The sequence below is a fragment of the Nocardioides sp. YR527 genome, from assembly GCF_900101045.1.
Lineage (GTDB): Bacteria > Actinomycetota > Actinomycetes > Propionibacteriales > Nocardioidaceae > Nocardioides.
The window spans coordinates 276,800-391,553 of the sequence record NZ_FNFN01000006.1 but is presented as its reverse complement, the minus strand read 5'-3'; the positions used below and the strand labels follow the sequence as shown (position 1 = coordinate 391,553).

Genomic DNA, 114,754 nt, shown 5'->3' with positions numbered 1-114,754 from the left:
ACCGACCCCGCACACCGAGCTGCCGATGAGCCGGACCTGGACGCCCGGGCGGCCGGCGCCGCGGCGGTCGGCGTCCTCGCAGGAGACCAGCCCGAGCTCGGCGAGCTCGTCGACCAGGCCGTTGGCGACCGTGCGGGTCAGTCCGGTCTCCTCGGCCAGGCGGCCCCGCGAGCGCGGCCCGCGGTCGCGCAGCGAGCGCAGGAGCAGGCCCATCCGCGCGGTCCGGACGGCGGCCGGGTCGGCGGTGGCGGAGACCCGCACGGTGATGTCTGCGTCGCGCACGGTTTCTCCTGTCCGGGGTATAGGCGTCCACCACAGACGCGGGCCTGTGATGGCAGTCACAGAATTCGGTGACCGAGAGACAAACTAGTGACCCCGCTCACGTTGTACAACCCTTTCGTGGCGGTTTCTGCAAAGTTTCTGTCGAACTTTGAAAAGTTATTGGACAAAGTAGCCGGAAGGGGCACCCGGCCACGATCGGCCGGATGCCCCTTCCTGAGGGATACCGAGGGTCACTCGCTGGGTGCGAGCACCACCTCAGCGGTACCGGTCAACGCCGGCAGACCGTCCTCGCCCGGGTCGGTGTACTCGGCCACGAAGACGGCGTGCAGCTCGTCGTTGCCGGGGTCGTGCCCGCCGGGCACGGTGGTCACGATCGAGCCGCTGCAGCCGTTCGCCGTGCTCTGCGGGTGGCCGTGCTCGTCGTGCCCGAGGACGTACGTCACCGAGACCCGGCTGCAGTCGACAGCCTGGTCGTCGCTCACCTCGACCTGGAACTGCACGGTGTCACCGAACTCGAAGGCCTCCCCCGGCGCCGGCGACGTCGTCAGGGTGACGACCGGCACGTCGTTGCCGACGACCACGTCGACGTCGGCCGAGGCGTGCTTGCCGCGTCCCTTGCCGCCATGGTCCGTGACGGTCAGGGTCGCCCGGTAGGCGCCCACCTCGTCATAGGAGTGGGTCGCGGTGGCCCCGGTGGCATCGAACCTGCCGTCGCCGTCGAAGTCCCACTGGTACGTCAGGTCGTCACCGTCGGCATCGGTGGTGCCGGCGCTGTCGAACGCGACCGTCAGCGGAGGCTGACCCGCGGTCTTGTCGGCAGTGATCACCGGCTTCGGGGTGTGGTTGCCGGAGCGGGCGATGTAGTCGATCCGGGAGACCTGGGCCTCCTCGTTCTCACTGAAGAACCCGTCGCCGTACTCGAGCATGTAGAGCGACCCGTTCCTGCCGAACTCCAGGTCCATGACGTTGTCGGTCGCGAAGGTGCTCAGCACGTCCTCGATGCCGGTCAGCTCACCGTCACGGTCCAGGCGCATGCCCTTGATGTAGTCGCGGCCCCACTCGGCGAAGAGCGGGATGCCGTCGTAGTACGCGGGCCAGGCGCCCGAGCGGGCCGACTTCGTGTTGCGCTTGTCGTAGTCGTACGCCGGGCCGGCCATCGGCGCGATGCCGCCCGCCGAGCCGAGCTCGGGGAACTCCGCCGAGGCACCGTAGGAGTACCAGACCGTCGGCTGGGTGACCGCGGGAAGCCTGGTCAGCCCGGTGTTGTGCCGCGAGTCGTTGACCGGAGCCTCACAGTCGAAGGCCGGTCCGGAGACGCCGGTCGCGAAGTCGTAGTCGCGGTACGGCAGCTCGGCGGTCGCGCACAGCGGCCAGCCGTAGTTGGCGGGCTTGGTGACCACGGTCCACTTGCCCTGGCCGGAGGGGCCGCGGTCCGGGTTGGCCGCGGCCGCGTCGGGCGAGTAGTCGGCCACGAAGAGCCGGTCGTTATTCGGGTCGATCTCGATCCGGAACGGGTTTCGCAGGCCCATCGCGTAGATCTCCGGACGGGTCTTCGGCGTGCCGGGCTTGAAGAGGTTGCCCTTCGGGATCGTGTAGCCGCCATTGCGGCCCGGCTTGACCCGCAGGACCTTGCCGCGCAGGTCGTTGGTGTTGGCGGCCGTACGCCGGGCGTCGAACGCCGGGCTGCGGTCCGCCCGGTCGTCCAGCGGGGAGTAGCCGTCGGACTGGAACGGGTCGGTGTCGTCGCCGGTGGCGAGGATCAGGTTGCCGTCGGAGTCGAAGACGATGTCACCGCCGACGTGGCAGCAGCGCCCGCGGTCGACCGGTACGTCGAGGATCTGCTGCTCGGTGGAGAGGTCGATCTTGCCGCCCTTGTACTGGTAGCGGGAGACCCGGATCGCACCCTTGAACGGCTCGAAGTCGGCCGGGGTGCCGTTCTCCGGCGCGTCGCCCTCGTTGACGTTCGGCGTGGCCGGGTCGTCGACCGGAGTGTTCAGCGGCGGGGAGTAGTAGGCGTAGATCCAGCGGTTTCGCTTGCCGTCGTAGCCGGGGTCGAGGGCGATGCTCTGCAGGCCCTCCTCGTCGTGCTGGTAGACGTCGAACTCGGCGGCCACGGAGTTGACGCCGGTCTCGGCGTCGTTGAGCCAGACCTTGCCGGCCCGGGTGCTGTGCAGGACGTCCCCGTCGGGCAGGACCGCGAGGTCCATCGGCTCACCGGGGCGGTCGTTGAGCGTCACCTTCTCGAAGTCGGTGTCCGGCGGTGGGGCGGCCGTGGGGGCCGCGTCCGCGGACGTGGTGATGGGGAGAACCAGGAGGCCGGAGACCACGGTGGTGGCGACGCTCCAGAGGGTGAATCTGCGCACGGTCCATCTCCTTCTCTCGCTGTCGTGGAGGGGAGCGAGATCGTTCGCGAACGTAGCGATGTGACGCCGGTCACGTCAAGTGACTTGCGTACTTTCGCAAGAAGATTTCGAAAGGTGGAACGATAGTGCGCCTCTGGGGCGGTCGGGAGCCGGGTCTACGCCTCTCCGCTGCTGGGTGCGTAGACCGAGGCGCTGATCAGGTGCGCGGCCCCGATGACGCCACCCTCGTCACCCAGCTCGCTGAGCACGATCGGGAGGTTGCCGGTCGCCAGCGGGAGCGAGCGGCGGTAGGTCACGCTGCGGATCTCGGCGAGCAGCCCGTGACCCAGCTTGCTGACCCGGCCGCCGATGACGATCAGGCCGGGGTTGAAGAACGAGACCAGGCTGGCGAGCACCTGGCCGATGCGGTGTCCGCTCTCCCGGATGAGCTGGACCGCCTGTGCGTCGCCGCGGGCCACCGCGACGGCGATGTCCTCCGCGCTCAGCTCGCCCTTCTCCGCGAGCAGCTCGGCCAGCACCGGAGAGCGTCCGGAGCGGGCCGCGGCGAGCGCCTCGCGGGCGAGCGCCGCCCCTCCGGAGAACGCCTCCAGGCAGCCTGTGTTGCCGCACGCGCAGGTGGGTCCGAAGTCCTCGACGCGGATGTGGCCGATGTCGCCGGCGCAGCCGTCGACGCCGCGGTAGAGCTCCCCGTCGACGACGATCCCGCAGCCGATGCCGGTGCCGATCTTGACGTAGAGGAAGTCACGAGCGGTCCTGGCGACGCCCGCGTGCTGCTCCCCCGCCGCGAGCACGTTCACGTCGTTGTCGAGCACGACCGGGCAGCCCAGCTCCCGCGCGACCGCGTCGCGCACCGGGTAGCCGTCCCAGCCCGGCATGATCGGCGGCGAGACCGAGACGCCACGGTGGAAGTCGACCGGTCCGGGTACGCCGATCCCCGCACCCATCGGCTCGGAGACGTCGTGCTCGTCCAGGAGCGCGCGGACCTCGTCGAGCGCGGTCGCGAGCACCTTCTCCGGGCCGCTGCGGATGTCGCACGCCCGGGTGCGGGTGCCGATCACCGACAGTCGGCCGTCGGTCAGGCCCACCGACATGCTGGTGGCGCCGATCGAGATGCCGACGAACCGGATGTCCGGCGCGAGGTCGACCAGGGTCGAGCGGCGACCGCCCCGGGAGGCCGCCGGCCCGACCTCGTGGGCCATGCCCAGCTCGGTGAGCCGGCCGACCTCGGCCGCGATCGTGGTGCGGGAGACGCTCAGCCGGTCGGCGAGCTGAACCCGCGACAGCGGGCCCTCGTCGCGGAGCTGGGCGAGCAGTCGTGCCTGCATGGAGGTCTCGGCCCGGCCGGCGAGTGAGTGGCGCATACCGGCGATCCTGCCATGTGGCACCGCCTGCTAGCCCAGGAGCGCGTCGACGAAGGCCTCCGGGGTGAACGGGGCCAGGTCGTCGGGGCCCTCACCGAGGCCGACGAGCTTGACCGGGACGCCGAGCTCGCGCTGGACGGCGACCACGATGCCGCCCTTGGCGGAGCCGTCGAGCTTGGTCAGGACGATGCCGCTGACCGCGACGGCCTCGCTGAAGACGCGGGCCTGGATGAGGCCGTTCTGGCCGGTGGTGGCGTCGAGCACGAGCAGGACCTCGGTGACCGGGGTCTGCTTCTCGATCACGCGCTTGACCTTGCCGAGCTCGTCCATCAGGCCGGCCTTGTTCTGCAGCCGGCCCGCGGTGTCGACGATGATGGTGTCGACGCCGGTGTCGAGCCCCTCCTTGACCGAGTCGAAGGCGACGCTGGCCGGGTCGGTGCCCTCCGGGCCGCGGACGACCTCGACGCCGACCCGCTCACCCCAGGTGGTCAGCTGCTCGGCGGCGGCGGCACGGAACGTGTCGGCCGCGCCGAGGACGACCTTGCGGTCCTCGGAGACCAGGATGCGGGCGAGCTTGCCGGTGGTGGTGGTCTTGCCGGTGCCGTTCACGCCTACCATCAGCACCACGCCGGGGGCGCCGTCGGTGCCGCTGACCTGGAGCCGGCGGTCCATGCCGGGGTCGACCAGCTTGATCAGCTCCTCGCGCAGCGCCGCCTTGGCGTCGGACTTGCCGCCCTCGACGCGCAGCCGGGTGCGCAGCCCGTCGACCAGCTCCTGGGTCGGGGTGACGCCGATGTCGGCGGTGAGGAGCAGGTCCTCGATGGCCTCCCAGGTGTCCTCGTCGAGCTGGTCGGACGAGAGCAGGTTGAGCAGCCCGCGGCCCAGCGCGTTGGAGCCGGCCAGGCGCTGGCGCAGCCGCACCAGGCGCGAGGCGGTGCTCTCCGGCTTCTCGATGACCGGCGCGGCGGGTTCCGCGATCGCCGGCTCGGCTTCCCCGGGGGTGGCCCCCCCGACCGTCGGCTCTTCCGGGCGGGTGATGGTGTCGGTCCCCGCCTGGGTCGGCAGCGAACGCTCCTTGCGGCGCCGGGTGCTGGTGACCAGACCGACGATGCCGCCGCCGATGATCGCGACAGCGGCGACCGCGATGATGACGATGAGGGTGACCATGTCCATGGGCCTCATCCAATCAAACTAGCGGTTCTTTTCCGTAGTTCCTGGCTTGCGCTCACCGAGCAGCTCGGTGAGACGGTCCTCGCGGCGGGTCTGCAGGCGCGTGGCCGGACTGAGCGTGGGGGCGGTGTCGACGGCCCGCTCCATCGCCGCACCGAGCTTGGAGACGTACGGCATCTTCTGCCCGCGGTGGGGGAAGACCGTGTAGACGATCACGAGTCCGGCCAGCGTGAGGATGAGCAGCATCGCCACGAAGATGACAAGGATGGTCAGCACTGGCTCGGCCAGCCCCCTTCTGGATACGCACGGACGGCGTCCACCCTTTCACATCGCGCCTCCGGAGCACACAACGCCGCGCGCCCGCGCGCATCCCGGCCTACGGCGCGGGATCTCGACAACCCGCACCGGCCCGGTAGGGTTTCACGGCATGAGGATCATCGGGACAATGATGGTCCGGGACGAGGTCGACATCGTCGCCGCGATGATCGAGCACCACCTGGACCAGGGTGTCGACACGTTGATCGTCACGGACAACGCGTCGGTCGACGGCACCACCGAGGTGCTCGAGCGCTACGCCGCAACGGGACGGGTCGAGCTCCACCACGACCCCGTCCACGAGAAGCAGCAGGGCAAGGTCGTCACCGCGATGGCCCGACGTGCCCGCACCCACTTCCGCGCCGACTGGGTGCTCAACCTCGACGCCGACGAGTTCCTGGTGCCCAAGGACAAGGGCCTGACCGTACGCCAGGCGCTCGAGGTCACTCCCCTGTCGCTGAACGCGTTCACCGTCGAGGTGGAGAACCTCGTCGGCCCGCCCGCCTGGACGGGCGGCGGCATCAACCGGCTCCAGTGGCGCGACCGACGCTCCGACGAGCGCCTCGAGGCGGTCGGGCTCCACGCCCACCCGACGCCCAACGCCATCCACCGCGGCGAGTCGGACATCAAGGTCGTCCAGGGCAACCACTTCGTCTCGATGATGAGCAACGGCCAGCCCGCCGACGAGGTCGCTCTCGAGGTGCTCCACCTCCCGTGGCGCTCCTGGGCCCAGCTCGAGCGCAAGGTGATCAACGCCGGCAAGGGCTACGAGGCCAACCCGGACCTGAAGCCGAGCCCCCGCCACCACGGGATGCGCGACTACCAGCGCTACCTCAACGGCACCCTGCAGGACGCCTACCTCGCGCGTACGCCCACCCGAGCCGAGCTCGCCGCCGGCGCCTTCTCCGGGGACTACTCCTTCGACGACTGGCTGACCAACCACCTGCACATCGTGCTCGGCCGCTCGCTCCTCCCCGACCTCATGCGTGACGTGCTCGACCCCGAGAACGACAAGGCCGTCCCCGACGACGAGCACGCCCTCGGTGCCGAGCGCGGCCGGGCCGCACTGGCCGCCGAGCCCTACATCCCACCCCGCAAACGCTGAAACTCTCATCACCAGGAGGACCTGTCTTGCCCACCTTCAGGGGCGCCGTACGCCGCGGCCTCGCCGCCGCGGGTCTGCAGACCGTCCGTGCCGCCGATGCCGAGGCCGCGCGCCTGCACGGCCGGATCGACGAGCTCAAGCAGCGCAACCAGAAGCTGCGTACGAAGGTGGAGGGGCTGCAGGGCGACCGAAACCGCACCACCGCGGTCCCGGCCATCCCCGGCCTGGACCGGCTCGAGCTGCGCCGCGAGCAGGTGCTCGCCGGGGTCAAGCCCGACGCCCTGATCCTGGAGATCGGCCCCGCGCACAACGCGATCCTGCCCAAGCGGGACGGCTATGACGTACGCATCGTCGACTATCTCGACCGCGGCGGTCTGGTGCAGCGCTATGCCGGCTTCTCGCAGTACGACCCCGATGACATCGAGGAGGTCGACTACGTCTTCCGGCCGGGAACTCCCTGGTCGGACGTGATCCCGGAACGCTTCGACCTCGTCGTCGCCTCCCACGTCATCGAGCACACGACCTCGATGATCGACTTCGTCAACGAGTGCGAGAAGCTGCTCAACCCCGACGGCGTGCTCGCCCTGGTCATCCCCGACCACCGCTACTGCTTCGACCGGTTCCGCGAGCGCGCCTCGCTCTCGCGCGTCATCGACGCCTCGCTCTACCCGTCGTCGGTGCACACGATGGGCGCGGTCATCGAGGAGCGTCTCAACGCGGCCAAGCACGGTGGCATCACCGCGTGGGGCCCGCGCCACAAGGGCGACTACACCTTCGCCAACGGCCTGGAGACCGTGAAGGCCAACGGCGAGGAGGCCCGGCGCGGGGAGCGCTACATCGACACCCACAACTGGGTCTGCACCCCCAACCACCTCCGCCTGCTGCTCCAGGACCTCGCCGACCTCGACTTCGTCTCGATGCGGGAGACCTCCTTCCACGACACCGTCAAGCACGAGTTCTTCATCAACCTCTCCCCCACCGGCGAAGGCACCGGCCTCACCCGCGAGGAGCTCGTCGTCCTGGCCGACGACGAGCGCCGCGTCCTGGACCAGGCAGTCTTCGAGAAGTAGGACAGCCGAGTCGGCGCAACTGCACGCCTTGGAGCGAAGCGAAGCGAGCGAGGCGTGCGGTTGCGCCGACTCGGCGCGAGATTCTCTACGTCAGCCCCGAGCAGCCCGAAGCTGACGGAGGGCAAGCGCAGCGGCGAGCCCGACGACGACCCCGAGGACCGTCTCGGCAAGACGTGACCAGAGCAGGGCATCGACAGGCTGCGGGTGGCCGAGCTGGACCATCAACAGCGAGAGCGGGGTGATGGCGACCAGCGCGAGGCCGTAGTGCCGCCCGACGAGCAGCTCGGTGACCGCTTGGAGCGCAGCGACGACCACCGCGACGACGAGCGCGGGGAGCGAGACCGAGAGCAGCACCGCGGCCAGGACGAGGCCGACCACGGTGCCGACCACGCGCTGCAGTCCGCGGGTCGTCTGCGCCAGCAGCCCGGTGACGCCGAACGGCACCGCCGCGGCCACCATCGCCCAGTAGGTGTGGCTGAGCCCGAGCGCGGTCGAGACCGTACCGGCGACCACGACCGCGACGACGACCGCGGTCGCATGGTCGAGCCGTACCTCACCGCGGCTTGCCTCGACCGAGGCCCCACTGCCGACCAGTCGTTCCTCGAGCAGGCCGAGGAGCACGGCGATCAGGGCCGCTGCGGCCGCTACGCCGACCGCGACCGCGACCCCTGCCAGGGTCACCGGGAGCGCGGCACACGTCGCCACCGCGAACACCGGGAACATCGGTCCCGGCGGCCGCAGCACGAACCGGTCCGAGAGCATCGACCCGGCCGCGGCCCATACCGCGGCGACGGGGATGACGAGCCAGGCCCGGTGCGGGGAGGTCGCGACGAGCGCACCGCACAGGACTGCCGCGCACATCAGCGCTCCGGCCGCGGCTTGGGTCCGCCACCGTCCTCGCAGCGGCTGGCGGCCACCGTAGATCGAGGCGAAGGTGCCGAAGCAGGCGTACGCGGCCAGCTCGATGTGTCCGGTCACGGCCAGCGCCACCAACCCGACGAGCAGCGTCACGCTCGCGCGCCAAGCGGGCGAGTGGCTCCACGGGGCCGGCGAGACCTGGACGGACTCCTGCATCAGCCGCTCGAGCCGGCCCCGGTCGCTGCCCAATCCATCTCCCCCGTGCCGCTGTGCCGTCATCGCACCAGACACCTTACGGCTACCCGAACCCGCCAGATGGTTCGGGACGTTTCCGCCCGTTACCGTCGGGTGGAGCGACCGAGTCGGCGCGTCAGCTCGGAGAGGCCGTCCCCGACGAGCCCCTCGAGCGCCTCGCGCCGGCCGGCCATCACCATCACCAGGTCGAGCAGCCGGCCACTGACCTCGGGGCCCTCACCGGAGACGTACGCCGCATCGTCCGCTCGGAGGCGAAGTCCGGCGACCAGCGACTTGCTGTTGACCGCGAAGTCCTTGGCGGCGAAGAACGTCGCGACCGCCAGCAGCCCTTCGGGGTCAGGGTCGTGCCGGATGCCGAGCGGCCGCCGGATGTCCTCGCTGTGCACGATCATCTCGCCCAGACCGCCGACGCTCTCCCGGCGCGGCAGCCGGATCGGTCCGATTCCGACGAACCTCGCGAGCGTCTCCTCCGGCGAGGATCCGCGGAACTCCTCGAGCCGCCGGCGGTTGTGTACGTCCGGATCGAACCGGGCCCCGATCATGCTGCGCAGCCAGCCCGGGAACGAGAGCCGTGAGGCCGCACCGAGGTGCGCCACGACCTCCTCCACGTCCCACTCCCCGCAGAGCGTGGCCGAGCGCCACTGGTCGGGCGACAGCGACCTCAGGTCATCGGCCAGAGCGTCCCGTTCCCGTAACTGGATCACCGACAGCTTCGTCATGCGGACACTCTGACAGTTCGCGGACCCTCACGAGTGACGCCTCGACCGACGTACGTGACTTCTCGGCCGACGCGGGTGACGCCTCGGCCGACGCGGGTGACGCCTCGGCCGACGCGGGTGACGCCTCGGCCGACGCGGGTGACCTCTCGGCTAGTGCTTGGCGCGCTCCTCGAGCGCGATGTCGAGGAGGGAGCGGGCGCGGGCGTCGAAGCCGTGGTCGCGGTGGATGCGGGCGGCCTCGGCGCGAATGTGCTCGTCGGTGCCGAAGACGACCGAGGGGTCGGGCATCGAGGACCACTTCACCAGGTCTTCGGGGGTCTCGTAGACCTGCACCGTGTCGCCGAAGACGTCGCGGAGGCCGACGACGTCGTCGGAGATGACCCGGGCACCGGAGGCGACGGCGTCGAAGAGCCGGTTGGAGATGAAGCCGTAGTCGCGCATGTCGGCCCAGTGGTCGTTGAGCACGACGCCGGCGGCCCGGTATTCGGCACCGAGCCGGGTGTTGGACATGTGCTGGGCCTTGACGTAGTGGCGCGGGATGTAGGGCTCCCAGCCGTGACCGTAGACCGACAGCGGCAGCCCGCCCGCGACGGCGTCGTGGATGATCGGGCGCTCGACGTCACGTGAGGTGCCGACGAAGAGCACCGGGTGACCGGAGTCGGGCAGCGCCCGGTCGGGGTTGAAGAGCTCTGGGTCGGTGGCCTGCAGCAGCGGGTCGATGCGGATCCCCCATCGCGCCGACATCCGCTCGGCCCAGATCGGACCGGCCGCCAGCAGCCGGTCGAACGAGGCCGCCTCGGCGCGGGTCACCGCGTCGGGGTGCGAGATCACCCAGCCGATGTTGATCCGGCCGTCGGGCGCGGGGAAGTAGCGCGAGAGGCCGCGCAGGGTGACCACGACATCGTCGTCGAGCGCGCTCGGCCGCTCCCACTCGTAGTGGTGGTCGACGACCGCCGACTGGCCGAGCTTGCGCAGCGAGCGGGCCAGCGCGCGGGCGAAGTGGGTATCCCCCCACCGCTCGCCCTCCGGTGCTCCGGGCGCGGAGATCTTGATCGACCAGCGCAACTGGGGCACACCCTCGATCACCGAGGTGCGCGGTAGAGGCGCGAGGATCGGGCGGGTGGCGGCGTACGTCTTCGCAGGACCGGTCGGGTCCCCGGCCGCGGCCCGGCCGACGACCTGGTAGCCGCAGGCCGCCCAGGCGGCCACGTCGTCGCGAGGCTCGGTGCGCCCGACCCAGCGGTCGAGGTAGATCAGCCGGTTGCGCGGGGCGCGGGCGAAGCGGCCCTTCGACTTCGACTCGTGGTGGACGACCTCCGAGGTGGTCACGACCCGGAAGGAGCCCGGACGTAGCCCGGCGAGCCGGTGGCACAGGTCGACGTCCTCCATGCCGTTGGTGAAGATCGGGTCGAAGCCCTTCAGCGCGACCACGTCGCGGTAGCGCATCACCAGCGCCGCACCCGTGAGCGCCGAGAACGGATGGCCCTCGAGGCCGGCGGCATCCTCGGGCGGATACTCGGCGAGCATGTTGTAGGGCAGCCCGCCGTAGGGCGGGAAGACGACCCCTGCCGACTGCACCGACCCGCTCGGGTAGAGCAGCAGCGGCTGCACCGCGAGCACCTCGGGGTCGGCGAGCGCGTCGACCAGCGGCGAGAGCCAGCCGGCCAGCGCCGTGGTGTCGTTGTTGAGGAAGACCACGGTCTCCCCGGTGACGTACGGGATGGCGAGGTTGTTGCCGAGCGCGAAGTTGTGGTTGACGGTGCTGTGCACCACCTTCACCTCGGGGAACCGCAGCGGCAGCGAGTCGAGCACCGCCGAGACGCGGTCCGAGGAGCCGTTGTCCCAGACCACGACCTCGAGCCGCTTCTCCCCCGCGCCGTGCTCCATCACGGCCTCGACCGCGCCCACGGTCAGCAGCGAGTCGTCGTAGGTGGGGATGACGACCGAGACCACGTCCGGGTCGGGGGTGTGCGAGCCGAGAGCTGCCCAGTCGACGAAGGTCCGGTTGCGTACGACGTCCTCCCACGACTCCAGGTCGTGGGGGTCGAGCGCGAGCCGGTCCTGGCGCGGCCGGCGCGGGTTGATGCCCTGACGCCGCTCGACACCGACCTCGGGCACGAGCTCGACGGTCGCCTCGGAGGTCAGCCGCAGCGCGAGGTCGTAGGCCCAGCCGAAGCCGATGTCGTCGCGGGGACCGCCGACCTCGGCCAGCAGCGGCGCCGAGATCAGCAGCCGCGAGAGCAGGGTCCGCATCAGCGGACCGGGCACGTCGGGTCCAGGCGAGAGCGGAGGTACGTCGACGGCGAACCGCTGCTCGGCCTGCCACGGGCGCTCCAGCACGTCGGCGACCAGCGGCCTGCCTGCCGCCTCGGCCACCGAGACCAGCCGCGCGAGACGACCGGGCCTCCAGACCTCTCCCCCGGCGACGTAGGCGACGAAGTCGCCGCCGGCCTGCGCGAACGCCGCGACCACGCCGGGCTCGCCACGGTCCGGGTCGCCGAGCACCACCTGCGCGCCGGGGATGAAGTCGGCGACCGACGGGGTCAGCCCGCGGTCGATGACGATGATCTCGGTGCTCACCCCGGTCTGGGCGGCGACGCTTTCCATCGTCGCCCGGGCGAGCTCGTCGGAGGAACCGAGGTCGACGACGACGGTGACCGTCCCGACCGGCTCACGACCGGCCGGGGCGGCCGGGATCGCCGGGCCGCTGTCGATGGCCGGCCGCCAGGTCTTCGGACCGCCCTGCCGGGCCTGCCACTCCGCGTGCCGGTCCCGGATCCAGTCACGCAGGTCGGGGAACCGGCCGTCGACCTGCTCCATCCAGTCGTTGGCGCGGCGTCCGTTGCGGGCGCCGCGGTCGACGTAGTGACCGATCGCGCCGCCGTAGAAGTTCTCGGTCCTGCGCCGTTCGGTGTAGCCGTCGGTGTCGAAGAGCGGGTGGGTCGGCTGCAGCCAGAGCTCGGCGCGCAGCCAGTGGAGGAACGGGTCCTGGTCCCCCATCTGCTTGCGCAGCCGCGGGGTCAGCCGCGCGACGAAGAACTCCGGGTCGAAGAGCGGGCTGGGCTGTGCCAGCGGCTTGGCCGGGTCCTGCTCCAGATAGTGCCGGGCGGCCCGCTTGCGGTCGAGACGCTGGCCGACCTGCTCGGCGTACCACTCATGGTCGAACAGCGGGCAGTCGACGAGCAGACGTACGTCGTCGGCCCGGCTGTAGAGGGGCGAGTCGTTATAGACCTTGCGAGCAAGGTCTCGCCCCCGGCGCAGGCCACCACGTGCGATGCGCTTCAACTCTTCGTCCACTAAAGGTCCCCCAAGACGCTCTAGATCGTGCTACGACGGTGGATCAGCCTGTCACAGTGCACGGCAACGGTGAATGGTGCCACGCAAGGTTTAGCCAAGCACGGTCAGTTCTGCCGCCACAGCGGCATGACCGCCTCCCGGATCTCGTCCGGCATCGGCGTCACCGGCCGCGACGGGTCGGTGTTGTCGACGTAGACGTGCACGAACCGGCCCTCGGCGGCGGCCTCCTCGCCCGGCCCCTGGAAGAGCCCGATGCGGTAGATGACCGACGAGCTCCCGACCTTGTCGACGACCAGGCCGGCCTCGACGGGCTCGGGGAACCCGATCTCGCGCAGGTAGCGGCACGAGGTCTCCGCGACGATCCCGATCTTCGGCAGCTTCCGCACGTTCACACCGGTCGTCTCGAAGAGGTAGGCGTTGACGGCGGTGTCGAAGTACTCGTAGTAGGTCGCGTTGTTGAGGTGACCGTAGGCGTCGTCGTCGCGCCAGCGGGTGGTGATCGTGCGCCAGTGCACGTAGTCGGCGCGGGTCGGGGCCTTGCGGTCAGGAGTGCTCATCGCCGCTGATCCTAGGAGAGTGACTCCTCGACGGCCTCGACCAGGTGGGGCGCCAGCGTCTTGGAGAAGGTCGCGGTGATGTGGGTCTGGTCGCGGTAGGCCAGCACGTGGCCGATCACCAGCGGGCACCGATCGTCCGTGCAGTAGGCGGCGGACAGGTCGACCAGCGAGGCCCCGGCGCCGGCTCGACGGACGGCTTCGGGGAGCGGGTCGGAGGTGGCGTACGCCTCCTGGCGGGTCATCTCGCACGCCGACGCCTCCGCGAACGACTCGGCGCCGTCGAGGCAGGTCATCGCCTCGGAGGTCACCATGGGGTTGTCGGCGAGCGCGACGACCTTCGTGCCCCGCTTCATCACCGGCCGCCAGGCCCCGACGAGCCGGTCGACGACCGGGTCGGGCTCACCGGCCGCCAGGGACGGGCTGCGCCGCTGGGTGACCAGCACGACGTCGTACGCCTCCTCGCCGGTGAGCCGGGCGAGCAGCGCCTCCCGGTAGGCACGGCGCTCGTCGCCGGCCTCGGGCGCGACCAGGCCGCCGCCGTTGGCGACCATCACGTCGACCGACCATCCCGAGTCCTTCGCGATCCGGGACAGACCGGGAATCAGCGAGGCCGCGTGGGAGTCGCCGACCAGAGCGACGCGGAGCGCGTCGGGCTCGGTCGAGCCGAGGTGGCAGACCTGGGGGCGGGCGTCGGCGGCGTAGGTCCGGCGCTCGGTGAGATAGCAGTCATAGGCGGTGCCGGTGTCGTCCTTGCGGGCGATCGGGGCGGGCAGCAGCACCCCGTCGAGCTCCGGGTTCTCGCAGGACTCCAGGAGCGCCGACGCACCGAAGCACGCGACGTCACCCGAGGCCAGCGCGTTCGCCTGCTCCCGGCTCTGCTCGACCAGGTTGCGGCCGTGGACGATCCCGGGCACGGCGACGGCGGCGACCAGCACCATCCCGACGATGGCGAAGAGGTAGGCCCGCATCGATGTCCCCAGGACCCGCCCGGTGCGGAACGGCGTCTCCACGAACCGATAGGAGAGCGCCGAGAGCCCGAGGGTGACCAGCAGGATCAGCGGCTCGCGCAGCCAGGTGCCGAGCACCGGACCGGTCGTCGGGACCACGACGACGAGCGGCCAGTGCCACAGGTAGAGCGAGTAGGAGACCGTCCCGACCCACTGCACGACCGGGTTGCCGACGACTGCTGCACCGGCGCCGCGCACCGCGCCCGCCCAGATGACCAGGGCGGTGCCGAGGACCGGCAGCAACGCCACCCAGCCCGGGAACGGCAGCGACTCGCGGAAGAGGATCAGCGCACCGAGCAGCCCGATCCAGCCGACTGCCGCGGCCGGCCCCGCCCACCGCGCGGGTGCCCGGCTCAGCGAGACCGGCAGCACGGCCAGGAGGCCGCCGACGGCGAACTCCCAGGCGCGGGTGTGGGTCACGAAGTACGCGGAGGCCCCGTCGGTCGCGGTGATGAGGACCGACGCCGCGAAGCTGGCCACGAGGACCGCGGCGATGATCGCCCGGATCGCCGGGAGCCGCAGCTCGGCCCGGCGCCGGGTGAGGAACGCGGCCGCGACGATGAGCAGCGGCCACAGGACGTAGAACTGCTCCTCCACCGAGAGCGACCAGTAGTGCTGCGCGGGCGAGGGCGGGTCCTCGGCGGCGAGGTAGTCGACCGCGGCCCAGGACAGCTGCCAGTTCTCCACGTAGAAGGCGGCCGCGACCGTCTCCCGCAGGAACTGCTGCCACAGGGCCTCCGGCACCAGGACGTACGTCGCCACCGCACCGCACACGAGCACCAGCAGCGCCGCCGGCAGCAGCCGACGGATCCGGCGGGCCCAGAAGGCGCCCAGCCGCACCCCGCCGGGCTTGGCGGCCTCCCGCACCAGGTGGGAGGTGATCAGGAATCCCGAGATGACGAAGAAGACGTCCACCCCGGCGTACCCGCCGCGGATCGCCCCCGGCCACAGGTGGAAGAGCACGACCCCCAGCACCGCAGCGGTACGCAGCGCCTGGATCTCCGGCCGCTTGTCCCGCACCGGCGTGGCGTGCTCGGCCGTGGCGGGTGCGACGGCGGTTGCGGTCACCGGCGCACCCTGCGGACGATCCGGCCCGCCACCCGGCGGGCCTTGCGGACGCCCCGTTCACCGAACGTCAGCGGGATCTCGATCCCGTGGCGCGGGCGGCCGTCGAGCTGGACGATCTGGGCGCGCTCGCCGATCCGCTCGCCGATGACGTCCTCGTGGATGATGACCGGCCCGTCGAAGTCACCCAGCGCGTCGCGGCCCTCGAACCGGACCCGCCAGCGACCGCCCGAGAGGGCGGCGGTCGGCAGGGCCACCTCGAGCTGCCCGGAGGCGAGCTCGGCGGCGGTGTAGTCCAGGGCTCGGCGTCGGCGGTCGTGGAGGAACACCACGCGGAGCCGCTCGGCGCCCACCATCGTGTGTGCCAGCTTCAGGTGCGCACGCCCGTCCACGAGCGAGAGCGAGGTGGCTGTCACCGGATCGGTCGCGCCCGAGACCACCTGGCGCAGCAGCTCGGGGCCGTCGTCGAGGGCGGCCATGATCCGAGCCAGCCGCCAGACCGGCGCCTCCTCCTCCGCTGCGACCGCCTCGGCGACCGCGGTGAACAGGTCGCGGTGCTTGAGCACCATGTCGGCGAGGTCGTCCGCGACCAGCGTCTCGTCGCCCAGCGAGATCGACGCGACGGCGTTGACAAGCGGCCGCTGGAGCGTACGCAGCGGCACCACGCCGCTGTCGGCGATCAGCTGCAGCGTCTCCAGGACGTCGGCGACGCTCCGGTCGCCCCAACGGACGTCGTCGCCGATCAGCCGGGCGGCGGTGGCCCACTGACCCGAGACGACCAGCCGCCAACCCCACCGTTTGTCGCGCTCCAGGTCGTCGACCACGCCGTCGTCGAAGAGCCCGACCAGCTCTGCGATCAGCGCCCGCGCCGGCTCGAGCGCCACCGGGTCGATCACGGCCATGCCGCGCAGCGCGCGCACGATCGCCATCCAGCCGTCGGCGTCGAAGATCAGCGAGGCATACTCCGCGCGCACCTCCGGGTCGCCGAGCGCGACGATCCGGCGGGCGCAGCGCAGCTCCTGCTCGAGGTAGCTGATGATCCCCGCCGGGGAGTGCGACTTCGCCGTCATCGACCCCGGCCCGGGCCGGTCACGGTAGACGTAGACCGTCTCGGTCACGATGTCGAAGCGGGCCGTGGTCAGCGCGTGCACCATCGGCTCGATGTCGTTGGACCGCGAGGCGTCGGGGAACTCGATCCGGGCGGAGTCCCAGAAGTCGCGCCGGAAGACCCGGTTCCAGCAGGCCCGGTTGCGCAGCGCCGACGGCGCGTCGGCCAGCCTCACCAGGGTGCGCTCCTCGTCGAAGGCCGGCCACGCCCGCACCGGCCACCAGACCCGGTCGCTGAAGAGCTTGAAGAACCGGCCGACGACCATGTCCGAGCCGGTCTCCCGGGTCTTGCGCAGCATCGCGGCGTACGCCCCACGGGGCACCAGGTCGTCACCGTCCGCGAACGCGAGGAAGCGTCCCCGCGCCAGCGAGACCCCGTGGTTGCGCGCCTGTCCCCCGCCCTTGCCGGGCGAGCGGACCACCCGCAGGCGCGGGTCGCGGGCGGCGTACGCCTCGACGATCTCGAACGTGTCGTCGGCCGAGGCGTCATCGACGACGATGACCTCCAGGTCCACCGGATCGGCAGGCGTGGACTGGTCCTCGAGGATCGAGGAGAGCAGGTCCCCGACCCACAGGCCGACATCGTGCGTCGGGACGACGACGGAGAGCTCGGGCGTGGTCATCGGGCGTCCTTCCCGTCGTGGCCCAGCCCGTCGAGCAGCCGCAGGTAGTCCCGCGACATGTCGTAGGGCGTGTACGTGCGTGTGAACTCGTGAGCGGCTCGATGCCGCGACTCCTGCCCGTCGAGGGCCTCCAGGATCGCCGCCGCCAGCGCAACCGGCTCATCGGGCTCCGGGGCGTACGTCACCACCCACGGCTGGTCGGCGAACTGCCGCGCGACCGGGGTGTCCTCGGGGATGAGGGCGGTGCGGCCGAAGGTGCCGGCGGCCAGCAGCGAGCCGGAGTTGAGGATGCGGCGGTACGGCAGCGCCACCACGTCGCTGGCCCGCATCCAGTCGGAGAAGTCGGCGGTCTCGACGAACCCGAGCCGCTTGACGATGTTCGGCGCCGAGAGCATCTCCTCGACCGTCTCCACGTCTGCGGCAGGCACCACCTTGCCGGCCACGACGAAGGTCAGGTCGGGCACCTGCTCAGCGGCGATCTCGACCGCCCGGCACAGGACGTCGAGGCCCTTGTACGCCCGGATCTGACCGATGAAGCCGACCGTCGGCACTCCCTGCGGGACCCCGATGCGCTCGCGCGAGGCGGCGTCGTCGCCACCGTCGGGATAGACGCCGAGGTAGGACGAGTGCGGCAGGTCGACGACCTTGTCCGGCGGGAGCGCGTAGTAGGCGGCGGTCTCCTCGACGGTGGCCGGGTTGAGCTGGATGATCCGGGTCGCGTAGCTCGCCAGCGCCTTGGCGACCGCAAGCTCGACATCGACGTAGTCGGCCTCGTGGGCGATCGAGTTGTGCACCGTCCACAGCACGTCGGCGCCACGGTCGCGCAGACCGCTCAGCACGTCCTCGAACCGCGCGGCGTTGGCCCAGGCCTCCTCGAGGCTCTCGCAACCGGCGGTCACCGGCGAGGTCCAGTGGACGTGGAGCACGTCGCCCCGCCCCATGTGCCCCGCACGAGCCTCGAGCCGGTGCAGCCCCTGCACTCCCTCGACCACGTCCCAGCCCGCCGCCCGCGGTGCCACGGTGAGCATCGTGAGGTAGGGGTTGCTCCGGTAGTAGGGGAACGACAGCAGGGTCGAAGGCATGTGGTGGGGTCCTCAAAAGTACTTAACCGTGACGATCCCCCGAACGCCGAGAACACGTCTCGCCGGTGCCCCGGTTGGCCGGTGACCGCAGGATTCTAGGCAGCGAAAAGACCCCAACTTGACCACTCGGAAGGCTTCCCTACATGCCTTCATCACGGGTTCATCGACGGTTCATCGAACCCACCCCCGCTAGTGGTCGAGCCGGTCGAGACCCGCCCTGCAGATCGAGTTCCTCCTGGGGCTCACCCTCACCCGGGCTCGCCGTTCGCCTGCACCCACTCGTCGTACGGCACCGGGTCGGCGTCCTTCTCCGCCTGACCGACGATGCTCTCGGTGAACCAGGTCCGCAGCGACACCATCTCCGGCGTGGAGCGCAGGGTGAGCAGCTGGTGGGTCTCGCTGATCTCGTCGGCCAGGTTGTCGGCAGCCAGCAGCTCTCGCAGCATGGGGCCCATCTCGCGGGGAAGGGTCATCTCGATGTCGACGTACTCCAGCCCCGCCGCGGCTGCGTCCAGAGCGATCCGACGACCCATGTGACGTGCGAAGGCCGGCCGGGTCACCAGCCGCTCGATGAGTTCGCCGAGCTCGCGCGGCGGGGTCGGGCCGTCCTCGGAGTCGATGAGCTGGAGCTCACGGACCAGATCGTCGAGCCGCTGGTCGATCTGGAGCCCCAGCTGCACCGGGCAGGCAGGCAGTCGCACGGTGACCCAGTCCGTGGGAAGGGCGACGGGCTCCGGCATCGCCTTCTCGCCGTACCTCACCGTGGGCGGTCGTACGTCGTGCTCGACGCCGTCGCCGGCGATCTCGGCCCAGATCCGTCGCCCGTCGACATGCTCCTCGATCCCCCACGACTTCGCCAGCACCGAGACGATCGCAAGCCCGCGCCCGGTGGTGCCCTGGCTCTGGACAGGAGGTGGGGCGACGGCTGGGAGCGGGATCAAGGCACCGTCGTCCTCGACGCTGAGCCGCACCGCCGGTTCGAGGTCGCACAGACGGATGTGCATATAGGGGCTGCCGCTGTGCAGGGCTGAGTTCGCCGCCATCTCGGTGATGCACAGGGCGGCATCGTCGACGAGATGCTCACGACCCCACTCCACGAGCCCGTCGGTGACGAATCTGCGCGCACCAGGCACGCTCGCGGCCTCGGCGGCAAGGCGCACCCGCAGCTCAGGACGGCCTCCGTCGGACACGGACTTCATGGGGCCAGTGTGCCCCGGGTCCGCCCCAGCCGTCAGCGACTCGACCTCACAGCGCCGATCAGGGGGCGGTCAGGGAGCGCCGGGCGCGGTGCCGGCGGACCGCAGCGCGGTTGGCACAGCGGACCGAGCAGTAGCGCTGCCGTCCGTTGCGGGTGACGTCCACGACCACCGACGAGCATGGGTCCCCCTCCACCATCCCCGCTTCGCACCTGCCCAGGCGATGGATGCCCCGAGTGGTCAGATGCAGCGCGGTGCCCACGCTGATCACCGCTCGCAGCACGTCAGGAAGCGAGTCGTTGGCGTCGTCGCGGAAGTGGAGGTGCCACCCCTCCCGGTCGTGATCGGTCAGCCTCGGATACGCGGTCGCCTGCGCCATCAGCTCATTGAGCAGTCGGGCCCTCTCCCCCGGCTCCGGCGCGTCGACGACGCGAAGCCATTCCTCGATCACCTGTCGAGTACGCCTGTGGTCGTCCGAAGCCTCGGCGAAGTCCATCGTCATCCCGAACTCCCGGGTCCGGGCCTCGATCCCGGCCCGGTCCTCGGGCCAGTCGTCGGCGAGCGAAGCGGCCATGAGCACGGCGTACTCACCGTAAGGGTTGAGATGCATAAGACCATTACAGCAGAGTGGCGACCATGACCGACAGCGCAACCGAGGAGTCCCGGCGCACGGACGCCACCCATGAGCACGGCTGGCTCACCGAGTCCAGCCATCAGACCTCGGAAGGCCTCATCCTCTATGTGCGCTGCGCGCAGTGCGGCGTACGTCGCGTCGACCTCCTGCCTCATCCGCACCTGCCGCCGCGGCCGCTGAGCCGCGAGCAGGGGTGATGGGCGGAGCCTCGGTCAGGCCGGCTGGGCGTCGCGGAGGCGCTGCGAGATGACGGTGGTGACACCGTCGCCGCGCATGGTGACGCCGTAGAGGGCGTCGCCGACCTCCATGGTGCGCTTCTGGTGGGTGATCACCATCAGCTGGGAGTTCTCGCGCAGCTCCTCGTAGATCTCCAGGAGCCGGCCGAGGTTGGTGTCGTCGAGAGCGGCCTCGACCTCGTCGAGGATGTAGAACGGGCTCGGCCGCGCCTTGAAGAGGGAGACCAGGAACGCGACGGCCACCAGGGACCGCTCGCCGCCGGAGAGCAGCGAGAGCCGCTTGACCTTCTTGCCCGGCGGCCGGGCCTCGACCTCGATGCCGGTGGTGAGCATGTTCTCCGGGTCGGTGAGGACCAGGCGGCCCTCACCGCCCGGGAAGAGCCGCGCGAAGACGTGGTCGAAGGCGACGCGTACGTCCTCCCAGGCCTCGGTGAAGACCTGCTCGACCCGGTTGTCGACCTCCTTGACGATGTCGAGGAGGTCCTTGCGGGTCTGCTTGAGGTCCTCGAGCTGCTCGGTGAGGAACTTGTGACGCTCCTCCATCGCGGCGAACTCCTCCAGGGCCAGCGGGTTGACCTTGCCCAGCGCGCGCAGGTTCTTCTCGGCGATCTTGAGCCGCTTGGCCTGCTCGGCTCGGACGTAGGCGATCGGCTCGCGCTCGTTGCCGTCCTCGTCGGGGTGCTGCGGGACCAGCTGGTCGGGGCCGTAGTCCTTCACGATCGCCTCGGCGTCGAGACCGAGCTCCTCGAGGATCCGCTCCTCGAGCTGCTCGATCCGCATCCGCTGCTGGGCGCGGGCCATCTCGTCGCGGTGGACGGAGTTGACCAGCTCCTCGAGCTCCTTGCCGAGGTTGCGCAGCAGCGAGCGGCACTCCCGCAGCGCCTGCTCCCGACCGGCGCGGGACTCCTCGATCTCGGTGCGGGCCCGAGCGGCCTGCTGCACCGAGACCTCCAGACGATCCAGCGCGTACGCCACCGCGGTCCCGACCGCTCGCGCGGCCTCGCCCTCGCGGCGCATCTGCTCGCGCCGGGCGGCCGCCTTGGCACGCTGCTCGCGCTCCTGACGGGCCGCGCGGAGCAGCCCGTCGGCACGGCCGGCCAGCGCGCGGGCGCGCTCCTCAGAGGTACGCAGCGCCAGCCGGGCGTCCATCTCACGCTGTCGTGCGTCGCGGGCCGCCTGGGCCAGCTCCTCGCGGGCGCTGACGTCGGGCTCGTCCTCGGGGTCCTCCTCGGCCATCGCGAGCCGCTCCTCGAGCTCGGCGAGCCCGGCGACGGCGTTCTCGCGGGCCTCCTGAGCCTGGGTGACGGCCGCCAGCAGCCGCTCGGCCTCGCCGCGCGCCGCCCGCGACTGCGCACCGAACTGGCCGAGCTCCTCGGCCACGGCGGCCAGGGTCGCGTCGGACTCGTGCAGCTTGGCCAGCGCGACGTCGACCCGCTTCTGCGCGGCCAGCCGCTCCGACTCCAGGCGGGAGGTCTCGAAGGTGGCCCGCTCGGAGACCGCGTGGGCCTCGGCGAGCTGGGCGGTGGCCTCGTCGACCGCGGCCTGTACCTCGATCAGGCTCGGCACCGACGAGGAGCCGCCGGAGGCGAAGTGGGCGCCGATCAGGTCGCCCTCGCGGGTCACCGCGGTGATCTCCGGCGAGGCCGCGACCAGCGTCTGTGCGGCGGCGAGGTCCTCGACCACCGCCACCTTGTCGAGCAGGCGAGCCACCGCGGGCCGCAGCACCGCCTGGCACTCCACCACGTCCAGGGCGTACGCAGCGCCGGCGGGCAGCGCCGGCCAACCGCCGGTCTCCTCGGGCGAGCCGCCCAGAAGCAGTCCGGCCCGGCCGAGGTCCTCGGTCTTGAGATGCTCGATCGCGCCGATGGCCTCCTCGGAGGAGGAGACGACGACCGCGTCCGACGCACTCCCGAGCGCGGCCGCGACCGCGGCCTCGTAGCCGGAGCGCACCGCCAGCAGCGAGGCGACCGACCCCAGCACCCCCGGGAGGTCGGAGCCGAGCAGCGCACCGGCGCCGTCCTTGCGGTTCAGACCCATCTCCAGGGCGTCCTTGCGGGCTGCCAGCGTGGAGCGGTCCCGGTCGGCCTGCTGAGCCTCAGCCTGCAGCTTGGCGAGTCGCTCCTCGAGGTCCTCGAGCACGGCCGCGGCGGCCTCGTGCTCGGCGTCGAGGCCCTCCTCGCCCGCGTCCAGCCCGGCGACCTTGGTCTCCAGGGCGGTGAAGTCGCGCTGCGCCCGCTCGGCACGCGCCAGCGCCTCCTCGCGAGCAGCGGTCAGGCGCCCCACCTCGTCGTCGGCGGCAGCGGCCCGCGACTTGAGCGCGTTGACCTGACCCGTCAACCGGGCCAGCCCCTCACGACGGTCGGCAGCGGCGCGCTCGAGGCCCTTGACCCGGCGCTCCTCCTCGGCCGCGGCATCCTCGGAAGCCTTGCGGGACTCGACCGCCTCCTCGAGGGAGTAGCGAAGCTCCTCGACCTCGGCGTCGGCCGTCTCCTCCTGCTCGCGGGCCACCTCGGCCTGGGCCTCGAGCTCCTCGGGGTCGCGCCCCTGGCGCACCTCCAGATCCTCGGAGCCGGCCGCGTTGCGCACCCGCTCGGTGGCCAGCGACTGCGTGCCTCGCAGCCGCTCGCGCAGGGAGTTCAGCGCGAACCAGGTCTCCTGTGCCGCGGCCAGCGCCGGCAGGTCCTCGCGCAGCGCCGCCTCCAGGACAGCCTCCTGCTCGCGCCCCTCCGTGATGGTCTCCTCGACCTCGGCGCGCCGGGCCAGCAGCGCGCCCTCGTCGGCGAGCTCCTTGTCGAGCTCGGTCTTGGCGGTGACCAGGTCGTCGGCGTAGATGCGGGCCTTGGCGTCGCGTACGTCCATCTGCACCGTCTGCGCCTGCCGGGCGACCTCCGCCTGGCGGCCGAGCGGCTTGAGCTGGCGGCGGATCTCGACGAGCAGGTCCTGGAGCCGGTCCAGGTTGACCTGCGTGGAGTCGAGCTTGCGCAGCGCCTTCTCCTTGCGCTTGCGGTGCTTGAGGACGCCGGCGGCCTCCTCGATGAAGCCGCGCCGGTCCTCGGGGGTAGCGCGCAGGATCGTGTCGAGCTGGCCTTGGCCGACGATGACGTGCATCTCGCGGCCGATACCGGAGTCACTGAGCAGGTCCTGGACGTCGAGCAGCCGGCATGGTTGGGAGTTGATCGCGTACTCCGAGCCGCCGTTGCGGAACATCGTGCGCGAGATGGTGACCTCGGCGTACTCGATCGGCAGCGCGCCGTCGGTGTTGTCGATCGTCAGGGAGACCTCGGCCCGGCCCAGCGGGGCGCGCCCGGAGGTGCCGGCGAAGATGACGTCCTCCATCTTGCCGCCGCGCAGGCTCTTGGCGCCCTGCTCGCCCATGACCCAGGCGAGCGCGTCGACGACGTTGGACTTGCCCGAGCCGTTGGGGCCGACGATGCAGGTGATCCCCGGTTCGAGCTCGAGGGTCGTGGCGGAGGCGAACGACTTGAAACCCTTCAGCGTCAGACGCTTGAGGTACATCGGCTTCTCCCCCGGCTCAGGACCACGTGGTCGTACACAGTTCGCAACACATCAGCGTGGCTGAGGTGAGCCAGCAAATCTAATCGCCGCTGCCCAGGGGAACCCCAGCGGGTCGAGGATAACCCGCCGGGGCTGTCGATCTGGGGACCTTGCGCCGTCGGTCGAGCCTCTCAGAGACCGAGCGTCTGCTTCACCTCGGCCCGCAGCTCCCGCAGGTGAGCGTCGGCGGCCGTACGCAGCCCCGCGACCGCCTCGGGATCCGGGACGACCCGGTCGGCGAACCTCTCGGCCAGGTCGGCGGCGTCGAAGGCGGAGACGTTGGCCTCCAGCCCGATGCGCTTCATGAAGTTGCGGTTCTTGTTGGTCGCGATCATCACGATCGACGGCACGCCGTACATCGTGGCCACCACCGAGCCGTGGAACTTCATGCTCGCGAACGCGGTGCACTCCCCGATCGTCCGGGTGAGCTCGTCGAGGTCCTCGGTGTAGACGACCTCCTTGCCCGGGATGTCGAGGTCGTCCGCGTTGGACACGTCGCGGCGGCCGACGTCCATCGTGCCGAGGATGAGGTGGCGTACGCGCCAGCCCTCCGCGATCGCCTTGCCGGCCATCTCCTCGATGCGCGAGTAGTCGTCGGGCTCCTCGAGGTTGGGGCGGTAGCGGGTGACCACGCCGAGGATCGGCGCGCCCTCGGGCCTGGACGCCGCGGGAAGGTCGAGCGAGCAGACCATGTCGGGGGCGACCTTGATGTCCAGGTCGGCGGAGATGTTGGCGAGGACCCAGTCGGCGGTCGGCTGGTCGCGGACGCCGATGAACTTCACGTTGGGGTGCTCGAGGAACTTCTTGTGCCGCTCGATGATGTGCGGCTTGATCTCGGTGTTCTGGTAGATCGGCACGCCGATGCCGACCACGAAGACGGGCTTGGCCAGCATCTTGTGGTTGAAGTAGCGCGGGTCGGCCTGCCACGGCTGCAGGATGTCGCCACCACCGATGAGGATCGCGTCGACCTCGTCCACGATCTCGGGCAGCGGCCGGTCGTAGTAGGGCTTGGTCATGTTGTCGGCGAGCACCCGCAGCTCGAACTCCTCGCCGAAGTACTGCTCGTAGACCGACAGGAACAGCTCGTCGCCGTAGTTGCCGGCTCCGAAGAACCCGGCGAGCCCGATGACCGGCTTGCGGCGGCGCCGCTCACGGCGGGCCAACGCCGCCCTGATCTGCTCCTTGAGCGGGTCGGGCAGGCGGCGGGCCGCGGAACGCAGGACCGGGTTCTGACGCAACGAGGACAACGGAGGGCTCCTGGGGGATCACGGTACGGGCCGCCGACGGCGGCGAACCGCGCGAGCGTAGCGACGCCGGGAAGTCCTGGACGCCCGCCGACCGAACCTCAGGTGAACGCTCGGCGACCATCCGCCCCCGGTGGTCGAGCTGCTCGATACCCGAAAAGGTCGAAACCGACCCTGCGTACAGAGTCGGTTCCCCCTGAACGAGGCCAGCCTTGGAAATAGCTCTCGCTCGTGGTGTTGCAGAGTTGCCCGCAGGTCAGGCGGGCTGCATCTCCTGCATCGAGGTGTCCAGGTCGGCGGTGTGAGCCGCGACCAGAGCGTCGTTCTCCGTCTTCAGCGACAGAACGAGATCCTCGAGCTCACGCACACGCGCACGAAGCCGAGCATTCTCGGCCGTGAGGTGGGCGGGAGTCCGCAGGTCGCTGCTCATGTAACCGATCAGCGCCTTCGCCATGAATACGTTTCCTTCGTTGGAATCACTAGAAGTTCCCGCGATACCGGGCCGTCTACAAGAGTGACACCGTAATCGGCGAGCGTCAACGTCGGGCGTCCAAAGCCGGGACTTCCGACCATGCGAGCCAGCGGATTCCACCGCATTTCGGGCAAAACTTGAGCGCATCGCACTCAACTTCGGCTCAGCCGCGGCGGCGGCGCTCACGCAGCTGCATGAGCTCCTTCTTCTCCTTGCTGGTCAGCGAGTCGGCGCCCTCGGCGTGGATCTTGTCGAGGAGCTCGTCCATCCGCTGGTCGTCCTTGGAGACGGTCGAGGACTCCCAGGGACCGGTGACCACGGTCGGGCCGGACTTGCGCTTCTTGGCCTTGGCGGGCTTGGCCGCCTTCGGCTGCCCCGGACCGCCGGCCACCTGTGGGATCCAGGCGAACCGTTCGAGCAGCCCGAACTGGCGCGCCACGAAGGCGTTGACGAAGAGGCCGACGACGAAGACCAGCAGCATCACCCAGCTGCGGTAGCCGAGGTACTGGATCAGCTGGATGCCGACGAGGATCACGCCGAAGAGCCAGGCCGGGATGTTGAACATGAACATCCGGTCGGGCCACTGCGCGATCCACAGCAGCACCACCATCATCTCCAGCATCCCGAGGCCGGCGAGGACGTAGGTCGGGTCCAGCACCGCGCCGAAGAGGACGGCCAGGAACGAGAGCACCGCGGTGAACGCCACCAGCAGCCAGGCGAACCGGACCCGGCCGAGCTCGTTGCGCTCGAGGTCGGAGCCGAAGTACCAGAAGAAGAAGATCGCCAAGACGTCGAAGATGCTGAACTGCGGGTAGGCGAACGGCCAGGTGATCAGCGTCCACAGCTTCAGATCGGCGAGGTTGGGCTGGATCAGGGCCAGCCCGGCCAGCACACCCTGGCCACCCATCACGGCGAACAGGACCAGCCCGACGATGCTCGCGAAGACCACGAGCCACGTCGTGGTCACCCCCAATGAACCGATGTGGAACCAGGGCTCGTGGGGGTAACGACCGCCTGGGGTCAACCGGAAACGTTCTCGCACGGGGCCGAGCCTATCCACGCATTGGTTGCCGCGTCAGCAGGGCACTCCCACCGACCTTCTCGATGTTGCCCAGAACCGGGGGCAGCGCCGGATCGTTGCGCCACGGATGCTGCCGAAATGCCGCCCGCGCGCCGTACCTGTCGATCATCGCGATCAGCGCGACGAGGTCCTCGGCCCGGTTCTGGGCGACCAGCCACGCCATCAGCCGCTGGGCAGGCGGAACCGCGGTCTTCTCGAACGGCACCCCGGCCTCGTACCAGAACTCCAGGACGGCGCCGCGCAGCAGCTTCCAGTAGCGGCTCGGGTCCTCGGTGTCGGGGTGGACTGCCGCGCGGAAGTGCTCCCACATGTCGATCGGCAAGACCTCGACGAGCAGCGTCTCCATGAGCTTCGCCGAGCCGGCCGCGCGTACGAGGTCGATCGTCTGGCGCTTGGTGTCGATCCGCTCGACGAGGTTCGCGATCTGCGCTCGCCGCTGCGTCGCCGAGGACCGGTCGGAGCGGACCTGCCAGTCGTAGACGATCTCCGTGATGACGTCGAAGGAGTCCGCGGCGAGGAACGCCTGGGTGAGCGCGACCTGGTCCTGGTAGCGAGTGCGCTCGGGGAAGGCGATCGCGTTCTCCGTCCAGAACGACCGCCGGAAGATCTTGTTCCACACGAAGATGTCGGCGAGCATCAGCGGTGCGTCCTCGATCCGGCACCTGAGGCGTTCCTCCGCGTGGTTGCGGCGCATCAGCGGCGTCATGAACCTGCGCTCCACCCCACCCTCGTCCGCGACCCGCTCGGCCGCGCCGACCGCGAAGTCCGAACCCGTACGCCGCAGCGACCGCACCATCGCCGACCACGCATCGTGCGGAAGGGTGTCGTCGGGGTCGACGAACGTCAGCAGCTCTCCGGTCGCGGCGTCGATCCCGGTGTGACGCGCTCGTGACACTCCCGAGTTCGGTTGGGTGATGACCGTGACGCGGGACTCCTCCGCGGCCAGTCGCCGCAGGATCTGCGCAGAACCGTCGGTCGAGCCGTCGTCGACGACGATCAACTCGAGCTTCGAGATCTCGGTTCGCGGCTGGGCCAGGATGCTGCGCAGGCTCTTCTCGACGTACGCAGCCACGTTGTAGACCGGCACGACCACACTGAGCGTGGGCCTGCCCCGCAGCAGCCCTCTCACCCGGCGGGCAGCCCTCACTGCGAGAGGCCCTTCTCCGCGGCCGACCGACGGTCCCGCTTCTCGAACTCGCTGATCTGGTCACGGAGCGACCGCTTCAACGAGTTCAGGCGGTAGATCTCCTCGGTCGCCGCCACCAGCGCTGCAACCACCTCTGCCTCCTCGGGTGTCCCCGTGGCGGGGCGGAAGACGTGGGTCGGGGTGAGGTTGTAGGTGCCGGTCTGGGAGTAGCCCATCCGACGCGCCCAGGAGGAGACCTCCTGGTATCCCGCCAGTGTCCCGCACTCGACGTAGAGGAGAGGGCGGTCGCGGGCGATGAGCTCGACCGCGCCGGCGAGCACATCGATCTCGGCCCCTTCGACGTCGATCTTGAGCGCCGCCACCCGGGTCGGGAACTGCTCGTCGTCGAGCGCGACGACCGCGAAGTCGCCCTCGTCGTCCGCGACTGCGACCGACTGCGCCCCCAGGTTCGTCGCATCGAGGTCCGCCAACGTGCCGCGCGCGGACTTCGCGTGGACGCCGACCTCGCGGACGACGACACGGCCGTCGAGCTGGTTGGCCTCGACGCTGGCGTCGATTCCGGCGACCAGCTCGGGATTCGGCTCGTACGCGACGACGTCGAGCCCTCCGACCACCGCCAGGTACAGGGTGTGGTTGCCGATGTTCGCACCGACGTCGACCACGAGCTCTCCTGGCTCGAGAGCAGCGACCATCGCCTCGAGCATCTGCTCCTCGTACGGGCGGCCGGTTCGCACCAGGTTCGACTGGATGTAGTCCGTCGCGGCGTGCGGGACACAGACCGCATAGCTCCGCCCGGCGGCCTCGATCGCCGTCATCTGGGCCGAGGATGTCGTGCTGTCAATCATTCGTGATCACTTTCGCAACGCAAGGATGGGACGCAACCGGTTCCGCGACGCTCGAGGCTTGTCACAAGGCGTCCTCGATGGCGCGGCCCAGGTACGGCGCAAGGGTTCGCGTATAGGTGAGGGTCAGGTGCTCACCGTCGTCACGGTAGACGATGACGTGACCGACGACCGGCCGGCAGAGCCTCGGTTCGCAGTAGAGGTCCGTGAGGTCCACGAGCACCGCGTTGGGGTCGATGGCCACGGCCTCTGCCAGCCCAGAGGGCGGAAGGACCTTTCGGCGCGGCTGCGCACAGGCTGAGGCCGCGTCGAGCAGCTTCGCCTCCACGCAGGCCATCGTTCCTTCCGGCATCGCCGGGTTGTCCTCGATCGCGATCACGGGCACCTTTCGAGGGGCTCGCCGGTGCGCCCACGCGCGGGCCAGCCCGTCAGCGGTCTCGGCGACCGAGGTCGTCACCTCGTCACCGGCCAGGATCGGAGAGGAGTTTCTCGCCTTGGAGGTCAGGATCGCGTCGAGGTCATCGGCCTTCTCGACGTACGCGCTGATGCCACGCCGCCACTCCTGGCACATCCGATGGTCCGCGGTGCTGTTCTTCTGGAGGTCCGACTCCGTCCAGTAGCAGCCGACTCGGCCGGCGACGTCGATCCGCCACCCGAACTCGTGCGCGATGTCCTCATACGCCCCGACCAGCTGGTCGTTGTGGGAGTCGCCGACCGCGAGCAGTCGCCTGCTGTAGCCGGTCTTCGGACCGAGCCGGCACATGACGACGTCACCGGTCCTGGCGGCCGAGCTCGACCAGCACTCTCCTCGGTTCGCCTGGTCTGCTTCGAGGTCGGACGGGTTCGGGACGAGGACGCCGTCCAGGTCGGGGTTCTCGCAGGTCGGATCGGCGAGCTCGGCGGCACCCAGACAGGGCAGGTTTCGGGAGAGCAGGGCGGTTGCCTTACGTTCCGACTCCGCTGCGCTGATCGCCTGCGTTGCCAGCCCCGTAGCCGCGACGGCCAGCACGACCACCATGGCCGCTGCACTCCACAGGCCGACCGATCGCGGCGAACGTCCGCCAAGAAGTCTTGCGGAGAAGCGCACACGGTTCTCCCACTGAGTCGTGCTGAGCCACGCGAGCGGGAAGGTCACGCAGAGGATCAGCAGCTTCGTCCCCACGTTCAGCGGCGCACCGCTGATGTACGGCACCAGGATGATGAGCGGCCAGTGCCAGAGGTAGATGGCGTACGAGGTGTCTCCGACGACGGACACAGGCCGCCACGACCCGATGCGGGCGAGGAACGTACCCCGGCCGAGCCAGATGGCGAGTGCGGCGCCGCTCACCGGAACCAGGGCGGCGACCCCTGGAAATGGCGTGCCGCTGGTGAAGCGCGTCGCCGCCGCCGCGATCAGAGCAAGGCCCAGCGCCACCCCCAGAGCGCGCGCCCTCCTCGAGGCGACCATCGGCAACAACCCGATGAGAACTCCGGCGGCGAACTCCCAGGCCCGGGTGAAGGTGGAGAAGTAGGCCTCCGGGGTGTTCGCAGTGAGCCAGACGCCGTAGGTGAAGGAGGCGCAGGCGATGAGTGCGAACAGCGATCCGGCGAGTCGCCGGGTCGTGACGTACGACCCGGGGCCGATCAACCGGGAGAGCACCACCACGAAGAGCAGCAGGAGCGGCGTGAACGCGTAGAACTGCTCCTCGACGGAGAGACTCCAGAAGTGCTGGACCGGGGAAGGCTTGTTGTCGGCGGCGAGGTAGTCCACGCTCGCCCAGGCGAGCCGCCAGTTCTCGACGTAAAGGCTCGACGCGGCGGTCTCGGTCAGGAACTGCGACCAGAGACTTCTCGGCACCCAGACGAAGGTCGCGACGGCGCTCACCAGCAGGACGAGGAGCGACGCCGGCAGAAGCCGTTTCGCTCGCCGGGCCCAGAACGCGCCCAGGCGAATGCGACCGGTCGTCTCCATCTCCCGGAGGAGGTGACTCCCGATGAGGAACCCGGAGATGACGAAGAACACGTCCACACCGACGTACCCGCCGCTCAGCCGGCCTGGAGCGAGGTGGTAGGCGAACACGGAGAGGACCGCGATCGCGCGCAGCGCCTGGATGTCCGGCCGGAACGCACCTGCCTGCGCCTGCGCGCTCGATGTCGTACGGGCATCGGCCGACCGCGGGCTCGTCACCGTCGTCATGAAGCTCACTCGTCCACGTGCATCGTCATGGCCGTCACAGAAGCGGCGCCGTGTCGACGTCGTCCGGGCCGATCACGCGACCGTCGTCCGCGACACCTCGGATGCGCTGCAGGAGGGCGTCGCGGGAGACCCCCACGCCCTGCTCGAGGTGGCCGAGCACCTTGTCCAGGACGAGGTCGTTGTTGCCCTGGAACGCGTTGCGGCGCCACAGGGCGACGGTCTGGGCCTCCTGGATCTGCTGGTAGCCGGCACGCTCGCGCGGCATCCAGACCGGGTAGCCGTTGGCGGTCGCCATCGCCTTGAGCCACAGGTCGTCGGCGTACAGCGCGGTCTCGGAGAGCGCCTCGAGGTCGAAGGTCGCAGCAGGCAGCGAGTGCGGCGGGTAGAGCACCCCGCCGATCCCCGTCGGCAGGAGCTGGTAGCTCGCCTTGCCACGCAGGTAGTTGCAGTCGTAGACCCAGCCGTCGTAGGAACGAAGGGTGCCGTCGGGCCGGAACATGGCCAGGTTGGCCCGCTGACAGATGATGGCCCGCGGGTTCGCCAGGTGGCCCTCGTACAGGGTCTCGACGAGGTTCTCGTCGTAGACGACGTCGTCGTCGACGGTGACGACGAGTGCGTCGGGATACTCCTGCACGGCGTAGAAGTACTTCTTGTGCGGCGCGATGTCGCCGTCCACCCAGCGGATCCGGAAGCAGTCGTCCTGACGTTCCAGGACCTCGCTCGGGACGTCGGCCTCTCGGTTGGGGAAGTTCTCCGTGGAGAGCCACAGGAGCACCTTGTCGGGCCGCTTCGTCTGCTCCAGCAGGGAGTCGATGCACTGGCCGATGGTGAGCATCCGGTGAGGAATCGAGGTCAGCGACACCACCACGTCCCGGGTGGCTGAAGGAGCTCCTCCACGGCGTCGCGCGGCCTTCGAGGTGACCGGCTGGATCCTGCGGCCGGAACCAGCGGCGATCCGGCGCTCGAAGAGGGCTCCCAGGTCCTTGGTGTAGGCATCCATGCTGGCCCGCTGGTCGTACGCCCTGCGGGACGCGCGGCCCATCGCCTCGAGCGTCGAGGAGTCCTTGTCCATCATGGCCATGAAGGCGGCGCGCAGCGACATCACGTCGCCGGTGTCGACCACCAGGCCGTTCGCGTCGCCGACCATGTACTTGGCGCCGACGTTCTCCGTCACGATCAAGGGCTTGGACAGCATCGCTCCCTCGAGCGCCACCAAGGAGCACGACTCATCGCGCGAGGCGACGACCACGGTGTCCATCTGTGAGAGGAGCTCGATCTTCTCTCGCTCCTCGGAGATCACACCGTGGTAGTGGATGTTCTCCTCCTCTGCGATCTGGCCGAACACGTAGGAGCTGACCGAGGTGCCGCTGTTGATGAACCCACCGGCGAAGTGCAGCTCCGCGCGAGCCCGGTACTCCTCCGGCATGGCCTTGTAGGCGGCGATGAAGACGTCGTATCCCTTGCGGTGCTCGATGGTGCCGAGCTGGACGAACTTGAACCGGCCGCCGGCGGCGATCTCGTACGGCTGGGCGTACTCCGAGACGTCCACGACGCTGTTGCGCACCACCTCGACGGGGCCTTCGGCGTGCTCCGCGACGGCCGCGGCGGCGTACTCGCTGACCACGCAGATGCTGCGGCTCTGGCGGAGCGTCTCCTGGCGCTCCGGGGCCGCGGCGAAGAAGTCAGGCAGGTTGGTCGCCTCACGGACGTACCAGACGAGCGGGATCCGACCCTCCAGGGCGCGCACGTAGTCGTCCGTCGCCACCGTGTTGCACACGACGAGCTCGACACCGCTCTCGATGAGCTTGTTGATCCGCTTCGGACCCAGCTGGCCGGCACGCATCACCTTCACGGAGATGCCGATAGCTGCGAACTCCTTCGAGAAGGGGCCGGGCTTCGCGGTCCAGACCACCGGCTCGTACCCCAGGGACATCGCCACCGTGCACATCCGGTGCAGGCTTCGGGGCGTGCCGGTGTAGGTCATCTCGGGCGACACGAACACGATGCGCCGCGAACGCGAGACCGGAGCGGAGTCCTCCGACGCGGCAGCAGGCTCGAGGGCCTGGATCGGTCCACCGAGGTCGAACAGGTCACCGAATCGTTCGGTGTGCGTCTCCTCGCCGAACAAGGCTGGGGTGGCGTCGTAGAGGAAGTCCTTGTAGACCTCGTGGGAGTACGACTCGTTCTCGATCGCCGCCTTCAACGGGTTGAACGCAACGTAGGCAGAGATCGGGCGGATGTCCCGGTAGCCCTTGGAACGGTTCACGTACGCCTCGACGAAGTCGACGATCCCGCGCTGCATCTCGGTGATCTGCTCGACGTTGCGCGGAGCGTTGTTCCCACGGAGGGCGACAGCCCGGCCTTTCTCGAACCCGTAGCCGACAACGCTGGAGGCGACCTCGGTGAACAGGTACTCGAGCGGGTGGTGCAGCAGGTCCGTCTTGCGCGCCGCCTTCGGCCCACCCGGCATCATGAACCTCGCCAGGTCCAGATTCGCCAGCGGCGAGTAGGCATAGGCGCTGATGAAGCCGTCCGAGACCATGTCGGTGACCTGTTCCGTGCGGCTCGTGCACATCAGCGCGCCGTGGACCTCGAGAGCGCGGTCAGCCAACGCGGTGCCGAAGAAGTGCCGAAGGGCGGTGATGCAGGTGCCGCTCCAGCCGATGTCGACGACCAGAACCCGCTCGGCATCGCCGACGGCCGCACCGAAGTACTCCTTCGCCGCGTCGATGCTGGTGCGGTTGTGCTCCTCGATGACCTGCTTGTGGTCCCAGAAGAACTGCTCCAGACGTCGCCGGGTGGCGCTGGCGGGGAAGAGGAACCGCTCGATGTCTGCCTTGTCGAGGTACGGCAGCAGGTAGTCGAACCCCGTGTCGATCAGGAGCTGCTCGATGGTCTTGGTGTTGTTGGACTCCTTGAACCAGCGGAAGAAGGAGCGCCCGACGAAGTCGTCGAAGTTCAGGTCGAGGGTGATCCCGGCGGCCGCGTAGCGGGAGATGTCGATGTAGACGCCGTCCGCGCTGCCGTAGAAGCGGTCGTAGACGCGCGAGATCACGTCACAGTCGCGCCCGCAGAACAGGATCCGGTCGATGCCCTTCTCGCGTACGACCGACTCGAGGAACTCACAGAATCCGGCGGCCAGAACACCGCCGACGCGGTAGCCGTGCGTGTAGTGCAGGCCCTCGGTCCAGATGCCGGACGCGATCGAGTTGTTGAGGGTCGCGCCGTAGAAGCTGCCGGCCAGCGTCTCCATGTACGGCTCCCGAACGAGGCGCCGCTGGTCCTGGTTGTACACAGCCGGAAGACCGACGCGCTCGGACTGCTCGACGTCTGCCTCGAGATTGTCGCCGACGTGGACGATCGACGTCTCGCTGCCGTAGTACTCCAGGAGAACCTGCTGCAGCGTGCCGTCGCCCTTACGGCGAAGGTACTCGTTCGACAGGTAGATCTTCTCGTAGCCCACGTATCCGTTGCGTACGAGCATCTCCTCGATGACCTCCCGCGAGAGGTACATGTCGGAGGTGAACACGATGGTCTTGCCCTGGGCGAGGAGCCGATCGAAGACCTCCTTGATGTACGGGTTCGCTTCGGCCAGCTCGATCTCGAGGTCCTGCTCCAGCACCTCCCACCCCGGGTCGGCGCCGTAACGGTCCTCCATCACGGCATAGATCTCGCGGAGGGTGACCTCGCGGGACCCCTTGTGGTTGTCGTTCTCCCGACGCGCGTGATCCTCCGCCTGCTTGCGGATGCTCGGGAACCGGTCGATGCCGAGCCTCGAGCCCAGGATCCGGAAGACATCCTTCGGGAACTCCACCGCTCGGTAGAGCGCCGTGTCGAAGACGTCGAAGGAGACCACGTCGTACGCGGCCAGGGTCTCGACCATCTCCTCGACGCTGAGCCGCTCAACGCTGTCGGGGCTGAGATAGTACGGCCGCCCGGCCTCTGGCTCGTCGCCCGCAGGCTCGCCCAGTCGAGCGCGTAGACGCTCGATCTTCGCGTTCAGACCCGACTGTCGGTCCAGGAGCCGGGTGTAGCGGGACAGGACCGGGCCACCGCTCGTCGGACGACCGAACAGCACCAGCTTGTGTTCGCCGTCCACTTCCGCGACGCGCACCATCCGATGACGCAGCCCGAGCTTGTTGGTCGGCTGCTCGCCCATACCGGCAGGCATGGTTCCTCCTTGTGTTTCTGGGGTGACGACAGTGCGGACGGACCCGCGGTTGGTCCGGTTACGATCGAGCCGGCTCACGGCTGCGGCGAGCGGACATCTCGCTTGAGCGAGTTGCGGATGACGCGAGGTCCAGACGTCATCAGCGACCCGATCCGGAAGGACACCGAGCCGCGGGTGTCGGCGAGCTCCTGATCACGGCCCTGGAGCTCCTGCTCGAGGTTCACCACCCGACTTCTCAGCCGCTTGCGGACGGCCGAGGTCGTCCCGGCTCCCTCGGAGACCGCGTCGGCGAGATAGGTAGCCACGATCTCGGCACACATCGGGCTCATGGCCGCGTACCGCCACCATCGTTCCGCGAAGTCGGCCGAGACATCCATCCACGGCTTGCGCTTGTCCGCGAAGTGGATGATGACCGGCGAGCTCATCGCCTCGTCGTACTCGTCGCGGGACCAGACCCGCTGGACGGCCGGTCTGCTCCAGAACTCCTCGACGTTCTTGGGGCCGTACTTCGTCATCAGGTTGAAGCGGAGCGGAAGATGGCGGAGGCCGTCGTAGCAGACGATGTTGATGATGTCCTGATCGTCGGAGTCGAACTCCTTCGCGGAGAGCTCGAGGAACTCCTCGACCAGGCCGTCGGCACGCATCTTCTCCAGGTTCATCACCATGACACCGGAGTTGACGTAGCGGTCGAAGGACGGGAGGCCCATCGCCCGGGCCGCCTCCGCCGAGCGGAGGTGGTAGACGGCAGCCGGCACCGCGGCGACGTAGACGTCACGCACGTCCTGCCCGTAGAGGGAGGACAGATCGCTCTCGATGATGGTGTCGACGTCGAGGTAGATGATCTTGTCGACGTCGGGGAAGAGGTCAGGCAGCTTGAGCCGGAAGTACGCAGGCGCCGTCAGGTGCGAGGTGCTGACCTTGACGTCGGCGAAGCCGTCCACGACGACGAACGTGATCGTGTTGCCCGGGTAGCGACTCTCGAAGCTGAGGATCTGGTCGCGGACGCCTGCCGGGTACTCCTCGGCCACCAGGATCTTCAGGTCGTATCTGGTGTCGGTCCCGGAGTTCTCCAACAGCGACGTGATCGCCACCGACATGGGCTTGGCGTAGTTGAGGTCGGCGGCCATGGCCACCGGGATCGTCCGGGTCCGCTCGGCCTGAGCGTTGGCTGCACGGGGGTGCGGTAAGTCCAGATCCTGCGTGCGCGTTGTGGGCGCATGATCGGATACGGCGAGCTTGTGGGGAGCCACCTGTTGTCCTTGTCGAGCTTGACCACCCCGAGGGCAGGGCATGGTGGTTCACGCCCGTGCCGGTATGGGTCGGCCGTGGTTTGTCTTCCCCGAGATCCGGATGGCCACGTCGCCACCCGTCAAACCGCCGGCCCGAACGCGGCGGTGCGTCGTCTGCCGGTGCAGAGCTGCACCCAGGACGAACGACCGAGAGACTAACCCAACCGATTCCGGTTCACTTAACTTTCGCCGGCGATTTTCGGAAGCGTCACAGTGCTGAAATACTCGCGGACCCGAAGGGGCCGTGAGCAATAGCCCAGGTGGACTATTTCGCCGGGATTCTCCGGGCTCGCGGTGCCGGCTGGCAGGTGGGGCAGAAGTAGGAGGAGCGGTTCATGAAGGCGATGCGGCGCATCGGGGAACCGCACCGGTCGCAGGGCTCGCCCTCACGTCCGTACGCAGCCAGCGAACGCTCGAAGTAGCCCGACTCGCCGTTCACGTTGACGTAGAGCGCGTCGAAAGAGGTGCCGCCCTGGGCCAGCGCCTCGGTCATCACGTCGCGTACGTGGCCGAGCAGCTCGCGCACCTTCGGGCCGGTCAGCCGGTCCCCCGGCCGTTCGCCGTGCAGCTTGGCGCGCCAGAGGGCCTCGTCGGCGTAGATGTTGCCGACGCCGCTGATCACGGTCTGGTTGAGCAGGATCCGCTTGATGCCGCTGGCCGATCGCCGGACCCGCCGCACGACCGCCTCCGCGTCGAAGGCGGCCTCGAGCGGGTCGGGGGCGATGTGGACGATCTCGGGTGGGAGGTCGGCTCCCCCGGGGCTGATCGAGAGGCCGCCGAACATGCGCTGGTCGACGAAGCGGAGCTCGCGACCCTCCGCGGCCCCTTCGAGGCGGATGCGGACGCGCAGGTGCCGTTCGTCGGGAGATGCCGGCGGCTGGACGAGGATCTGGCCGCTCATGCCGAGGTGGGCCATGAGTGCGTCACCGGAGTCCAGCGGCAGCCACAGGTACTTGCCGCGGCGGCGAGCACCGACGAGCACGCGGCCCTTCAGCTCGTCGGCGAAGGCCGAGGCACCGGCGAGATGGCGGCGTACGGGTCTGGGGTGCAGGACCTCGACGGCGATGATCCTCGCGCCGAGAACGTGGCGCTCGAGGCCGGCGCGTACGACCTCGACCTCGGGGAGCTCTGGCATAGGGCGTGTCCTTCAATCCGGCGTCGAGTTGAGCGTCGTCCAGCGCGTGCACTGGCAAGGCGGAGGAGGGAGGCGGCCCGGGGTTGGCCGTCGACCGACGACAACGCCGCCAGGGCGCGGGATGGGCGGCGCTCGGCCGGCGTGCCCGGATTGGAGGACACGCCCGTGGACCTCAGGCGGACGAGGCTGCGGCGGCTTGGATCTCGCCGTAGGCCGTCTCCGCGGCGGCCTGCTCGGCCTCCTTCTTGGAGCGGCCGACGCCGTTGCCGTAGAGCTGCTCGCCGACCCGGACCTTCGCGGTGAAGGTCTTCATGTGGTCGGGGCCCTCGTCGGTGATGACGTATTCGGGCACACCGAGAGCACGCTCGGCTGCGAGCTCCTGCAGGGACGTCTTCCAGTCGAGCCCGGCACCGAGGTCGGAGGCCGCCTCGATGAGGGGATCGAAGAGTCGGTGGACGAGGACGGTGGAGACCTCGATGCCACCGGAGAGGTGGACCGCTCCGATCACCGCTTCCACGGTGTCGGAGACGATCGACGCCTTCTCGCGCCCACCGGTGGCCTCCTCGCCACGGCCCAGCTTGATGTGCTGGCCGAGGCCGATGGCCTGACCGACCTCGGCCAGGGCGCGGGCGTTCACAACTGCCGCCCGCAACTTGGCCAGCTTGCCCTCGGGCAGGTCGGGGTGGGTGCGATAGAGGGTCTCGGTGACCACGACGCCGAGCACCGAGTCGCCCAGGAACTCCAGGCGCTCGTTGGTGGGCAGGCCACCGTTCTCGTAGGCGTAGGACCGATGTGTCAGCGAACGCTCAAGCAGCTCGGGGTCCAGAATCGGATCCCCGAGCGCTTTGCGAAGCTCGGCGTAGTTGGTCAGGAGACTAACCGCGTGTCAGATCAGAGGACCTGGCGACGCTCGGCGCGAGCGCCGTACTGGCCGCACTCGCCGCACGCACGGTGCGGGATGTGCTTGGCGCCGCAGGCGGGGTTCGCGCACGTCACCAGGGTCGGCGCAACGGCCTTCCAGGCCGAGCGGCGGTGGCGGGTGTTGCTGCGCGACATCTTCCGCTTCGGAACAGCCACTGTTATCTCCTCATAATTCGACCGGCCGGATCTCGGCCGGCTACTGAAAGCCTATTTGCTGGGTAAACCCTAGTTGCTGGGCTCATCATTCAGCGAAGTCAGCCCCGCCCAGCGCGGGTCGATCTTCTCGCCGTGGTCGTGCCCGGGCTCGTCCGCGAGCCGCACCCCGCACTCGGGGCACAGTCCGGGACAGTCGTCCTGGCACATCGGCTGGAACGGCAGCGCGAGCACCACCGCATCCCTGAGCACCGGCTCGAGGTCGATCAGGTCGCCCTCGGTCCGGCTGGTCTCGTCGTCCTCATCAGGGGCCTGGCCGTCACGAGAGTCGTCGTAGACGTACAGCTCCTGGATGTCGACCTCGGCTTCGTCCTCGATCGGCTCCAGGCACCGCACGCACTCGCCCTCGAGGCCGGCGATAGCCGTCCCCGTGACCAGCACACCCTCCATGACCGCCTCGAGCCGCAGGTCGAACTCGACCGGCGAACCCTCGGGGACGATGAGGACTTCGATACCAAGATCTGCCGGCGCCGGCACCGTCAGCTCCACGTGACGCTCGGACCCCGGACGTCGGCCGAGCTCGCGTGTATCGAGCACGAGCGGCGCTCTCGGGTCCAGCGCAGTCATGTTTCACTTCCGGATGAGGGCACGACAGATCAGATGAGATCTTACCGGGACCGGACGGCGGCGACCAAAAGGCCGGTCACCACACCGGCCACGAACGCGAGACCGGCGCGCGCTACCGGCGTCCGTTCCCGACTACTCATAGATTTCCAGATTGTGATCCCATCCGATCGGTGGCGCTCCGGCGTCGTACTCGCGCTTCTTCTCCTCTTCGTGGCGGTGACCTTCGGTCCCGCGCTGGTGGGTCAGGGGATGCTGCTGGACACCGGATGGCTGCACGCGATGATGCCGTACGCCGCCGACGGGCCGATCCCGCAAGGGACCCTGTGGTGCCGCGGCGACACCTGGGACTACTACCTGCCCGGCGTCGAGAACATCGTCGAGGGCGTACGCCACGGCAACTGGCAGACCTGGGCGCCCTACGAGGTGGGTGGCGCACCGCTGGCCTCGCTGCCGAACCACGCGGTGCTGAGCCCGGTCTCGTGGCCCTACTGGGTGATGCCGATGTGGCTGGCGCCCGCCTGGGTGAAGCTCACCGAGCTGGTGCTGGTGCTGGCCGGGATGGTGCTGTTCCTCGGTCGGCTCGGGGTGCGGCGCAGCATCGCGCTGGTCGCCGGGCTGGTCTTCTTCACCTCCGGGTTCATGATGATGTGGACCAACTGGCCGCACACCAAGGTCGCCTGCCTGATCCCGCTGCTGCTGTGGGCCCTGGACCGCGCGGTGCGCGAGCGCGGCGTGCGCGACCTGGCCGCCGTCGGCCTGGTCGTCGCGGCGATGCTGCTCGGCGGGTTCCCGGCGGTGACGATGTTCGCGCTGACCCTGGGTGGGATCTACGTGGTCGTACGAGCGCTCGCGCTCCGCGACCTGCGGCGCACGCTGGTCGCGGGCGGTGTCGCCGCCGGTGGCGTCGTGCTCGGGGTCGCGCTCTCCGCGGTCCAGGTGCTCCCCTTCGCGCTCAACATGAGCGCTCTCGGGCTCGACGGGCGGGCTCCCAACCAGGTCAAGCCGGCCAGTCTCGTCCTGACGACGGTGGCTCCCGACGTCTACGGCACCTGCGTCGACGGGCTCTGGTTCGGCGAGGACAACCCGATCGAGTCGATCTCCTTCATCGGCGTCGCGGCGCTGATCCTGGTCCTGTGCGCCCTGGTCGTCCGGCTCCCCGCCGGTCGCCGCCCCTCGACGCCGGCCCTGCTCGCGGTCGTCCTGGTCGCGGTCGTCTGGCTGCTGTGGATCGGCGGCCTGCCGCTCGAGCTGCTCCAGAAGCTGCCCGGCTACAGCTCCAACAGCTTCGGGCGGGCGAACTCGATCTTCGGGTTCCTGTGTGCGGTGCTGGCCGGGATCGGGCTGGAGCGCCTCGTCCAGCGGGCCGAGGCGTCTCCTGACGGGGAGGGTCGGTCCCGGCGTCCGCGTCTGGTGGTGTCGCTGGTCGTGCTGCTGGTGGCCGTGGGGGTGGCTGCGTACTTCCTGTATGCGGCGTACGCCTACATCGACGGCGCCCCGCGGCCGATCCCCGACGTCGCCGCGAAGCTGCGGGTGCCGGCGCTGCTGGGAGTGGCCTCGGTCCTGGCGGTGGCGGCGACGCTGCTGCTGCGGGGTCGGTTGCGGCTGCTGGGGCCGCTGGTGCTCGTGCTGGCGGTGCTCGCACAGAGCACGATGTTCGCGCGCGAGGTGCTGCCGCTGACCGACCGCGAAGACTTCTACCCGGTCACCCCTGCCCACGAGTTCCTGAAGGAGAACCTCGGAGCGGAGCGCTACGGCGCCTCCGGCTGGGAGCACTCGGCCGTCGCCGACCACTACCGGCTGCGTACGCCGACGGGCCACGAGTTCACCTCGCCCGAGTGGAAGGCCCTGATCGCCGCGGTCAGCCCGGATGCCCAGCTGTCCCCGACCTACACCGACTTCCCCGCCAACGTGCCCTCGCCGGGGCGTCAGCCGGTGCTCGACCAGCTCTCGGTCCGCTACTGGGTGACCCAGCCGCTGGAGGTCATCGGCGTCACCGAGCCGACGCCGGTGCCGGTCGAGCAGCGGCAGCCGCTGACCGTGATGCCGGGCCAGGAGGCGACGTGCCAGGTTCCGCCGGGCGACCTGCGCGGGATCGAGGTCACCGTGCCGGACGGTCTGAGGCCGCGGACGCAGAGGCCGACTGTCGTGCGGGTGAGCGTCGGGGCCGGCGCCGAGAAGGTCACCTCCGAGCGGGCCATCGCTGTGAACCGGCCGCTCAAGCGCGGCGAGAAGCTGCGCGTCGCCGTACCCGACCACCGCTTCACCGCCGGACCGGTGCCGGTCACCATCTCGTTCTCGGGGAAGCGGAAGCCCGTCCAGCTGGCCGGCCGCACCGACGGTTCCGCGGTCTGCGCCGCGGTCCGGCCGGAGCAGGGCGACGGCCTCAGGGTCGTGCACGCCTCGGCCGGCGCGATCGTCTACGAACGTGCGAGCGCCCTGCCCCGGATCCGCTGGGCCGGCACCAGCGAGGTCGTCACCGACGGGGCCACGCGAGTGCGGCGACTGGCCGAGGGCGTCGAGCCCGGCACGGTGCTCCTCGACGACGACTCGACGCCGGCCGCATCCGGTTCGACCGCCCAGATCGACGTACGCCGCGACGAGGCCGAGACGATCTCGGCCGAGGTCACCGCGGACGGAGCCGGCTACCTCGTCGTCGCCGACTCGATCGCCCGCCCGGGCTGGTCGGCGACGGTCGACGGCCGACCGGTGGACCTGGTTCCCGGCAACCACGCCTTCGCCGCCGTGCCCGTCCCCGACGGAACCCACACGGTCACGCTGACCTACGAGGCTCCGGGGCTGCGTACGGGCGCCGTGGTCTCGTTCCTCGGCGCCCTGGTGACGCTGGCTCTGCTGCTCGTTCCTCGGGTGCTGGACCGGCGCCGTGGCAGACGCCGCGTGGACCTCTCCTGAACGCCAGGTTTCCCTAGCACATACGCCTGATGACACCCGCGAGGGGGCGTGGGGCCGCGGAATCCACGCGGTAATGTGGCAGCTCGGAAGCCCCTCACCTGCCCCGAATCCGTTCGGTCCCACTACCTGTCCTGAGGTCCCTGTGAAGCTTGTCGTTCAAGTCCCCTGCCTCAACGAGGAGGAGACGCTCCCGTCCGTGCTGGAGTCGATTCCGAAGCAGATCCCCGGAATCGACGAGATCGTGATCCTCATCGTCGACGACGGGTGCACCGACCGGACGGTCGAGGTGGCCAAGGAGCACGGCGTGCGCGAGTTCGTGCACCACTCCCGCAACCAGGGTCTCGGCCGTTCCTTCCACGACGGGGTGGTTCGCGCGCTCGAGCTGGGCGCCGACATCGTGGTCAACACCGACGGCGACAATCAGTACCCGCAGGAGCGCATCACCGACCTGGTCCAGCCGATCATCAACGGCCAGGCCGACATCGTCATCGGCGACCGGCAGGTCGACCGGATCGAGCACTTCTCCGGGCTGAAGAAGAAGCTGCAGAAGGTCGGCTCCAAGGTGGTCAACATGGCCGCCGAGACCGACCTGCCCGACGCGGCCAGCGGCTTCCGCGCCTACTCGCGCGAGTCGCTGATGCTGCTCAACACCGTGACCCGCTTCTCCTACTGCATGGAGACGATCATCCAGGCGGGCAACAAGCGGATGAAGATCGCCTCGGTGCCGATCGAGACCAACGCCAAGACGCGTGAGTCGCGGCTGTTCAAGTCGATGCCGGAGCACATCATGAAGTCGGGCGCGGCGATCGTGCGCTCCTACATGATGTACAAGCCGTACGCCATCTTCGTCTGGCTCACCGCCTTCTTCTTCGTCCTCGGGGCGATCCCGTTCGTCCGCTACCTCGTGCTGTGGCTGAGCGGCGACAACGGCAACCACATCCAGTCGCTACTGCTCGGCGGCGTGCTGATCAACCTGGCCTTCATGTCCGCGATGCTCGGCGTGATCTCCGACCTGATCCGCACCAACCGGGTGCTCATCGAGGACGACCTGGAGCACACCAAGAAGGCTCGCTTCGGCAAGTCCGGCACCGAGATGCTCCGCGACCAGACCTCGGTCGCCGAGTTCGACCTGCCGCACACCCCGCGGACGAGCCAGACCCAGTCCGGCGAGACGTGGACGACCAGCCTGTGACAGTGACCCACTCCGACCCGGTCTCCGCCACGGAGGCCGGTTCTTCGGCTACGCCCGACCCCACGAGACCCAGCCTTGCGAAGCGACTGCTCAAGATCGGGCTCGCCCTCCTCGTCGTGCTCGGCGGCGCCTACCTGGTCTGGCGTCAGCGCGCCGACCTGGCCACCGCGGTCCAGGAGCTGAGCCTCGGCCGGGTCGCGATCGCCGGGGTCCTGGCGCTCGTCGGAACCATGCTGATCGGCCAGATCTGGGTAGCCCTCCTGCACGGCATGGGCATCCGGCCGTCGCTGCGTGAGTCCCACTCGGTCTTCTACGTCTCCCAGCTGGGCAAGTACCTGCCCGGCTCGGTGTGGCCGGTCGTCGCGCAGATGCAGTTCGGGCTGCGCTGGGGCGTCGCCCGCCGGACGATGCTCGGCGTCAACATCCTCTTCATGGGCGTCGTCGTCGCCACCGGCATCGGCGTCGGCGCGCTCCTGCTCCCCTGGTCCTCCTCCGAGGGCCTGGGTCGCTATTGGTGGCTCCCGCTCCTGCTGGTGCCGCTGGCCGTCTGCCTGCACCCGCGGGTCGTCCCCGGCGTGCTCGACTGGACCTTCGCCCGACTCGGCCGGGAACCCCTCGGCGTACGCCTCACCGCGCGGGGCCTCTTCACCGCCATCGGCTGGGCAGTGCTCGCCTGGGTCGCCTTCGGTCTTCACCTGGCCGTGATGATGCAGTCCTACGCCTCGATCGGGCCGCTCGAGGTCGCCGCCGCGACCGGCGGGATGGCCCTGGCGTGGGCCGCGGGGATCGCGTTCATCCCGGCCCCGGCCGGCGCCGGGATCCGCGAGGCTCTGCTCGCCCTCACCCTCGGCCCGATCATCGGGGTCCCCGAGGCACTCACCGTGGCGCTCGCCTCCCGTGTCCTCCTGCTCATCGCCGACGTGGTGCTGGCTGGTCTGGGAGCGATCGTCGGGCGGCGTACGTCGTCGGCCTAAGGGGTGGGCAGAGGCACGGAGGTCCTGGTGCCGTCGGGCTCGACCGTGACGCTCCGCTTCTCGAACGGCGCGAGGGAGCGGTGAGCCCAGATCCGGATGCGCTGACGATCCTTCGCGATCCAGACCTCGGCACAGGGCTCGTAGCCCTTCTCGATCGCGGCTTCCACCCAGCCGCCGGGGGTCATCGCGGTCATCTGCAGCACCGCCGGGACCTCGCCGCTCTCCATCATCGCCGTCAGCTGCTCCTGGTTGCGGCCGAAGTCGTAGTGGAAGAGGTAGAACGGCGTCGGGTTCTCGATGTCGAGGGCGTCGTACATCGACAACTGGTTGCCCAGCACGAAAGCGGTGCGGCCACCCTTCAGGCACCGTGTCATCTCGGGCCGTACCGCGTACGCCCAGGCATCGGCGGCCTCGATCTGACGACTGTCCCGGCTCAGGTCGTCGACGCGCTCGACGGCTGAGGCGAGGGGGACCGCCGCCAGGACGAGGCAGGCACCCGCCGAGACGGCGATCAGCCTCGCCGGCAGCCTCGTGCCGATCATCATGACGCCGACGACGAGCACGAGGATGACCGGCCCGATCAGACTGTGGGCGCCGAAACCGAGAACGAGTGCCGCACCCACCCACACTGCCCCCGCAGCGAACCCCACGATCGCGGTCACCACCTGCCGGCCGGTCACCGATGTCGGCCTGCTCGGCAGCGCGACCTGCTCCCTGCGGTCGTACACGTCGCAGAGGACGAAGATCAGAGCCGCGAACAGCAGCGCGCTCACGGTCTCGGTGTGCCCGGGGCCGGGACGCCGGATCGGGACGGTCGCGAGAAGAAGAGCGCACAACGCGAGGAACCGTGTCGGCTCGCTCGCCAGACGCCACACGACCGGCACGAAGATCAGCAGCAGGAGGAAGGGGTAGACGGCCACGATGAGATAGCCCTCTCCGTCCGACGGCACGTCGAAGAAGGGCCAGCCGAAGTGTTTCGGGAACTGCTGGGTCTGACCGAGGATGACTTGGCGGTTGAGCTCGCCGAGGCTCATCCCGTAGCCGATCCGGTAGAAGAGCACCTCCGAGACGAATCCGGCCAGGATTCCGACGGCGAGGGCGACACATCGCGCCAGTCTGTCCCGCATCGGCGCCTTCTCCCGCCCGATGAGCTCGTACAGTCCCGCCGCGCCGGTGAGCAGGATCGCCAGCTCGACGTGCTGCCAGAAGAGCGCGGCCGGGACGAGCATCCGCACCACCAACCCCCAGCGCCCGGAGTCGAGCCGGCCTCCCGGCAGGAGGAGGAACGCGAAGACGACCGGTAGGACGTACTTCACCTGCGCAGGCGAAGCGAGAGCGAGGACGGCCAGCGCCATGGCGGCCATCGCAGCCGGATGTACGCGTCTGCGCAGGCCGATCGCGGCCACGAGGACGGCCGACAGGGTCACCGCGAAGAAGCGCCCCAGGAGGAACTCCCACCACAGCGGGTCGCCGCCGGCCAGCCGGTAGACCAGGCTGTTCACCCACCAGGACCCGGCGTTCCAGCCGTGCTGGAAGTCGACCAGCGGGATCGCACCCTCGGCGGTGAGCTTGCCCAGGTAGTACTGCGCTCCCCTGTCCCCGGTCAACGGCTCCATCTGCGCGGTCAGGGTGTAGGCGGCCCGTACGACGGCGACGACGACGATCACAGCGAAGGTGGCCCATCTGACCAGGCCGATGGGTTCACGCACTCGGTGCGCATGCGATGGGCTCGCCGTCGCGGCCGACGCATCGGGCATGGTCCGAAGGTACGCGCTGCGGCAGGCTCCCGCAGGGGGATCGCCAGGACCTAGGTCATGGCGCGATGATGCTCGGGCTCGTGGTGATGGCGCTTCGCCTGCGCCGCGAGGCAGACGGCAGCCACACCGCACACGATCCCCACGGCGACCACGAGTCCGGCACCCCGGGCGTCGGAGTTCGGTAGCCGGCCCCCGTAGGTCACCGAGTTGATGAACCAGCCGAAGATGAGCAGTGCGTAGACGCCGAGCACGAGCGTGATCACGGCCGCCGCGAGCCGGCTCCGTGACTCGCGTGAGCCGGCCGGGGTCAGGTCGACGATCGCCATGATGCCGACGGCGAGCGCCGTGGCCAGCAGGGGCATGAGCGGCATCAGGTAGCGGTCGTTCGGGTTCCCGCCGCCCGCGACGAAGCCGACCAGGTTCGCCAGGACGAGCGCCGCGTGGGCCGTGAGCAGCAGCCATCCGGCCGCTGTCGAGGGCGCGTCCGTCGGCCGAGTGGTGCTACGCCGGACGAGCAGGATGAGAAGACCGAGCACCGCGACGACGGCGAGCACGTCGGCGCCCGTCGCGTATCCCTCGGCGAGCAGCGGCGCCCACAGGCGCTCGTACCAGTCCACCCAGAGCGAGCCGTCCGTCACGACCTGCCACCAGGTGCCGTTCGGCTCCCGGTCGAACTTGTCCAGCAGCGCGCCGGAGGCGGTCGGGTCGCCGTAGAGGACGATGTTGCGGACGTAGAACCATCCGGTGACGAGCGCGGGAACACCGGTGGCCACGGCCGAGGCGGCCAGGGCCCGGACCACCCCGCGACGAGTGCGGTCCCGCAGCAGCAGGGCCACCGCGATGGCCGCACCGCACAGGGCGACGGTCAGAACCCCCGGTGCCTTCGCCCCCGCCGCGGCCGTCCCGGCCAGCGCGACCAGCGTCAGGCGCCTCGGGGACAAGCCCCGGTTCAGGATCCTGAGCGTGGCCAGCAACGTCAGTGACGAGGCCGCGACCGCGACCCCGTCATTGGCGATGTGCCCGCCGGCGCTGACCAGCACGGCGCACGAGGCACTGATCCCGGTGGCGAGAAACGCGGTGGTCCCCCGCCGGGTCACCTCGAAGGCGATCAGGCCCACCAGCAGTAAGCACAGCGCGGAGCCGACCGCATTGATGAGCCGCATCCCGACGATCATCACCTGCGGTGCGTCGAGCGCCCCGGCCGCGGCCACGAACGGCAGCGACATCAGGTAGTAGAGCGGCGGGTGGTTGGCGGTCCAGATGTGGCGGTGCGGCTCGTCCACCATGGTTTCCAGCCCCGCGACGACCTGGGGATACCGACGGGCGTCGGTCGTCACGGGCGTGTCGATCGTCGGCAACCGCCCCGAGGCCAGCTCCACCGCGTAACCGGCGTTCGGCCCCTCGTCCCGGGTCTGATACTGCAGCACCCGGGTCAGCGCGACGTAGCTGCTCAGGCTCAGCGCGAAGAACGCCATCAGCACCATCGCCGCCAGCAGCCGCCTCGGAAGACGTACCTCGGCGTGGTCCTCGTGTGTGGAGTCGAGCATTCGGACCTTCGGGTGGGGCTTGCAGTCTTTTGGTGAGCCTATGTCGGTTCTCTGGTGATCTCCTGCTCTTGGTGCGTGTCTTTTGGGGTGGCTCTGGTCTTCGGGCGTACGAGGGGTTGTTCTTGTGTTTTTCGGCTGTTGTACGGGGCTGGTGTTGGGCCGCCGACCCGTTCTTCGAGGGTCTTCTCGACCTGCTCCGGAGTAAAGGACGGCCTGCGGCCGCCGGCTTCGCCGGCCGCTTCGCGGTCCTTGACACCGGACCACGTCGAGAAATGATTTGGCTGGCTATCGGGGCGGCGGCCCGGGTGTGGCCACGACACACGCACCCACGGCAGGTGACCGCTCCACGCCTAGGACAGACATGGGGTCTCCGGGTGGAAGAAAAATTCCTTCCACCAGCCAACCCCACCCCGGGCCAGGCTCCCTCTGAGGGCGAACGAAAATTCGTTCGCCTCACCGGAAGGAAAGTTCCTTCCGCCGATCGGCCCACCCCAGCTCCCAAGCCCCTACCCAACCCATACCGCTGCGCCAAACCCCTGCCGCCGACCCGATAGCCAGCCAAAATTCTCGGCGACGTCCGGTGTCAAGGATCGCCGCAGGCGACCGGCGAAGCCGGCGGCCGAAGGCCGTCCTTTACTCCGGACGACGGCGAGAACACCCTCCCCGAAAGGGTCGGCGGCAAACCCCAACCACAACAACACGGCACCCCTCAGCGCGTCGCCACGATCTCCCCACCCCGAACACTCAGATCCCTCTGCTCAACCCTCCCGCGAGACTTGTGAGTCCAGATCGTGACAGTCGTCGCCTGCTTCTCGATCCTCACGACCGAGCACGGCACATAGTTCGCACGGATCGCATCGGTGAGCCACGGCTGCGGCGTGTGCAGCGGCATGGTCTCGATGATGACCGGGATCGACCCGTCCTCGAGCTGAGGCACCAGCACGTCCTCGTACTGCGCGAAGTCGTAGTGGAACAGGTAGTAGGGCGTCGGGTTGGTGATCTCGAGGGTGTCGTAGAGCTCCAGATAGTTGGGCATCACCAGCGCCTCGCGGGTGCCGCCGCTGCAGCGCTCGTACTCCGGGCCCGCCCAGCGGACGATCGAATCGCTGACTGCGAAGGACTTCGCGTCGCGGCGCATGTCGCCGAGGTGGTCGACGGCGGCAAGAGCAGGTACGCCGCCCAACACGACCAGCGCACCGGCGGAGACAGCCGCAACAGCACCACGCAGGAACGTCGATCCGAGGACCGCACCCGCGACCGCCAGGGCCACGAGCAGTACGGCGCCGGCCATGCTCTGCAGGCCGAAGCCGATCCAGAGGGTGGCGGCCGCCCAGGCGGCGCCGGCCGCAGCAAGAGGTAGCGCGATCGCCGGCGCACGCACCCCGGCCTCGAGGGACGTACGGCGCTCGTAGAGCTCAGCCACCGCCAGGACCAGGGCGAGGAGGACGAGGGCGGAGACGGTGGTGGTGTGGGGGTTGTCGACGCGCCGGATCGGGACGACGACGAGGACCAGCCCGGCCAGCGCGACCAGCCGGGTGGAGTCCGAGACCCGCTGCCACACCAGCGGCACGAACGGGATCAGCAGCGCGAACGGGTAGAGCGCCAGGATGAAGAAGCGACCGGACTCGGTCGGCAGGTCGAAGAAGTTCCACACGGCGTACTGCGAACCCTCGTGGGTCTCGGTCTGCCCGAGGATCACCTGGCGGTTGAAGTCGGCGAAGGAGAGCCCCCACAAGACCCGGTACGCCATGGCCTGGACGACCAGCCCGAGCACGAATCCACCGGCCAGCTGAACGCAGTTGAGGATCCGGGTGCGCCAGGGCACCGCGCGCCGCGCGAACAGCTCGAAGAGCCCCGAGGCGCCGGTGAGGAGCACGGCCAGCTCGACGTACTGCCAGAAGACGAGAGCCGGGAGGAGCACCCGCGCAGCCGCGGCCAGGCGCGGGCGTGACTCGAGCGGCCCCACCGGGAGAAGGACGAAGACCCACAGCAGGCAGATCGTGTACTTGATGTGCAGCGGGGTGGCCAGCAGGAGCACCCCGAGCGCCAGCGCGATCATCACCGCCGGGTGCAGCCGGAGACGGAGGCCGATGGCGGCGGCGAGGACCGCGCCGAGGCCGGCGCCGAGCAGGCGGCCCCAGAGGAAGTACCAGATCGTCGGGGACCCGGAGGCGATCCAGTAGAGGACGGCGGAGACCCAGAACGAGCCTGCGTTCCAGCCGTGCTCGAAGTCGACCAGCGGGATCGCGCCGTGGGCGGTCATCTTCGCCAGGTGGTACTGAGCACCGAAGTCCTGGGTCAGGAACGTGCCGTTCTGGGCGCCGACCGAGTAGGCGGACCAGACCAGCGCCAGCACACAGACCCCGGCGAAGGTCGCCCAGCGCACGGTCCCCACACGTTCGGCCTGCTCCCCCGATGTCGCCATGAGGAGGACCCTAGGGCGAGCAGGTGGCGGCGCGGAAACTCCACGCCGTCACCTACGAGAATCAGCCTTTGGTGAGGACCGAGGTGCGCTCCGGGTAGGGCAGCGTCGGGGTGAGACCGGCGTGGATGGTCTCCTTCATCCCCGAGGCGGCGATGGCCTCGACGTAGCGCTTGCGGCGGCTGTTGTCGAAGACGATGATCCCGCCAGGAGCGAGCCGGTCCTTGGCCTTCTCCAGGCACGCCTCGCGGGCGCGCCCGTCGACGACCACGAGGTCGAACTCGCCGTCGACGTCGTCGATGGAGTTGACGTACGCCTCGAAGTCGAGGCCCGCGTGGCCCTCCTTCTGCGAGGGGACGACCGGGTTCTCGGAGGCCACCGGCTCGATGACCCGCAGCGAGATCTTCTCCTCGCCGGCGAGCTCGGCCTGCATCATCTCGCCGAAGCCCTTGTGGTGCTCGACGGAGTGGATCTCGTCGGCGCGGCGGGAGAGCCAGATGGTGGAGGCGCCAGAGCCGTACTCATAGACCCGGATCGGGCGCTCACGCTGGCTCAGCCAGGCGTCGACGGCGGTGATCGCGTCGTAGGTCCACCACGGCACGTCGAGCTTCGCCATCGCCAGGGAGTCGTAGACCTTGGTGAGCGAGTGGGCCCAGTGACGCCAGCGCTGCTCGACCGGCGGCGCGGTCTCCTTCGCGAGGCCCGTCTTCGTCAGCCCGCGACCGACTGCCTTGAGCGAGGCGGCATAGGACTGCTTGGCCAAGGAAAGCGGGGAACGACCTGAGGTGGACATTGATCTCCAGAGAAAGAATGGCGGGCAGCATTCGAAACGATACCGGCGAACCGTGCCCGCTACTCGGAACGTTCTGCCAAACGCTTGGTGAGTCGTGCGAGAACATCCGGCGGCAGGAAAGCCGACACATCCCCACCGAAATGGGCCATCTCCTTGATCAGCGAGGAGGAGACCGCGGCCCAGCGTGGGTCGTTGAGCAGGAAGACGGTCTCGACGCCGCTCATGTGGGCGTTCATCTGCGCCATCGGCGCCTCGTACTCCAGGTCGGGCGCCCCGCGCAGCCCCTTCACGATCGCCGGGGCGTCGATCTCGACACAGAAGTCGGTGACCAGACCGGTGAACCCCTGGACCCTTACGTTGCCCAGCGCAGCGGTCATCTCGGTGATCATCTCCATCCGCTCCTCGGCCGTGAACAGGCGCTTCGACTTCGACGGGTTGACCCCGACGGCGACGACGACCTCGTCGAACATCGCCGAGGCGCGGGTGAAGATGTCGAGATGGCCGAACGTGGGCGGGTCGAACGAACCCGGGCACACCGCACGACGCGTCATTGTCTCTGTCTCCTTCGATCGGTGTCGATCAGTCGGCTTTGGTTCATTCCGGCGCGTGGGCGTACCAGAGCGTGGTCTCGCCGTACTTCTTCGACTTCTGGTCGGTGAACCCGTCGGGCCAGACCGGCTCGGGGCTGCGCGCGGACCGCTCGACGACGATCAGGGCGCCCGGAACCAGCCAGCCGTGCTTCACCAGCAGCGCGATGTCCTCGGAGACGGCGTCGTCGGAGAGCGGGTAGGGCGGGTCGAGGAAGGCCATGTCGTAGGGAGCCGGCGGCGGCGTCACCAGGGTGCTGGCCACGGTGGCGGCGACCACGTTGGCCCGCGGGAAGCCGAGCTCCTTCGCGTTGGAACGGATCACCCCTGCCGTACGCCGGTCCGACTCGACCAGGGTCACCACCCCGGCGCCGCGGGACCATGCCTCCAGCCCGACCGCGCCGGTGCCGGCGTAGAGGTCGAGGAAGCGCAGCCCGGCCAGGGAGCCGTAGGAGGACTCGATCGCCGAGAAGAGCGCCTCGCGGACCCGATCGGTGGTGGGACGGGTCCGCACCCCCTTGGGAGCGAGTAGGCGTCGCCCTCCTGCGACGCCACCGATGATCCGAGTCATTGGGATACCTTAGGACTTTTCCAAGTAGTCGGCGGAAGCGGACTCCTCGATCTCGGTGACCCGCTCGGCCAGGAGCGGTGCGGTCGCGAGATCCGGGTCGTCCTCGAGCAGTGCCTCGGCCGCCTCGCGCGCCTCCAGGATCGTCTCCTCGTCGCGCAGCACACGAAGGCTCTCCAGGCTCGATCGCCGGCCGGACTGGGAGGCGCCGAGCACGTCTCCCTCGCGGCGCTGGTCGAGGTCGACCCGGGACAGCGCGAACCCGTCGGTGGTCTGGGCGACCGCGTCGAGGCGGGTCCTGGCCGGGGTGCCGGCCTCGGCGTGGGAGACGAGCAGGCACAGCCCGTGCAGCCCGCCACGTCCGACCCGGCCGCGCAGCTGGTGGAGCTGGGAGACCCCGAAGCGGTCGGCGTCGAGGATGACCATGGTGGTGGCGTTGGGTACGTCCACGCCGACCTCGATCACGGTGGTGGCGATCAGCACGTCGACGTCGCCCGCGGCGAAGGCGCTCATGGTGCGCTCCTTCTCCTCGGCGGGGAGCTTGCCGTGGAGCTTGGCGACGCTCAGCCCCTTCAGCGGACCGGTGGTCAGCTCCTCGGTGACCTCGTCGACGGCGGAGAGCTGGGCCGGGGCGGCCTTGACCTCGTTGCCGTCGGCGTCGAAGTCGCGCTGGTCGCTCTCCCCCTGCTCGGACTCGTCGCCGCTGATCCGCGGGGCGACGACGTAGACCTGGTGGCCTGATCCGACCTCTTCCTTGACGCGTTCCCACACCCGGGCGATCCACGCCGGATGGTCCACGAGCGAGACCAGGTTGGTCTGGATCTCGGCCCGTCCGGCCGGGAGCTCGGTGAGCGTGGAGACCTCGAGGTCGCCGAAGACGGTCATCGCGACCGTGCGCGGGATCGGCGTCGCGGTCATCACCAGCAGGTGCGGTGGGGTGCCGGCCTTGTCGGTCAGGGCGGCCCGCTGCTCGACGCCGAAGCGATGCTGCTCGTCGACCACGACCAGGCCGAGGTCGTCGAACATCACCTGGTCCTGGAGCAGGGCGTGGGTGCCGACGACGATCCCGGCCTCGCCGGTGGCGATCCGGCTCAGCGGCCCCTTGCGCTGGGTCTTGGTCATCGATCCGGTGAGGAGCTCGACATGGGTCTGCTCCTGGTCGCCGGCGAAGAGCCCGCCGGCAAGGCCGCTGGCGGCGAGGTCGCCGAGCATCGCGGTGATCGAGCGGTAGTGCTGCTGGGCGAGCACCTCGGTCGGCGCCAGCAGCGCGGCCTGGCCGCCGGAGTCGACGACCTTGAGCATGGCGCGCAGCGCGACCAGCGTCTTGCCGGAGCCGACCTCGCCCTGGAGCAGGCGGTTCATCGGGTGGGGCTGGGCCAGCGCCACCTCGAGCTCCTCCCCGATCTCGGCCTGTCCCTTGGTCAGGTTGAACGGCAGCCGCTCGTCAAAGGCCCCGAGCAGGTGGTGGACACCGCCGGTGCGGGCCGTGGTGCCCAGCGCCTGGAGCGCCCGTCGCCGTCGCCCCAGCACCAGCTGCAGGCCGAGCGCCTCCTCGAACCGGAAGCGGCGCTGGGCGCGCTGGACGTCCTTGAGCTCATGAGGCGCGTGGATCAGGTCCAAGGCGTCGCGCAGCCCCGGGACGGCGTACGTCTCCCGGAGCTGCTCGGGGAGCACGTCGGTGACCTCCTCGACGACCTGCCGGGCGAACCGCACCGCGCGCATCACGTCCCAGTGCTGGAGCCCGGCGGTGAGCGGGTAGATCGGGAAGAGCTCGGTCAGCTCCTCGACCGCCATCTGGTTGTCGGCCGCCTCGGCGGCGTTCTCGGAGTCGGACGGGTCACCGAAGACGACCATCTGCGGGTTGGCCAGCTGCCACTCGCCGCGGAACGATCCAGCCTTGCCGACGAAGACGCCGCGCACACCCGGGGCGAGCACGCCGCGGCGCCACTCGGCGATCCGCTGGGACTTGGAGAAGAAGGTGAGCTGCAGGTCGGCATCACCCGCGCGGAGCTGGGTCTCGACGCGGAAGGCGGGCCGGCCGGTGCGGCGGTCGGTGTGCTGTCGCACGACGCTACGGACCACCTCGCCGAGCACCGTGAGCATCTCGCCCTCGTGCAGCTGCGGGGTCTGACCGAGGTCGGCGGTGCGCAGGTAGCGCCGCGGGAAGTGGTAGAGCAGGTCGCCGACGGTGCGCAGCCCGAGACCCTTGGTGAACTTCGTGGCGTGCTTGCTGTTGCCCAGCACGGCCTCGATCGGCGACTCGAGGGTGATCGGCACCGTCTCTTCTCCTCTACTCCACCGACATCAGGAGGGGGTAGCGCTCCTGGCCTCCGTCGTACACCATCACATCAACGGCCGGATGGTTGGCAGCCAGCCACGCCGCGACGGCCCCGGCGAGCTCGCCGGTGGGGTCCTCGAGGCCGGAGACCAGCGTGACCAGCTCGCCGCCACCACCGATGAGCCGGGCGAGCACGTAGGTCGCGCACGTCTCCAGGTCCTGGCCGACCTTGACGAAGTCTCCGTCGAGCACCCCGAGCGCGTCGCCCGGCATACACGGCCCAGCCATCGTAATCGCTCGGGTGTTCGAGATGGTGACCGCACCGTGCCGCGCGTGTCGCGCGGTGGCGGTCATCTCGAGCACGTCCTTGTCGAACTTCCGGCCGGGCTCGTGGACCGCGATCGCCGCCAGTCCCTGCACCTGGCTGCGGGTCGAGATCACCGCGACGTTGATGTCGAGGTCGTCCTCGGCGGTGCGGGCGGCGGCCTCGGCCGACTGCCGGGTCGGGGCGTCGTTGGGGAGCACGATCACCTCGTCGGCACCGGAGGCGGTGATCGCCTCGAGCAGCTCGGAGGTCGTCGGGCGCCGATGCGGGCCGCCCTCGATCACGATCGCGCCGGCGCCGCGGAAGAGCTCGGCCAGACCCGGCCCGGCGGCGAACGCGATCACCGCACGGCCACCGCGGGTGGCGTGGCGATGGGCCTGGCCGGCGATCTGCTCGGCGAAGTGGGTCACATGGATCCGGTGGGGCCGCCCGGCGTTGATCCCGGCCTCGATCGCGGCGCCGACGTCGTCGACGTGGACGTGCACGTTCCAGATGCCCTCGCCTCCGACGACGACCAGCGAGTCGCCCAGCGGCTGGAGCCGCTTGCGGAGGTCGGGGATCGCGGCATCCTCGGCGTCGAGCAGGTACATCACCTCGTACGACGGGCCGCCGGGCTCCAGCGCGTGACCGTCGCCCGCGCCCATGCCGGTCTGGATCGGGATCGGGATGTGCGGGGTGCTCGCCATCGGCACCTGCGGGCTCGGACGGCGTCCGGTCAGGGCGGTCTCGAAGGCGTCGAGCAGCACACAGATCCCGCGGCCACCGGCGTCGACCACACCGGCGGCGGCCAGCGCCGGCAGCTGCTCCTGCGTGCGGGCAAGGGCGGCGCGGGCCGCGCTGGCGGCGACCGACATCACGTCGCGGGTCCGGGCGGTCTCGTCGATCTCGACGCATGCCTCGGCCGCGTCCGCGGCAGCCCGGAGCACGCTCAGCATGGTGCCCTCCTGGGGCTCCCCCACCGCGGCGTACGCGGCGTTCCCGGCCTTGCGCAGCGCGTCGGCGAAGACCACCGCGGTGCGCTCGTCCTCGGTGGCCTGGACCAGGCGACGCAGCAGGGCGCCGATCATCTCGGCCAGGATCACGCCCGAGTTGCCGCGCGCGCCCAGCAGCGCGCCGCGGGAGAAGGCGCGCAGTCCCTCGCGCCAGTCGGGACCGGTGAACTCGCGCAACCGGTCACGGGCCGCGGCGATCGTGAGATAGAGGTTGGTGCCGGTGTCGCTGTCGGGCACCGGGAAGACGTTGAGCGCGTCGATCTCCTCGCGATGCGACGCGAGCGCGTCGGTCGCCAGGTCGCCGAACCGGCGGAACAGATCGAGCTTGACCTCGGCCACGCTGCCCTCCTACTCCTCGACACCTGAATGTAGCCAGACACCGTGACGCCGGACACACTGCCCGGTATCGCGGCACCCAGGGTAGGCGGTGCCCGGGTACGGGGTAAACGACGGGTGAACAAATCCGAGGCCGCAGGAAAGACACGAGCGAGTAACACCTTCTGCCGAGTTACGCCCCACCTCGGTGACGATCATCCCTAGTGTGGAGGTGACCCCAACGCCGAAGGAATCCCGGATGTCGATCCCGACCCCGACCCCACGCGCCGAACGCGTCAACGAGATCTTCGACTTCTCCGCCGGCCGCGGCCTGGAGATCGGACCCCTGCACCAACCGCTCGTCCCCCGAGATGCCGCGGAGGTCTCCTATCTGGACCTCTACGACCGCGACCGGCTCTACGAGTCCTACGCCGAGCATCCCCAGGTGAACCACGACACCATCCCCGAGATCGACTATCCGATGTGGGACGGCACCCGGATGCGTACGCTCGAGGAGGCGGCCAAGGATGGCGCCCCCTACGACTGGGCGCTGGCCAGCCACGTCGTCGAGCACGTCCCCGACCTGATCGGATGGCTGGCACAGGTCGAGGCCGTCACCGCACCCGACGGAGCCCTCGTCCTGGTCGTCCCCGACCGGCGCTACACCTTCGACGCCCACCGCCCGCCCACGACGATGGGTCAGATCCTGCAGGCGTACGAGGCAGGCGACACGACCCCGTCGGTGCGTGCGGTCTACGACCACCACCGGTGTGCGGTCAACACCGACGCCAAGCGTCTCCACCACCGCGGGCCGAGCGAGGCCGAGACCTGTATCCACGACCTCGGCTACACCCGGAGCCAGCTCGAGCGGGCCCGCCGGGGCGAGTACGTCGACTGCCACGTGTGGACCTACACCGACCGCTCGTTCCCCGAGATCATCGCCGAGCTGCGCCGCCTGGGGCTGACCGGCTGGTCGGTCGAGTCCCTCCTGCCCGTACCCGCGAACGACATCGAGTTCTACGTCGTCCTGCGCCGCGGCCTCTCCCCCGAACTCCCCGCGGTGCCCGCCCTCCCGGACTGGGTCGAGCAGGGCCTCGAGCTGCGCGAGGAGGTCGCCAGGCTCCGCGAGGTCACCGCGGACCAACGACGACGGCTCGAGTCCCAGCGCAAGCAGCTCGCCGGCCAACGCGCGGAGATCGATGATCTGCGCGGGTCGAAGCGGTGGAAGCTGGCCACCGCACTGGCCGCACCTCTGGACAGGTGGCGGGATCGCCGCTCCGAGGACTGACGATTTCGCCGGGCGCAGCCGGACGGGCTACGCTTGTTCGGTTGTCTCGGCAGGGCAGCCGTTCATCGCGCCCGCCGACACCATTCAATCGTCCTCGATCATCTATTCAACCTCAGGAGTTCACGGTGGCTGCCGTCTGCGACATCTGCGACAAGAAGCCGGGCTTCGGCAACAACCGGCCGTGGTCCAAGAAGGCGACCAGGCGCCGCTTCGACCCCAACATCCAGCGCGTCCGCGCCGTCATCAACGGCACCCCGAAGCGCATGAACGTCTGCACGACCTGCATCAAGGCCGGCAAGGTTTCACGCTGAGGTAGCACGAAGGGGCCCCGCAGCAGCGCGCAAGCGCTGTAGCGGGGCCCCTTCTGCTACCTCATGAAAGGCGCCGAGTCGGCGCAACTGCACGCCTTGGAGCGAAGCGAAGCGAGCGAGGCGTGCGGTTGCGCCGACTCGGCGCAATCCCGACGCAAGCCAGACGGAGAAGCGAACCCGACACGGATATCTCTGCCCACTCAGAAGTGCGTCCACCCCGTAGCCCCCTCGTACACCTCCCCGTCGACCGTCACCGGCACCTCCCCCGGCTCGCCGATCGTCCCGATCACGGTCCACCCGTCCGGCAGCTCGACGTCAGGCGGAAACGCGGCGAGCAGGGAGTGGTCCTCTCCCCCGCCCAGCACGAACGCGAGCGCGTCGGCGCCCGTGGCCGAGGCGACCGCGTTGAGCTCGTCGGGGACGGTCAGCGCGGCGGTGTGCACGTCGATGGAGACCTCCGAGGCATCGGCGATGTGCCGGGCCTCGGACAGGAGACCGTCGGAGACGTCGATCAGCGCCGAGGCACCAGCCGCCGCGGCGGCGGGGCCGGCTGCGTACGGCGGTTGCGGGCGGCGGTAGGCGTCGACCAGCACGCGTGGTGAGCGGAAACCTCGCTTGAGGATCGCCAGGCCGGCCGCGGCCCACCCCTGGCGTCCACACAGCGCGAGTACGTCGCCCGGCTCCGCGCCGGAGCGCAGGACCGGTGCCTGGGCGACCGCGCCGATAGCGGTCACGGAGATCACGATCTGGTCGGCACCGGTGATGTCGCCGCCGACGACAGAGGCCCCGACCAGCGCGCACTCCGCGGCGAATCCCTCGGCGAAGTCGACCGCCCACTCGGCCGGGAGGTCCGCGGGAAGGGCGAGCCCGAGAGTCATCGAGTGGGCGACGCCACCCATCGCGGCGATGTCGGCGAGGTTCTGGCCCGCCGCCCGGTGGCCGATGTGGGACGCCTCGGCCCAGTCCCGCCGGAAGTGGCGGCCCTCGACGAGCAGATCGGTCGAGACCACCACGTGGCCCTGCTTGACGCGCACCAGCGCAGCGTCGTCACCGGGGCCGACCAGCACCTGCTCTCCCTGGGCGAAGTGCTTGGTCATCTCGGTGATCAGCCCGAACTCACCGATGTCGGCGAGCGTCGTGTCCCTCGGAAAAGCCATGGCTCCATCCAACCCTCCTCGCGATGCGCGGAGATACCGGGACACGCGTCGCCGTGTCTTATCCCAAGGGTCGGTGTAGGTCGATCGACAGATAACGCGATAGGTTACTTGCCTGACGTTGTGCCAAGGAAGGCACGGAGAACAGGAGCAGCACCATGGTCGTACAGGCGTACATCCTCATCCAGACCGACGTCGGCAAGGCCGCGGAGGTCGCCACCGAGATCGGCAAGATCCAGGGCGTGACCCTGGCTGAGGACGTCACCGGTCCGTACGACGTGATCGTCCGCGCCGAGGCCCGCAACGTCGACGAGCTCGGCAAGCTGGTCGTGGCGCGGGTCCAGAGCCTCGAAGGCATCACCCGCACCCTGACCTGCCCGGTCGTCCACATCTGATTTACGGCTGCACCCGGCCGTCTGTTACAACGAACTCATGAGCACACCTCCTCTTTCCGGGCCCGTCGCCGTCATCGCCGGCGGGCTGAGCCACGAACGCGACGTGTCGCTGGCCTCTGGCCGCAACCTCGTGCGCGAGCTGTCGGCGCTGGGCGTGGAGGTGGCTGCGTACGACTTCGACCGGGCGCTGCTGCACAACCTCGAGCGCGACAAGGCGGTCGTGGCGCTGCCGGCCCTTCACGGCCAGTTCGGTGAGGACGGCGAGATCCAGACGCTCCTGGAGCTGATCGGGATCCCGTACGTCGGCACCGTCTCCACCTCCTGCCGCGTCGCGTTCGACAAGACGGCCGCCCGCGAGCTCCTGCGCCGCGGCGGCATCCCGGTGCCGGACTCGGTCTCGCTGTCGTCCACGACGTTCCGCGACGTCGGCGCGCCGGTGCTGATGGAGCACGTCATCTCGCGGCTGGGTGAGCGGGTCGTGGTCAAGCCCTCGCGCGGCGGCTCGGCGCTCGGCGTCACCGGCGTCGACGGCCTCTCCGCCCTCCCCGCCGCCCTGGTCAAGACCTACGCCTACTGCGACGAGGCGCTCATCGAGCGCTTCTACGGGGGCATCGACGTCTCCGTGGTGGTCCACGAGACGGATGAGGGCGTCAAGCCGCTGACCCCGATCGCCATCGACTTCAGCAAGGGCCACGAGTTCGACTTCGCGGCGCGCTACACCGCCGAGTTCGTCGGCTTCGGCCGCCCCGACCTCCCCGACTCGCTGCTCGCCGAGCTCGGCGAGACCGCCGTACGCGCCCACGAGCTGCTCGGCATGCGCGACATCTCCCGCACCGACTTCATGGTTACCCCCGACGGCAGCTTCGTCGTCCTCGAGGTCGCCATCACCCCCGGCGCCACCGAGACCAGCGTCTTCCCCTTCGCCGCCAAGCACGACGGCACCTCGATGGGCGAGGTCACCCTCGCCCTCCTCAAGCGCGCCCTCGCCCGCTAGTACGCTGACCCGCTGGTCAAGCCGCCGGAGCCGCTAGGCGGAGGCGTGTCGAGACCAACACAGTCCCTATCGAGTGCCGATGGGACCGTGTTGGTCTCGACACGCTCGCTAGCGCTCGCGGCTCGACCAGCGGTGTGCTTCAGCTGAGGCCGGTGAGCTTGCCGGCGATGCCGCCGGCGGCCTTGAGGGCGACGCCCTCCTCGAAGTTCCGGGTGACCTGGGGGACGTGCTTCTCGGCCTCGGCGATGGCGCTGGTGAGCACCTCGGAGGCCGGGGTGTCGGGCCACAGGTAGAGCGAGAGGGCGCCGGGGATCGAGTTGACCTCGTTGATGAAGACCTCGCCCTTGCCGTCGGAGAGGAAGTCGATGCGCAGGATGCCGGTCAGGCCGGTGAGCTCCACGACGCGTACGGCGAGGTCCTTGATCTGCTTGGTGATCGACTCCTCGACCTGGGCCGGGAACTCGCGCGGGGAGGAGGAGAGGCCGTCGGTGTGGACGTACTTGGCGGAGTAGTCGTACATCTTCGCCTCGTCCGAGCGCAGCGGACGCTCGACGTCGCTCACCACGACCTCGGGCGCGGTGCGGACCGAGGCGTTGAGGTCGAAGAGGTCGGGGCGGTACGGCTCGACGACCGCGCCCGCACGCAGGTGCGGTGAGGTGTTGAGGAGCGCCAGGCCGGTCTCGTAGTCGTCGACGACCTCGATGCCGATCGAGGAGCCACCGAAGCGCGGCTTGACGATGTAGGGGCCCTCGAAGGACGGCGCGGCGTAGCGCGAGAGCAGCTCGCGCTGCAGCGACGGGAGGTCGGCGTTGAGCATGACCGCGCCGAAGGCGAGCTTGTCCATGCCGAGCGCGGCGGAGGCCGGGGTGGCGCCGGTGGCCTTGAGGCCGGCCAGCTCGAAGAGCCACTGGATGCCGCCGGCCTCGCCCGCGCCGCCGTGGAAGGCGGAGAGGATCGGGCCGGTCTCGAGGCGCTTGCCACCGCCGAAGCCGCCGACGGTGTAGAACCCGTCGCCCTTCTCGGAGCCGAGGCGGAACTCGACCGCCTTGGAGCCCTTCGGCTCGCCACCGATGAAGTCGCGCGCCTCCTGCTTGGCGGGCACCAGGAACCACTTGTCGGAACGCGCCCAGTAGAGGCACGTCACCTCGACGCCGGCCCCGGAGAGGACCCGCTCGGCCTGGAGGCCGGTGAGGATGCTGATGTCGTGCTCGGCGCTGGGACCGCCGAAGACGATGGTGGCCTTGGTTACGCTCATGGTGAAAGCTCCTGGGGGTCCTACGCGTAGTGGTCGGGGAGGTCGTTCTCGTACAGCACCACGTCGCCCTCCTTGGCGGCGGTCAGCGCATGATCCGCTGCCGCCTTACGGCTTTCGAACGCAGTGGTTCGCGCAGGCTCCCCCGCCTGCAGCGCTTTTCGGTTGGTGCGACCGACGATGCACAGCTGCATCTTGTCGGAGGCCGTGGCAGCCTGCGCGAACTCGATGTTGCGCGCGGCCTGCTCGGTGCCCAGCTCGACCATACCGGGCGTGATGGTCCACACCGTGCCCGACTCCCCTGCCAGCCGCTTGGCCTTGGCGAGCGCGGCGGCCGCGCCGGTCGGGTTGGAGTTGAAGGTGTCGTCGACGACCCACACGCCGCCGGGGGTCTTGTTGGCCTCGGCGCGGTGGGGCGTACCGGGGATCGACGCCAGCCGCTGGGTGATCGTCTCGATCGGCACCTCGACGGCGAGGGCGAGGCCGACGGCGATCGCGACGTTGATCGGGTGGCCGACCTCGTCGGGGAGGTCGACGGCGTACGTCTGGTTGTTGATGGTCAGCCGGCCGTCGGCGACCACGACCTCGGCGGCGGTGCCCGGCACGGCTGAGCAGGCGATGACGCGCTTGCTGGCGCGGAGGTTCTCGGCGATGAGGGCGAGCTCGGGTACGTCGATGTTGAGCACCACGGTCGAGGCCTTCGGCAGGATCTCCGACTTGGCCTTCACGATCGTCTCGCGCGACTTCATCCGCTCCAGGTGGGCCTCGCCGATCGTGGTGATGGCGGCGACCTCGGGCGGGAAGATCTCGGTCAGCTCGGCGATCTCGCCGGGACCGTAAGTGCCCATCTCGGCCACGAAGATGTCGGTGCCGGGCTGGAGGCGGTCGTTGACCGCGCGGGAGAGACCCATCGCGTTGTTGAAGCTCGCCGGCGAGGCCAGCGTCGACCAGCGGCCCTGCATCAGGTGGGTGGCGTAGTTCTTCGTCGAGGTCTTGCCGTAGGAGCCGGTGATCGCCACGATCCTCGGGCTGACCTTCTTGATCGTGGCGGCGGCCTGGACCTGCCACTTCTTCGCCATCGACTTCTCGATCGGCCACATGATCGCCAGCGCCGCCTCGGCCAGCGGGACCGCGAGGATCGGGAGCAGGCCGGCGGCGGCCGGCGCCGCCAGCGCGATCATGACGGTGACGACCGCGTGCAGCACGAACAGCACACCGGCCAGGCGCTTGACGCGGTCGGTCCACACCAGCCGCTTGGCGCCGCTGAAGCTCATCCCGGCCGGCCAGCCGATGAACAGCAGCGCGCCCACGAGCGCCCCGTAGGGCAGCACGAACGCGGCCAGACAGACCACGACCACCGCGGCGAGCAGGATCGCCTCGACCGGGCGGGCCTTGATCCAGATCCACTCGATCGCGAACAGCCGCATCGGCTCGTAGTGCTCACGCTGAGCGACCCGCAGCCAGCGGTAGTAGGAGACCAGGGTCAGCGCGGAGGTGACCAGGACGATCCACATGCTTCTTCTTCAGCCCCTCAGATTCAAAACGTACGCAGTTCGTCGATCGAGCCTCGAAGGCTCTTGACCAGCCCGGCATCGAGCAGGTGCGCCGAGCCGGACACGATCTCCAGGGTCGCGTTGTCCCCCAGGATCTCCATGGCCTCACCGGGCATCCAGACCGGTGCGGCGGTGTCGTTCTCACCCCAGATCAGGCGTACCGGAAGGTCCTTCGGGATCGCCGCCAGCTGGTCGCCGTAGGACTCGTTGACGACCTTCACGAAGATGTCGCGGATGATGCCCTTGGCGTTGCGGTAGTCGGTCGATCCGTACTTCTCCCGCAGCGCCTCCATCCTCGCCTCGGGGATCAGCCCCTTGGAGTGGAGCCAGCGGCCGACTCGATAGGCGAGCTTGGGCTTGCCGCCGGTCTTCGGACGGAACAGCGGCACGCCGGTGAGGACGATGCCGCGGACGAGCTCCGGACGGGTGGCGGCGAGCTGGACGGCCACTCGGCCACCGAAGCTGTGGCCGACGAGCACCGGTCGGTCGAGACCCTCGAGGATCTGGGCCAGCCACGCGGCATAGTCCTCGGACCCCCAGACCTCGTCCGGGGCGGGGGTGGCACCGAAGCCGGGCTGGTCGAGCGCGAGCGCGTCCAGGCCCTCGAGCGTCGAGCCCCAGTCACTGCGGTTGCGCGCCCAGCCGTGCAGGGCCACGACGGTGGCAGCATCCTTGCCGTGCTTCTCACCGAAGGCACGTCCATCCAGCAGGGTCGTCAACACGGCCGCAACCTTATCCGGGACCATGCCCTGACCCGTAACCGCGCGGCGCGTGGGGCTCAGTTGTCGAGGGAGCAATAGGGTCGAACACATGGATCACAAGCCCGCCACGATCGCCGTCCACGCCGGGCGGCCGGCCCACGAGCCCGACCAGCCGCTCAACGTACCGATCACGATGGCCTCGACCTATGTGGCCGGCGGGGACAAGGAGTACGGGCGCTACACCAACGACGCGTGGGTGGCCTTCGAGGAGGCGCTCGGGAAGCTCGAGGGCGGGCGGGCGCTGTCGTTCGCGTCCGGGCTCGCGGCGATCGCGACGCTGCTCGACCTGGTCAACGACTCCGTGGTCGTGGCCACCGAGCAGAGCTATCTGGGGACCATCGGTCAGCTGGCCGACCTCGAGGGGCGCGGCCGGCTGACCGCACGCCTCGCGGACTTCTCCGACACCGCCGCGGTCGTGAAGCTGCTCGAGAAGCTCGACGGCGAGGTCGCGCTGGTCTGGGTCGAGACGCCGACCAACCCCGGAATGCAGCTGGCCGACCTGCCGGCGGTCATCGCCGCGGCACACAAGGCCGGGGCGCGGGTGGTGGTCGACAACACCTTCGCCACTCCCCTGCTCCAGCAGCCGCTCGCGCTCGGCGCGGACATCGTCATCCACTCGGCCACCAAGTTCATCGCCGGCCACTCCGACGTCGTCATGGGCGCGGTCGTCGTCTCCGACGACACCCTGTGGGACGTGCTCAAGGCCCGTCGCGACCTGCTCGGCGCGATCCCCGGACCGTTCGAGGCGTGGCTGGCGCTTCGCGGGCTCCGTACGCTGCACCTGCGCGTCGAGCGCTCCGCCGCCAACGCGGCGACCCTCGCCGAGCGCCTGGCCGCGCACCCGGCGGTCGCGGAGGTCCGCTACCCCGGGTTCGGCGGCATGCTCGCGGCCGTCCTGCCGACCGCGGATCAGGCCGACCTCCTGACCCACTCGACCTCGCTGTGGGTCCATGCGACCTCCCTCGGCGGCGTCGAGTCCACCTTCGAGCGCCGTCGCCGCTGGAAGACCGAGTCGTCGACGGTGCCCGAGGGGCTCGTGCGGATGTCGGTCGGGATCGAGGACGTCGACGACCTCTGGGCCGACCTCCTTCAGGCGCTCGACCGCATCGGGAGCTAGTGCGTCGGGGTCACCGGGCTCACCACCAACGCGGACCCGCCACCACGTCGCCACGGCTCGGCGGTCGAGGTCAGCAGGCCGTCGGGGCCGATCTCGATCGCGGTGGCCGCGCCGAGCTCGGCGGTCGGGGCGAAGCTGTGCCCCAGCGATGTCAGCGGCCCTCCGTAGGCTTCGATGAACGCCGGCTCGGCACCCGTGCTCGCTCCGTTGCGCTGCGAGACCCGCGGCGCCGCCATCGCCTCGGGCAGGGTCCGGTCGCGCGCGTACCGCTCGATGAGGATCTGGAGCACCGTGGTGATGATCGTCGAGCCGCCCGGCGACCCGACCGCCAGCACGGGCCGGCCCTCGGAGAGGACGATCGTGGGTGCCATCGAGCTGCGCGGGCGCTTGTCTGGCTCGATCCGGTTGGGGTCGTCGGCCCGGTAGGTCGTCGAGAAGTCGGTCAGCTCGTTGTTGAGGATGAAGCCGCGGCCGGGCACGGTGATCCCCGATCCGCCGGTCTGCTCGATGGTCAGGGTGTATTCGACGACGTTGCCCCAACGGTCGACCACGGTCAGGTTGGTGGTCTCGAGGTTCTCGGTGTCCCTCGCCGTCTCGCCCGCGCCCGCCGCGCCGTCGCAGACCCCGTCGAAGTCGTACGCGTCCCCGGCGGCCACCGGCTTCGGCCGGGCCGCCGCGGGGTCGATCCCGCAGGCCCGCTCGGCGGCGAAGGTGTCGTCGAGGAGTGCCTCGACGGGTACGTCGACGTGGTCGGGGTCGCCGAGGTAGGCGCCCCGGTCGGCGAAGGCGATCGCGCTCGCCTCCAGCAGGTGGTGGTAGGCCTCGGTATTGCTCATCCCCGCCAGCTCGTAGCGCTCCAGGATGTTGAGCGCCTCACCGACCGAGGTGCCTCCCGAGGACGGCGGCGCCATCCCGTAGACCTCCAGGTCCCGGTAGGTCGAGCGGGTCGGCTCGCGATCGGGGGCGGTGTAGGCGGCTAGGTCCTCGGTGGTCACCCAGCCGGCCGGAACCGGCAGGTCGGTGTCGTCGGTCTTCGGCGGCTCGGCCACCGTCTTGGCGATCTGCGCGGCCAGCGGGCCGCGGTAGAAGGCCTTCACGCCCTTGCGGCCGAGCAGGTCGTAGGTGGCGGCGAGGTCGGGGTTGCGGAACCGGCTACCGACCTCGGGCGCCGATCCTCCGGGAAGGAACAGTTCCGCGGTGGAATCGATCGCTGCGAAACGTTCCGCGTTGTCGACTGTCTGCTGGCGGAAGGTCTCGTCGACGACGAACCCCTGACGGGCCAGCCGCGCGGCCGGCGCGAGCGACTGGCCGAGCGAGCGCGTACCCCACTTTCGAAGCGCCTTGTCCCAGGTCAGCGGGGTGCCGGGCACCCCGACCGAGGCGCCGCTGGTGACCATGTCAGGGAAGAACGGGTACTCCTTCCCGGTCTCGGGGTCGATGAACGCGTCGTGCGGCATCGCGGCCGGCGCCTTCTCCCGCCCGTCGATCGTCTCGACCTCACCGGTGCGCGCGGAGTAGTGCACGAAGAAGCCGCCCCCGCCGAGCCCGGCCGAGTAGGGCTCGGTCACACCGAGCGCCGCAGCCGTCGCGACCGCGGCGTCGACCGCGTTTCCGCCCTTGCGCAACACCTCGAGCCCGACCCGGCTCGCGTCGGCGTCGACGCTCGCCACCGCGCCGTCGTACCCGACCGCGGTGGGCATCTTCGGTGGTGGCGTCAGCCTGTCGTCCGGGGCGACGGCAGCCCCGGCGTACGGGACCAGGGTGGCCAGCGCGAGCGCACCTCCGGTCAGTGTGGCGACAACTGCAGAGCGGCGTCCGAGCATGGCGGTCTCCCAGAGATTGACGGCCCATCGAAGGTACTACTTCGCCGCCGACCTCGAATTACGTTCTGAAATTCCTTAATTAGTAAGGGTTGCTTACAAACAAACTGACTGCCACCATCGAATGGCGATTCGGGCGTCTGGTGCCCGAGCCAGCCATCACCTCGGAGGTGTCACCATGCATGTCGCTCTGCCCTCTCGAAGACCACGCCGGACAGCCGGCCTTCTCATCGGCGCACTCGCCGGAGCGCTCGCCCTCACCGGCGCGCTCGTCCTCACCAGCACTCCGTCCAGCGCATCGCTGAAGACGGCCGCCGCGGAGCCGACCGCGATCAACGGCTACCGCAACGTCGGCTACTTCGTGCAGTGGGGCGTCTACGGCCGAGCCTTCAAGCTCAAGCAGCTGGAGACGTCCGGGGTCGCGGACGACCTCACCCACCTCAACTACGCCTTCGGCAACATCCACCACCAGACGCTGACCTGCTTCGAGGCCAACAAGGCCCAGGGCGAGGGGCCCAACGGCTCCGACGGCGCCGGTGATGCCTACGCCGACTACGGGATGTCGTACGCCGCGGATGCGTCCGTCTCCGGCACCGCCGACACCTGGGACCAGCCGCTGGCCGGCTCCTTCAACCAGCTCAAGCAGCTCAAGGCGAAGCACCCCGACCTGAAGGTCCTGCTCTCGCTGGGCGGCTGGACCTGGTCGAAGAACTTCTCCCTCGCTGCGGCGACCCCGGAGTCGCGACGCAAGTTCGTCTCCTCCTGCATCGACCTCTACATCAAGGGCAACCTGCCGGTCATCGACGGCCGCGGTGGCGCCGGAGCGGCCGCCGGCGTCTTCGACGGCTTCGACATCGACTGGGAGTGGCCGGGCTCGCCCAACGGCAACACCGGCAACCATGTCGACCCGGTCAACGACCGCGCCAACTTCAAGGCGCTCCTGGCCGAGTTCCGCTCCCAGCTGGACGCCCTCGGCTCCACCACGGGCAAGGACTACCAGCTCTCGGCGTTCCTCCCGGCCAACCCGCAAGACATCGAGGCCGGCGGCTGGAACGACCCGGCGATCTTCAACTCCCTCGACTTCGGCAACATCCAGGGCTATGACCTGTGGGGCGCCTGGGACCCGACACTGACCGGCCACCAGGGCAACCTCTACCCCGACCCCGCCGACCCCCGCCCCGACGGGAAGCGGTTCAGCGTGGACGAGTCGGTCAGCGAGTACCTCGACGCCGGCATCTCACCGGCCCAGCTCGGCCTGGGCATGGCCGCGTACGGTCGCGGCTGGCAGGGCGCCAGCTCGGCCAACGCGTGGGGTCCGGCGACCGCCGCGGCACCAGGGACGTACGAGGCGGGCAACGAGGACTACGACAAGCTCAAGTCCCGCGGCACCGACCACTACGACGCCGCGGTCGGCGCCGCGTGGCGCTACGACGGCAACCAGTGGTGGAGCTACGACAACACCCGGACGATCGCCCAGAAGGCCTCCTACGCCATCTCCAAGGGCCTCGGCGGAGGCATGTGGTGGGAGCTGTCCGGTGACCGCCAGGGCGAGCTGGTCGGCACCTTCGCCGACGCGATGCGCAACGGCACCGGCGGCCCGGTCGAGGAGCCGGACCCGACCGACCCGCCGACCGAGGAGCCCACGGACCCGCCGACCGATCCGCCGACGGACCCGCCGGCCGCGGCCGCATGGTCGGCCGGCACGGTGTACGTCGCCGGTGACCGCGTCACCTACGGCGGTCACCTGTGGGAGGCCAAGTGGTGGACCCAGGGCAACACCCCCGGCACCGAGGAGTGGGGCCCCTGGAAGGACCTCGGCACGGCTTAGCCCGTCGGTCGAGCCGCCGGAGCCGCTAGGCGGAGGCGTGTCGAGACCAACACAGCTCGTTTCGCGACTGTGTTGGTCTCGACACCGCTCGCTGGCGCTCGCGGGCTCGACCGGCGAGTTACTCGGTCTCCGCCTTCGTCGGCCGCTCGAGCATCTCGTCCATGATCTCGCTGACGGTCTTGGCGCCGGAGACGACGTCGTCGACGTACTGCGCCAGCGGCACGTCCACCCCGACCTTCGCGGCCAGCTCGCGCAGCGAGTGCGACGACTTGGCGCCCTCGGCGACCTGATGGCTGGAGGCGAGGATGTCGGCGGTGGTCATGCCCTTGCCGAGCTTCTCCCCGAACGTACGGTTGCGAGACAGCGGCGAGGAGCAGGTCGCGGCCAGGTCACCGAGGCCGGCCAGACCCATGAGGGTCATCGGGTTGGCGCCGAGCTGCATCGCCAGCCGCGCGGTCTCGGCGAGGCCGCGGGTGATCAGCGACGCCTGGGTGTTGTCGCCGAACCCCATCCCGGCGGCCATCCCGGTCGAGATCGCGACCACGTTCTTGTAGGCCCCGCCGATCTCGCAGCCGACCACGTCGGTCGAGGTGTAGGGACGGAACGCGGGCGAGTGCACGCGCGCCTGGATCGCCTTGGCGACCTCCTCGTCGGCGCACGCCACCACACCGGCGGCGGGCTCGCGACGGATGATCTCCTTGGACAGGTTGGGGCCGCTGACCACCGCGATCCGCTCCGGTCCCGCACCCGTGACATGAGCGATCACCTCGCTCATCCGCTCGAGGGTGCCGAGCTCGACACCCTTCATCAGCGAGACCAGCGGTACGTCCTGGGGCAGGAACGGCGCCCAGTCGGTGAGGTTGGCGCGCAGCGTCTGCGACGGCGCCGCGAGGACGACCAGATCGGCGCCGTGTGCGGCCTTCTCGATGTCGTGGGTGGCGCTGATGTTGCGCGGCAGCTCGGTGCCCGGGTGGTAGTCGGGGTTCTCGTGGGTGTCGTTGATCGCCGCCGCGACCTCCTCACGTCGCGCCCACATGGTCACGTCGTTGCCCGCGTCGGCGAGGATGACCGAGAACGCGGTGCCCCACGAACCCGCTCCGAAGACCGCTACCTTGCCAAGCTCGCTCACGCCGCTGCCTCCGTAGCGCAGGCGCCAGAATACGGACGCGGCGGCGTGTTGTGCTCATGGTTCACTCGCTGGCGCTCGCTCAATTGTCGTCCTTCTTCTTCGTCTTGCGGGGGTCGCCGGTCGCGTTCACACCGGCCTTCTTCGGGTCGAAGAGCTCGCTGGGCGGCTCCTCCTGCCGGATGTCGGCCACCAGGCCGACGATCGCCTTCATGATCCGGTCGGTCGCCTCGTTGACGACCTTCGGCGTGTGTTCCTGGACCTCGAGATCCTTCAGCTCCACCGGGTCGCCGATCTTCATCTGGATCATCTTGCGACCGATCAGGTGCGGCTTGAGGGAGTACGCCGGGAGCAGCTCCTGGGCTCCCCACTGTCCCACCGGGTAGACCGGGGCACCGGTGGCGAGCGCGATCCGTGCCGCACCGGACTTGCCGCGCATCGGCCAGCCGGCCGGGTCCTTGGTGATGGACCCCTCGACGTAGACGACCACGATGCTGCCCTCGTTGACGGCCTTCACGGCCGCGTCGAACGCAGACGCGCCGGCCGTCCGGTCCACGGGGATCTGTCGGGCGGCCCGCAGGAACTTGCCCAGCGGCCCCTTGAACAACGCGGCCTTGGCCAGATAGCTCGGCCTACGTCCGTAGTCCCACACGATGTGCGCGGCGGTGAACGGGTCGATCTCGGAGACGTGGTTGATCGCGAAGACCGCTCCCCCGCTCTCCGGGATCTTCTCGCCGCCGACCCACTGGTGCTTGGTCGTGGCGAGAAGGACAGGCTTCACGATGCCGACAGCCACGGTCCACGGCCAGCCGAGCTTGCCCTCCTGGAACTTCCGGTACTTTCCCACGCAGGGCAGGCTACCGGGCCGTCTCCGCGTCGTTGTGAGATACCTGTCAGGATCTACCTCGATGCCTGTACCTGCACCCGGTTACGTCGTACTGCTGCCCGTCAAGCCTCCGGCGCGCGGCAAGTCCCGGCTGGTCGGAATCGAGTCGCACGAACGGGCCGATCTCGCCCGGTCGTTCGCCCTCGACACCGCCGAGTCATGCCTGGCCGCCTCCGGCGTCGGCGCCGTGCTGGTGATCACCGACGACTCCTACTTCGCCGCCGATGTCGCCCGTCTCGGCGCAGCCGTCATCCCCGACGGGGTCAGCGGGGACCTCAACGAGACCCTCGTACAAGGCGCGCTCGAAGCCCGGCGCCGCTGGCCGGGGCTCCGTCCCGCTGCCCTGTGCGGGGACCTGCCGGCTCTCCGCTCCGCCGACCTCGACGCGGCGCTGAGCGCCGCGGACGGGTTCGGGGCTGCGTACGTCGAGGACGCGGCCGGCGGGGGCACCACGCTCTACACCGCGCTCCACGACCGGTTCCGGCCCGCGTTCGGGCCCGGCTCCGCCGCCGCCCACCGCGACGGCGGCGCCCATCCGCTGGAGGGCGACCTCGACTCGCTTCGCCACGACGTCGACACTCTCGAGGACCTCGAGACCGTACGCAGCCTGGGGCTCGGGCCGCGTACGACTCTCGCGTCGGTGCGCGTCGGGAGTCTCGGCTAGGAGTCGGCCGGCGGCGTCTCGGGCCCGGTGGTCGGGCTGGCCGACGTCTCGCTCGCGGGAGCCTTCTTCGCCACCGGAGCCTTCTTGGCCGTGGTCTTCTTGGCGGCCGTCGTCTTCTTCGCCGCGGTCGTCTTCTTCGCCGCGGTCTTCTTCGCCGCCGGAGCCTTCTTGGCGGTCGTCTTCTTGGCGGTCGTCTTCTTGGCGGTGGTCTTCTTCGCCGCCGGAGCCTTCTTCGCCGCCGTCTTCTTCGCCGCGGTCGTCTTCGTCGCGGTGCTCTTCTTGGCCGTGGTCTTCTTGGCGGCGGTCTTCTTCGCCGCCACGGGCTTCTCGACCGTGGTCGTCTCGACCTTGTCGGCGGTCGGCTCGGGCTTCACGACCGGCTCGGCGGCCTTGGCCGGTGCCTTGCGCCCTGGCCGCGGGACCTTGACCTTCGGAACGGCGGGGACCTTGAGCTTGCCGGACACCACGTCGGCGACCAGCTTCCCGGCCGTCTCCCGCACCGTGCCGACTACTCTTCCGGCCTGTTTGCCTGCATCAGCTACTCGTTTTCTCACCACACGATCGACCTTAGGCCATCTCCGGGACTTCCGAACATACCGACGGCATGTGAAAACGGATTGTTCACCTGATCTCTCCTGATTCCGGCGCCTCGACGTGGTTACCGTGGAGAGACTCGGGGCACGTCCGCAGCATTGCATCGACGTCGCAGCCTTCGGGAGACAGGACGAGGAAGGTACGACCATCACCGACGTGCACATCGACGAGGAGCAGCCCACCGTGGCTCTCGAGGAGCCGCAGACCACGGCGAGGCACAGCCGCGCCGGGATCGTGTTCTCGGCCTGCATCGTCCTCGCCCTGATCGCCTCCGTGGCCTGGCTCGCCGTCCACACGACCCGGCTCGCCGAGGGGCGCACCGGCGCCAACGTCCCCACGCCCGCGCCGCCCGCCCCGACGGTCCGCAACAGCGAGCCGGCGATCCCGGCGACGTACGCGGACCTGCCTGTCGGCCCTGCGACGACCCTGCCCTTCGTCGACCGGGCCGGCCGGCTCCAGCTCGGTGCGAAGCCGCAGAAGGTCTTCGGCTCCCAGATGAGCGTGGCCGCGTGGACGGTGCTGATGTACGAGCGCGCGGACAAGCCCGGTCCGGTGTGGATCGCGCGGCGCGGGTCGACGATCCAGGTCCCCGGCCTGTGGACCCAGCCGGTCCTGAGCAAGGACGGCAACCAGCTCTTCGCGCTCCAGCAGACCGGCGACGCCGCCTCCGCGCTCGTCGCCGTGGACACCAGGACCGGCGAGGAGACCGATCGGCTCGAGCTCGAGGGCACCCCCGTCGCCACCGCGGTGCTGGGCACCGACCGCACCCGCGCCTACTTCCGCACCGGCATCGTGCCTGCCCCGCCGGCGGCGCCCGGCAACTACGGCGAGCTCATCGTCTCCCGGCCGCCGGTGACCGCCTGGGATCCCGGCGAGGCCACCCAGCGGATCTCGCTGCCGCTCGGCTACCAGCAGCTGATCCCGCTGCGCCGCGGCGTACTCCTGCACAACCCCAGCGAGTGGGAGGCCCGCTTCGCCGCGATCGAAGCAGACGGCAGCCTCACCCAGCCCGGCGTCCACGCACCGCTGCCCGGATCGGTCGCGGACTCCCCCGACGGCTCGATCGTCGCGATCGCTCGCAACCCCAGCGATCCCGGGATGATCAGCTACGGCGCCGAGCGCGGCATCGCGGTCAACATGAGCACCTCCGAGCACATCGACCTGCGTGTGCCCGACTCCGTCGAGAAGGTCCGCGTCGCGGGCTTCGAGTCCGACCGCAGCGTCGTCCTCTACACCGCCACCACCACCGACTCCTGGTACCTCCGCTGCTGGGTCAACACCGGCTCCTGCGACCGCGTCACCGGCTCCCAGCGTGCCGCCGACGGCCAGATCCGGATCCCCTGACCAGCCGAAAAAGCAGTTGTGGGCGACGAAAGTGTTCTTTCGTCGCCCACAACTGACGATTCGATCTAGGCGTGCTGGGTGACCGGCTTGAAGGAGGGCCGGGTGGTCTCGTACGCGGCGATGTCGTCCTCGTGGGAGAGCGTGATGCCGATGTCGTCGAGGCCCTCCAGGAGGCGCCAGCGGGTGTAGTCGTCGATGTCGAAGGAGTCCTCGATCGCGTCGGGGCCCTCGCCGGCACGGACGGTGCGCGACTCCAGGTCGACAGTGATCTGGGCGCCGGGGTTGTCGTCGAGGTGGTCCCACAGCTTCTGGACGACCTTCTCGTCGACCTTCGCGGCGAGCAGGCCGGCCTTGCCGGAGTTGCCGCGGAAGATGTCGCCGAAGCGGCTCGAGATGACGACGCGGAAGCCGTAGTCCATCAGCGCCCAGACGGCGTGCTCACGCGAGGAGCCGGTGCCGAAGTCGGGGCCGGCGACGAGGACGGAGGCCCCGGCGTACGCCTCGTTGTTGAGCACGAAGGTGGGGTCGTTGCGCCAGGCCGCGAAGAGGCCGTCCTCGAAGCCGGTGCGGGTGACCCGCTTGAGGTAGACCGCGGGGATGATCTGGTCGGTGTCCACGTTGCTGCGGCGCAGGGGTACGCCGGCGCCGGTGTGGGTGGTGAACTTGTCCATGTCAGGCCTCCACGAGGGTCAGGTCGGCGGGCGAGGAGAGGGTGCCGCGTACGGCGGTGGCGGCGGCCACCTCCGGCGAGACCAGGTGGGTGCGACCGCCCTTGCCCTGGCGACCCTCGAAGTTGCGGTTGGAGGTCGAGGCCGAGCGCTCGCCGGGGGCGAGGGTGTCGGGGTTCATGCCCAGGCACATCGAGCAGCCCGCGCCGCGCCACTCGGCGCCGGCGTCGAGGAAGATCTTGTGCAGACCCTCCTCCTCGGCCTGGAGACGTACCTTGGCCGAGCCGGGGACGACCAGGAACCGGGTGCCCTCGGCGACGTGGTGGCCCTGGATGATGTCGGCGGCCGTACGCAGGTCCTCCATGCGTCCGTTGGTGCAGGAGCCGAGGAAGACGGTGTCGATGTGCACCTCGCGCATCGGGGTGCCGGCCTCGAGACCCATGTAGGTCAGGGCCTTCTCGGCGGCGATCTTCTCGTCGGCGTCCTCGAAGTCGTCGGGGCTCGGGACGGCGGCGCCCAGCGGGACCCCCTGGCCCGGGTTGGTGCCCCAGGTGACGAACGGGGTGACCTCGGCGGCGTCGAGGACGATCTCCTTGTCGAAGGTCGCGTCCTCGTCGGTGACCAGGGACTTCCAGTGCGCGACGGCCTGGTCCCACTCGGCACCCTTGGGCGCCTCGGGCTTGTCCTTGATGTAGGCGAAGGTGGTCTCGTCGGGGGCGATCATGCCGGCCTTGGCGCCCCACTCGATCGACATGTTGCAGATCGTCATCCGGGCCTCCATGGAGAGCTCACGGATGGCCTCGCCGCGATACTCCACGATGTAGCCCTGGCCACCGCCGGTGCCGGTCTTGGAGATCAGGGTGAGGATCAGGTCCTTGGCGCTCACGCCGTCGGGCAGGGCGCCGTTGACCGTGACAGCCATGGTCTTCGGCTTGTCCTGCATCAGCGTCTGCGTCGCCAGCACGTGCTCGACCTCGGAGGTGCCGATGCCGAAGGCGATCGCACCGAACGCGCCGTGCGTGGAGGTGTGCGAGTCACCGCAGACGATGGTCATGCCCGGCTGGGTGAGCCCCAGCTGCGGCCCCACCACGTGCACGATCCCCTGCTCGGCGTCGCCGAGCGGGTGGAGACGTACGCCGAACTCCTCGGCGTTCTTGCGCAGCGTCTCGACCTGGGTGCGGCTGACCGGGTCGGCGATCGGCTTGTCCCAGTCGAGGGTCGGGACGTTGTGGTCCTCGGTGGCGATGGTGAGGTCGGGGCGACGCACCTTACGGTCGGACAGGCGCAGGCCCTCGAAGGCCTGCGGACTCGTCACCTCGTGGATGAGGTGAAGGTCGATGTAGAGGAGATCGGGCTCTCCCGCGGTCGACCGGACGACATGCTCGTCCCACACCTTCTCCGACAAGGTCCTGCCCATGACACTTCTCCATCTGGCATCTTTGGTCTGTAGTGGCCGGTGGCGGGTATTGCGCGCTGAGGTCGCAATGTCAGATCCGCCACTTCCAGTCTGCTTCTCTGAGCCTAACGTTGCATCTCAGGTTCTGAGAAGTTAGTCTTGCGATATGGACAGTTCCAGCGGTGTGGGCGTGCTCGACAAGGCCGCCCTTGTGCTCACAGCTCTCGAATCCGGCCCGGCGACCCTGGCAGGTCTGGTGGCCGGGACGGGTCTCGCCCGTCCGACCGCACACCGTCTGGCGGTCGCGCTCGAGCACCACCGTCTGGTCGCCCGCGACATGCAGGGCCGCTTCGTCCTCGGTCCGCGCCTGGCCGAGCTCTCCGCCGCCGCCGGCGAGGACCGGCTGCTGGCCACCGCCGGGCCCGTCCTGGCGCGTCTGCGCGACATCACCGGCGAGTCGGCGCAGCTGTGGCGGCGCCAGGGCGACTTCCGCGTCTGTGTCGCGGCCGCCGAGCGCCCCTCCGGCCTCCGCGACACCATCCCCGTCGGCTCGCAGCTGACGATGCGTGCCGGGTCGGCTGCTCAAATACTGATTGCGTGGGAGGACCCTGAGCGCCTCCACCGTGGCCTGCAGAACGCCGCCTTCTCCGCCGCCGCCCTCTCCGGCATCCGCCGCCGCGGCTGGGCGCAGTCGATCGGCGAGCGCGAGGCCGGCGTCGCCTCGGTGTCGGCTCCGGTCCGCTCCCCCGGCGGCAAGGTCATCGCCGCCGTCTCCGTCTCCGGCCCCCTCGAGCGCCTCACCCGCCAGCCCGGCAAGATGCACGCTCCCGCCGTCCTCGCCGCCGCCGACCGGCTCTCGGAGTCGCTGCGACGGGCGGCTGCCGAGTAGGGCGCCGGATGCTCACCGAGGTAACTCGGTGAGCACGCCCTTCCTTTGCGGAGTTCCACGAGGGAAGCGTCACCTGACCGAGGTAACTCGGTGAGCGCTCAGTCGCAGACCTCCCGAACCGCCTCACGTACGGCCCTGAAGTCCTCGGCCCGCGTCTGATCCTCGGACAACCCGACGATCACCGCGACGTGGTAGTCGTCGAAGAGCTGGGGCCGGGCATCCTCGAGGTCGCCGGCCACCAGCACGACGACCCCGGCCGCGGTGCCCTCGGCGAACCGCACCGACCAGGTCGGCTGCTGGAGCCCGCCGACGCGTTCGATCGTGTCCTTCGCCTCGTCGCTCGACACGTCCTGATCGCACCTCACCCGGCCGTTGACCAGCAGGGCGTAGTCGCCCATGCTCCGGCTCTCGCCGGTCGCGGGCTCCACAGGCTCCGCGGGCGAGCCCGACCCCGCGGGTTCCGTGGCCCCCTCACCGCACCCGGCGAGGGCGGCCACGAGCGCCACGGCCACCACCGACGTACGCCACATCTGCGGTCTCGGCATCAGAAGAGCGCACCGCTCTCCAGGCCGAGCAGCGTGGTCTTGCGGTCCAGGCCACCGGCGTAGCCGGTCAGCGAGCCATCCGCACCGACGACGCGGTGACAGGGGATGACGATCGGGATCGGGTTCTTGCCGTTGGCGAGCCCGACGGCGCGCGCGCCGTGGCCGGTCAGCGAGAGGCGGCCGGCGATCTGCCCGTAGGAGCAGGTCGTGCCGTACTCGATCTGCTGCAGCTGCTCCCAGACACGCGCCTGGAACGCAGTGCCCGAGGGCGCCAGCGGGAGGTCGAAGCTCGTCCGGTCACCCTTGAAGTACTCGGCGAGCTGCCGGCCACATTCCAGCAACAGCGGATCCGAGTCGGACCGGTCCCCGAGCACGCGGCCCTTGGCATAGTCGGCCGGCATGAAGTCGATCGCGGTGATCGCGCCGTCGTGCGCGACCAGCCGGAGCTCGCCGACGGGCGAGTCGATGATGGTCCACATCAGAGTTCCTCCAGGGCAGTCAGTGAAGTCCACAGGTAGAGCAGGGCGTACGAGCGCCACGGCCGCCACCCGGCGACGTCCGCCGCGGGCGCACCGAGCACTTCCAGCGCTCGTTTGATGCCGACATCGGTCGGCAGGAAGACATCGGGGTGGCCGAGCGCGCGCAGCGCGACGTAGTCGGCGGTCCAGGGGCCGACGCCGGGAAGGCCGATCAGCTGCTCGTGCACGACGTCACGGTCGGTGCCGCGGTCCAGCTGTAGCTCGCCGGAGGCGAGCGCCGCGGCCAGGCCGGTGACCGCACGCCCGCGCGAGCGCGGCATCGGCATGCCGGCCGGGTCGGCTGCGGCGAGGGTGTCCGCGGACGGGAACAGATGGGTGAGGCCGTCGATGTCGGTCGTGATCGGGCGGCCGTGCTCGGCGACGATCCCCGCCAGCACGGTGCGCGCCCCGGCGACCGAGACCTGCTGCCCCACGATCGTACGCAGCGCCAGCTCGCCCCCGTCGACGGTGCCCGGCACCCGGAGCCCCGGCAGCGCCAGGGCCAGCGGGCCGATCACCTCGTCCCCGACGAAGACGTCGCCGACCGCACGCGGGTCGCAGTCGGCGTCGAGCAGCCGGCGGGCGCGCTCGACGGCGGCGGTGGTGTCACGCAGGTCGGCGAGCTTGAAGGTCGCGTGGACGAAACCGGTCTCGCCCTCCGGGATGTCGGCGAGCTCGAGACGCAGCGTGCCCGGCCCGTTGGGCAGGTCGAGGGTGCGGGCGAACCAGCGCCGCCCGTCGTCGACCCCGGCGGCCTCGACGCCCGGCACCAGGTGGTCGCGCAGGAACGCATGCAGCGCACGGCCGGCGAACGGCGTACGGACGGCGAGTCTCAGCGCGATCGTCCCGTCGGCTCGGCGCCGCGAGCCGCGGCGGCCGCGGAGCTCGGTCGGCGAGGCCGCATAGACCTCGCGGACGGTGTCGTTGAACTGACGTACGCTCGAGAAGCCGGCCGCGAAGGCGATGTCCGCGAAGCCGAGCTCGGTGGTCTCCACCAACGTCCGGGCGGTCTGCGCGCGGCGCGCCCTGGCCAGCGCCAAGGGACCGGCGCCGAGCTCGGTGGTCAGCAGCCGGGTCAGGTGGCGCGGCGAGTAGCCGACCCGACGAGCCAGCCCCTCGACGCCTTCCCTGTCGACGACGCCGTCGGCGATCAGCCGCATCGCGCGCCCGGCCAGGGTCGCGGCCACGTCCCACTCCGGGCTGCCCGGGGTGGCATCGGGACGGCAGCGCTTGCAGGCCCGGTAGCCGGCGGCCTGAGCGGCCGCGGCGGTCCGGTGGAAGGAGACGTTCACCAGCGCCGGGGTCCGCGCCGGGCACGAGGGCCGGCAGTAGATGCCGGTCGAGGCGACCGCCGTGTAGAAGATGCCGTCGAAGCGCCGGTCGCGCGAACGAACAGCGCGGTAGCACGATTCGAAGTCGAGTCCGTTCACGCTCGTCGTCCCATCCATGTCCACCATGTTGCCGCGTTCGGAACGAAATTACGCGCGGTTTTCGGACAGTGCCTTCCTCATGGTTTCACAATGCCGTTACCTGAAGCAGCAACCTCTCGGCTCACTGGCGCGTACAACCTGTGTGGGCTGCACACGCAGACGGTCCGCTCAGGCGGATGGTGAGGGAGGGTGATGGGGACCGAATCGAGGTCGGGGAGACGTACGGTCGTGCTCACCGTCGTGGTCACGATGCTGTTCTTGGCGGTCGGCACCGGGGTCGGCACCTGGGCGTTCTACGACCATCTCAACAGCAACCTCGGCTCCGGGGGCGACATCAACCACCTCCTCGACGAGCCGGAGGACGAGGACGAGGGCCCCAAGCAGCCGCTCAACATCTTGATCCTGGGCACCGACGGACGGGACTGCGACGGCTGCTCGATCGACGGGGAGGGTGGCTCCGGCGGCTCCGACAGCACGATCCTGCTGCACGTCTCCGCCGACCGGACCTCGGCCTACGGTGTCTCGATCCCCCGCGATGCGCTCGTCGATCGGCCGGAGTGCACCGCCGCGGACGGCTCCACGATCCCCGAGGCGAGCGGCGTGATGTGGAACGAGGCCTACTCCCTGGGCGGCCCGATCTGCACCGCCCGCCAGACCGAGCTGCTCACCGGGATCCCGATCGACCACTACCTCGCGCTCGACTTCGCCGGTTTCCGCGGCATGGTCGACGCCGTCGGCGGCGTCACGATCTGCATCCCGGAGGCGATCGACGACGAGGAGCACAACATCTTCCTGCCCGCCGGCACCCACAACCTGCGCGGCAAGCAAGCCCTGGACTACGTACGCAACCGCTCCTCCACCCCCAACGCCGACCTGGGCCGGATGCGGCGTCAGCAGTACTTCCTCACCGCCCTGGCCACCAAGGTCCTCTCCGCCGGCACCCTGACCCGCCCGCAACGGCTGGCCACGTTCGCCACCGAGCTCTCCAAGTCGATCACCACCGACGTCGGCTCCGTCGCCGAGCTGGCCGCCCTGGCCGGCGAGATGCGCGACCTCGATCCCTCGGGCATCGAGTTCGAGACCGTGCCCAACCGGGCCTACCCCACCGGCGACCCCAACTGGGGCCGGCTCGAGATCCTGCCGGAGTCCGACGAGCTGTGGCAGCGGATGCTCGAGGACCGTCCGCTGCACGAGGCCACGGCCTCCGCCGCGCCCTCGCCGACGGCGTCCGCCACGCCGGAAGAACCCGAGGTCAGCGCCTCACCGGCCGAGGTGCCGGCCGACTCGGTGAGCCCCGAGGACCAGGAGAAGGACGCCGCCGAGAACGGCCTGTGCGCACCCGCGTGAATGTGATGTGATCCACTCTGATCATGACCAACACCACGGTTCCCGTCGGGGTCGGCGCCCTCACCTTCGATCAGGTGGTCGCAGTCGCCCGTCACAACACCCCCATCACCCTGACCGACGAGTCGCTGACCGCGATGGCCACGAGCCGCGAGCTCATCGAGTCCCTGGCTCACGACACCCGCCCCCACTACGGCATCTCGACCGGTTTCGGCGCTCTGGCCAACACCTCGATCCCGCCCGAGCACCGCGCGCAGCTGCAGGCCTCGCTGGTCCGTTCGCACGCGGCCTCCTCGGGCGCGGAGATCGAGAAGGAGGTCGTACGCGGCCTCATGCTGCTGCGTCTCTCGACCCTCGCCACGGGACGGACGGGCGTACGCCCCGAGGTCGCCCAGACCTACGCGGCGCTCCTGAACGCCCAGATCACCCCGGTGATCGGTGAGTACGGCTCGCTCGGCTGCTCCGGCGACCTGGCCCCGCTGGCCCACTGCGCGCTCGCGGCGATGGGCGAGGGCGACGTACGCAACGCCTCCGGTGACCTGGTGCCCGCGGCCGACGCACTGGCGGCCGCCGGGATCGCCCCGGTCGCGCTGCGCGAGAAGGAGGGCCTGGCGCTGATCAACGGCACCGACGGGATGCTGGCGATGCTGATCCTGGCCCTGGCCGACCTCGACGAGCTGGTGGCCACCGCCGACATCGCCGGAGCGCTCAGCATCGAGGGGCTTCAGGGCACCGACAGCGTGTTCGCCTCCGATCTGCAGGAGCTGCGTCCGCACGCCGGGCAGGCGACCTCGGCGGCCAACATCCGCGCGGTCCTCGCGGGCAGCGGCATCGTCGCCGATCACCGCGGCACCGGGTTCACCCGGGTGCAGGACGCCTACTCGCTGCGCTGCGCGCCCCAGGTCCACGGCGCGGTGCGCGACACCATGGCCCACGCCGCCCGGGTGGCCGAGGTCGAGCTCGCCAGCGCGGTCGACAACCCGGTGGTCACCCTCGACGGCCGGGTCGAGTCCAACGGCAACTTCCACGGCGCACCGATCGGCTACGTACTCGACTTCCTGGCCATCGCCACCGCCGACCTCGCCTCGATCTCGGAACGCCGCACCGACCGCTTCCTCGACAAGTCGCGCAACCACGGGCTGTCGCCGTTCCTCGCCCACGACCCCGGCGTCGACTCCGGGCACATGATCGCGCAGTACACGCAGGCCGGAATCGTCTCCGACCTCAAGCGCCTCGCGGTCCCGGCCTCTGTCGATTCCATCCCCACCTCCGCGATGCAGGAGGACCACGTCTCGATGGGCTGGAACGCCGCCCGCAAGCTGCGCCGCACGATCTTCGGGGCTCGGCAGGTCGTCGCCATCGAGATCCTTACCGCCGCCCGCGCGATCGACATGCGCGCCCCCGAGCGTCCCGGCGCCGTCGGTGCCGCGCTGGTCGCGCAGGTCCGCGAGCTGGTCCCGCCCCCGGGCCCGGACCGGTTCCTGGCGCCCGACATCAAGGCGGTCGTGGACCTCGTCGCCACCGGCGCGCTCCTGGACAAGGCGCGCACCCTCGCCGACATCCGCTGACCGCGGCGGCGCCATTTCCCCGCCATGGCGGGAAAGTGGCGCCGTACGGACCGTAGATCCCGCGACAGAATCCCGCCATGGCGGGAAAATGCACCGACACCCCCGCACAGAACGAGCTTTTCGCCGGGCCGGTCTTACGCCCGGTCCCGCGATGAGGTGAGATGGACCACATGAGCGAACCACGCACTGTCCGCGCACCGCACGGCCCCGAGATCACCGCCAAGAACTGGCAGACCGAGGCCGCCAAGCGCATGCTGATGAACAACCTCGACCCGGAGGTGGCCGAGCGCCCCGACGACCTGGTCGTCTACGGCGGCACCGGCCGCGCCGCGCGGTCCTGGGAGGCGTACGACGCCATCGTCCGCACCCTCGACGAGCTCGAGGCCGACGAGACGCTGCTGGTGCAGTCGGGCAAGCCGGTCGGTGTCTTCCGCACCCACGAGTGGGCACCGCGGGTCCTGATCGCCAACTCCAACCTCGTCGGCGACTGGGCGACCTGGCCGGAGTTCCGGCGGCTGGAGTCGCTCGGCCTGACGATGTACGGCCAGATGACCGCCGGCTCGTGGATCTACATCGGCACCCAGGGCATCCTGCAGGGGACGTATGAGTGCTTCGCCGCGATCGCGCGCAAGAAGTTCGGGGGCACGCTGGCCGGGACGCTGACCCTGACCGGTGGCGCCGGTGGCATGGGCGGCGCGCAGCCCCTCGCGGTGACGCTCAACGAAGGCGTCGTGATCGTCGTCGACGTCGACGCGACCCGCCTCCAGCGCCGGGTCGACCACGGCTACATGGACACCGTGGCCGCGGATCTCGACGACGCCCTGGCCCAGGCCGAGGAGGCCAAGAAGACGGGTACGCCGCGCTCCATCGGCCTCGTCGGCAACTGTGCCGCGGTCTTCCCGGAGATCCTGGCGCGCGGGGTCGAGATCGACATCGTCACCGACCAGACCTCGGCGCACGACCCGCTGTCCTACCTCCCGCTGGAGTACACCGTCGAGGAGTGGGCCGCGCGCGCCGAGGAGGACCCCGACGACTTCACCGAGAAGGCGCAGGCCTCGATGGCCAAGCACGTCGAGGCGATGGTCGGCTTCATGAGCCGTGACGCCGAGGTCTTCGACTACGGCAACTCGCTGCGCGAGGGTGCCCGTCTGGGCGGGTTCGCGAACGCGTTCGCCTTCCCCGGCTTCGTCCCCGCCTACATCCGACCGCTCTTCGAGGAGGGTCTGGGCCCGTTCCGCTGGGCAGCGCTCTCGGGCGACCCCGAGGACATCGCCAGGACCGACCGGGCGATCGTCGACCTCTTCCCCGAGAACGAAGGCCTCAAGCGCTGGATCACCCAGGCGGGCGAGAAGGTGCACTTCGAGGGCCTGCCGGCCCGGATCTGCTGGCTGGGCTACAAGGAGCGCCACCTCGCCGGGTTGAAGTTCAACGAGATGGTCGCCTCCGGGGAGCTCTCGGCGCCGGTCGTCATCGGCCGCGACCACCTCGACTCCGGCTCCGTGGCCTCGCCCTACCGCGAGACCGAGGCGATGAAGGACGGGTCCGACGCGATCGCCGACTGGCCGCTGCTCAACGCGCTGCTCAACACCGCGTCCGGAGCGAGCTGGGTGAGCATCCACCACGGCGGCGGCGTCGGCATCGGCCGCTCCATCCACGCCGGCCAGGTCTGCGTCGCCGACGGCACCCCGCTCGCCGCGGAGAAGATCGAGCGGGTCCTCACCAACGACCCCGGCACCGGCGTCATGCGCCATGTCGACGCCGGCTACGAGCACGCGCGCGACGTCGCTCGCGACCGCGGCCTGAACATCCCGATGCTCGACTCCTGACCTCGGCAGATGACCGTGTTGGTCTCGACACGCTCGACCAGCAGAACCGCTGGTCGAGCCGCCGGAACCGCAAGGCGGAGGCGTGTCGAGACCAACACGGCTCCCTCTCTGAACGACCTTAATCAAGGACCTGAATGACACTCGACGTCGTCACCCTGCTCGACGAGATCGCCGAGATCGGCCGCGACCCTGTTCGCGGCGGCTACTCCCGGCATGTCTACGAGCCGGCCGAGCTGGAGCTGCGCGAGTGGTTCCGGCGTACGTCCGCAGGCCTTGGGCTCGAGGTCGAGACCGACCGCAACGGCAACATCTGGGCCCACTGGGGTCCGCGCGCGGACGGGGCGATCGCGATCGGGTCCCACCTCGACTCGGTGCCGGGCGGGGGCGCCTACGACGGCCCGCTCGGCGTCGCCTCCTCCCTCGCCGCCGTCTCGGCGCTGATGGCGGAGGGCTTCGTGCCGGCCCGTCCGGTGACGGTCGCCGCGTTCGGCGAGGAGGAGGGATCCCGGTTCGGCATCGCGTGCCTCGGGTCGAAGCTGATGACCGGAGCGCTCCCCGGCTCGAAGGTGGCTGCGCTGGTCGACGAGGCCGGGGTGACGTACGCCGAGGCCTGCCGCGCCGACGGGATCGACCCGGCCGGGCTCGGCCGCGACGAGGAGCGGCTGGCGAGCCTGGCAGCGTTCGTCGAGCTCCACGTCGAGCAGGGCATCGGGCTCGCCGACCTCGATGCGCCGGTCGCGGTGGCCTCCTCGATCCTGGCCCACGGACGCTGGAAGCTGGTCTTCTCCGGCGAGGGCAACCACGCCGGGGCGACCCGGATGCGGGACCGTCGCGACCCGGTCGCCGCGATGGCCGCCGCGGTCCTGGCCGCCCAGCGCATCGCGTCGGTCCACGACGGCGCCGACTCCGCCCGGGCCACGATCGGCCGCCTCGTGCCGATCCCGGGCGGCACGAACGTCATCGCCTCCCGGGTGGATGCCTGGCTCGACGTACGCGGCGACACCGACCCGCAGACCCGAACCCTCCTCGAGGAGATCCTGAAGGCGTCCCACGCGGCCGCGCAGGAGCACGGTTGCACCCTGGAGGTGACCGAGGAGTCCTACGTCTCCACCGTCGACTTCGACCCTGACCTGCAACAACGCCTCCTCGGCGCACTGGGCGGGGTCCCCGTGCTCGCCACCGGCGCCGGCCACGACGCCGGCATCCTCGCCGCCGAGATCCCCACCGCGATGCTGTTCACCCGCAACCCCACCGGCGTCTCCCACTCCCCCTACGAGACCGCCACCGACGAGGACTGCCGCGCCGGGACGAAGGCGCTGACCGAGGTCGTCCGACTGCTGGCGAGCGAGCCCCGCGGATGACCCGGATCCATGCCGAGCGGGCTCTGGTCGAGGGTCGCGAGCTCACCGACGTCGTGATCGACGTGGCCGAGGGCCGGATCACCGCGATCACCCCGGGCGGGAGCGCCGAGCCCGCCGACCTCCGCCTCGGCACCGTGCTCGCCGGCTCCGGCAACGCCCACTCCCACGCGTTCCACCGCGCACTTCGCGGCCGGACGCACGATCAGGGAGGTGACTTCTGGCGCTGGCGCGAGCAGATGTACGCCGTCGCCGACCGCCTCACCCCCGACTCCTACGAGCGCCTGGCCGAGGCGGTCTTCGCCGAGATGCTGGTGACCGGCTGGACGACCGTCGCGGAGTTCCACTACGTCCACCACCGCCCCGACGGGACGCCCTACGAGGATCCCAACGCGTTCGGCACAGCGCTGGCCAGGGCAGCCGCCAGCGTCGGCATCCGGCTGACCCTGCTCGACACCCTCTACCTGACCAGCGCCCCCGGCCGGCCGCTCCTCCCCGAACAGCGCCGCTTCGGCGACGGCTCGGCAGCTGGGTGGCTGGGTCGCTGGCGCGACCTCCGGGCGGGAGACGGCCCGGTCACCATCGGCGCCGCGATCCATTCGGTACGAGCCGCCTCGCCCGACGACATCGCTCAGGTCGCCGCCGACCTCCCGCCCGATGTGCCCCTGCACGCCCATCTCTCCGAGCAGCCCGCGGAGAACGAGCAGTCGCTCGCGGCGTACGGGCGGACGCCTACGCAGGTTCTCGCCGACGCCGGCGCCCTCACCCCGAGGACCTGGCTGGTCCACGCCACCCATCTGACAGACGCCGACATCGCCCTCATCGCGGACAGCGGTGCCGGGGTGGTGATGTGCCCGACCACCGAGGCCGACCTCGGTGACGGCATCGGACCGGCCCGGGAGCTCGCCGACGCCGGCGTACGGATCGCCCTCGGATCCGACCAGAACGCGGTCATCGACCCCTGGCTCGAGGTGCGCGGCCTGGAGGCCGGCGAACGGCTCCGCAGCCGACAGCGCGGTCGCTTCTCCCCCGCCGACCTCGAGACCGCCCGCGCGAGCGCCGGCTACGCCGCCTGTGGCCTCCCGGGCGGCCTCCGGATCGGCGCCTGCGCCGACCTGGTGGAGATCGACCCCGAGTCCGTACGCACCGCCGGAGCCGCCCTCGGCCAGCTCGCCCTGGCGGCAACCTCCACCGACGTACGCCGCGTCGTGGTCGGCGGGCGCATGGTCGCCGAGGACGGTCGGCTGGCCGACGGTCGCGACCCGGCCACCCTGTTCACGCACGCACTGAAGGAGCTCGGATGAGCCTGTTGCTGACCAACATCGGCGAGCTGACCACCCACACCGAGGAGCACGGCACCCTTCGCGACGCCGCCGTGGTGATCGAGGACGGCCGCATCGCCTGGCTCGGCCCCGCTGACCGGGCCCCGGCCGCGGACGCACACGACGACCTCGACGGTCGTGCCGTGCTCCCCGGCTGGGTCGACTCCCACACCCACCTGGTCTCGATGGGTGACCGCGCCGAGGAGTTCATCGACCGGATGGCCGGCCGGCCCTACGAGGCCGGCGGGATCATGCGTACGGTCGATGCGACCCGGGCCGCCCCCGACGACGACCTCCGGGCGCGGGCGCGCCGGCTGCGCGAGGAGGCCTACCGCGGCGGCACCACGACGATCGAGGCCAAGACCGGCTACGGCCTCGACGTCGAGACCGAGCAGCGCCTTGCCCGGATCAGCGCCGAGCACGCCGAGGTGGTCACCTACCTCGGTGCTCACGTCGTCCCCGCGGGCGTGGACCGTCGCGCCTACATCGATCTGGTGACCGGCCCGATGCTGGCGGCCGTCGCGCCATATGTGACCTACATCGACGTCTTCTGTGAGCGGGGCGCGTTCGACGTGGAGGAGTCCCGCGAGATCCTCGTGGCCGGCCGGGCTGCGGGGCTCGGCGTCAAGATCCACGGCAACCAGCTCGGCGAGTCCGGCGGCGTCCGGCTGGCCGTCGAGATGGGCGCGACGAGCGTCGACCACTGCAACCACCTGAGCCCGGCGGACATCGACGCGCTCGCCGGGTCCGACACCGTCGCCACGCTCCTCCCCGCCTGCGACCTCTCCACCCGCGAGCCGTTCCCGCCCGCCCGCGACCTGGTCGACGCCGGCGCCACGATCGCGATCGCCTCCAACTGCAACCCCGGCTCCTCCTTCACGACCTCGATGGCCTTCTGCGTCGCCACTGCCGTCCTCCAGCAGCGTCTGACCTTCGAGGAGGCCCTGTGGGCGGCCACGGTCGGCGGCGCCACCGCGCTCGGCCTCGACGACTCCACGGGACGGATCCGCGAAGGCGGCCGCGCCGACGTGCACGCGCTCGACGCCCCCTCGGCCAAGCACCTGGCCTACCGCCCCGGGGTTCCGCTCACCCACAAGGTCTGGAGCAGGGGAAACCCGGTGTGACTCAGCCGCGTCGCTTGCCGATCACGACCAGATAGCGGCAGGGCTCGTCGGTCGGGTTGACGAAGACGCAGTCGGCAGGCGGCCCCAGCTGTAGGCAGTCACCCGCGTCGAGCTCGTGGACGAGGTCACCCTCGATGAACCGCAGATGCCCCGAGAGCACCCAGATCTGCTGCTCCTTGAAGTGGTAAGCCGAGGCGGGCGACGCCACCGAGGCACCGGCCGGGAACTCCACCTCGACCAGCTCCAGGATCCCGCGCGCGGGCGGCGAGACGGCGCGGCGTACGTAGCCGGTCTCGGGATCGGTCCACTCGGTCTGCTCCGAGCGCCGGGCCACCCGCACGGCATCCCCCTCGGCCCGCGCGATCAGCTCGGACAGGGTCAGCTCCAAGGCACCGGAGAGGCGGGTGAGCAGGACCGCGGTCGGCTGCGCCTCACCCCGCTCGATCTTCGAGATCATCGCCCGGGAGACACCGGACGCCTCCGCGAGCCCCGCGACGGTCATCCCGAGCGACTCCCGCGCCGACCTGATGTTGGACGCCAGGGCCTCACCGAACTTGTCACTATCGTCAGCCACGTGACTACTATAGGAGACATGCCTCCTGCCTGGACCATCCGCCACGCGACGCCGGCGGATGCCGCCGCCTGCGCGGCGATCTACGAGCCGTACGTCCGCGACACCGTCATCTCCTTCGAGACCGAGCCGCCGACGGCCGAGGAGATGGCGCGCCGCATCGAGTCGTCCCTGGCCGAGCACGCCTGGCTCGTGCTGGAGACCGAGGGCGAGGCCGGGCCGGAGCTGATCGGCTATGCGTACGCCACCCAGCACCGCACCCGGGCCGCCTACCGTTGGGCCTGCGACGTGTCCATCTACCTCGACCGGGACCGGCGCGGCAACGGCGCCGGGAAGGCGCTCTACGGAGCCCTGTTCCCGCACCTGAAGGAGCGCGGCTTCCACCGCGCGCTCGCCGGGATCGCGATCCCGAACGACGCCAGTCTCGGGATCCACCGTTCCTTCGGCTTCACCGAGGTGGGGACGTACCGTCGGATCGGCTGGAAGTTCGACGCCTGGCACGACGTCACCTGGATGCAGCTCGATCTCTGAGTCTGCGAAGCCGCGAAGCGGGTCGAGATCTACACCCGGAGAACCAAGAAGCCCCGAGTCAGTGACTCGGGGCTTCCCATGCGCTGTACCCCCGACCGGATTTGAACCGGCGTTACCGCCGTGAGAGGGCGACGTCCTAGGCCGCTAGACGACGGGGGCTTGCGGGAGAAACATTACCGGACGACCCGCCGATCCCCCACATCGGCACCACCCCTCCGGGGCGCCGCCCTGACACGAAATGACGAAGAGCCCGAGTCATTGACTCGGGCTCTTCCTGCGTTGTACCCCCGACCGGATTTGAACCGGCGTTACCGCCGTGAGAGGGCGACGTCCTAGGCCGCTAGACGACGGGGGCTTGCAGCGGGTGAAACCTTAGCGAAGCGCTTCGGTGACTCCCAAATCCTCCGGAGAGGATCCGCTGGGCTACTAGGACTCGAACCTAGAATAACTGGACCAGAACCAGTCGTGTTGCCAATTACACCATAGCCCATCGCCTTGCTCGACTAAGCTTCACAAGGACGATTCGGCCCTCAGGATTTCTCCCTCGAACCGAGAGTGAACATTACCGGCGAGGCCCCCGGGCGACGAAATCGGCACGCCCTCCGGCCTCAATTCACGGGCTCTTCGTCGTGGTCGAGAGGCCCGCCGACCGCGCGGCCCACACGGTGAGCGCCAGGAAGACACCCGACTGGACCAGCGTGACCGGGATCCGCCACCACGAACCCTCGGTGGTGTTGAGCACCGTCGAGATGTCGCCGAAGGCCACCGCCATGCCGAGGCTGACGAAATTGTTGAGGACATGCATCGCGATGCCCGCCTCGATGCCCCCGGTGGCGATGACGCAGATGCCGGCCACGATGCCGAAGGCGAACCGGTCCAGGAACAGCGGCAGGTCCTGGGAGCCGTGGGCGAAGGCGAACAGGAGCGCGGTGATCGTCACCGAGACGGTCCGAGCGCCCATCATTCCGCCGAAGAGCGACCCGAAGGTCTGGAAGATGTAGCCGCGGAAGAGGTATTCCTCCCCCGCCGCCTGCAGCGGGGTGAGGAGCACGATCACGAGCACGAAGTCGCGCATCGTGCTCGTGTAGGGGTTGAGCGTGCTGGGCCCGAGGTCGTCGCCCGGGATCGGCAGCCGGGAGGCGATGATGACGGTGACCACCATGGTGATCGCGGCGATCCCGAGACACTGCAGCAGCCACGGCCAGCGGATCCGTCGCTCGACCGAGGCCAGCCAGCCCGGCCGCAGGCCGTGCAGCCCCCAGCACAGCAGCATCGCCGCCGGGATCGCCCCGGCCAGCGAGAGCAGCAGGAAGGCCAGCGATTCCGGGGTGACGTTCTCCATGTCGGCGACGTTGGCCATCCCGGTGGCAACGTTGTCGCCGGTGAGCATGAAGAAGAGCTCGAACCCGACGAGCACCACCGCCGGAGAGACGAAGAAGACGCACAGTCCGATCAGGATGAGTCCGATCAGGGGTCGCCCCCAGCCGCTGCGCCCGCTGCGTTGCACCTGGTAGTACGCCAGTCCCGAGGGCGGCTCCATGACCGTGCTCATCCTGCCCGTCCTGCCACGTTCAGCCCTTCCCGAGAACCGCCTTCAGGCGCCCCAGCGTACGCTCCCGACCGAGCAGCTCCATGGATTCGAACAGTGGCGGGCTGATCCGCTTGCCGGTCACCGCGACCCGCACCGGGCCGTACGCCTTGCGCGGCTTGAGCCCGAGACCGTCGATCAGGGCCGCGGTCAGCGCGTCCTGGATCTCGGCGGTCGACCACGTGTGGAGCCCCACGAGCGCGTCGCGCGAAGCCCGGACGACGTCCAGACCCTCCTCGTCGAGCAGCTTGGCGGCGTCCTCCTCGTCGAGCGCGAAGTCGGCCTCCGGAACGAAGAGGAACCGCAGCATGTCGGAGGCCTCGCCGAGCTTGTTGATCCGCTCGGCGACCAGCGGCATCGCGGCTTCCAGCATCTGCGCGTCGGCGTCGTGCACCGGGTCGCCGATGACGCCGTCGGCCTTGAGGTAGGGAATCACCCGGTGGGTGATCTCCTCGACCGGCAGCAGCCGCATGTGGGAGGCGTTGATCGCCTCCGCCTTCTTGATGTCGAAGCGGGCCGGGTTCTTGACCACGTCGTGGATCTCGAAGGCCTCGACCATCTCCTCCATGGTGAAGATGTCGCGGTCGGCCGCGATCGCCCAGCCGAGCAGCGCCACGTAGTTGAGCAGCCCCTCGGGCAGGAACCCCTCCTCGCGGTACTTCAGCGCGTGCGCCTCCGGGTCGCGCTTGGAGAGCTTCTTGTTGCCCTGGCCCATGACGTAGGGCAGGTGGCCGAACGCGGGAGCACGCTCGGCCAGACCGACCTCGACGAACGCGTCGAAGAGGGCGATCTGGCGCGGAGTCGAGGAGAGCAGGTCCTCGCCTCGGAAGACGTGGGTGATGTTCATGGTGGCGTCGTCTACCGGCGCGGTGAGCGTGTAGAGCGGGTCGCCGTTGGCACGCGCGAGCGCGTAGTCGGGGACGTGCTTGGTCTCGAAGGTCACCTCGCCGCGGACGAGGTCGTCGAAGGTGATCGAGCCGTCGGGCATGCGGAACCGCGGGACCGAGGAACGGCCCTCGGCCTCGTACGCCTTGATCTGGTCCTCGCTCAGGTCACGGCAGTGGTTGTCGTACCCCTGCGCCGGGGCCTCGCCCTTGATCCCCTCCGCCTTCGCGGCCTTGTAGGCGGCCAGGCGCTGCTCGTAGCGGGCGGTGGTCTCCTCGCCCGTGCAGTAGCACTCGTAGACGTGGGAGGAGGCGCGCAGACGGCCGAGCGCGTCGGCGTAGATCTCCGAGCGCTCCGACTGGCGGTAGGGGCCGTAGGGACCGCCGACCTCGACGCCCTCGTCCCAGTCGAGACCGAGCCAGCGCATCAGGTCGATGAGCCCGTCATAGGACTCCTGGGTGTTGCGAGCCTTGTCGGTGTCCTCGATGCGGAAGACGAAGGTGCCGCCGTGGTGGCGCGCGAAGGCCCAGTTGAACAGGGCGGTCCGGACCAGACCCACGTGGGGCGAGCCGGTCGGGCTGGGCGCCATCCGGACGCGGTAGTCCTTCGGGTCGAGGGTGCCGATCAATTCATTGCCAGTCAACGCTGTGCCACCTTGTTCGTCAGAGCTCCGAGCCCCTCGACGAAGATCTCGATCTCGTCTCCGGGCTCCATGGGGCCGACACCCTCGGGGGTGCCGGTGAGGATCACATCGCCCGGCAGCAGCGTCATGACGCTGCTGATGTGGGCGATCAGCTTCGGGATGTCGTGGACGAGGTCCTTCGTGGACCCGTCCTGGACGACATCCCCGTTGAGGAAGGTCTGGATGCGTACGCCGGCGGCGAGCTGCTCCGGCTCCACGTCGGTCTCGATCCAGGGACCGAGCGGGCAGAAGGTGTCGTAGCCCTTCGCCTGGGAGAAGTGCTTCGTCCGCCGCTGGACGTCGCGCGCGGTGACGTCGTTGGCGACCGTCATCCCGTAGATGACGTCCTTCACCTTCTCCTCCGGGACGTCGCGGCAGATCCGGCCGATCACGATCGCGAGCTCGCCCTCGAAGTGCAGGTCCTCGACTCCTGCCGGGCGCTGGATCGTGTCGCCGGGGCCGCAGACCGCGGTGTTGGGCTTGATGAAGAAGAGCGGCTCCTCCGGAACCTCGTTGCCCAGCTCGGCCGCGTGCTTGGCGTAGTTGCGGGCGACCGCGACCACCTTGCTGCGCGGGATCACCGGCGCGAGCAGCTTGACGTCGTCGAACTTGTGGACCTGGTCGGTGAGGCTGATGCCCGAGAACAGCGGGTCGCCCTGGAGCGCGACGACTCCTCCGTCCTCGCTGAGCTGGCCGTAGGCGTCGAGGTCACCGTGGACGACGCCGAACTGGGGCTCGCCACCCTTGGTCGTGAATCTGGCGATACGCACGTGCTGAGCCTATCCGGACCCGTCGCCACGATTCACTTCACTATGCGCCGCCTTCGTAGGCTTGTACGTCGTGGAGGTGCTGTCGCGTTCGGAGTGGACCGCTCGCGCGGACGCCCACCGCGCGCGCCTGGCGCCCTACGTCGAGCCCCATCTCGCCCGCCGCGGCGCCCGGGTCAAGCACCCGGTCAACGACTTCCTGTTCACCTACTACTCCTACCGGCCCGCTCAGCTGCTGCGCTGGCACCCGGGGTTCGGGGTGGCCTTGGAGGACTCATCTGAGTACGCGTCGCTGAAGGGCTACACACCCGCCATCGCTGGTCGAGCCGCGAGGCCGGCCACGGCCGAGCGTGTCGAGACCAACACGGTCGATGCCTCGTACGTCTCCTCCAAGCGTCTTCTCATCGAGACGCTGTTGAAGCTGCTCCGCGCCACCGCCGGCCGCGACGGCAACTTCGGCTGCTTCGGCCTGCACGAGTGGGCGATGGTCTACCGGCTGACCCCGGAGCAGGTACGCCACGCCGACTGGCCGCTGCGCCTCGGTGCCACCGGCACCGACCGGGTCGTGGAGTCCCACCGCATCGCGTGCAGCCACTTCGACGCGTACCGCTTCTTCACTCCCCCGGCCGCGCCGCTCAACACGCTCTCCCCGCGATCCGAGGACCGGGCTGCCTTCGAGCAGCCGGGCTGCCTGCACGGCAACATGGACCTCTACAAGCACGCCTTCCGGCTCTCGCCCCTGGTCTCCTCCGACCTCGTCGCCGACTGCTTCGAGCTCGCCTGGGACATCCGCACCATGGACATGAAGGCCGCTCCGTACGACCTCGCCGAGCTCGACCTCGACCCGATCCGGATCGAGACCGCCGCCGGCAAGCAGGAGTACGCCGCCGCCCAGCGCGCCTTCGCCGAGCGCGCCGCCCCGCTCCGGGAGCGGCTCATCAGCGAGTGCGATCGTCTAATCGCCGCACCGAACTAGACGGACAGCCTGGCCACGACCTCGTCGGGCTCAATGTCGTGCCCGGTCGCCCGTTGGCCCGACCAATTGATACCGGCACGATGACCATCCTCGGTGAGCCCAGGGAGCCATCGCTCGCGAAACTCATCAAGTGGGATCTCCTGGACGTGGAAGCCTTGGTAAGCCTCGACGGACTCGATGATGCGCTCGGCACGACTGCGCTTGGACCAGAAAGGCATCGCACGGACACCAGATCCGTTCCTCGGAACCGGGACGCCGCCTGCATCGCGAATCGTCCACACCATTCCCTCCGCAGCGACCTCCTCGTAGAAGGCTGCGGCCTGCGCTGCGCTCACGGACATGCCACCGATACTTGCGCATAATTCCTGAGCGCTAGGTAGTGGCTCAGCACAGAGCGTGAGCGCACATGTAACACCTGATCAGTGGGGTTCGGCCTGAAAAGTCGCATCCCAGGATGTGCCTGCCTCCGATTCATGGTCGTACCAGTCGAAACTGATCGTCGCCGCCAGTGTGGACGAGTCGTAGATCTCTTGATGTTCGTCCCAAGCCGTATTGAGGTTCGCGTCAACCAGCGCATCGGTCACCGACTTCGGCGCCCGCGTCTCCGTCAGTATGCAATCGCCAACCCAGTACCCAAGGTTTCCAAGATCCTCGCCCTGGGTGCGCGGTGTCATGACGGTGATCGTGTTTCCATCGTCGCTCAACTGGACGACGTCATCCACGGGCGGGGCTTGGGAGCCGTACGCCTTCCAATCAACGACCTCGCCGGTTGAGCAGGCCGCGAACACATCCTCCAATAGACCTGCTTTCTGGCCATCCGAGGACGGGGATGACTTCGAGTCGCTTTCACCGTCCGAGCACCCCACGAGCGTGAGGACGAGAGCGAAGAAGACCATGAACACCAGCGGTGCGTTGTCACTCATTCAACCAGCGTGGCCATGTTGCGAGCCGGCGTGGGTGCAGCCACCGCGAGCCGTACCCGATCCGAGGTACTAGGTGACAGGGAGGATCTGTTCAGCCTGTCGAGCCGCGGTATCGATCTGGTCCTGACTGGCTCCACACATCCGAAGCCCGGAGGCAGCGATGGCGGCCTCTGCGGCCCCGCCGATCCTGTCTCCTGACCTCCGCATCAGGATCACGGTCTCCGCATGGTTGAGCAACCACTCCCCCGTCGTTCCCGGCACGACCACGTGAGACCCGACGGCCTGACGACCCAGCCGCTCGTACGCGTCTTCGAGCCCTCGACGGGTCTTGTCGTACGGCTCATATGCGGGAGACCTCGTGACCTCCGGTAGACGTGCTAAGAAGCCAGTGTTGTGCGGGAGCGACGCCAGCGTGCGGACATCGAGCAACATCAAGACATACAACGCGGTCTCGGGTGCCTCTGGCGGGCACATCCCCTCAATCTGAGCCACCTTGTCGACAGTGGGCCGTACCGACTGCTGTAGGAGCTCACCGAGGATCTCGTCCTTGCCGGACGCGAAGTGGTAGTAGAGCGACGCCTGGCGAATGCCAACCTTATCTGCGATCTCCCGCGTGGATGTGGCGGCGAACCCCTGACGGACGAACAGCCGTGCGGCTGCGTCGAGGACCTGGTCGCGGGCCGATAGGTCGGTGTCAGGTGTCTGAATGTGCCGTGGCCGGCCTGGGCGGCGGCTTCGCATAGCTGCGGAACTCACGATGCTCCGTGACTGTTGGGGTGGGGTGCGGATGACTCCTTGCTGACCCCGGCACCGGAGACTCGTACGTTCGGGCCGGTGCCGGGTGTCGATTTCAAGACTGCTCGCAGGCTCGGTTCCTAGGTACGCTCGACTGCTGCCCCTCCGCTGCCCTTCCCCTGCCTTTCATGGCTCAAACCTGATTCAATGCCGGAGGTGGAGACGTGGACGGGGGCAGAAGCGCGGCTGCTGCGGACAGTGGCGCTGCGCCTGAGCCTGCGTGACTTCGCTGACTGCCTCGGTATCCCGTCGCGCACAATCTCGAAATGGGAACAGGCTGGCGCGACTCGTGTGCCCCGGCCACATATGCAGGCCATGCTCGACACCGCTCTAGAACGTGCCGACCCTGCCGCTCGCGCACGGTTCGAGACAGCGCTCGCAGAACATGACGGCGCAATTCCGAGGGATGAACAGACATCGCCGGTGACTGATCTCGCCGCGGATCAGACACGAGGTCTCGAGTTTGACGACCTCAGCCGTCGTGAGTTGCTCCGACTGATGACGATGGCTGGCAGCCTCATCGCGATGCCAGGGTTCGGCGATGATCTCGACTGGGATCGCATCGAACACATGGCAGACGGCGCTCGCAGGATCGACCCCGAGTCTGTCAGTGAGTACGCAGCGCTCAACGGGCACCTGTGGCGGGTGTTCGCCTTGGCCAAGACCAAGCGCCACACCTATCCGCTCGTGCGAGAGCACCTGGGCGTCCTGGTCTCTGCACTGCAACGCTCACACGGTGAAGACGTACACAGCGAGCTGTGTTCCCTGGTCGCCGACCTGTTCCAGCTCGCCGGAGAGATCCTGTTCGACAGCAACCGCTACACCGACGCGGCGCACTGCTACACACTGGCGGCGTCAGCCAGCAGAGAGGGCGGCGCATATGACCTGTGGGCTACCGCCTTGACGCGTCAAGCGTTCATCGGAGTCTACGAGCGCCAGTTCGCCAGTGCGCGACCAATGCTCGCTCTTGCCGCTAGCGTGGCGAGGCGTGGGGATTCAGATCTGTCGACGCGATATTGGGTGAGAACTGTTCAAGCTCAAGTGTTTGCTGGACTCGGTGACCTCGCATCATGCCAACGAGCCTTGGATGATGCGGATCAGGTGCACCATCTGACCGGACGGATCCACACTGCCGGTTGGCTTCGGTTCGACGGCTCACGTCTTCCGGAGGAACGTGGCGCTTGCTATGTCGCGCTACAGCGCCCCGACCTTGCCGAGCATGCGCTCAATGCTGCCCTTCAAACGGAGCTCTCCGATCGTCGACGAGGCGGCGTGCTGACCGACCTCGCGGCTCTCGGACTCCAGCAAGGAGACCTCGACCAACTTGTCGTACATGCTGATGCAGCGGTAGAGGTCGCCCAGAGCACCGGTTCGGGATGGGTGGAACGCAGACTGACAGGCTTGCAGAAGCAACTCACTCCCCTGATGGGTGAACCACGCGTGAATCAACTCAGCCACAAGTTGGCTTCAGTCACGACTACATGAAGACATCCAAGGAGAAGACTTTGTCGGTAGAGCAGGGACGCGCCTTCCGTGAGGCATGGATCGCCGGAGTTCAGAAGCACTACCCCGGTGAGCCCAAGGCGGGCTATGTCACCCCGTGGGAGGAAACCCCCGACTGGGAACGTGCTAGCGCGGCGGCGGTATACGAACAGGTTCGTGCGTTCATCGAGACATCAGACGGTGCCACATCCAAGCTCACACGCGCCCAGAAGGGCCGATTCGTTGCCCTCTGCTGGATCGGCCAGATCTTCAAGCACTTCCCAGACCCGAAGCCTTCATACGTCGCGGACTGGGACGACATGCCTGAGTGGCAGCGCGAAACCGACTCCGACATCTTCGAGCGCATCGAACAAGCGGGGTAACACGCGTCGCACGGATCTTTCCGAGCGAAGGGTTCGAGTGTCGTCGTCAGTCCGTTACGGGCCAGAGAGACACGATGCACTTGCCATCGACCCTCTTGGCAGGCACATAGACCTCAACCGGCATCTCGGCGATGATCACGCCGTACGCCTGCCGGAACCGTGCTGCGTTGTCCCTAGACATGTACGCCACCTTGTGACCGTTGATCTCGACCCCTACGGCGTTTGCGTCGTAGGGGTTGTCTGTCTCACACACCAGTCGTGCGGTAGACGTCTCGCGAATCGCACGCGGAGACGACATCAGATCTATGTGCCCACGGATCTTGAGAAGTCCCATGAGCGCTTCCTAATAGGCCTTCTCACCTACGAACAGTTGTTCGCCGTCAATCGGAGTGAACGTGCCTCGAGCGACTTCTGACTCCGCCGGCCACTTCCTGCTGAACAATCCCATGCTGAGACCGCCCTCCCATCCCGTAGTCGCAACCTCGTTCGCTCCGACATTCCAGGTCAGCGGACGAGAGCGAACATCGATCACTTGTACGTCCCGCTTCGCGCGGGAAGACGACAAAGACTCCTAAGATTGTGCGTTCGGTCAGGCAGCCTGTGTGACCGACTCGGCCGGCGCTGCGAGAATCTCATTGGGCGCCATTCGAAGGAGTCAGACGAGCATCTCCCGGTCGGCCCCTGGAAACGCGGGGAGGGGCTGGAGAAGCAAGATCTCGTTGAAGACCTCTCCGACCTCTGCACCAACCCGATCCGCATCGAGACAGCCGCAGGGAAGCAGGAGCACGCCTTCGCCGAGTGGGCCGCTCCGCGAACACCTCATCACCGAGCGCGAGCGCCTCACCTCACACTTCGGGTGAGGTCGCCAGGACACCTGTCTGGAGCTCGACTGCGGCGGTGATCCGCGCGGCGTCACCGGTGGCGAGCAGATCGAGCAGGGCGCCGCGCAGGGTGGCCAGGGCGAGGGTGCGGAGGACGAGGCCCTGCTCGGTGGTCCGCTCGGGCTCCGGCTGGCAGGTGGCGAGGACGGCGAGCCAGTCGGTCACGGTCGATTCGGCGAAGCCGCCCCAGGGGCCGTCGGGCTCGACCAGGGAGCGGGCGTACGCCTCCGCCCACAGGCGCAGGAGTGGGCGATGCTCCTCGACCGCGAGCCACGTCCAGACATGAGCGACGGCCTCGGGCAGGCCACTGACCGAGGAGTGCAGAGGCTCGATCATCGCCAGCTCGTCGACGCGCGCGCGGGCCAGCAGGGCCTTGACCAGCCCGTCCTTGTTGCCGAACAGGAACATCAGCACGCGCGGGCTGGAGCCGATCGCGGCGGCCACCGGGCGCAGCGAGAGGTCGGCGAGACCGTGCTCGAGGGCATAGGCGTAGGCCGCCTCGAGCAGCTCGGTCTTGCGGGCCGAGGGAGTTGGCTCCGGTGCGGTCATGGACCTAGCATAACCTCTACTGAAACAGTCGTGTCAGTAGGAGGATCTGATGGCAGACCAAGAGCGAGACGCACAGGTGCGGGTCAGGCGCGCCGACCGCCCCGGCGACCTGGGCTGGATGGTGATGACGCATGGCGAGATCTATGCCGAGCAGTTCGGCTGGAGCACCGAGTTCGAGGCGCTGGTCGCCCGGATCGTGGCTGACTCCGCCGGCAATCACGACCCTGCGAGGGAGGCGGCCTGGATCGCCGAGGTCGACGGACAGCGCGCCGGATGCATTCTCCTGGCCGCCGGCGAGCAGCCCGGCGTCGCCAAGCTCCGGATCCTGCTGGTCACCGCCACGGCCCGGGGGCTCGGAGTGGGCTCCCGCCTGGTCGGGGAGTGCCTCGACTTCGCCCGCGCCTCGGGATATCAGCAGGTCACGCTCTGGACCAACGACATCCTCACCTCGGCCCGCCGGATCTATGAGAACCACGGCTTCACCCTCACCGACGAGGAGAAGCACCACAGCTTCGGTCACGACCTCGTCGGCCAGACCTGGACCCTCGACCTGGGCGCCTGATCAGGCGGCGTAACCGACGTCACACCCGGTACGGGGCTGCTCCCGCCGTGACCCCGATGGACGGGTTACGTTAACCCCACAATGGCCATCCTCCCCCACCCCCGACAAGCTGCCGCCTCGATCGCCACGACGGTCGGTGCCGCGGCGGGGAACGTCGCGCACTCGCTGCTCTACGGCGGGCTCGCCGACCTGCGGCCGATGCCGCGTACGTTGATCGACGACGGCAACCGGCGCGAGCTCTACCACTACCGGCCCGTGGCGGGAGAGACCTCGGAGGGCGACCCGGTGCTGCTGGTCACGCCGTTGGCGGCGCCGGCGATCTGCTACGACCTGCGGCGCGGCTGCTCGGTGGTCGAGCACCTGGTGGGGACGGATCGGCCGACGTATCTGGTCGAGTACGGCGAGGTGAACTTCGCCGATCGCAGCCTCGGCATCGAGCACTGGATCGCGCACGTCGTGCCGGAGGCGATCCGGTCGGTCTCCGAGCACGCGGGCGGGCGGCCGGTGCACGTGGTCGGCTGGTCGCTGGGCGGGATCTTCACGATGCTCACCGCCGCCGACGCCCCCGACCTCCCGATCGCCTCGCTGGCGGTGCTCGGCTCGCCCTGCGACGTACGTCAGGTGCCGTTGATCGCGCCGCTGCGGCCGCTGCTCAACCTGCCGCCGGGAAACCTGGTCACCACGGCCTACCAGGCCTTCGGAGGAGCCCCGAAGCCGCTGGTCAGGTGGGCTTTCCAGATCTCCTCGGTCGACAAGATGTTCACCAAGCCGGTCGCGAAGCTGTCCAACCTGGCCGACCGCGAGTTCCTCGCCCAGCTCGAGGCGGTCGACCGGTTCACCGACAACATCATCGCCTACCCGGGGCGTACGTTCGGGCAGCTCTATCACCACTTCTTCCGCACCAACGCGCTGTTCAGCGGGCAGATCGACCTCGGTGAGGACCACTCCGTCCACCTGCGCGACGTCAAGCAGCCCACGCTCGTCGTCGCCGGCGCCAACGACGGCATCGGCCCCGTCGCCTCGGTCCGGCCGCTGGTCGACCTGCTCACCGGCGCCGAGGAGCTCCGCTTCGAGGTCGTCCCCGGCGGCCATCTCGGCCTCCTCACCGGCCGCGCCGCGCGCAACAACACCTGGCCCCTGCTCGACGAGTGGTTCGCCCAGCACGACTGAGTTGCCCGGACTGTCGGTGGCGGGTGGCAGGGTGTGCGCCATGTCGAACCCACCCGCCGAGGCGACCGAGGAGCACTTCCGCAACGAGGACTGGTACGCGGCCGACCTCACCGGGGCTCGGTTCGTCGACTGCGTCTTCACCGATGTCGACCTCACCGAGGCGACGACGTCGGCGGCGCTCTTCGAGAACTGCACCTTCCACGGCGGCCGGTTCAACGCCTCCACCCACGTCGGCTCGGCGTTCGTCGGCTGTGACTTCCGGCGGACGAACTTCTTCGACTCGACGTTCGAGGGCTGCAAGCTCAGCGGGAGCGAGTTCTCGGGCTGCACCCTGCGGCCGCTGAAGGTGAGCGGCGGCGTCTGGCGCGGAGTCTCGTTGCGCGGGGCGAACCTGTCCCGGCTCGACCTGTCCGGGCTGGACCTGCGCGACGCCGACCTGTCCCTGGCCGACCTCACCGACGCGGTGCTGCGCGACGCCCAGCTCGCCGGAGCCACGCTCCAGGAGACGACGCTGCACGGCGCCGACCTTCGCGGTGCCGTCCTCGACCGGGTCGATCTCACCGTGGCGTCGCTGCGTGCGACGAAGCTCGACCTCGCCGGCGCCGTCATGCTCGCCGAGCTGCACGGAGCCGAGGTGGACGCGGTCTGACCGCGGCTCGCCTCAGCGGTCGGCGGAGGCCTCGCGGACGACCTTGGCCATCGAGATGCCGGCGGCGATCAGGCCCAGGCCGGTGACGAAGTCGTCGGTGTCGCGTACGTCGTCCTCGATGGCGCCCGCGGCGGCGGCCTGGAGGTGGGTCTGCTCGTCGACGGCGTGGCCGTAGACGAAGTGGAGCAGGGTGCGGGCGGCGACGGGGGCGAGGTCGCCGAGGCCGCCGTCGTTCAGGGCCGCGACGAGGTCGTCGTGGGGCTGGGTCGCGCCCAGCCCGAAGGCCCAGACCGTGGCGACGACCTCGGCGCCGTCGCGGTAGGCGAGCAGAGAGTCGCGCAGGTCGGTGCAGATGCCGGTGACGCGTACGTCCCAGGCTCCCGACGGCTCGTGCCGGCCGCGGAGCAGGATCTCGTCGGCCACCGCGGCCAGCAGGGACTGCTTGTTCGCGAAGTGGTGGTAGAGCGCGCTGGGACGTACGCCGAGCTCGGTGCCGAGGCGACGCATGGTCAGGTCGGCGAGACCGTAGTCGTCGAGGACCTGCAGCGCGCGGGCGACGACGTCCTCACGGCGGTATCGCATGTTGCTCCCAGGGGCCGGGTGGTGGGACGAAGTGGACGAAGACGTACGTCGACCTTAACCTGAACACCGTTCACCTGACCAAGGTTCAGGTCTGAGTACGCAGGAGCGAGTATGACCGAGTCCCCCACGAGCACCGACGAGACCCCGGCGACCCCGGCGACCCCGGCGACCCCGGCGACCAAGTCGTCGCGGCTCGACACCACCGACCTCGCACTGATCGCCGCGTTCGCCGCCCTGATCGCGGTCTGCTCCTACCTCGCCGCCATCCCGATGGGCGGCGCCGGCGTACCGCTGACGCTGCAGGGCTTCGCGCTCCTGCTGACCGGCGCCCTGCTGGGCCCGCTGCGCGGCACCGCCGCCGTGGTGCTCTACCTGCTCCTCGGCGTCGCCGGCCTCCCCGTCTTCGCCGGCCACTCCGCCGGTCCCGGCGTCTTCGTCGGGGTGACCGGTGGCTATCTGTGGTCCTTCCCGGTCATGGTGCTCGTCGTCGGCCTGCTGGTGAAGTACGTCCTGCGGTCCCGTCGCACCAACCCCCTCCTCGTCTTCGCCGCCTGTGTCGTCGGCGTCGTCATCAACCACGTCGGCGGCATCATCGGGATGGCCATCGTGCTCCACGTCAGCCTGCCCCAGGCGGCGGCTTTCGACGCCCCCTATTGGCTCGGTGACCTCATCAAGGCCGCTGTCGCCGCGGTCGTCGCCTCCCAGGTCCACCGCGCCTTCCCGAAGCTGCTCGCCCGACGTGCCTGAGATCCGCTTCGAGGCCGCCGAGGTCCGGGTCGAGTCCCCGGACCTCGGTGGCGAGCGCACCATCCTGCAGCCCACCACGCTGACCCTGACCGAGCAGCGTATCGGGATCGTCGGGAGCAACGGCTCCGGCAAGTCGACCCTTGCCCGGATGATCAACGGCCTGGTCGCACCCAGCGCCGGGAGCGTCTCCGTCGGTGGCCTCGACGTGGCGCGCAAGGGCGCCGCCGTACGCCGTCGTGTCGGGTTCACGTTCACCGATCCCGCCGCCCAGCTGGTGATGCCGACCTGCGTCGAGGACGTCGAGCTGTCGCTGCGCAGGACCGTGAAGGACCGCGTACGCCGCAAGCAGGTCGCCCTCGACACGCTGGCCCGCTTCGGGCTCTCCGAGCGCGCCGAGGTCAGCGTCCACGCGCTCTCCGGCGGCCAACGTCAGCTGCTCGCCCTGGCCGGTGTGCTCGCCACCGAACCCGACGTGCTCGTCACCGACGAGCCGACCACCCTGCTCGACCTGCGCAACACCCGCATGGTCGGCGACCTGCTCTTCTCGCTGCCGCAGCAGCTGGTCCTCGTCACCCACGATCTCGACCTCGTACGCCGCTGCGACCGCGTCCTCGTCGTCGAGGACGGCCGGGTCTGCTACGACGGCGATGCCGACGCCGCGGTTGCGCACTACGTGGGGGCGGTGAGCCAGGGGTGAGCATGACCGTCGGGCTCTACCGCCCGGGCGACACCGTGCTCCACCGGCTACCGGTGGGCGCCAAGCTGCTCGGGCTGGCCGCGCTCAGCGTGGCCATCGTGGCGCTGCGCGGCCCGCTCATCGCGGTCGGCTTCTTGATGGTGGCCGTCGTGTTCGCGCTCATCGGCCGCCTCGACCTGGCCGCGACCGCGCGGGCGCTGCGCGCCGTGCTGGTCATCGCCGTGCTCGTCGCGCTGCTGCAGTGGTGGCTGTTCACCTTCGACCGAGCGCTGGAGTCCCTCCTCGACCTCGTCTCGCTCGCACTGCTGGCGCTCACCCTGACCGTGACCACACCGACCACCGAGACGCTCGACGCCGTCGTCCGCTGGATCCGTCCGCTGCGCCGCGTCGGGCTCGACCCCGAGCGGGTCGCGCTCACGATCGCGATGGCCATCCAGGCCCTTCCCGGCACCCTCGCCCTGGGCGTGGAGACCCGCGACGCCGCCCGAGCCCGCGGCCTCGGCCGCTCCCCCAGGGCGTACCTCACCCCCTTCGTCATCCGAGTCGTCGCCCGCGCTCACGAGACCGGCGACGCCCTCAAAGCCCGCGGCCTCGGCGACTGACCCCAGCCGAAGCGTCACCCCCGTCGGCCGACGCGTCACCCCGGTCGGCCGACGCGTCACCCCGGTCGGCCGACGCGTCACCCCGGTCGGCCGACGCGTCGCTGCGGTCGGCCGAGGCGTCACGTACGTCGGTCGAGACGGCACCATGTGCCATCTCGCCCGACGCAACTGACGTGTCGGCCGACCTGACTGACGTGTCGGCCGACCTGACTGACGTCTCGGCGTGGGCGGGTTACCAGCCGGGCGGGAGGCGGTGGTCCCAGAGGGCGGCATCCTCGATCTGGGCCGCGAGGGAGAGCAGGAGGGGTTCCTCGGCGGGGCGGGCGGCGAGCATGACGCCGACCGGGAGGCCGGACGGGGTCCAGTGGAGGGGCAGGGAGATGGCGGGCATGCCGGTGACGTTCCAGGCGGAGGTCCAGGGGGTGAACTCCTTCTGGGCCTGGAAGTCGCGCGCGGGGTCGGCGTCGTCGCGGATCTCGCCGACCTTCGGGGGCGGGGTGGCGAGGGTCGGGGTGAGCACAGCGTCGTAGGGCGCCAGTGCCTCCAGCGCACCGGCGGCGAAGCGACGCAGCTCGGCGATCGCCAGCCCGAAGGCCGGACCGCTGACCGCCTCCCCCTGCTCGGTGAGCCAGCGGGTCAGCGGCCGGATCTGCGAGCGCTGCTCGGGGGTCAGGTTGACGACCGACATCGCGGTGCCGACGGCCCAGACCGTCTCGAAGACCGCGACCGCCTCGACCGGCAGCGGCCGCGGGATGTCGATGATCTCGTGGCCCAGCGACTCCAGCAGCACAGAGGCGTTCTCCCAGGCGGCGACGCACTCCGGGTCGACCGAGGTCGGCGCGATCAGCGGCTCGATGAACCGGGCGATGCGCAGCCGCCCCGGCGGCCGCTCGCACGCGTCGAGGAACGGCAGGGGTTCCTCGGGTGCCCAGAAGGGATCGCCCGTACGCCGCCCCGCGAGCACGTCGAGGAAGGCCGCGGCGTCGCGTACCGACCGGGCGATCGGACCGGCGGTGGCGAGTCCGGCCGCGTCGCCGTACATCGGCGACGGGGAGATCCGCCCACGGGTCGGCTTGAGGCCGACCAGCCCGCAGCACGAGGCCGGGATCCGGATCGAGCCGCCGCCGTCGGAGCCCTGGGCGACCGGAACGAGCCCGGCGGCGACCGCCGCGGCAGCACCCCCGGAGGAGCCGCCGGCGATCCGCGTACGGTCCCAAGGGGTGACGGCGGGCGGCGCCACATCGGGCTCGGTGTAGCAGGGCGAGCCGAACTCGGGGGTGTTGGTCTTCCCGAGGGAGATCATCCCGGCCGCCTCGATCGAGAGCGTCACGTTGTCGGAGACGTCGGGGACGAAGTCGGCGAAGACCGCCGACCCGAAGGTCGTACGCACCCCGCGGGTGAGGTTGAGGTCCTTGATGGCGGTGGGTACGCCCCACAGCGGCGAGGCGCCGACCGGTTTCACCGCGAGCTCCCGAGCACATGTGGAGATCCGCGACTCGGCCACCGTGACGAAGGCACCGACATCGTCGAGCCGGGCGATCCGGTCGAGATAGTGCTCGGCGATCTCTCCCGGGGAGATCTCGCATCGATGCAGCAGCTCTCCCTGTTCCAGGGCGGTCAGATCATGAAGCTCGGCCACACCTGCAGACTAGTGGCCCGAGCGCCACTCGTCCTCGAGCATCGCGTAGTGCACCAATGTCGTCCACTCACCCTTGAACCACTCGGCCTCACGCTCGACCGCCTCCTTGCGCATCCCGAGCCGCTCGATCACCCGGGCCGAGGCCTCGTTGCGCTCGTCGACCCGGGCGGTCACCCGGTGCAGGCCGAGCCCGTCGAACGCCAGGCCCAGCAGCGCCCGTGCGGTCTCGGTGGCGAAGCCGCGGCCGCTGAACTGAGGGTTGAAGGCATAGCCGATCTCCCCCGACCGCTGCTCCTTGCTGTGCCAGAAAAGGACCACGTCGCCGATCAGCCGGCCCTCGTGCTCGACGGCGAGGCAGAGCACCTCACCCTCCTGACGCAGGACGGAGAGACGCCTCTCGGGTGCGTACGCCTTCCGCAGCTGTTCGCGGTCACGCGGCACCGGCGGGATGTAGCGGCACACCTCCTCGAGCGAGAGGTAGGCGTGCAGGTCCTCGAGGTCGCGCTCGACGTCGATCGGGCGCAGCGCCAACCGCTCGGTGGTGACCGGGTAGTCCGGTGCCAGCGCGGGCTCGACGAGCTCCTGGAAGACACTCAGATGCAGACCCGCCGGCCCGTCGAGACGGGCGTTGAGCGACTCCCACGGGGTGCGGGTGGGCGGCGCAACAAGGGTGGCACCGCCATCGACGAGCCCGGAGGCGACGGCGGCGGAGTCCTCGACCTCGAACGCCACCCGTACGTGGCCGGCCGCCGGACGCCCGACCTCGACCTCGTCGATGTAGGCGTGCTGGGCGGAGTTGGCGAGCTCGAGCGTGGCCCGGCCGGCGTCCAGGATCGTCACGTGCGCCTCACCGGGGCCTGAGAACGCGGCCTCCTCCGGCAGGCCGAGGGTGTCGCGGTAGAACGCCACCGCCTCCTCGTAGTCCTTGGCCTCGACCACCAGACGGAGCTGCTTCACGGGTCCACTCATGGCCGCAACGTACGGCCGAATCGCCCGTCACGCACGCGATAAATGACGATGGTCAGGTCTCCCCCCGCAGAGACCTGACCATCGTGGTGCCGCCTGGATGGGGATCAGACAGCAGCAGGCTGGAAGCCCGCGAGCTTGGCGACGGCCTCGGTGAAGCGGGCCTGGGCGTCGGCGTCGGTGAAGACGTCGATCTCGTGGACCGGCTGGGAGACGATGGCGTCCTCGACGACGATCGCGCCACCGATGCCGGCCGAGCGGGCGGCGTCGGCGTGGGACCACTTGGCACCGTAGGGGGTCGGGGCGACGCCGACGACGGAGAGGATCTTGCCCTTGAGCACGCCGGCTGCGTAGGGGCGCGAGAGCCAGTCGATCGCGTTGTTGATGACGGCGGGCATCGTGCCGTTGTACTCAGGCGTCACGATGAGGACGCGGTCGGCCTCGTCGATCACCTTGCGGAGCTGGCTCACGGCCTCGCCCGGGTCGGCCTCGAGGTCCTCGTTGAAGAACGGCACGTCCGCCAGCCCGTCGACGATCTCCAGGACGACACCATCAGGCGCCTCGGCGACCAGCTTCTCGGCGAGCTTGCGGTTGATGGAGTCGGCGCGCAGGCTGCCAACGAGTACGGCGATACGGGTGTCGGTCACGGGTTCTCCTCGTAGGACGCGGGTAGTTCAATGTTGAAGTGTTCAACGCCCGCGTCCGGGAGGTTCATTCCGTGAAAGCCGCCTCCGGGGGTGTGGTCTCGCCCACATGCCGGCGCAGCCCGAAGGTCAGCCCGTCGACGAGGGCCTCCCACGACGCCTCGATCACGTTCGACCCGACCCCGACCGTCGTCCACGACGTCGAGCCGTCGGAGGTCTCGATCAGCACCCGGGTCCTCGCGTCGGTGCCGTGTCCCTGGTCGAAGAGCCGCACCTTGAAGTCGATCAGGTCGAAGTCGGCGACCACCGGAAAGGCACGCGTGATCGCGGCCCGCAATGCCTGGTCGAGCGCGTTGACCGGGCCGTTGCCCTCGCCGGTCTCGACGTGACGTACGCCGTCGGCGTGGATCTTCACGATCGCCTCGGTGGTCGACGCCGTCTCCTGGCCGCCGCCGCGAGCCTCGGAGATCACCCGCCAGGACTCGACGTCGAAGAAGGACGGACGAGAGCCTTCGACCTCCTCGATCAGGAGCAGCTCGAAGGAGGCGTCAGCCGCTTCGAAGGTGTAGCCACGCTGCTCGGCCTCCTTGACCCGCTCGGTCACCCGGGTCACCAGGTCGCGGTCGTCGGAGAGGTCGTAGCCGAGCTCGCGTCCCTTCAGCTCGATCGAGGCCCGACCGGCCATGTCCGAGACCAGCAGCCGCATGTCGTTGCCGACGCCGGCCGGGTCCATGTGCTGGTAGAGGTTGGGGTCCACCTTGATCGCGGAGGCATGCAGCCCGGCCTTGTGGGTGAACGCGGAGGCACCGACGTACGGCTGCCGGCCCGCGGGCGGCACGTTGGTCACCTCGGCGACCGCGTGGGCGACGCGGGTCGCCTCACCCAGCAGCCCCGTCGGCAGCACCTCGCGGCCCAGCTTCAGCTGCAGGTTGGCGACCACGGATACGAGGTCGGCATTGCCCGTACGCTCCCCGTAGCCGTTGATGCAGCCCTGGACGTGCATCGCGCCGGCGTCCACGGCGGCCAGCGAGTTGGCGACCGCACACCCGGTGTCGTTGTGGCAGTGGATCCCGACCGCCCCCTGGGTGGCGGTGCGGACGTCGTGGACGACGTCGGCCACCCAGCCCGGCAGCATTCCGCCGTTGGTGTCGCACAGCGCGACCACGTCGGCGCCCGCCTCGTAGGCCGTCCTCAGAACCTCCAGCGCGTAGTCGCGGTTGGCCCGGTAGCCGTCGAAGAAGTGCTCGGCGTCGAGGAAGACCTGCTGGCCCTCCTCGCGCAGGTGGGAGACCGTGTCGCGGATCATCGCGAGGTTCTCCTCGAGCGTGGTCCGCAGCGCGAGCTCGACGTGGCGGTCGTGGGACTTGGCCACGAGGGTGACGACCGAAGCGCCGGAGTCGCGGAGCGCGGCGACCTGGGGGTCGTCGGCCGCCCGCACCCCGGCCCGGCGGGTCGACCCGAACGCCGCCAGCCGCGCGTGCTTGAGGTCGAGCTCGGAGACGGCCCGCTTGAAGAACTCGGTGTCCTTCGGGTTCGCACCGGGCCAGCCGCCCTCGATGAACCCGACGCCCAGGCCGTCGAGGTGCCGGGCGATCGCGAGCTTGTCGGCGACGCTGAGGTTGAGGCCCTCCTGCTGCGCACCGTCGCGCAGGGTGGTGTCGTAGACGTGGAATTCCATGGCTCTTCTGTCCTCGGGTCGTCCTGCGGCTGGGCAACAAAAAACCCTCTCGGGAACGAGAGGGTGGCGCGTCGGGCGGTTGCTCGACGCGCTAGCGAATGATGATGACGTTGATCGTCATGGCCCTGATACTGCCACGAAATCTTCCTCCGTGGGACGGGCGTCTCACCAGCCGAGGAGCTCGACCCACCACGGCTCGTCGCCGCCGGAGAACTGCGAGCCCTCCTCGGAGAGGTTCTGGATCGGGAAGAGCGCCAGGGTGAGGACCACCGCGAACCCGAGGATCCACGGCACCCATCGCACCGAGATCCGGTGGACCGCCCTGGTCACCGGGTCTCGCAGCCGGTCGCGCCCCGAGCCGGTCCACAGCGCGACGACGAACGCCAGGCCGGCGAGTCCCAGCGCCACCTCCAGGGAGAGCTGCAGGGCGAAGCCGATCAGCACCGCCGCCACCACGAACCCGAAGCCCCACACCCCGACGACGAACGTCTTCGGGAGCGAACGGACCAGCCGCCACGGGGCGCCGATCAGGAGCCGGGGCGCGTCGTGCCACTTGCGGCCGCGATACCATCGCCAGCGGCGCAGGTCACCGGCGGCGAGCGTGCCGGCGCGGATCAGCCAGGCCGCGCCGAGCACGGTCCAGAACCCGATGCTCGGGAACGCGGCGATCACGCCGACCGCGAAGGCGAGCAGACCGAGCCAGAGGGCCCCGCGACGCAGCTTCTCCAGGCTCTTGTTGGGTGGCGGGGCGACCTTCGCGACCGGCGGGAACGGCGCGGCCGGGGTGGTGGCCTTCTCCCGCTCGGCCCGGTCGCTCAGCGAGAGCTGCTCGACCGGCCGGTGCACGAACGGCCGGCGCGGCGTACGCAGCCACTCGCGCACCTCGTCCAGCGTCGGGCGGTCGGCGGGGTCGGGAGAGAGCGCCTGGGCGAGCAGCCCGCGCAGCGGCTGCGGCACTCCCTCGAGGTCGTGCTCACCGCGCCGGGCGCGGTCCATCAGCTTCATCGCGTTGCCCTCACCGAAGGGTGGGCGGCCGGTCGCCGCGTACGCCACCACGGAGGCCCACGAGTGCACGTCCGAGGCCGGGGTGGCCGGGTCGCCGACGGCGATCTCGGGCGGAAGGTAGCCGGGCGTGCCGATCAGCAGGCCGGTCACGGTGATCTTCGGGTCGTCGGCGACGCGGGCCAGCCCGAAGTCGATCAGGATCGGGGTGCGCCCCTCGACGATGATGTTGGCCGGCTTGATGTCGCGGTGGAGGACGCCGACGGCATGGCAGTCGGCGATGCCCTCGGCCAGGTCGCTGGCCAGCTGCTCGACCTCCTCGCGCGAGAGCACGCCATCGTTGACGATCTTGTCGTGCAGCGTCGGCCCCGGTACGTAACGGGTCGCCAGCCACGGCACCTCGCCCCACGGGTCGGCGCCGACCACGCCGGCCACCCACCTGCTCCGCACCCGCTGCAGCGAGGAGACCTCGCGCGCGAGCCGATGGCGGCCCTCCTCATCGCCCACGAACTGGGTGCGCAGCACCTTCAGCGCCACCCGCTCGCCGCTCGTACGGTGGCTGGCCAGGTGGACCCGTCCCATCCCGCCCTGACCCAGCAGGGAGAGCAGGTCGTAGTCACCAACGGTGTCCCGTTGGTTCACCGGGAGCCGGCGAGGGGCTGTCGTCACGTGACAAACCTTATCGGCCGCAGCCGACACCCCGCCGAGGCGTCACCTACGTCGGCCGAGGTGGCACCACCGTGCCACCTCGGCCGACCGGAGTGACGCTTCGGCCTGCGTACCTGACGCTTCGGCCGACGGGAGCGACGCCTCGGCCAGGGCGTCAGACGATCTTGCGCATCCAGCCGAACGTGTCCTCGGCGCGACCGAACTGGATGTCGACGAGCTGCTTGCGGATGGTCTTCCAGACCTCGCCGTCACCGGCGGAGGCGATGGAGCCGCCGTTGTAGACGAGCTCGCCGACAGGGGTGACGACGGCGGCGGTGCCGCAGGCGAAGACCTCGGTGATCTCCCCGGACTCGACCCCGGCCTTCCACTCGTCGATCGCGAACCTGCGCTCCTCGACGGTGTAGCCGAGCTTGCCCGCGAGCTCGATGATGGACGCGCGGGTGATGCCCTCGAGGATGGTGCCGGTCTCGGGGGTGACGATCCGGCCGTCGGCGTGGACGAAGTAGAGGTTCATGCCGCCGAGCTCCTCGACGTACTTGCCCTCCTGCGCGTCCAGGAACACCACCTGGTCGCAGCCGTTGGCCGACGCCTCGGCCTGGGCGACCAGGGAGGAGGCGTAGTTGCCGCCGGTCTTGGCCGCGCCCATGCCGCCGCGGCCGGCGCGGGTGTAGTCCTCGGTGAGCCAGATCCGCACCGGCTTCACGCCGCCCTTGAAGTAGGAGCCGGCGGGCGAGGCGATGACCATGTACGTCACGTGCTGGGCCGGGCGAACGCCGAGGAACGACTCCGAGGCGAACATGAAGGGCCGCAGGTAGAGGCTCTTCTCGTCGGTCTCGGAGGCCTCGGGCACCCAGCGCGCATCGACCTTGACCAGGTCGAAGACGGTCTGCACGAAGTCCTCGATGTCGAGGACGGGCAGGGCGAGCCGCTCGCTCGAGCGGGCCATCCGGGCGGCGTTGGCCTCGGGCCGGAACGACCAGATCGAGCCGTCGGCGTGCCGGTAGGCCTTCATCCCCTCGAAGATCTCCTGGGCGTAGTGCAGCACGGCTGCCGACGGGTCCAGGCTGAGCGGTGCGTACGCCTCGATGCGACCGTTGTGCCAACCCTGTTCGGGAGTCCACTCGACGGTGAGCATGTGATCGGTGAAATGGTTGCCGAAGCCTGGGTTCGCCAGGACCTCCGCGAGCTGCTTGTCGGTGGCCGGTTGGGTCGACAATGTGGTGCTGATCTCCATGACCATGAGATTAGTCCTGTTCTACGTGGGAAACGTAAGTGATGGGGGCAGACGAAGGGCCGGGCGCAGGAGAATCTGCGCCCGGCCCGTCGAGGGGAGCGTCTAGCTGGTTACGCGGGCGGCGATCGCGTCGCCGACCTCGGAGGTCGTACGTGGCTCCGAACCGCGCTCGGAGAGGTCGGCGAGCACGGCGGCGTCGATGACGGCGGCAGCCTCGGGGTGGCCGAGGTGCTCGAGCAGAAGGGCCCCGGACAGGATGGCCGCGGTGGGGTCCGCCTTCTGCTGGCCGGCGATGTCGGGGGCGGAGCCGTGGACGGGCTCGAACATCGAGGGGAACTCCCGGGAGGAGTTGATGTTGCCGGAGGCCGCCAGGCCGATGCCGCCGGTGATGGCAGCGGCGAGGTCGGTGATGATGTCGCCGAAGATGTTGTCGGTGACGATCACGTCGAAGCGGGCCGGGTCGGTGGCGAGGAAGATCATCACCGCGTCGATGTGGAGGTAGTCCACGGTGACGTCGGGGAACTCCTCGGCGACCTGCTGGGTGACCCGCCACCACAGCGAGCCGGCGTTGACGAGCACGTTGGTCTTGTGGACCAGCGTCAGCTTCTTGCGCGGACGCGCCTGGGCGCGAGCGAAGGCGTCGCGTACGACCCGCTCCACGCCGTAGGCGGTGTTGACCGAGGTCTCGGTGGCGACCTCGTGCGGGGTTCCGACCCGCATCGCGCCACCGTTGCCGGTGTAGAGGCCCTCGGTGCCCTCGCGCACCACGACGAAGTCGATCTCGCCCTGGTCGAGCACGGCCGGCGACAGCGGGGAGGTCGCCCCCGGGAACAGCCGCGACGGGCGCAGGTTGACGTAGTGGTCGAGCTCGAAGCGGAGCTTGAGCAGCAGGCCGCGCTCCAGGATGCCCGGAGGCAGGTTCGGGTCGTTGGGCTTGCCGCCGACCGCGCCGAGCAGGATGGCGTCCTGCTCCTTGATCTCAGCGAGCACGGAGGACGGAAGCACCTCGCCGGTGGCGAGATAGCGCTCGGCGCCGAGGTCGTAGCGGGTCTGCTCGAACTTCACCGGCGAGGCGACCTCGAGCACCTTGAGAGCCTCGGCAGTCACCTCCGGTCCGATGCCGTCGCCGGGGATCACTGCGAGGTTGGTCGTAGACATACGGCGAGACTAGTTGTCGTCGGGCAGCTGGCCGCCGTTGTCCCGCAGGTCGAGCGCCTGCTGGACCGCGGCGATGGTGTTCTCGACGCTGTGCGGGTTGTCGGGGTCGTGGCTCGCCGGGCCCCACTCGCGGCCTCGCTCGTTGTAGTCGGCGGGGCTCTCGGGGTACATCGCGTACATGGCTTCTTCCTTCACACTTCGGGTCATCAGAGGGTGTGGGAGAGAAGCCGGGGTCTTTAGAAGACGGAAGCCACCGCGACGAGGTGGCTTCTCCTGCGGTCGTTACCGCTGGGCCCCGTCGCGGCACTCGAGTACGAGAAAAATGCTCCGCATGGTGAACTGACGGTAACCCGAGATGTCTCTTCCGTCATCGAATCTGGACCAAAGGTCCGACATCCGAGACACACATGCGGGTAAGTCGCCCGAACATCGGGAAGACTGGTCCCGTGAGCGCACCTCCAGAGCTTCCGGACATCGTGACCCGTGCCTTCGACGTCTCCCGTCGGGCGGGCTACGTGTCGTTCTGCCGCAACGAGACCGGGCGGCTGCTGGCGACTCTGGCGGCCACCCGGAGCGGCACGATGGCGGAGTTCGGCACCGGGTGCGGTGTCGGCACGGCGTGGCTGCGAAGCGGCGTACGCGGCAAGGCCGCCCAGATCGTCTCCGCCGAGCTCGACGAGCACCTCGCCAAGGAGGCCGCCGAGATCTTCGCCGACGACGCGCAGGTCGAGGTCATCGCCGCCGACTGGGGCATCCTGCGCGACCGCGGCCCGTTCGCGCTGCTCTTCCTCGACGCCGAGACCCCCGGCGGGGTCTCCCCCGACCAGCTCTCCGACCTCGTCGAGGAGGGCGGCATCGTCGTCATCGACGACCTCATCCCGACCGACCTGTGGCCGCCGATCGTCTACGGCCGTGTCGACAGCCTGCGCGAGTCCTGGCTCACCGACGAGCGCTTCACCACCGTCGAGGTCATGGTCGCCGCCGACACCAGCGTCCTGCTCGCCACCAAGCGCTGAGGCCGCCCGGGATGCTCACCGAGTTACCTCGGTGAGCATGCGCTTCCTTCGTGGAGTTCCGCGAGGAGAGCGCACCCGGACCGAGTTACCTCGGTGAGCATCCGGCCCGCCGACCTACCCGAAGAGCTCCTGAGCCAGGAAGTGGCCCGACTTCGGCGCGCGCGGGACGGCGAAGATCGCCGACCCGACGTGGGCGATGTACTCGTTGAGCAGGTCGACCCGTCCGAGCTTGCGCTGCAGGTCGACGAAGGTCGCGGGGTCCTTCATGAAGGCGATGAAGAAGAGCCCGGCGTCGAGCTGGCCGAGCGGGTTGAGCCCGTCGGTGAAGTTGTAGCCGCGGCGCAGGATCTTGGTTCCCCCGTTGTTCTCCGAGGCGGCCAGGGCGACGTGGGAGGTCGGGTCGATGACGGGCTCGCCGTCGCGTACGGCCTTGAAGTCCGGGGTGTCGAACTCCTTCTTCCCGGTCAGCGGAGCACCCTCGGCCTTGTCGCGGCCGATGGTGACGTGCTGGGTGTCGATGGTGGTGCCGTCCCAGACCTCGATGTCCATGTTGATCTTGCGGGTGACCAGATAGCTGCCGCCCCGCATCCACGCCGGCTCGTCCTCGTCCGCGACCCAGACGAACTCGTCGAGGTCCTCGTCGGTCGTGATGTTGCGAGTGCCGTCCTTGAGACCCATCAGGTTGCGCGGGGTCTTCTGACCCTTGCCGGCCGAGGCACGGCCGAAGCCGAGCACCGTCCAGCGGGTGGTGACAAGACCGCGTCCGATCCGGATCAGGTCACGGATGGCGTGGTAGGCCACCTGCGGGTCGTCGGCGCAGGCCTGCAGAGCCAGGTCGCCGCCGCACAGCTCCGGCTTGAGCTCGTCGGCGGGCAGCCGCGGGATCTCGGCCAGCAGCTTCGGTCCCCGTCCGGCGAGCCCGAAGCGGTCATCGAAGAGCCCGGGCCCCAGACCGAGGGTGACGGTGAGCGAGGCCGGCGAGAGGTCGTACGCCTCCCCCGTGTCCTGCGGCACGCCGTTGCTCCGCGACGGCTCCACGGACCCGACCGGGTTGCCCTTCATCATCGTGGCCATCGCCGCCGACCAGCGCGCGAAGAGGACCTTCAGCTGCTCGGCCGTGGTGCCCTCGACGACGTCGAGGGACATGAAGACCAGGTGCCGTTGGGGCGGCGTGGCGATGCCGACCTGGTGGTCGCCGGTGTAGAAGTCGTACGCCTTGGAGAGGTCGAGCCCGTCCGCGGCCGACGCTTCGGCGGGCGAGACGGCGCGGCCGCCGAGGAACCCGACCGCGGCCCCGGCCGCGGCGCCTCCCCCGGCGCCGGCGAGGAGCCGGCGCCGGGTGAAGCCCTTGCCTTCGGTGGCCATCAGGCGGTCGCAGCCTTCTCCGCCAGCCGGCCGAGCACGTCCTGCAGCGACTGCACGGTGGCCGAGAGCTTCTTGCCGTCGGAGGCCTTCAGCTCGGCGGTGTAGGGCTGGTAGCCACCCAGCGCCTCCGGGTCCTTGTAGCCCTCGAGGTCGTCGATGACGGCGGTGAACCGCGCGTCGATGGTCGTGACCAGCTCGGCGTCGATCTTCTCCAGGCCGGGACGGAGTGCGGCGTAGGCCTGCTGGGCACCCTCGACGTTGTTGGCGAAGTCGACCAGGTCGATGTGGCTGTAGGCCTCCTCCTCGCCGGTGATCTTGCCCGACTGGACCTCCTCGAGCAGCGCGGCGGCGCCGTTGGCGAGGTCCTCGGGCTTGAACTCCAGGCTCTTGCCGATCTCGGCGAGCAAGGTGGCGTTGGTGACCAGGTCGGCGGCGTACTTCTTGGTCTGGTCGGTGATCTTCTTCGCCTCGAACAGGTCGCGCTCGACGGCGTGGAAGCCGCTCCAGCCGA

Annotated in this window: 100 protein-coding genes and 3 tRNA genes (2 of these 103 cut by a window edge); 32 read left to right on the top strand and 71 right to left on the bottom strand. The window is 69.7% G+C overall.

Going from position 1 to position 114,754, the window contains the following annotated elements:
* The 5 genes from BLT25_RS20170 to BLT25_RS20150 form a co-directional block, all read right to left on the bottom strand.
* Window positions 1-282, bottom strand: the 5' end (the start) of a protein-coding gene (locus tag BLT25_RS20170; RefSeq protein WP_256328698.1) for an ROK family transcriptional regulator. It extends 999 nt beyond the left edge of the window; only the first 282 of its 1,281 coding nucleotides appear in the window; the start codon lies at window positions 280-282; the stop codon falls past the left edge of the window.
* A gap of 230 nt (window positions 283-512) precedes the next feature.
* Complete coding sequence (locus tag BLT25_RS20165) at window positions 513-2,645, bottom strand: PQQ-dependent sugar dehydrogenase (RefSeq protein ID WP_091049662.1); 2,133 nt, start codon at window positions 2,643-2,645, stop codon at window positions 513-515.
* A gap of 155 nt (window positions 2,646-2,800) precedes the next feature.
* Window positions 2,801-4,006, bottom strand: a complete 1,206-nt coding sequence (locus tag BLT25_RS20160) for an ROK family transcriptional regulator (protein ID WP_091049659.1) — start codon at window positions 4,004-4,006, stop codon at window positions 2,801-2,803.
* Window positions 4,007-4,036: 30 nt separating this feature from the next.
* Window positions 4,037-5,179, bottom strand: a complete 1,143-nt coding sequence (gene ftsY / locus BLT25_RS20155; protein ID WP_091049657.1) for a signal recognition particle-docking protein FtsY — start codon at window positions 5,177-5,179, stop codon at window positions 4,037-4,039.
* A gap of 18 nt (window positions 5,180-5,197) precedes the next feature.
* Entirely contained in the window at window positions 5,198-5,452 is a 255-nt protein-coding gene (locus tag BLT25_RS20150; RefSeq protein ID WP_091049655.1) for a hypothetical protein, read from the bottom strand.
* Between the two features lie 151 nt (window positions 5,453-5,603).
* Between BLT25_RS20150 and BLT25_RS20145 the strand changes: the two genes are divergently transcribed.
* Both BLT25_RS20145 and BLT25_RS20140 read left to right on the top strand, forming a co-directional pair.
* A complete protein-coding gene (locus BLT25_RS20145; protein ID WP_256328697.1) occupies window positions 5,604-6,596 on the top strand; it encodes a glycosyltransferase family 2 protein in 993 nt (330 codons plus the stop codon).
* A gap of 26 nt (window positions 6,597-6,622) precedes the next feature.
* Window positions 6,623-7,666, top strand: a complete 1,044-nt coding sequence (locus BLT25_RS20140) for a methyltransferase domain-containing protein (RefSeq protein WP_091049650.1) — start codon at window positions 6,623-6,625, stop codon at window positions 7,664-7,666.
* A gap of 90 nt (window positions 7,667-7,756) precedes the next feature.
* Here BLT25_RS20140 and BLT25_RS20135 read toward each other — a convergent pair whose 3' ends face one another.
* The 9 genes from BLT25_RS20135 to BLT25_RS20095 form a co-directional block, all read right to left on the bottom strand.
* Window positions 7,757-8,803, bottom strand: coding sequence for an FUSC family protein (locus BLT25_RS20135; protein WP_091049649.1), 1,047 nt, complete (start codon window positions 8,801-8,803; stop codon window positions 7,757-7,759).
* Between the two features lie 59 nt (window positions 8,804-8,862).
* Window positions 8,863-9,498, bottom strand: a complete 636-nt coding sequence (locus tag BLT25_RS20130; RefSeq protein WP_091049646.1) for a maleylpyruvate isomerase family mycothiol-dependent enzyme — start codon at window positions 9,496-9,498, stop codon at window positions 8,863-8,865.
* 150 nt (window positions 9,499-9,648) lie between these two features.
* Window positions 9,649-12,783, bottom strand: coding sequence for a glycosyltransferase (locus BLT25_RS20125; RefSeq protein ID WP_143033804.1), 3,135 nt, complete (start codon window positions 12,781-12,783; stop codon window positions 9,649-9,651).
* A gap of 116 nt (window positions 12,784-12,899) precedes the next feature.
* On the bottom strand, window positions 12,900-13,352 hold the full coding sequence (locus tag BLT25_RS20120) for an acyl-CoA thioesterase (protein WP_008358262.1): 453 nt from the start codon (window positions 13,350-13,352) through the stop codon (window positions 12,900-12,902).
* An 11-nt stretch (window positions 13,353-13,363) separates the two neighbouring features.
* Window positions 13,364-15,427 (bottom strand): acyltransferase family protein, encoded by a 2,064-nt coding sequence (locus tag BLT25_RS20115; RefSeq protein ID WP_091049642.1) that lies wholly within the window; start codon window positions 15,425-15,427, stop codon window positions 13,364-13,366.
* Window positions 15,424-17,154 carry a glycosyltransferase family 2 protein gene (locus BLT25_RS20110; protein ID WP_091049640.1) on the bottom strand — a complete coding sequence of 577 codons (1,731 nt, stop codon included), beginning with the start codon at window positions 17,152-17,154 and terminating at the stop codon, window positions 15,424-15,426. Before BLT25_RS20110 ends, BLT25_RS20115 begins: the two co-directional genes overlap by 4 nt.
* Window positions 17,151-18,236 (bottom strand): glycosyltransferase, encoded by a 1,086-nt coding sequence (locus tag BLT25_RS20105; protein ID WP_091049638.1) that lies wholly within the window; start codon window positions 18,234-18,236, stop codon window positions 17,151-17,153. The genes BLT25_RS20110 and BLT25_RS20105 overlap by 4 nt, the downstream gene beginning before the upstream one ends.
* A 248-nt stretch (window positions 18,237-18,484) precedes the next feature.
* The gene (locus BLT25_RS20100; RefSeq protein WP_091049635.1) at window positions 18,485-19,435 is read right to left on the bottom strand and encodes an ATP-binding protein; all 951 of its coding nucleotides are present in this window, start codon (window positions 19,433-19,435) and stop codon (window positions 18,485-18,487) included.
* A gap of 58 nt (window positions 19,436-19,493) precedes the next feature.
* Window positions 19,494-20,042: a CGNR zinc finger domain-containing protein gene (locus BLT25_RS20095; protein WP_091049633.1), complete on the bottom strand. Its 549-nt coding sequence runs from the start codon at window positions 20,040-20,042 to the stop codon at window positions 19,494-19,496.
* Between the two features lie 26 nt (window positions 20,043-20,068).
* Here BLT25_RS20095 and BLT25_RS20090 point away from each other — a divergent pair, with 26 nt between their 5' ends.
* The gene (locus tag BLT25_RS20090) at window positions 20,069-20,263 is read left to right on the top strand and encodes a hypothetical protein (protein WP_176884089.1); all 195 of its coding nucleotides are present in this window, start codon (window positions 20,069-20,071) and stop codon (window positions 20,261-20,263) included.
* A 15-nt stretch (window positions 20,264-20,278) separates the two neighbouring features.
* On the opposite strand, the gene smc is transcribed toward BLT25_RS20090, so the two are convergent.
* The 13 genes from smc to BLT25_RS20025 form a co-directional block, all read right to left on the bottom strand.
* A complete protein-coding gene (smc, locus tag BLT25_RS20085; RefSeq protein WP_091049629.1) occupies window positions 20,279-23,818 on the bottom strand; it encodes a chromosome segregation protein SMC in 3,540 nt (1,179 codons plus the stop codon).
* A gap of 170 nt (window positions 23,819-23,988) precedes the next feature.
* Window positions 23,989-25,104 (bottom strand): polysaccharide pyruvyl transferase family protein, encoded by a 1,116-nt coding sequence (locus tag BLT25_RS20080; protein ID WP_091049626.1) that lies wholly within the window; start codon window positions 25,102-25,104, stop codon window positions 23,989-23,991.
* 253 nt (window positions 25,105-25,357) lie between these two features.
* Complete coding sequence (locus BLT25_RS20075) at window positions 25,358-25,555, bottom strand: hypothetical protein (RefSeq protein ID WP_045548398.1); 198 nt, start codon at window positions 25,553-25,555, stop codon at window positions 25,358-25,360.
* A gap of 181 nt (window positions 25,556-25,736) precedes the next feature.
* On the bottom strand, window positions 25,737-26,540 hold the full coding sequence (locus BLT25_RS20070; protein ID WP_091049623.1) for a DUF6576 domain-containing protein: 804 nt from the start codon (window positions 26,538-26,540) through the stop codon (window positions 25,737-25,739).
* An 85-nt stretch (window positions 26,541-26,625) separates the two neighbouring features.
* Window positions 26,626-27,801: a glycosyltransferase family 2 protein gene (locus BLT25_RS20065; protein ID WP_091049621.1), complete on the bottom strand. Its 1,176-nt coding sequence runs from the start codon at window positions 27,799-27,801 to the stop codon at window positions 26,626-26,628.
* Window positions 27,798-28,616, bottom strand: coding sequence for an FkbM family methyltransferase (locus BLT25_RS20060; RefSeq protein ID WP_176884087.1), 819 nt, complete (start codon window positions 28,614-28,616; stop codon window positions 27,798-27,800). Before BLT25_RS20060 ends, BLT25_RS20065 begins: the two co-directional genes overlap by 4 nt.
* A 91-nt stretch (window positions 28,617-28,707) precedes the next feature.
* Complete coding sequence (locus tag BLT25_RS20055; protein ID WP_143033803.1) at window positions 28,708-30,819, bottom strand: acyltransferase family protein; 2,112 nt, start codon at window positions 30,817-30,819, stop codon at window positions 28,708-28,710.
* Window positions 30,820-30,853: 34 nt separating this feature from the next.
* Window positions 30,854-34,990 (bottom strand): glycosyltransferase, encoded by a 4,137-nt coding sequence (locus BLT25_RS20050; RefSeq protein ID WP_091049613.1) that lies wholly within the window; start codon window positions 34,988-34,990, stop codon window positions 30,854-30,856.
* A 74-nt stretch (window positions 34,991-35,064) separates the two neighbouring features.
* Window positions 35,065-36,117 carry a glycosyltransferase family 8 protein gene (locus BLT25_RS20045; protein ID WP_176884085.1) on the bottom strand — a complete coding sequence of 351 codons (1,053 nt, stop codon included), beginning with the start codon at window positions 36,115-36,117 and terminating at the stop codon, window positions 35,065-35,067.
* Between the two features lie 427 nt (window positions 36,118-36,544).
* Window positions 36,545-37,414 (bottom strand): bifunctional DNA-formamidopyrimidine glycosylase/DNA-(apurinic or apyrimidinic site) lyase, encoded by an 870-nt coding sequence (gene mutM, locus BLT25_RS20040; RefSeq protein WP_091049609.1) that lies wholly within the window; start codon window positions 37,412-37,414, stop codon window positions 36,545-36,547.
* Between the two features lie 172 nt (window positions 37,415-37,586).
* On the bottom strand, window positions 37,587-38,285 hold the full coding sequence (rnc, locus tag BLT25_RS20035; RefSeq protein WP_091049607.1) for a ribonuclease III: 699 nt from the start codon (window positions 38,283-38,285) through the stop codon (window positions 37,587-37,589).
* A 20-nt stretch (window positions 38,286-38,305) separates the two neighbouring features.
* Window positions 38,306-38,491: a 50S ribosomal protein L32 gene (gene rpmF, locus BLT25_RS20030; protein WP_008358292.1), complete on the bottom strand. Its 186-nt coding sequence runs from the start codon at window positions 38,489-38,491 to the stop codon at window positions 38,306-38,308.
* A gap of 69 nt (window positions 38,492-38,560) precedes the next feature.
* Complete coding sequence (locus BLT25_RS20025) at window positions 38,561-39,115, bottom strand: YceD family protein (protein WP_091049604.1); 555 nt, start codon at window positions 39,113-39,115, stop codon at window positions 38,561-38,563.
* Window positions 39,116-39,268: 153 nt separating this feature from the next.
* Here BLT25_RS20025 and BLT25_RS20020 point away from each other — a divergent pair, with 153 nt between their 5' ends.
* The 3 genes from BLT25_RS20020 to BLT25_RS20010 all read left to right on the top strand — a co-directional run bounded on the left by BLT25_RS20020 (window position 39,269) and on the right by BLT25_RS20010 (window position 44,191).
* Window positions 39,269-42,025 carry a YfhO family protein gene (locus BLT25_RS20020; protein ID WP_091049601.1) on the top strand — a complete coding sequence of 919 codons (2,757 nt, stop codon included), beginning with the start codon at window positions 39,269-39,271 and terminating at the stop codon, window positions 42,023-42,025.
* A gap of 142 nt (window positions 42,026-42,167) precedes the next feature.
* Entirely contained in the window at window positions 42,168-43,217 is a 1,050-nt protein-coding gene (locus BLT25_RS20015; protein WP_091049599.1) for a glycosyltransferase family 2 protein, read from the top strand.
* A gap of 2 nt (window positions 43,218-43,219) precedes the next feature.
* Window positions 43,220-44,191: a lysylphosphatidylglycerol synthase domain-containing protein gene (locus tag BLT25_RS20010; protein WP_176884083.1), complete on the top strand. Its 972-nt coding sequence runs from the start codon at window positions 43,220-43,222 to the stop codon at window positions 44,189-44,191.
* On the opposite strand, the gene BLT25_RS20005 is transcribed toward BLT25_RS20010, so the two are convergent.
* The 8 genes from BLT25_RS20005 to BLT25_RS19970 form a co-directional block, all read right to left on the bottom strand.
* Window positions 44,188-45,900 (bottom strand): hypothetical protein, encoded by a 1,713-nt coding sequence (locus BLT25_RS20005; protein ID WP_091049595.1) that lies wholly within the window; start codon window positions 45,898-45,900, stop codon window positions 44,188-44,190. The two genes, BLT25_RS20010 and BLT25_RS20005, sit on opposite strands and share 4 nt — an antisense overlap.
* 98 nt (window positions 45,901-45,998) lie before the next feature.
* Window positions 45,999-47,495: a phospholipid carrier-dependent glycosyltransferase gene (locus BLT25_RS20000; RefSeq protein ID WP_091049592.1), complete on the bottom strand. Its 1,497-nt coding sequence runs from the start codon at window positions 47,493-47,495 to the stop codon at window positions 45,999-46,001.
* Between the two features lie 709 nt (window positions 47,496-48,204).
* Window positions 48,205-49,920 carry a hypothetical protein gene (locus BLT25_RS19995; protein WP_143033802.1) on the bottom strand — a complete coding sequence of 572 codons (1,716 nt, stop codon included), beginning with the start codon at window positions 49,918-49,920 and terminating at the stop codon, window positions 48,205-48,207.
* 61 nt (window positions 49,921-49,981) lie between these two features.
* The gene (locus BLT25_RS19990) at window positions 49,982-50,680 is read right to left on the bottom strand and encodes a class I SAM-dependent methyltransferase (protein WP_091049588.1); all 699 of its coding nucleotides are present in this window, start codon (window positions 50,678-50,680) and stop codon (window positions 49,982-49,984) included.
* Between the two features lie 89 nt (window positions 50,681-50,769).
* Window positions 50,770-51,261, bottom strand: coding sequence for a pantetheine-phosphate adenylyltransferase (coaD, locus tag BLT25_RS19985; RefSeq protein WP_091049585.1), 492 nt, complete (start codon window positions 51,259-51,261; stop codon window positions 50,770-50,772).
* 43 nt (window positions 51,262-51,304) lie between these two features.
* On the bottom strand, window positions 51,305-51,868 hold the full coding sequence (gene rsmD / locus BLT25_RS19980) for a 16S rRNA (guanine(966)-N(2))-methyltransferase RsmD (protein ID WP_091049584.1): 564 nt from the start codon (window positions 51,866-51,868) through the stop codon (window positions 51,305-51,307).
* A 9-nt stretch (window positions 51,869-51,877) separates the two neighbouring features.
* A complete protein-coding gene (locus tag BLT25_RS19975) occupies window positions 51,878-54,142 on the bottom strand; it encodes an ATP-dependent DNA helicase RecG (RefSeq protein ID WP_091049581.1) in 2,265 nt (754 codons plus the stop codon).
* Window positions 54,143-54,155: 13 nt separating this feature from the next.
* Window positions 54,156-55,799: a DAK2 domain-containing protein gene (locus tag BLT25_RS19970; protein ID WP_091049579.1), complete on the bottom strand. Its 1,644-nt coding sequence runs from the start codon at window positions 55,797-55,799 to the stop codon at window positions 54,156-54,158.
* 235 nt (window positions 55,800-56,034) lie between these two features.
* Here BLT25_RS19970 and BLT25_RS19965 point away from each other — a divergent pair, with 235 nt between their 5' ends.
* Window positions 56,035-57,063 carry a class I SAM-dependent methyltransferase gene (locus tag BLT25_RS19965; RefSeq protein WP_091049576.1) on the top strand — a complete coding sequence of 343 codons (1,029 nt, stop codon included), beginning with the start codon at window positions 56,035-56,037 and terminating at the stop codon, window positions 57,061-57,063.
* 125 nt (window positions 57,064-57,188) lie between these two features.
* Window positions 57,189-57,374, top strand: a complete 186-nt coding sequence (gene rpmB, locus BLT25_RS19960) for a 50S ribosomal protein L28 (RefSeq protein WP_045550407.1) — start codon at window positions 57,189-57,191, stop codon at window positions 57,372-57,374.
* Between the two features lie 200 nt (window positions 57,375-57,574).
* Here rpmB and BLT25_RS19955 read toward each other — a convergent pair whose 3' ends face one another.
* Window positions 57,575-58,531: a thiamine-phosphate kinase gene (locus BLT25_RS19955; RefSeq protein WP_091049574.1), complete on the bottom strand. Its 957-nt coding sequence runs from the start codon at window positions 58,529-58,531 to the stop codon at window positions 57,575-57,577.
* A gap of 155 nt (window positions 58,532-58,686) precedes the next feature.
* On the opposite strand from BLT25_RS19955, the gene BLT25_RS19950 reads away from it, so the two are divergent.
* Together BLT25_RS19950 and BLT25_RS19945 are read left to right on the top strand one after the other, a co-directional pair.
* Window positions 58,687-58,923 (top strand): Lrp/AsnC family transcriptional regulator, encoded by a 237-nt coding sequence (locus tag BLT25_RS19950; protein ID WP_091049571.1) that lies wholly within the window; start codon window positions 58,687-58,689, stop codon window positions 58,921-58,923.
* Between the two features lie 37 nt (window positions 58,924-58,960).
* Window positions 58,961-59,917, top strand: coding sequence for a D-alanine--D-alanine ligase family protein (locus tag BLT25_RS19945; protein WP_091049568.1), 957 nt, complete (start codon window positions 58,961-58,963; stop codon window positions 59,915-59,917).
* Window positions 59,918-60,056: 139 nt separating this feature from the next.
* On the opposite strand, the gene BLT25_RS19940 is transcribed toward BLT25_RS19945, so the two are convergent.
* From BLT25_RS19940 to BLT25_RS19930, 3 genes are read right to left on the bottom strand one after another with little or no spacing between them, the layout of a single operon-like run.
* Window positions 60,057-61,172: a D-alanine--D-alanine ligase family protein gene (locus BLT25_RS19940; protein WP_091049567.1), complete on the bottom strand. Its 1,116-nt coding sequence runs from the start codon at window positions 61,170-61,172 to the stop codon at window positions 60,057-60,059.
* Window positions 61,173-61,192: 20 nt separating this feature from the next.
* On the bottom strand, window positions 61,193-62,683 hold the full coding sequence (locus tag BLT25_RS19935; RefSeq protein WP_091049564.1) for a Mur ligase family protein: 1,491 nt from the start codon (window positions 62,681-62,683) through the stop codon (window positions 61,193-61,195).
* A 23-nt stretch (window positions 62,684-62,706) separates the two neighbouring features.
* Window positions 62,707-63,444, bottom strand: a complete 738-nt coding sequence (locus BLT25_RS19930; protein ID WP_176884081.1) for an alpha/beta fold hydrolase — start codon at window positions 63,442-63,444, stop codon at window positions 62,707-62,709.
* 88 nt (window positions 63,445-63,532) lie between these two features.
* Here BLT25_RS19930 and BLT25_RS19925 point away from each other — a divergent pair, with 88 nt between their 5' ends.
* On the top strand, window positions 63,533-64,600 hold the full coding sequence (locus BLT25_RS19925) for a trans-sulfuration enzyme family protein (RefSeq protein WP_091049559.1): 1,068 nt from the start codon (window positions 63,533-63,535) through the stop codon (window positions 64,598-64,600).
* Here BLT25_RS19925 and ggt read toward each other — a convergent pair.
* A complete protein-coding gene (gene ggt / locus BLT25_RS19920; RefSeq protein ID WP_091049557.1) occupies window positions 64,597-66,423 on the bottom strand; it encodes a gamma-glutamyltransferase in 1,827 nt (608 codons plus the stop codon). The genes BLT25_RS19925 and ggt overlap by 4 nt on opposite strands.
* A 175-nt stretch (window positions 66,424-66,598) precedes the next feature.
* On the opposite strand from ggt, the gene BLT25_RS19915 reads away from it, so the two are divergent.
* Complete coding sequence (locus tag BLT25_RS19915) at window positions 66,599-68,248, top strand: glycosyl hydrolase family 18 protein (protein ID WP_091049555.1); 1,650 nt, start codon at window positions 66,599-66,601, stop codon at window positions 68,246-68,248.
* Between the two features lie 118 nt (window positions 68,249-68,366).
* On the opposite strand, the gene BLT25_RS19910 is transcribed toward BLT25_RS19915, so the two are convergent.
* Both BLT25_RS19910 and BLT25_RS19905 read right to left on the bottom strand, forming a co-directional pair.
* On the bottom strand, window positions 68,367-69,377 hold the full coding sequence (locus BLT25_RS19910) for an NAD(P)H-dependent glycerol-3-phosphate dehydrogenase (RefSeq protein WP_091049552.1): 1,011 nt from the start codon (window positions 69,375-69,377) through the stop codon (window positions 68,367-68,369).
* Between the two features lie 79 nt (window positions 69,378-69,456).
* A complete protein-coding gene (locus tag BLT25_RS19905; RefSeq protein ID WP_091049549.1) occupies window positions 69,457-70,221 on the bottom strand; it encodes a lysophospholipid acyltransferase family protein in 765 nt (254 codons plus the stop codon).
* A gap of 61 nt (window positions 70,222-70,282) precedes the next feature.
* On the opposite strand from BLT25_RS19905, the gene cofC reads away from it, so the two are divergent.
* On the top strand, window positions 70,283-70,924 hold the full coding sequence (gene cofC / locus BLT25_RS19900) for a 2-phospho-L-lactate guanylyltransferase (RefSeq protein ID WP_091049547.1): 642 nt from the start codon (window positions 70,283-70,285) through the stop codon (window positions 70,922-70,924).
* On the opposite strand, the gene BLT25_RS19895 is transcribed toward cofC, so the two are convergent.
* Window positions 70,921-71,424 (bottom strand): histone H1-like repetitive region-containing protein, encoded by a 504-nt coding sequence (locus BLT25_RS19895; protein ID WP_176884079.1) that lies wholly within the window; start codon window positions 71,422-71,424, stop codon window positions 70,921-70,923. The two genes, cofC and BLT25_RS19895, sit on opposite strands and share 4 nt — an antisense overlap.
* Before the next feature lie 163 nt (window positions 71,425-71,587).
* On the opposite strand from BLT25_RS19895, the gene BLT25_RS19890 reads away from it, so the two are divergent.
* Window positions 71,588-72,862 carry a hypothetical protein gene (locus BLT25_RS19890; RefSeq protein WP_091049545.1) on the top strand — a complete coding sequence of 425 codons (1,275 nt, stop codon included), beginning with the start codon at window positions 71,588-71,590 and terminating at the stop codon, window positions 72,860-72,862.
* Between the two features lie 65 nt (window positions 72,863-72,927).
* Here the strand turns inward: BLT25_RS19890 and leuD are convergent, their stop codons facing one another.
* Together leuD and leuC are read right to left on the bottom strand one after the other, a co-directional pair.
* Window positions 72,928-73,533, bottom strand: a complete 606-nt coding sequence (gene leuD, locus BLT25_RS19885; RefSeq protein WP_091049543.1) for a 3-isopropylmalate dehydratase small subunit — start codon at window positions 73,531-73,533, stop codon at window positions 72,928-72,930.
* A gap of 1 nt (window position 73,534) precedes the next feature.
* On the bottom strand, window positions 73,535-74,947 hold the full coding sequence (gene leuC, locus BLT25_RS19880; protein ID WP_091049540.1) for a 3-isopropylmalate dehydratase large subunit: 1,413 nt from the start codon (window positions 74,945-74,947) through the stop codon (window positions 73,535-73,537).
* Between the two features lie 145 nt (window positions 74,948-75,092).
* On the opposite strand from leuC, the gene BLT25_RS19875 reads away from it, so the two are divergent.
* Window positions 75,093-75,815, top strand: coding sequence for an IclR family transcriptional regulator (locus BLT25_RS19875; protein ID WP_008358359.1), 723 nt, complete (start codon window positions 75,093-75,095; stop codon window positions 75,813-75,815).
* A 98-nt stretch (window positions 75,816-75,913) separates the two neighbouring features.
* Here BLT25_RS19875 and BLT25_RS19870 read toward each other — a convergent pair whose 3' ends face one another.
* From BLT25_RS19870 to BLT25_RS19860, 3 genes are read right to left on the bottom strand one after another with little or no spacing between them, the layout of a single operon-like run.
* The gene (locus tag BLT25_RS19870) at window positions 75,914-76,360 is read right to left on the bottom strand and encodes a hypothetical protein (protein ID WP_143033801.1); all 447 of its coding nucleotides are present in this window, start codon (window positions 76,358-76,360) and stop codon (window positions 75,914-75,916) included.
* The gene (locus BLT25_RS19865; RefSeq protein WP_091049536.1) at window positions 76,360-76,839 is read right to left on the bottom strand and encodes a methylated-DNA--[protein]-cysteine S-methyltransferase; all 480 of its coding nucleotides are present in this window, start codon (window positions 76,837-76,839) and stop codon (window positions 76,360-76,362) included. The genes BLT25_RS19870 and BLT25_RS19865 overlap by 1 nt, the downstream gene beginning before the upstream one ends.
* A complete protein-coding gene (locus BLT25_RS19860; RefSeq protein WP_091049533.1) occupies window positions 76,839-78,326 on the bottom strand; it encodes an Ada metal-binding domain-containing protein in 1,488 nt (495 codons plus the stop codon). The genes BLT25_RS19865 and BLT25_RS19860 overlap by 1 nt, the downstream gene beginning before the upstream one ends.
* 174 nt (window positions 78,327-78,500) lie before the next feature.
* On the opposite strand from BLT25_RS19860, the gene BLT25_RS19855 reads away from it, so the two are divergent.
* The 6 genes from BLT25_RS19855 to hutI all read left to right on the top strand — a co-directional run bounded on the left by BLT25_RS19855 (window position 78,501) and on the right by hutI (window position 86,850).
* Entirely contained in the window at window positions 78,501-79,655 is a 1,155-nt protein-coding gene (locus BLT25_RS19855) for an LCP family protein (RefSeq protein ID WP_091049532.1), read from the top strand.
* A gap of 17 nt (window positions 79,656-79,672) precedes the next feature.
* The gene (gene hutH / locus BLT25_RS19850) at window positions 79,673-81,220 is read left to right on the top strand and encodes a histidine ammonia-lyase (RefSeq protein ID WP_091049529.1); all 1,548 of its coding nucleotides are present in this window, start codon (window positions 79,673-79,675) and stop codon (window positions 81,218-81,220) included.
* Between the two features lie 170 nt (window positions 81,221-81,390).
* Window positions 81,391-83,046 carry a urocanate hydratase gene (hutU, locus tag BLT25_RS19845; protein ID WP_218131421.1) on the top strand — a complete coding sequence of 552 codons (1,656 nt, stop codon included), beginning with the start codon at window positions 81,391-81,393 and terminating at the stop codon, window positions 83,044-83,046.
* 134 nt (window positions 83,047-83,180) lie between these two features.
* On the top strand, window positions 83,181-84,407 hold the full coding sequence (locus BLT25_RS19840) for an allantoate amidohydrolase (protein WP_091049525.1): 1,227 nt from the start codon (window positions 83,181-83,183) through the stop codon (window positions 84,405-84,407).
* Window positions 84,404-85,708: a formimidoylglutamate deiminase gene (locus BLT25_RS19835; protein ID WP_091049523.1), complete on the top strand. Its 1,305-nt coding sequence runs from the start codon at window positions 84,404-84,406 to the stop codon at window positions 85,706-85,708. Before BLT25_RS19840 ends, BLT25_RS19835 begins: the two co-directional genes overlap by 4 nt.
* Window positions 85,705-86,850 (top strand): imidazolonepropionase, encoded by a 1,146-nt coding sequence (gene hutI, locus BLT25_RS19830; RefSeq protein ID WP_091049521.1) that lies wholly within the window; start codon window positions 85,705-85,707, stop codon window positions 86,848-86,850. Before BLT25_RS19835 ends, hutI begins: the two co-directional genes overlap by 4 nt.
* Before the next feature lies 1 nt (window position 86,851).
* Here the strand turns inward: hutI and BLT25_RS19825 are convergent, their stop codons facing one another.
* Entirely contained in the window at window positions 86,852-87,424 is a 573-nt protein-coding gene (locus BLT25_RS19825) for a helix-turn-helix domain-containing protein (RefSeq protein ID WP_091049519.1), read from the bottom strand.
* Window positions 87,425-87,442: 18 nt separating this feature from the next.
* Here BLT25_RS19825 and BLT25_RS19820 point away from each other — a divergent pair, with 18 nt between their 5' ends.
* A complete protein-coding gene (locus tag BLT25_RS19820) occupies window positions 87,443-87,952 on the top strand; it encodes an arsinothricin resistance N-acetyltransferase ArsN1 family B (protein WP_091049516.1) in 510 nt (169 codons plus the stop codon).
* 86 nt (window positions 87,953-88,038) lie between these two features.
* Here BLT25_RS19820 and BLT25_RS19815 read toward each other — a convergent pair.
* The 6 genes from BLT25_RS19815 to BLT25_RS19790 form a co-directional block, all read right to left on the bottom strand.
* A tRNA-Glu gene (locus BLT25_RS19815) sits at window positions 88,039-88,111 on the bottom strand.
* A gap of 123 nt (window positions 88,112-88,234) precedes the next feature.
* Window positions 88,235-88,307 (bottom strand) — tRNA-Glu (locus BLT25_RS19810).
* 63 nt (window positions 88,308-88,370) lie between these two features.
* A tRNA-Gln gene (locus tag BLT25_RS19805) sits at window positions 88,371-88,442 on the bottom strand.
* Between the two features lie 123 nt (window positions 88,443-88,565).
* Complete coding sequence (locus BLT25_RS19800) at window positions 88,566-89,504, bottom strand: CPBP family intramembrane glutamic endopeptidase (protein ID WP_091049514.1); 939 nt, start codon at window positions 89,502-89,504, stop codon at window positions 88,566-88,568.
* Window positions 89,505-89,523: 19 nt separating this feature from the next.
* Window positions 89,524-91,014, bottom strand: coding sequence for a glutamate--tRNA ligase (gene gltX, locus BLT25_RS19795; protein WP_218131435.1), 1,491 nt, complete (start codon window positions 91,012-91,014; stop codon window positions 89,524-89,526).
* Between the two features lie 50 nt (window positions 91,015-91,064).
* Entirely contained in the window at window positions 91,065-91,877 is an 813-nt protein-coding gene (locus tag BLT25_RS19790) for a fumarylacetoacetate hydrolase family protein (protein WP_091049509.1), read from the bottom strand.
* Window positions 91,878-91,938: 61 nt separating this feature from the next.
* Between BLT25_RS19790 and BLT25_RS19785 the strand changes: the two genes are divergently transcribed.
* A complete protein-coding gene (locus BLT25_RS19785) occupies window positions 91,939-92,850 on the top strand; it encodes a 3-methyladenine DNA glycosylase (RefSeq protein ID WP_091049505.1) in 912 nt (303 codons plus the stop codon).
* On the opposite strand, the gene BLT25_RS19780 is transcribed toward BLT25_RS19785, so the two are convergent.
* From BLT25_RS19780 to BLT25_RS19770, 3 genes are all read right to left on the bottom strand, one after another.
* Window positions 92,847-93,191: a DUF2750 domain-containing protein gene (locus BLT25_RS19780; protein ID WP_091049502.1), complete on the bottom strand. Its 345-nt coding sequence runs from the start codon at window positions 93,189-93,191 to the stop codon at window positions 92,847-92,849. The two genes, BLT25_RS19785 and BLT25_RS19780, sit on opposite strands and share 4 nt — an antisense overlap.
* Before the next feature lie 78 nt (window positions 93,192-93,269).
* On the bottom strand, window positions 93,270-93,773 hold the full coding sequence (locus BLT25_RS19775) for a hypothetical protein (protein ID WP_143033800.1): 504 nt from the start codon (window positions 93,771-93,773) through the stop codon (window positions 93,270-93,272).
* Between the two features lie 69 nt (window positions 93,774-93,842).
* On the bottom strand, window positions 93,843-94,529 hold the full coding sequence (locus BLT25_RS19770; protein ID WP_256328695.1) for a TetR/AcrR family transcriptional regulator: 687 nt from the start codon (window positions 94,527-94,529) through the stop codon (window positions 93,843-93,845).
* A gap of 186 nt (window positions 94,530-94,715) precedes the next feature.
* Here BLT25_RS19770 and BLT25_RS19765 point away from each other — a divergent pair, with 186 nt between their 5' ends.
* Both BLT25_RS19765 and BLT25_RS19760 read left to right on the top strand, forming a co-directional pair.
* Complete coding sequence (locus tag BLT25_RS19765) at window positions 94,716-96,053, top strand: helix-turn-helix domain-containing protein (protein WP_218131419.1); 1,338 nt, start codon at window positions 94,716-94,718, stop codon at window positions 96,051-96,053.
* Window positions 96,050-96,433: a hypothetical protein gene (locus tag BLT25_RS19760; RefSeq protein WP_256328694.1), complete on the top strand. Its 384-nt coding sequence runs from the start codon at window positions 96,050-96,052 to the stop codon at window positions 96,431-96,433. Before BLT25_RS19765 ends, BLT25_RS19760 begins: the two co-directional genes overlap by 4 nt.
* Window positions 96,434-96,479: 46 nt before the next feature.
* Here the strand turns inward: BLT25_RS19760 and BLT25_RS19755 are convergent, their stop codons facing one another.
* Window positions 96,480-96,767: a hypothetical protein gene (locus BLT25_RS19755; RefSeq protein WP_091049496.1), complete on the bottom strand. Its 288-nt coding sequence runs from the start codon at window positions 96,765-96,767 to the stop codon at window positions 96,480-96,482.
* 511 nt (window positions 96,768-97,278) lie between these two features.
* The gene (locus BLT25_RS19750) at window positions 97,279-97,863 is read right to left on the bottom strand and encodes a TetR/AcrR family transcriptional regulator (protein WP_091049494.1); all 585 of its coding nucleotides are present in this window, start codon (window positions 97,861-97,863) and stop codon (window positions 97,279-97,281) included.
* Window positions 97,864-97,912: 49 nt separating this feature from the next.
* On the opposite strand from BLT25_RS19750, the gene BLT25_RS19745 reads away from it, so the two are divergent.
* From BLT25_RS19745 to BLT25_RS19735, 3 genes are all read left to right on the top strand, one after another.
* Window positions 97,913-98,425, top strand: coding sequence for a GNAT family N-acetyltransferase (locus BLT25_RS19745; protein WP_091049491.1), 513 nt, complete (start codon window positions 97,913-97,915; stop codon window positions 98,423-98,425).
* Between the two features lie 81 nt (window positions 98,426-98,506).
* A complete protein-coding gene (locus BLT25_RS19740) occupies window positions 98,507-99,595 on the top strand; it encodes an alpha/beta fold hydrolase (RefSeq protein WP_091049489.1) in 1,089 nt (362 codons plus the stop codon).
* Window positions 99,596-99,635: 40 nt separating this feature from the next.
* A complete protein-coding gene (locus tag BLT25_RS19735) occupies window positions 99,636-100,244 on the top strand; it encodes a pentapeptide repeat-containing protein (RefSeq protein ID WP_256328693.1) in 609 nt (202 codons plus the stop codon).
* A 12-nt stretch (window positions 100,245-100,256) separates the two neighbouring features.
* On the opposite strand, the gene BLT25_RS19730 is transcribed toward BLT25_RS19735, so the two are convergent.
* Window positions 100,257-100,826, bottom strand: a complete 570-nt coding sequence (locus BLT25_RS19730) for a TetR/AcrR family transcriptional regulator C-terminal domain-containing protein (protein ID WP_091049487.1) — start codon at window positions 100,824-100,826, stop codon at window positions 100,257-100,259.
* 111 nt (window positions 100,827-100,937) lie between these two features.
* Between BLT25_RS19730 and BLT25_RS19725 the strand changes: the two genes are divergently transcribed.
* Genes BLT25_RS19725 through BLT25_RS19715 form a run of 3 tightly spaced genes read left to right on the top strand, consistent with a single transcriptional unit; the run spans window position 100,938 to window position 102,872 of the window.
* On the top strand, window positions 100,938-101,573 hold the full coding sequence (locus BLT25_RS19725) for a biotin transporter BioY (protein WP_091049484.1): 636 nt from the start codon (window positions 100,938-100,940) through the stop codon (window positions 101,571-101,573).
* Window positions 101,566-102,270 (top strand): energy-coupling factor ABC transporter ATP-binding protein, encoded by a 705-nt coding sequence (locus BLT25_RS19720; protein WP_091049482.1) that lies wholly within the window; start codon window positions 101,566-101,568, stop codon window positions 102,268-102,270. The genes BLT25_RS19725 and BLT25_RS19720 overlap by 8 nt, the downstream gene beginning before the upstream one ends.
* Before the next feature lie 2 nt (window positions 102,271-102,272).
* Window positions 102,273-102,872, top strand: coding sequence for an energy-coupling factor transporter transmembrane component T family protein (locus tag BLT25_RS19715; protein ID WP_256328692.1), 600 nt, complete (start codon window positions 102,273-102,275; stop codon window positions 102,870-102,872).
* 232 nt (window positions 102,873-103,104) lie between these two features.
* On the opposite strand, the gene BLT25_RS19710 is transcribed toward BLT25_RS19715, so the two are convergent.
* From BLT25_RS19710 to BLT25_RS29985, 8 genes are all read right to left on the bottom strand, one after another.
* Window positions 103,105-104,511: an amidase gene (locus BLT25_RS19710; protein ID WP_091049477.1), complete on the bottom strand. Its 1,407-nt coding sequence runs from the start codon at window positions 104,509-104,511 to the stop codon at window positions 103,105-103,107.
* A gap of 9 nt (window positions 104,512-104,520) precedes the next feature.
* On the bottom strand, window positions 104,521-105,480 hold the full coding sequence (locus tag BLT25_RS30495; protein ID WP_091049475.1) for a GNAT family N-acetyltransferase: 960 nt from the start codon (window positions 105,478-105,480) through the stop codon (window positions 104,521-104,523).
* Between the two features lie 104 nt (window positions 105,481-105,584).
* The gene (locus tag BLT25_RS19700) at window positions 105,585-106,124 is read right to left on the bottom strand and encodes an NADPH-dependent FMN reductase (protein ID WP_091049473.1); all 540 of its coding nucleotides are present in this window, start codon (window positions 106,122-106,124) and stop codon (window positions 105,585-105,587) included.
* Between the two features lie 64 nt (window positions 106,125-106,188).
* Window positions 106,189-107,799, bottom strand: a complete 1,611-nt coding sequence (cimA, locus tag BLT25_RS19695; RefSeq protein ID WP_091049470.1) for a citramalate synthase — start codon at window positions 107,797-107,799, stop codon at window positions 106,189-106,191.
* Window positions 107,800-107,964: 165 nt separating this feature from the next.
* Entirely contained in the window at window positions 107,965-109,470 is a 1,506-nt protein-coding gene (locus BLT25_RS19690) for a serine/threonine-protein kinase (protein ID WP_143033799.1), read from the bottom strand.
* Window positions 109,471-109,624: 154 nt separating this feature from the next.
* Window positions 109,625-110,704, bottom strand: coding sequence for a branched-chain amino acid aminotransferase (locus tag BLT25_RS19685; RefSeq protein WP_176884074.1), 1,080 nt, complete (start codon window positions 110,702-110,704; stop codon window positions 109,625-109,627).
* A 102-nt stretch (window positions 110,705-110,806) separates the two neighbouring features.
* Window positions 110,807-111,862: a 3-isopropylmalate dehydrogenase gene (locus tag BLT25_RS19680; protein ID WP_091049462.1), complete on the bottom strand. Its 1,056-nt coding sequence runs from the start codon at window positions 111,860-111,862 to the stop codon at window positions 110,807-110,809.
* A 9-nt stretch (window positions 111,863-111,871) separates the two neighbouring features.
* Window positions 111,872-112,042 (bottom strand): hypothetical protein, encoded by a 171-nt coding sequence (locus tag BLT25_RS29985; RefSeq protein ID WP_176884072.1) that lies wholly within the window; start codon window positions 112,040-112,042, stop codon window positions 111,872-111,874.
* Between the two features lie 266 nt (window positions 112,043-112,308).
* Here BLT25_RS29985 and BLT25_RS19675 point away from each other — a divergent pair, with 266 nt between their 5' ends.
* Window positions 112,309-112,878, top strand: coding sequence for an O-methyltransferase (locus BLT25_RS19675; protein WP_091049459.1), 570 nt, complete (start codon window positions 112,309-112,311; stop codon window positions 112,876-112,878).
* Between the two features lie 114 nt (window positions 112,879-112,992).
* Here BLT25_RS19675 and efeB read toward each other — a convergent pair whose 3' ends face one another.
* Both efeB and efeO read right to left on the bottom strand, forming a co-directional pair.
* Entirely contained in the window at window positions 112,993-114,243 is a 1,251-nt protein-coding gene (gene efeB / locus BLT25_RS19670; protein ID WP_091049457.1) for an iron uptake transporter deferrochelatase/peroxidase subunit, read from the bottom strand.
* Window positions 114,243-114,754 carry the final stretch of an iron uptake system protein EfeO gene (efeO, locus tag BLT25_RS19665; RefSeq protein WP_091049455.1) on the bottom strand. It continues 694 nt past the right edge of the window, so the window shows 512 of its 1,206 coding nt (coding positions 695-1,206); its start codon lies off the right edge, out of view — the gene reads right to left on this strand; its stop codon occupies window positions 114,243-114,245. The genes efeB and efeO overlap by 1 nt, the downstream gene beginning before the upstream one ends.

What these genes read in the sequence shown, in the direction of transcription:
- BLT25_RS19775 (WP_143033800.1), bottom strand. Translation starts at nt 93,773, where the DNA reads ATGAGTGACAACGCACCGCTGGTGTTCATGGTCTTCTTCGCTCTCGTC.
- BLT25_RS20050 (WP_091049613.1), bottom strand. Translation starts at nt 34,990, where the DNA reads ATGCCTGCCGGTATGGGCGAGCAGCCGACCAACAAGCTCGGGCTGCGT.
- BLT25_RS20055 (WP_143033803.1), bottom strand. Translation starts at nt 30,819, where the DNA reads ATGACGACGGTGACGAGCCCGCGGTCGGCCGATGCCCGTACGACATCG.
- BLT25_RS19915 (WP_091049555.1), top strand. Translation starts at nt 66,599, where the DNA reads ATGCATGTCGCTCTGCCCTCTCGAAGACCACGCCGGACAGCCGGCCTT.
- BLT25_RS19735 (WP_256328693.1), top strand. Translation starts at nt 99,636, where the DNA reads ATGTCGAACCCACCCGCCGAGGCGACCGAGGAGCACTTCCGCAACGAG.
- BLT25_RS19965 (WP_091049576.1), top strand. Translation starts at nt 56,035, where the DNA reads ATGTCGATCCCGACCCCGACCCCACGCGCCGAACGCGTCAACGAGATC.
- BLT25_RS19940 (WP_091049567.1), bottom strand. Translation starts at nt 61,172, where the DNA reads ATGAGCGTAACCAAGGCCACCATCGTCTTCGGCGGTCCCAGCGCCGAG.
- BLT25_RS19800 (WP_091049514.1), bottom strand. Translation starts at nt 89,504, where the DNA reads ATGAGCACGGTCATGGAGCCGCCCTCGGGACTGGCGTACTACCAGGTG.
- BLT25_RS19835 (WP_091049523.1), top strand. Translation starts at nt 84,404, where the DNA reads ATGACCCGGATCCATGCCGAGCGGGCTCTGGTCGAGGGTCGCGAGCTC.
- BLT25_RS19780 (WP_091049502.1), bottom strand. Translation starts at nt 93,191, where the DNA reads ATGTCCGTGAGCGCAGCGCAGGCCGCAGCCTTCTACGAGGAGGTCGCT.
- BLT25_RS19750 (WP_091049494.1), bottom strand. Translation starts at nt 97,863, where the DNA reads ATGACCGCACCGGAGCCAACTCCCTCGGCCCGCAAGACCGAGCTGCTC.
- BLT25_RS19725 (WP_091049484.1), top strand. Translation starts at nt 100,938, where the DNA reads ATGACCGAGTCCCCCACGAGCACCGACGAGACCCCGGCGACCCCGGCG.
- BLT25_RS19730 (WP_091049487.1), bottom strand. Translation starts at nt 100,826, where the DNA reads ATGCGATACCGCCGTGAGGACGTCGTCGCCCGCGCGCTGCAGGTCCTC.
- BLT25_RS19755 (WP_091049496.1), bottom strand. Translation starts at nt 96,767, where the DNA reads ATGGGACTTCTCAAGATCCGTGGGCACATAGATCTGATGTCGTCTCCG.
- BLT25_RS20160 (WP_091049659.1), bottom strand. Translation starts at nt 4,006, where the DNA reads ATGCGCCACTCACTCGCCGGCCGGGCCGAGACCTCCATGCAGGCACGA.
- BLT25_RS29985 (WP_176884072.1), bottom strand. Translation starts at nt 112,042, where the DNA reads ATGTACGCGATGTACCCCGAGAGCCCCGCCGACTACAACGAGCGAGGC.
- ggt (WP_091049557.1), bottom strand. Translation starts at nt 66,423, where the DNA reads ATGCTCGGACGCCGCTCTGCAGTTGTCGCCACACTGACCGGAGGTGCG.
- BLT25_RS30495 (WP_091049475.1), bottom strand. Translation starts at nt 105,480, where the DNA reads ATGAGTGGACCCGTGAAGCAGCTCCGTCTGGTGGTCGAGGCCAAGGAC.
- BLT25_RS19855 (WP_091049532.1), top strand. Translation starts at nt 78,501, where the DNA reads ATGGGGACCGAATCGAGGTCGGGGAGACGTACGGTCGTGCTCACCGTC.
- rsmD (WP_091049584.1), bottom strand. Translation starts at nt 51,868, where the DNA reads ATGACTCGGATCATCGGTGGCGTCGCAGGAGGGCGACGCCTACTCGCT.
- BLT25_RS19955 (WP_091049574.1), bottom strand. Translation starts at nt 58,531, where the DNA reads ATGGCTTTTCCGAGGGACACGACGCTCGCCGACATCGGTGAGTTCGGG.
- BLT25_RS19745 (WP_091049491.1), top strand. Translation starts at nt 97,913, where the DNA reads ATGGCAGACCAAGAGCGAGACGCACAGGTGCGGGTCAGGCGCGCCGAC.
- BLT25_RS20025 (WP_091049604.1), bottom strand. Translation starts at nt 39,115, where the DNA reads ATGACTGCGCTGGACCCGAGAGCGCCGCTCGTGCTCGATACACGCGAG.
- smc (WP_091049629.1), bottom strand. Translation starts at nt 23,818, where the DNA reads ATGTACCTCAAGCGTCTGACGCTGAAGGGTTTCAAGTCGTTCGCCTCC.
- BLT25_RS19715 (WP_256328692.1), top strand. Translation starts at nt 102,273, where the DNA reads ATGACCGTCGGGCTCTACCGCCCGGGCGACACCGTGCTCCACCGGCTA.
- BLT25_RS20145 (WP_256328697.1), top strand. Translation starts at nt 5,604, where the DNA reads ATGAGGATCATCGGGACAATGATGGTCCGGGACGAGGTCGACATCGTC.
- BLT25_RS20000 (WP_091049592.1), bottom strand. Translation starts at nt 47,495, where the DNA reads ATGCTCGACTCCACACACGAGGACCACGCCGAGGTACGTCTTCCGAGG.
- BLT25_RS20060 (WP_176884087.1), bottom strand. Translation starts at nt 28,616, where the DNA reads ATGACGGCGATCGAGGCCGCCGGGCGGAGCTATGCGGTCTGTGTCCCG.
- BLT25_RS19875 (WP_008358359.1), top strand. Translation starts at nt 75,093, where the DNA reads ATGGACAGTTCCAGCGGTGTGGGCGTGCTCGACAAGGCCGCCCTTGTG.
- BLT25_RS19995 (WP_143033802.1), bottom strand. Translation starts at nt 49,920, where the DNA reads ATGGCGACATCGGGGGAGCAGGCCGAACGTGTGGGGACCGTGCGCTGG.
- BLT25_RS20095 (WP_091049633.1), bottom strand. Translation starts at nt 20,042, where the DNA reads ATGCATCTCAACCCTTACGGTGAGTACGCCGTGCTCATGGCCGCTTCG.
- BLT25_RS20045 (WP_176884085.1), bottom strand. Translation starts at nt 36,117, where the DNA reads ATGGCCGCCGACCTCAACTACGCCAAGCCCATGTCGGTGGCGATCACG.
- cofC (WP_091049547.1), top strand. Translation starts at nt 70,283, where the DNA reads ATGCCTGTACCTGCACCCGGTTACGTCGTACTGCTGCCCGTCAAGCCT.
- mutM (WP_091049609.1), bottom strand. Translation starts at nt 37,414, where the DNA reads ATGCCAGAGCTCCCCGAGGTCGAGGTCGTACGCGCCGGCCTCGAGCGC.
- BLT25_RS19945 (WP_091049568.1), top strand. Translation starts at nt 58,961, where the DNA reads ATGAGCACACCTCCTCTTTCCGGGCCCGTCGCCGTCATCGCCGGCGGG.
- leuD (WP_091049543.1), bottom strand. Translation starts at nt 73,533, where the DNA reads ATGGACAAGTTCACCACCCACACCGGCGCCGGCGTACCCCTGCGCCGC.
- BLT25_RS19680 (WP_091049462.1), bottom strand. Translation starts at nt 111,862, where the DNA reads ATGTCTACGACCAACCTCGCAGTGATCCCCGGCGACGGCATCGGACCG.
- hutU (WP_218131421.1), top strand. Translation starts at nt 81,391, where the DNA reads ATGAGCGAACCACGCACTGTCCGCGCACCGCACGGCCCCGAGATCACC.
- BLT25_RS20110 (WP_091049640.1), bottom strand. Translation starts at nt 17,154, where the DNA reads ATGACCACGCCCGAGCTCTCCGTCGTCGTCCCGACGCACGATGTCGGC.
- hutI (WP_091049521.1), top strand. Translation starts at nt 85,705, where the DNA reads ATGAGCCTGTTGCTGACCAACATCGGCGAGCTGACCACCCACACCGAG.
- BLT25_RS19685 (WP_176884074.1), bottom strand. Translation starts at nt 110,704, where the DNA reads ATGGAGATCAGCACCACATTGTCGACCCAACCGGCCACCGACAAGCAG.
- BLT25_RS20120 (WP_008358262.1), bottom strand. Translation starts at nt 13,352, where the DNA reads ATGAGCACTCCTGACCGCAAGGCCCCGACCCGCGCCGACTACGTGCAC.
- ftsY (WP_091049657.1), bottom strand. Translation starts at nt 5,179, where the DNA reads ATGGACATGGTCACCCTCATCGTCATCATCGCGGTCGCCGCTGTCGCG.
- BLT25_RS20105 (WP_091049638.1), bottom strand. Translation starts at nt 18,236, where the DNA reads ATGCCTTCGACCCTGCTGTCGTTCCCCTACTACCGGAGCAACCCCTAC.
- BLT25_RS20100 (WP_091049635.1), bottom strand. Translation starts at nt 19,435, where the DNA reads ATGAAGTCCGTGTCCGACGGAGGCCGTCCTGAGCTGCGGGTGCGCCTT.
- cimA (WP_091049470.1), bottom strand. Translation starts at nt 107,799, where the DNA reads ATGGAATTCCACGTCTACGACACCACCCTGCGCGACGGTGCGCAGCAG.
- BLT25_RS19840 (WP_091049525.1), top strand. Translation starts at nt 83,181, where the DNA reads ATGACACTCGACGTCGTCACCCTGCTCGACGAGATCGCCGAGATCGGC.
- leuC (WP_091049540.1), bottom strand. Translation starts at nt 74,947, where the DNA reads ATGGGCAGGACCTTGTCGGAGAAGGTGTGGGACGAGCATGTCGTCCGG.
- BLT25_RS19860 (WP_091049533.1), bottom strand. Translation starts at nt 78,326, where the DNA reads ATGGATGGGACGACGAGCGTGAACGGACTCGACTTCGAATCGTGCTAC.
- BLT25_RS19865 (WP_091049536.1), bottom strand. Translation starts at nt 76,839, where the DNA reads ATGTGGACCATCATCGACTCGCCCGTCGGCGAGCTCCGGCTGGTCGCG.
- BLT25_RS20130 (WP_091049646.1), bottom strand. Translation starts at nt 9,498, where the DNA reads ATGACGAAGCTGTCGGTGATCCAGTTACGGGAACGGGACGCTCTGGCC.
- BLT25_RS19765 (WP_218131419.1), top strand. Translation starts at nt 94,716, where the DNA reads ATGCCGGAGGTGGAGACGTGGACGGGGGCAGAAGCGCGGCTGCTGCGG.
- BLT25_RS20090 (WP_176884089.1), top strand. Translation starts at nt 20,069, where the DNA reads ATGACCGACAGCGCAACCGAGGAGTCCCGGCGCACGGACGCCACCCAT.
- BLT25_RS19925 (WP_091049559.1), top strand. Translation starts at nt 63,533, where the DNA reads ATGGATCACAAGCCCGCCACGATCGCCGTCCACGCCGGGCGGCCGGCC.
- efeB (WP_091049457.1), bottom strand. Translation starts at nt 114,243, where the DNA reads ATGGCCACCGAAGGCAAGGGCTTCACCCGGCGCCGGCTCCTCGCCGGC.
- BLT25_RS19950 (WP_091049571.1), top strand. Translation starts at nt 58,687, where the DNA reads ATGGTCGTACAGGCGTACATCCTCATCCAGACCGACGTCGGCAAGGCC.
- gltX (WP_218131435.1), bottom strand. Translation starts at nt 91,014, where the DNA reads ATGGCGCCCAGCCCGACCGGCTCGCCCCACGTGGGTCTGGTCCGGACC.
- BLT25_RS20075 (WP_045548398.1), bottom strand. Translation starts at nt 25,555, where the DNA reads ATGGCGAAGGCGCTGATCGGTTACATGAGCAGCGACCTGCGGACTCCC.
- BLT25_RS19740 (WP_091049489.1), top strand. Translation starts at nt 98,507, where the DNA reads ATGGCCATCCTCCCCCACCCCCGACAAGCTGCCGCCTCGATCGCCACG.
- BLT25_RS19760 (WP_256328694.1), top strand. Translation starts at nt 96,050, where the DNA reads ATGAAGACATCCAAGGAGAAGACTTTGTCGGTAGAGCAGGGACGCGCC.
- BLT25_RS19935 (WP_091049564.1), bottom strand. Translation starts at nt 62,683, where the DNA reads ATGTGGATCGTCCTGGTCACCTCCGCGCTGACCCTGGTCTCCTACTAC.
- coaD (WP_091049585.1), bottom strand. Translation starts at nt 51,261, where the DNA reads ATGACGCGTCGTGCGGTGTGCCCGGGTTCGTTCGACCCGCCCACGTTC.
- BLT25_RS19870 (WP_143033801.1), bottom strand. Translation starts at nt 76,360, where the DNA reads ATGCCGAGACCGCAGATGTGGCGTACGTCGGTGGTGGCCGTGGCGCTC.
- BLT25_RS20135 (WP_091049649.1), bottom strand. Translation starts at nt 8,803, where the DNA reads ATGACGGCACAGCGGCACGGGGGAGATGGATTGGGCAGCGACCGGGGC.
- BLT25_RS19820 (WP_091049516.1), top strand. Translation starts at nt 87,443, where the DNA reads ATGCCTCCTGCCTGGACCATCCGCCACGCGACGCCGGCGGATGCCGCC.